This window comes from Stenotrophomonas sp. CFBP8980 (assembly GCF_034046095.1).
In the GTDB taxonomy this organism is placed as follows: domain Bacteria; phylum Pseudomonadota; class Gammaproteobacteria; order Xanthomonadales; family Xanthomonadaceae; genus Stenotrophomonas; species Stenotrophomonas lacuserhaii.
Window position 1 is genome coordinate 746,726 of record NZ_JAXCXF010000001.1, and the last position, 115,343, is coordinate 862,068.

Below are 115,343 nucleotides of genomic sequence, written 5' to 3' on the forward strand. Positions count from 1 at the left end.
ATCGGGCATACCCGCTGGGCAACCCATGGCGGCGTCACCGAAGCAAACGCCCACCCGCACATCAGCGACGGGGTGGCGCTGGTGCACAACGGCATCATCGAAAACCACGAAGCGCAGCGCGAGAAGCTGCGTGCGCTCGGCTACGTATTCGAATCGCAGACCGATACCGAAGTCATCGCCCACCTGATGCACCATCACCTCAAGGATGGCGGCACCCTGCTTTCCGCGCTGCAGCGCACGGTCAAGGAGCTGACCGGCGCCTATGCGCTGGCGGTGATGAGCCGGGCCGAGCCGGAGCACTTCGTCTGCGCCCGCATGGGCTGCCCGCTGCTGGTCGGCCTGGGCGAGGGCGAGAATTTCGTCGCCTCCGATGTGTCGGCGATCATTTCGTCCACGCGCCGGGTGATCTTCCTGGAAGAGGGCGACACCGCCGACGTGCGCCGCGATGGCGTGCAGGTGTATGACGCGCATGACCAGCCCATTGATCGTGGCGAGCACCTGTCCGATGTCTCGCTGGCTTCGCTGGAACTCGGTCCGTATCGCCATTTCATGCAGAAGGAAGTGCATGAGCAGCCGCGCGCGCTGGGCGACACCATCGAAGCGGCGATCGACGCCGGTGGTTTCCCGGCCGAACTGTTCGGCAGGAATGCCGAGGCGGTGCTCTCGGGCGTCACCGGGGTGCAGATCCTGGCCTGTGGCACCAGCTACTACGCCGGCATGACCGCGCGTTACTGGATCGAATCGATCGCCGGCCTGCCGTGCAACGTGGAGATCGCCAGCGAATACCGCTACCGCGCTGCGTACGCGGATCCGAAGCACCTGGTGGTGACCCTTTCCCAGTCCGGCGAAACGCTGGATACGATGGAAGCGCTCAAGTACGCCAAGTCGCTGGGACACCTGCACACGCTGTCCATCTGCAACGTGCCGGAAAGTGCGATTCCGCGTGCCAGCGAACTGGTCTGCTACACCCGCGCCGGTGCCGAAATCGGCGTGGCCTCGACCAAGGCGTTCACCACCCAGCTGGCGGCGCTGTTCCAGCTGACCGTGGTGCTGGGCAAGCTGCATGGCCGTGTCGATGCCGCCCAGGAAGCGGACTACCTGGAGCAGCTGCGTTTCCTGCCGGGCAGCGTGCAGCACGCGCTGAACATGGAGCCGCAGATCGCCGCGTGGGCCGAGCGCTTCGCACGCAAGAGCAGCGCGCTGTTCCTGGGCCGCGGCCTGCATTATCCGATCGCGCTGGAAGGCGCGCTCAAGCTGAAGGAAATCACCTATATCCACGCCGAGGCGTACCCGGCCGGCGAACTCAAGCACGGCCCGCTGGCGCTGGTGGACGAGGAGATGCCGGTGGTGGTGATCGCGCCCAACGACAGTCTGCTGGAAAAGGTGAAATCCAACATGCAGGAAGTGCGCGCGCGTGGTGGCGAGCTGTTCGTGTTCGCCGACCAGGACAGCCACTTCGTCGAATCCGAAGGCGTGCACGTGATCCGCACCCCGCGCCATGCCGGTGTGCTGAGCCCGATCGTGCACACCATCCCGGTGCAGCTGCTGGCCTACCACACCGCTCTGGCGCGCGGCACCGACGTCGACAAACCGCGCAACCTGGCCAAGAGCGTAACGGTCGAGTAGATCCCCCAGGAAAGGGAACGGGGGCAGTCCCTCGCGGGCGGCTTTGAAGCTGCAGCTGGGGCGGGGCCGGGCGGGGAGGCTGGTCGGGGGACGGCAAAAACTGCCCCTCCGGGGTCCGGCCCAGCCGCTGGGCGGCTGTGCGTTCGGGCGCTTGCGAAGCGGTGCTTCGCAAGCAAAGCGCCCTCACCCATGCGGGCCTCGTTTCGCGCCATCCATGGCGCTCTACGCCCCCGCCCAGCCTCCCCGCCCGACCCCCTGACAGGTTCCGGTGGCCGCCACCCGCGCAAGAAAAAGAATAAAGGCAGGGGTCAGAGTCCTTTCGCGTAGCGAAAGGACTCTGACCCCATTTTTCTCCCACCCGTCCAATCCCTGCCTTGTCCATGGCCCCCATGGACCTGTCGAAGGTGGGGCGGGGTGGCTGTGCAGGACCGTCTTTTCGCATGGATGCGAAAAGCGAGCCTACATGGATGTACTTGCGGCGTGTCCTGCACAGCCACCCCGCCCCGCCAACAAGCGGCGTGCAGCTTTTGACGTTGACGTTGACGTCAAACCTCCTGCTTACTGCGCCGAAGCGCGGCCCGGCCCGCGGTAGCGCGCCAGCCAGTGCGCGTACGGCGCGGGCAGGGTGGTCCAGGCCGGGTTTTCGACCCCAAGTTCCTGTGCCAGCTGGTACGGGTAATGCGGGTTGGCCAGGTGCGCGCGGCCGATCATCACCAGGTCGCTCTGCTGCTGCTGCACGATGGATTCGGCTGCTTCAGCGCCATCCACGCACCAGCCCACCGCCACGGGAATGCTGGCTTCATCGCGCACGCGCTGGGCAATCGGCGCCAGGAACGACGGAGTACCCCACGGCACCACGCCGGTCGGGATGACGAAGTTGATGCTGACGTTGAGCAGGTCCAGCCCACGTTCGCGCATCTGGCGGACCAGTTCGATGGATTCAGCCAGGGTTTCTTCATCGCGCCCGTCGTATTCAATGACGCCCATGCGCGCGGTCAACGGCAGCTCGGCCGGCCATACCGCGCGTACCGCGGCAACCGTCTCCAGCAGGAAACGCGCGCGGTTGTCGAAACTCCCGCCATAGGTGTCATCGCGCTGGTTGCTATGGGTAGAGAAGAAACTCTGCGCCAGGTAACCGTGTGCGAAATGCAGTTCCAGCCATTTGAAGCCGGCATCGCGCGCGCGTTCGGCGGCAGCGACGAAGTCAGCCTGCACGCGCTTGATGTCGGCAATCGTCATTTCCTGCGGCAGCTTGGACAGACCGCCGCCGAAGGCGATTGCCGACGGTGCCAGGGTCGGCCAGCCGCGCGCGTCATCTTCGGCGATATGGTCGTCGCCTTCCCACGGCAGGTTGGCGCTGGCCTTGCGTCCGGCATGCCCGATCTGGATGCCCGGTACGGCACCGGTCTCGGCAATGGCGGCGGCAATAGGGGCAAGGGCGTCAGCCTGCGCTTGGTTCCACAGGCCCAGGCAGCCGGGGGTGATGCGGCCTTCCGGCGATACGCCGGTGGCTTCCACGATCACCAGGCCGGCACCGCCGCGGGCCAGTCCGGTGTAGTGCGCCAGGTGCCACGCGTTGGGCACGCCATCGGTGGCGCTGTACTGGCACATCGGCGGTACCGCGATGCGGTTGCGCAGGGTCACGCCTTTCAGCTGGAACGGGGAGAACAGGTGGGACATGGGGACATCCGTGGAGGAGGGGGAGCGCGGCGCGGGGCGCCGTGGACTGCCCTAACCATGGGGGGCGGCGCAGGCTGAATCCACCACGCTGCGACAGGACGCTGCATGCCATGAGTGCAGAGACAGAACAGGGTGCGCGGCATGCGTCATGCACAGCACAGGCGCCGGATTGCAACTGGGACACAACCCCGGTGTTCTGTCCGCATCTCGGCAGTGGGCGACGCATCTTGAGCGCGCTGCGTGGTCTGCGTTCAGCAGCGGTTTCTACGGCAGTGCCATTCTCTGGACGGTTGGTTGGTTCCACGATGCACTGTGCCATCGATGCCGGTAGTGACCGATGGTCGCAGTCGTAGAATCGAACCCGCCGGGGTGGGATTGAGCGATTGAACCCGCCCCGTTCGCGCTGCACCAGACGTGCGCTGGAAGGTCGGTCCCCGGGGAGGGGGCGCATCGGCAGAGCACATTTTTCGAATCAGTGACCTGCAACAGGAAACAAGAATGAACGTCCGCGAGCTGCTGCAATCCAAGAAAGAAGCTGTCATCACCATCGATTCCGAAGATACGATCGGTGCTGCCGCGCACAAGATGAGCGCGAACAAGATCGCTGCCCTGGTGGTGACCAAAAACGGTGCCCCGGTCGGCATCATTTCCGAGAAGGACATCGTGCGCAGCCTGGCCGATGACGGTCCGCAGGCCGGCCGTCGGGTGATTTCCAGCGTGCCGTCGACCGGCCTGGAAGGCATCGCGCCGGAGGCCACGCTGAAGCAGGCGATGTCCCTGATGACGTATTCGCGACGCCGCCACCTGATGGTGACCGAAGGCGCGACGCTGGTCGGCATCCTCAGCCTCGGCGATATCGTCAAGAACCTGCTGGGCGAGCTGGAACTGGAAAAGGCCGTGCTGCAGGACATCTACCTGGCCGCGCACTGACCCTTCGGCACATCGCGACATGGGAAGCCGGGCAGTGCCCGGCTTCTTCGTTTCAGGCCATGGAGACCGTCAGAAGGTGACCCTCACCGAATCGGCGCTGTACCGCGCTTCACCGTGATGGACCACTTCAATATTGTTGCCATCCGGGTCCAACACGAACGCGGCGTAATAGCCGGGATGATAGGGCCGTTCGCCCGGCGCGCCATTGTCCTTGCCGCCGGCCGCAAGCGCTGCCTTGTGGAACGCCTCGACGGTGGCACGGTCGCGTGACTGGAACGCCAGGTGGTGGCGGCCGGTCAGCTCGCCGGCGGCGGCGTCACTGTCGGCGCTGGAAATGAACAGCTCATCGGCCCAGAAGTAATCCTCGCCTTCGCCGGCGATGGGAATGCCGATGGTGTCGAACACCGCTTGGTAGAAGCGCCGGCTGGCGGCAAGATCGCGCACGATCAGCTGGATGTGGTCGATCAATCGCCCGCGATGCAGCTCGTTGGTTTCCATGCTCACGCTCCAAGAAAAGGGGACGGAGGGGATTAAGTCGCTTGTGGCCCGATTGTGCCAGAAACGACTTAATCCCCTCCGTCCCCTTTTTCACGTCAGGCGTTGGAGATGATCTCGACCCAGTAGCCGTCCGGGTCCTTGATGAAGGCCAGGTGCTTCATGCGGCCGTCTTCCAGGCGCTTCTGGTAGGGCACCTGCAGGTCGTCGAAGCGCTTGCAGGCGGACTGGATGTCCGGCACCGAAACGCAGATGTGGCCGAAGCCGCGCGGATCGCTGTTGCCATCGTGGTACACCGGGCCGTCCTGCGCTTCGGTGCCATGGTTGTGGGTCAGTTCCAGCACGCCGGAAAGGCCAGCCATCCACAGGCGGCGCTCGGCGTCCGACTCAGGCACCGGTATGCCAGCCGGCAGCAGGGCCAGGAAGTACAGGCTGAATTGGGCCTCGGCAAAGTCGCGCTTGTCGATCAGCTGGTAGCCCAGCACGCGGGTGTAGAAGTCCAACGAAGCGGTCGCATCCTTCACCCGCAGCATGGTGTGGTTGAAGACGAAGCCGGCGGTCTCGGCCGGCGGCTGGGCGGCAACGCCGGGAACGGTCTGCAGGTCGGCAAGGGTCATGGGGGATCCTTCAGTGGCGGCGCCCGGAATGGCGCGATGCCCCATTCTACCGACCGGCGGATGACGACAGTCCGGCGTAGAATGCGTGCACCGCACCGTTCCACCACGGACAACGATTCCGCCATGTCGCAGCGTGAATGGGTGGCTGCCGCCATCCGCAAGATCGAGGCCGATTTCAACCGTTCGGCTGATACCCACCTGATTCCGATGGACCTGCCCGGGTTCGACGGCATCGAGGTGTACTTCAAGGACGAGTCCAGCCACCCCACCGGCAGCCTCAAGCACCGCCTCGCGCGTTCGCTGTTCCTGTACGCGCTGGCCAATGGCTGGCTGCGCGCGGGACGGCCGGTGATCGAAGCCTCCAGTGGTTCGACAGCGGTATCCGAAGCGTATTTCGCGCGTCTGCTCGGCCTGCCCTTCATCGCGGTGATGCCGGCCAGCACCTCCCCGGAGAAAATCGCCGCGATCGAGTTCCACGGCGGCCGCTGCCATCTGGTGCAGAGCGCGTGCGGCCTGAATGCCGCCTCCGAGCAGCTGGCGCGCGAGACCGGCGGCCACTTCATGGACCAGTTCACCTTCGCCGAGCGGGCCACTGACTGGCGCGCCAACAACAACATTGCCGAATCCATCTTCAAACAGATGGCCGAAGAGCCGCATCCCATACCGGAATGGATCGTCTGCAGCCCGGGCACCGGCGGTACCGCAGCCACGCTGGGGCGCTACGTCAGCTACCGTCGGCACGACACCCGCATCCTCTGCGCGGATCCTGAAGTGTCGGTGTTCTATGACGGCTACCGCGCCGCGCTGGCCGGTGAGCCGTGGCGGCAGCTGACCTGCGAAGGCGGTTCACGGGTGGAAGGCATCGGCCGTCCGCGGGTGGAGCCCAGCTTCATCCCGACCAGCGTGGACGCTATGGTGAAGGTGCCCGATGCACTGGCGCTGGCGGCCATGCGCCAGGTCAGCCGCCGCCTGGGGCGCCGTGTCGGCGGCTCCACCGGCACCAATTTCATCGGCGTACTGCAGGCCGCGCAGTGGATGCGTGAGGCAGGTCGCGGTGGCAGCATCGTCACCATCCTGTGTGACAGCGGCGAGCGCTACGCGCACAGCTATTACGATCCTTCCTGGTATGAACGGATGGGGATCGACGTGGTGGGCGCCGATGAGGTGCTTGCAGCGGTACTGGCAGGGGGCACCTTGCCGGCGCTGCCGATGAGCAGCCTGGAAACGCTCTGACCCCCTTGCCATCGCGGCGGCGCGGCGCCATATCCAGCAGCATGCCACCGCGCGTGGCGCCCGCTACTGGAGCCCCTATGACCGCCACCAACCCGTTGCTTGATTTCTCCGGCCTGCCGCGTTTCTCCGAGATCCGGCCTGAGCACATTGGACCGGCGCTGGACGTGTTGCTGGCCGACGCGGAAGCCGCCGTCGCCGCCGCCGAGCGGGTGCAGCCCGTGTCATGGGAATCCTTCGTGGTCCCGCTCGACGATGCCACCGAGCGACTCTGGCGGGCCTGGGGCCAGGTCGGTCAACTGCAGGCAGTAATGAACACGCCGGCGCTGCGTGAGGCCTACAACCAGAACCTGCCGCGGATAACCAACTTCGGCACCGCGCTGGGCCAGAACGTGGCACTGTTCCAGCAGTACCAAGCATTGGCATCCGCGGCCGAGGCAGCCGGCTTCGATGCGCCAAGACAAAAAGTGCTGGACAACACCCTGAGGGATTTCCGCCTGGGTGGCGCGGAACTCGATGGCGCCGACAAAGCGCGCTTCACCGCCATCAAGGAAGAACTGTCCGCGCTGGCGGCCAGGTTCTCGCAGAATGTGCTCGACGCGACCGACGCCTGGTCGTTGCTCGTCAAGGACGAAGCGCGCCTGGCGGGCCTGCCGCAGGATGTCCGGGCCGCTGCGCGCGCCGCCGGCGAAAAGGATGGCAAGGACGGTTGGAAACTGACCCTGCAGATGCCGTGCTACCTGCCAGTGCAGACCTATGCCGAAGACCGCGACCTGCGCGAGGCCCTGTATCGCGCCAGTGCGCAGCGCGCTTCGGAATTCGGTGATGGGTCGCTGGACAACAGTGGCAACATCGACCGCATCCTTGCCTTGCGTGCAGAGCTGGCGGGGCTGCTTGGCTTCGCCTCTTATGCAGACTATTCCGTCGCCACCAAGATGGCGCAGGACCCGGCCGAGGTGCTGGCGTTCCTGCGCGATCTGGCGGCGCGTGCCAAGCCCTTCGCCGCCAAGGATCGCGCGGAACTGGAGCAGTTCGCGCGTGACACGCTGCGGCTGGACGACCTGCAGGCCTGGGACCTGGCATTCGCTGCGGACCGCTTGAAACAGGCGCGCTACAGCTACTCCGAGCAGGATGTAAAACAGTACTTCACCGAACCCAAGGTGCTGGGCGGATTGTTCGCCGTGATCGAGCAGTTGTACGGGCTGCGGGTGCAGCCGGACAGCGCGCCGGTGTGGCACGACGACGTCCGCTTCTTCCGCCTGGTGGATGCGCAGGGAAGCATGGTAGGCCAGTTCTACCTTGACCTGTATGCACGCGAAGGCAAGCGCGGCGGCGCGTGGATGGACGACTGCCGCAACCGTCGCGTGCGCGCCGATGGCAGCGTGCAGACGCCGCTGGTCTACCTGGTCTGCAACTTCGGCCGCGGTGCGCAGGGTGCGCCGGCGACCTTCAGCCACAACGAGGTCACCACGCTGTTCCACGAAATGGGCCACGGCCTGCACCAGCTGTTGACGCGTATCGGCGAACTGGGCGTGGCAGGCATCAACGGCGTGGAGTGGGACGCGGTGGAGCTGCCCAGTCAGTTCATGGAAAACTTCTGCTGGGAGTGGAGCCACCTGCAGGGCATGACCGCGCACGTCGAAACCGGCGAACCGTTGCCGCGCGCGCTGTACGAAAAAATGCTGGCGGCGCGCAATTTCCACAGCGGCATGGCGACCGTGCGCCAGCTGGAATTCGGCTTGTTCGACATGCTGCTGCACAGCCAGTTCGAGCCGCAGCAGGACAGCGTGCTGGCCTTGCTGGAACGTGTGCGCGACGAGGTCGCGGTGAACCATCCGCCGGAGTGGAACCGCTTCCCGCATCAGTTCAGCCATATCTTCGCCGGTGGTTATGCGGCGGGGTACTACAGCTACAAGTGGGCCGAAGTCCTCAGTGCGGACGCCTATGCGGCGTTCGAAGAGGCGCCGGATGCCATGGCGGCGACTGGCGCGCGGTTCCGCGATGAGATCATCGGACGCGGTGGCAGCCGCAGTGCGGCAGACAACTTCAAGGCCTTCCGCGGCCGCGCGCCGAACATCGACGCGCTGCTGCGGCATTCAGGGATGGCTGCCCAGGACGAGCGTGGGTGAATTCAACTCCGGTGCGTCGTCGGTAACCAGGCCGGGCGATATCGTGGAAAGCGTTTCCGCGTCCACGATCATGCCTCCAAATCCGGTATTCAGTAAATACAGGGAAATATCCCGCCCATGGGCGGGGTCCACGAAGTAGCGCGCGTCCCCGAGGTAAGCGTGGCTTAATTCGATCGGATATTGGTACTGGGCCAGTTGCTGGATGATGTAGCCGGCGAGGGTGTTGGCCGCGTAGCGTGTCATCAGCATCGCCTGCTTTTCACCTCTAGGAAGCTCGGCCAGCACGCGCTGTGCTCCTTCCGGTTCGCCGGCGGAGATGTGGGCCAAGGCAACCCTTTTCGTCAGTACGTCCTTCAGTACCAACGCGACGCAATCCTGGACATCATCGACGCAGAGCTGTCCTTCCTCGGAGAACCCGACGCAACCTTGGCCAACCTTCGTGAAGGGGCGGTCGCGGGATGGCGTACAGCTTGAATCGACCTTGAAAAGATCGCCGTTGGCTGCGTAGACCCGTTTGTTTGCAAATGCGTCCGCCGCGCCGGGGCCGGTCAACTCGTAGTTGAGCATGCAGTGCTTGTCCTGCGTGACGGTGTAACGGGAGGAGTCAAACTCGGAAAGAACATCTCTCATCGGTGAGGGTAGCTTCCTCAGTTGGTCGGCAATCAACGCCAGGTCGCCTTGGAACGGCACTGAGCCAATGCGTAGTGATGACCCGTCGTCCTCGCGGCGCGGCATCTGCTCAGCCGGAGGCAAGTAGCTGAACTGAATGTTCCGGTCCAGTGGAGTTGATGGTGCTCTCATTGGTTGCTGCTGAGTGGACGGCAGAGCGCCATTTACGATATGAATCAGCGGAAGCGAGGGGATGAGCGTAGGCGCTGCCGTGGACGGGGCCACGCATGGGAATTGGGCCGACGCGCGGGTAGCGCTGGCTTGAGCGGTGACGTTGTGCATGGGCATGGTCATGTTCGCGCGCATCCCGACGCAATACGCGCTGGCGGGGAGTCGGTCGCGCGGCGGTCTTCGCCCAAGCAATGATGCCGTCTTGCCCGCGAGGTTGCTTTCATTAAAGCAACCTCCAAAAGCGCGTGGCGGGGTGTTCGTGAAAGTGGCGTAGCAGCAGCGGCACGCCGTCCGTCTTTCAATCCACGTAGATCATCTTGCGGGTCATGCCGCCGTCGACGATGTGGTCCTGACCGGTGATGAAACCCGCCATGTCCGACAGCAGGAACACCGCCAGCGCGCCGATGTCGCCGGGCTGGCCGACCCGGCCCACCGGGTGCTGGGCGTGATCGGCCTTTGACAGCGAAGGTGTACGCCGCCGCGCGGGCGCCTGCCAGGCACCGGTGGCGATCCAGCCGGGGCTGATGCTGTTCACCCGCACCGCGGGCCCGGCGCTGAGTGCCAACGCGTGGGTGAAGGCGACCAGTCCGCCCTTCGCGGCGGCATACGCTTCACTGTCAGGTTCGGACATCTGCGCCCGCGTGGAGGCGATGTTGAGGATCGCGCCGCCTCCGTCCGCACCCAATGCAGGCAGTGCGTGCTTGCTGCACAGGAAAGCACCGTGCAGTGATGACAGCCGCCGCTGCCACTCGCTCCATTCCATGTCGGCCAGCGCGGTGCCATGTGCACCGGCGATTCCGGCGTTGTTGACCAGTCCGTCGATGCGACCGAAGCGCTTCAGGGCCGCGGCGATGAAGCCGCGCACGCTGGATTCGCTGGTGATATCCAGCTTGCGGAACGCGGTGTCGGCAGGACGATCCCATTCGACCAGGCAGGCCTTGCCCGCGTCCACGTCCAGGTCACCGATCATCACCTGGCCGCCCGCACCCAGCACCGCCTGCGCGATGCCGCGGCCGATGCCGTTGGCACCGCCGGTGACCAGCACCACCTTGCCCGCCAACGGCGCATTGGGCCAGGCGGATACGGCCGGTACGATGCTCATGACAGGTCCTGCCCGCGCAGGCGCCGCCACCAGCCCTCCACGCCAATGCGGTCCAGGGTCTGGATGTTGCGCTCCACGATCACATCCGGGTCCGGGAAGGCATCCACCGCACGTGCCACGCTGTCTTCGCGCAGCAGGTGGAGGATCGGGTAGGGCGCGCGGTTGGTGTAGTTGCTGGCATCGTCCGGCGCAACACCGTCGAACTGGTACTGCGGATGGAAGCTGGCCACCTGCAGGATGCCCTGCAGATCCAGTGCTTCGACGGCCGCGTCGGCGTTGTCGAGGAAATCGTTGTAGTCCAGGAAGTCGGTCAGCACGTTCGGATGGATGATCAGGGTCGTGTCGGTCTGCTCGGGCGACGCATCGCGCAGCAGCACCAGTTCTTCCGCCAACTGCTCAACCAGCGCTTCGGGCGTGGTGGCGTCGCTGAGCACGTACCGCACCTGCTCCTTTACGTACACCGCCTTGGCGAAGGGGCACAGGTTCAAGCCGATGACGATGCGCTCCAGCCACAGGCGGGTAGCGGCAACGGGGTCTTCGGCGGGCGGCCCTTCGGACGAAACAACGGAGTCGGTCATGGCGGGCTCGGCAGGCGGGCGGGGAGGTGGGTGATCAGTCGCGGAAGTTGTCGAACTGCAGCGGCAGTTCGAAGTCGTTCTTGCGCAACAGGGCCATCGCGTCCTGCAGGTCATCGCGCTTCTTGCCGGTCACCCGCAGCTTGTCGCCGTTGATCTGGCTTTCCACCTTCAGCTTGGCTTCCTTCAGCGTGGCGGCGATCTTCTTGGCGATCTTCTGCTCGATCCCCTGCTTGACGGTGATCTTCTGCCGGGCGCCGGCGACGTTGGTTTCCACCTCGCCGAATTCCAGGCTCTTGGTGTCGATCTGGCGGGCGGCCATGCGGGCGCGCAGGATATCGGTCATCTGCTGCAGCTGGAATTCGCTGGGAGCGCTCTGCGAGATCACGCTGTCTTCCAGCTCGAACTTCGCGGCCACGCCCTTGAAATCAAAGCGCGTGGTCAGTTCACGGTTGGCCTGGTCGACCGCATTGACCAACTCGTGCTTGTCCACTTCGGAGACGACGTCGAAAGAGGGCATGGGGAAACTCCTGGATTCAGTGCCCCCATTCTACCCAACCCGCCTTGGAAGGTCGGCGTGGCAGGGCGATAATGGGCCATGAACGCCCCTGCCTCTCCCTCGCGCGCCGTCATCTGGATGGTTGCCGCCGTCGCCTGTTTCTCGCTGATGGACGCGGGCATGAAGCAGCTGGCGGCCGGATATCCTTCGCTGCAGGTGACCTTCCTGCGCGGCGCCGCCTCGCTGCCGTTCGTGCTGGTCTGGGTGCTGGCCAGTGCCGGACCGCGTTCCTTGATTCCCAAGCGCTGGGGCCTGCACCTACTGCGCGGCGTGCTGGGCATGGTGATGATCGGCTGCTTCGTCTTCGCCCTGCGCGACCTGCCGCTTTCAACCGCCTACAGCATCTATTTCGTCGCCCCGCTGATCATCGCAGCGCTGTCGGTGCCGCTGCTGGGCGAGCGTGTGGGACCGCGGCGCTGGGTGGCCATCGGCATTGGCCTGCTCGGGGTCATCGTGGTTCTGCGGCCGGGGGTGGACGGGTTCATTTCCGTTCCCGGACTGATGGTGCTGGTCGCGGCCACGGCCTATGCGGTGGCCGCCATCACGGTCAGCCTGTTGACCCGCACCGACACCTCGCAATCGATGGTGGTGTGGTTCCTGGTGATCATGGGGATCGGGGCCGGTGTACTGGCCTGGCCGGAGTGGGTGCCGATGCAGCTGGCCGATGCGCCGCTGGTGGCGGGCATGGGACTGGCCGGTGCGCTGGGACAGATCGCGCTGACCCGGGCCTTCCAGCTGGGCGAAGCGTCGATGATCGCGCCACTGGAGTACACCGGGCTGGTCTGGGTGATCGGCTGGGATCTGTTGTTCTGGCAGCAGTTGCCTGATGCGTGGACCTGGAGTGGCGCGGCCATCATCGTGGCATCAGGCCTGTACCTGCTGCACCGCGAGCGGGTGAACCGCCGGCAGCCACCCAAGCCGCTGGACCACCCGTGAACCCGGTGGGCGTTGAGCCCACCGGTTCCTCATGGCGGCGCCACCGGCACCCCGTCAGCCGATGCGGTCGATGATGCGCTGGTTGGCCCGCACCAGCGCGTCTGTTAGCTGGGCAGACAGCGCTCGCGTCCGGGCCAGCAGACGATCGATCGACAGGATCTGCAACCGGTTTATTTCAGAGGCGAGGCTGCCGGTGCTCTGCAGCGCCTGCCTGTTGTCGCCCAACACGGTTTCGATCGCCATGACGCCAGCGCGGATGCGCTGCACGCAGCTGGCGTAGGCACTTATTTGGGTATCGGCCAGCGCGGCAACGCGGTCGGCCCGTGTCACCGCGGCACAGGCCGATTCCAGTGTCGCCAGCGGCTGCTGTGCGGGGGTTATCTGCTGGCAGTGCTGCAGCAGCGCGCTTCCGGCTCCGGTCGCGGGCGTGCTGACGTGGCTTGCCTGGCGCACCAGGCGCAGCCGGGCGGCGGGCCCTGCCGACGGGCTTGCGCTGCAGCCAGGGTCCAGTTCGAGCAGGGCGCCCAGCCATGCGCCCACGGCGTCGCCGTCGCCGATCATGTCGGCCAGCTGGGCCAGCTTGCGCGGTTCCAGCACGTCGCCCGGGATGCGGTCGGGGTGGCCGGCCGCGCTGCACCAGACCAGGCTGTCCAGCAGCCGCTCCTTGTCGCCGCCCGTGCGCTGGTCCAGGTAGTGGACGGCCCGCAGCGCGGCGGCCATGTTTTCCACCTGCACCGCATCGCGGTCCTGTGCCTGACCGGCATGGATACGCCACAAGGTCACCCCTGCCAGCGCCGTGGTGGCCAGGCCAGCACTGCCCAGCACCAGCATGGCGCGGGGCGCGGGCGCAGCGCCGGAGCCGGTCGGCACGGCGGCATAGGCGGTTGCCGAGCACGCATCGGGCTGGGCATCGCCGGGACGGCCCTGGGCTGCCAGCAGCAGGCCGCCGGTCAACCAGTGCAGAGGCGAGCCAAGCCGCATCCGGGTCAGCGTGGCGCGTTCGGCGCCATTGCCGCTGCGGCCAGCGCTCGCTGCAACCGGTCCTGCCTGCGTGGCCGCAGCCCGCGCATCGGCGCGGCAGGTGCTGCGATCCAGATCGCGCCGGGTGCGGTGGCTCATGAACTGCTCGAATACCTGCGCCACGGACCGGCCCGGCGCGCGCCCATGCACCAGGCGCTGCAGTGCGCGCAGTCCGGGCTCACCCTGCAGGGTGAGCCGTTCATCGACCTGGGCGATCAACCTGGCGTGTGCTGCGGTCTGCTGTAGCAGGGCTTCACTGGCATGCGGAGTGCCCGTTTCTCTCGCCAGGCCGGCCAGGAACAGCGCGCTGGCCACCGGGCGTTGTTCCATCAGCCTGTGCACGATGGTGCTGTCAGGTGTGTGAGCAGATCGATGGGGGCGCGTGGCGGATTCGCGCAGGCCCGCGTTGCCCCACTGGCGCGGATGCCTCGGCGCCACGTCGGGCCGAGGGGGCAGGATCGGGGTGGACGGCTCGCGAAGGACGGTCGCAGTGATCGCACTCTGGCTCAACATCGGAATCCTCTTTGCGGTGATAACGTTGAGCACGAAGTCTTGTTCGCGACCCGCGCCAATAGCCAGCGTCTTGCCCGGATTCAGACGTGTCCTATTGCGCGACCCGCGTCACCAGTGGGTCTGGGTGGTCCGGCCGCCCAGGGCGGGCTTGGGACGGGCCACGGCGAAGGCGACAGTTCGCCGCGCGGGAGGCCTGTCACGTGGCTTAGAACCATCCGGAATATCATTCGTCTCACCGGCATAGGCGGAAGACCGTCCGCGCTGGTAGGCTGCACGCCCCCCTCCAACGCCCATCCGGTGAGCTGCTGCCGTGATCGAGTTCCAGCGCCTGCACAAATCCTATGCCGTGGCCGGCCGCGCCGTCAGTGCGCTGCAGCCCCTGGACCTGACCGTCGAGTCCGGCGAAGTGTTCGGCATCATCGGCCACTCCGGCGCGGGCAAATCGACCCTGATCCGCATGATCAACCGGCTGGAGGAGCCCAGCGGCGGCCGCCTGCTCATAGAAGGAGAAGACGTTACCGCCCTGGATGCAGCCGGCCTGCGTGCGCTGCGTCGGCGCATCGGGATGATCTTCCAGCACTTCAACCTGCTGTCCTCGCGCACGGTAGCGTCCAACGTCGGCTTCCCGCTGGAGCTGGCCGGCACGCCACGGGCGCAGATCGACGCCCGGGTGGCCGAACTGCTGCAGACCGTCGGCCTGCAGGCGCATGCGGACAAGTACCCGGCACAGCTGTCCGGCGGGCAGAAGCAGCGGGTCGGCATCGCGCGCGCGCTGGCCACCGGCCCACGGATCCTGCTGTGCGATGAGGCCACCAGTGCACTGGATCCGCAGACTACCGCCTCGGTGCTTGGGCTGCTGTCGAAGATCAACCGGGAACTGGGCCTGACCATCGTGCTGATCACCCACGAAATGGATGTGATCCGTCGGGTCTGCGACCGCGTGGCAGTGCTTGATGCCGGTGAACTGGTGGAGATGGGGCCGGTCACCGATGTGTTCCTGCATCCGCAGCATCCGACCACGCGCCGTTTCGTCAGCGAATCCGAGCACATCGACGAGGGCACGCTGCACGGTGATTTCGATACCGTTGGCGGCACCATCGTGCGGCTGACCTTCCTTGGCTCTGACACCTACCAGCCGCTGCTGGGCAGCGTCGCCCGCCAGACCGGCGTGGATTACAACATCCTGTCAGGCCGCATCGACCGCATCAAGGACACCCCGTACGGACAGCTGATCGTGTCGCTGGTCGGCGGCGACCAGGCTGCCGCGCAACAGGCATTTGCCGCTGCGGGCGTGCACGTAGAGGAATTGCGCCGATGATCTTCGCAAGCAACGGCGGCTTCTTCCGCCACCTGGACGCCGGCAAATGGGCCGATATCGGCCAGGCCACCGTCGACACGCTGTTGATGCTGGCCGGGTCGCTGCCGCTGACCCTGGCCATCGGCCTGCCGCTCGGCGTGCTGTTGTACCTGTTCGGCTCACCGCAACTGCGGCGCAGGCCGGTTGCCTACGGCGCGCTGGCGCTGGTGGTGAACCTGCTGCGTTCGGTGCCTTTCATCATCCTGATGATCGTGCTGATTCCGGTCACGTTGGGGCTCATGGGCACCTCGCTGGGCGTGCGCGGTGCCATCGTGCCGCTGGTGATCGGGGCAGCGCCGTTCTACGCGCGGCTGGTGGAGACGGCGCTGCGCGAAGTGGACCGCGGGGTGATCGAGGCCACCCAGGCGATGGGCGCCACCACCTGGCAGCTGGTGACCCGCGTGTTGTTGCCCGAAGCCCGCCCCGGCCTGATCGCCGGCGCGACGGTGACCACCGTGGCACTGATCGGTTTCACTGCGATGGGCGGTGCGATCGGGTCCGGTGGACTGGGTGATCTCGCATTCCGCGATGGTTACCAGCGCTCGCATACCGACGTGGCGCTGGTCACCGTGGTGCTGCTGCTGGTGCTGGTGCAGCTGCTGCAGATGATCGGTGACCGCTTGGTGGCCCATTACAGCCGGAGATGACCGCCAGCGCCGGGTCGTGCCCGGCGCGGTGGCCGCAGCTCAGCGCTGGTTGGGCACTTCGTAGCCGAGTTTGTCGACCTGGCTGCGCTGCTGCGGCACCCGCTTGAGCTTGTCGGTGTTCACCCCGTACTCGTCACGCAGGCGTTCGGCCAGCTTCTTGTACAGACCGTTTTCCATTTCCGGCTTGCGCGCGAAGATCCACGCCATCTCACGGCCGGGATAGCCGACCAGCGCCCACGAATAATCCGGCGCCACTTCCAGCACGCGCGAATGGGTGGGTACCACGCGGTAGAACCAGGTGCGCCAATCGTGATTGCCGCTGTCTTCGTCGACCGAGGCGCGCGCCTGGATTTCCTGCATCGGTTCACTGAAGCCATCGCGATAGCGATACGTGATTCCGATCTTCTGCGGCTCGCGCAGGGTGTATTCATTGACGCTGGCCACGTGGCCGCGTTCGATGAAATTGGGCACGCGGCCGATCACATACCAAGTGCCCATGAAGCGCTGCAGGTTGATCGGCGCCCCCCGTTCGTCCTGATCGGCAACGGCCACCGGCTCCGGCGCGCTGGACGCGCTGGAACGGAACATCGCACAACCCGGCCCGACGATCAGGGTGGTCAGCAGGACAGCACACAACGGGCGGATCGACGGCATGGGAAAGCGGGCTCCAGGAGGGCTTGCGCAAGCATGGTCGAATGCGCGCGAGGGATTCGTCAATGGTGTCTGACGGTGGGATGTCGCAGCTGGTGAGAAACGACAGGGGCAAGGTGGCGACTCGGAACCCTTTTTCGCCTTCGGAGACCTCCATGCGCCCACATCATCCTGCTCGCTCTCCTTCCCCGGACACCGGTCCAGACCCGCGCCTGCTGCGTTGTGTCAGGCACGTAGCGCTGGCGGGATTGGCGATGGTGCTGGTCTGGCCGGCCGCACGTGGCAATGCGGCGTGGATCGGCTGGATGCCGCTGTGGCTGCTGGGCATGCCGCTGGCGGCGTGGTGGTCGCTGCTGCGCTTCCCCCTGCCGCGTTGGCAACGGCGCCGCGTGCAGGCGCGCCGGCGGGCCACGCGCACGGTCCATACGGCCTGACCTTCGACATGGGGGCAGGGCGCAGGCCCTGTGATAGCGTTCTGCAGCTTATGACTGTCTGGAACCACAATGTCACGACTCGCTTCCGCCTGCCTGCTGGCCGGCATGATGACCGCTGCCTCGCTGGGGACCGCCGTGGCCGCTGAAACTGAACAGAACGATCAGTACGCTTGGCTGGAAGAGGTTGGCGGTGACAAGCCGCTGGCCTGGGTGAAAGAGCAGAATGCCAAGGCAGAAGGGCGCCTTGCGCAGACGCCGGCGTTCAGCCGGATGGAAGCCAGCATCCGTGAAGTGCTCGATTCGGATGCCAAGATTCCCGGCGTGGAGAAGATCGGCGAGTACTACTACAACTTCTGGAAAGACAAGCAGCACGAACGCGGGCTGTGGCGCCGCACCACCCTGGCCGAGTACCGCAAGGCGTCGCCGCAGTGGGAAACGGTGATCGACCTGGATGCGCTGAACAAGGCCGAAGGCGAGAACTGGGTGTGGCACGGCGTGGAATGCCTGCGGCCGGAGTACGACCGCTGCCTGATCGCGCTGTCGCGCGGCGGCGCTGATGCCGATGTCACCCGTGAGTTCGACCTGGCCAGCCGCAGCTGGGTTACCGGCGGCTTCTTCCGGCCCGAATCCAAGGGCGGGCTGGGCTGGGTCGACCGTGACAGCGTGTTCGTCTATACCGATTTCGGCGATGGCTCGATGACCACCTCCGGTTATCCGCGCGTTGCCAAGCTGTGGAAGCGCGGCACGCCGCTGGCGTCGGCGCAGGTGGTGTATGAAGGCAAGCCGGACGACATGTACATCGCGGCCGTGCACGATGACACCCCGGGCTTCGAACGCAACCTGGTCAGCCGTACGCTGGCCTTCTACAACAACGAGCTGTACCTGCGCGCCGACGATGGCAAGCTGACCAAGATCGACGCGCCGAACTCGGCTGAAAAGGGCCTGCACAAGCAGTGGCTCAGCCTGGAGCTGCGCGAACCGTGGACGGTGGGCGGCAGGACCTACGCGGCCGGTTCGCTGCTGGCGGCCAGGCTGGACGACTTCCTCGCCGGCGAGCGCGATTTCGACGTGCTGTTCGCCCCGACCGATACCACCTCGCTGGCCGGTGCGGTGTGGACGAAGGACCACGTGGTGCTGAACGTGCTGGACGACGTCAAGAACCGGCTCAGCGTGCTGACCCCCGGCAGCAACGGCTGGACCCGCAGTGGGTTCGTCGGTGCGCCGGCATTCGGCACGCTGGGTGTCGGCGCGGTGGACAGCAACGACAGCAACGCCGTGTGGGTGACCGCCACCGATTACCTGACCCCGACCACCTTGGCGCTGGCCGAGATCGGCAGCGCGCCGGAAGTGCTGAAGACCATGCCGGCGTTCTTCGATGCCGAAGGCAAGGTCATCGAGCAGCACTTCGCCACCAGCAAGGACGGCACCCGCGTGCCGTACTTCGTGGTGCACGCCAAGGACATGCCGCGCGATGGTTCGAACCCGACCCTGTTGTACGGCTATGGTGGTTTCGAGATCTCGCTGACCCCGAATTATTCCGGCGGCATGGGCCGTGCGTGGCTGGAAAAGGGGGGGGTGTACGTGGTCGCCAACATCCGTGGCGGCGGTGAGTATGGGCCGCGTTGGCACCAGGCCGCGCTGAAGCAGAACCGCCACAAGGCGTATGAGGACATGGCCGCGGTCGCGCGCGATCTCGTCACGCGGAAGATCACCTCGGCCAAGCACCTGGGCGTGCAGGGCGGCAGCAATGGCGGCCTGTTGACTGGCAACATGCTGACCCAGTACCCGGAGCTGTTCGGTGCGGTGGTGGTGCAGGTGCCGCTGCTGGACATGAAGCGCTACAGCCACCTGCTGGCCGGTGCCTCGTGGATGGCCGAGTACGGCAATCCGGATACGGCCGACTGGGAGTACATCAAGACCTTCTCGCCGTATCACCTGTTCGATGCGAAGAAGGCGTACCCGCCGGTGCTGTTCACCACTTCCACCCGCGATGACCGCGTGCATCCGGGACACGCCCGCAAGATGGCGGCGAAGATGATCGACGCCGGCAAGGACGTGACCTACTACGAGAACATCGAAGGCGGTCACGGCGGTGCGGCCAACAATGCGCAGGCCGCGCACATGTCCGCACTGGCCTACAGCTTCCTGTGGGAGCGCCTGGGCGGTAACTGATTCGGTAGTGACGGCCGCTGGCCGTCATGGTTTTCGGGGTGACGGCCAGCGGCCGTCACTACCGTGTCAGCGTGCGCAGCCCGCGCGCGATCCGTTCCACCGCTTCCTGCAGGCGCGGGATTTCCTGCGTATAGGCCAGCCGCACATGCTGGTTTGACCGGTGGAAGCCGAAATCCAGGCCGGGGGTGAAGGCCACGTGCTCGGTTTCCAGGAAGTGGGCGCAGAACGCCTGCGCGTCGTCAGTGAACGCACTGACATCCGCGTACAGGTAGAACGCACCCTGCGGTTCCACGGCGATGCGGAAACCGAGTCCGCGCAGCGCGGGCAGCAGGAAATCACGGCGCTGGCGGAATGCCTCGCGGCGCTGTTCGAAGATCGCCATCGCTTCGTCTTCGAAGCACGCCAACGCGGCGTGCTGGGCGATGCTGGACGCGCTGATGTAGAGGTTCTGTGCCAGCTTCTCCAGTTCCGGCACTGCGGCCGGCGGTGCCACCAGCCAGCCCAGTCGCCAGCCGGTCATGCCGAAGTATTTGGAGAAGCTGTTCAGCACGAAGGCCGAGTCGTCGACCTGCAGCACGCTGGCCGCGTCCGTGCCGTAGCTCAGGCCGTGGTAGATCTCATCGACCACCATGTGCCCACCCCGCGCGCGCAGCGCCTGCGACAGCGCCGCCAGCTCCGATGCCGACAGCACCGTGCCGGTGGGATTGGCGGGCGAGGCCAGCAGCGCCCCGACACTGTGTTCGTTCCAGTGCGTGGCCACCAGGTCCGGGGTGAGCTGGTAGGCCGTACCGGCGTCGACCGGCACCAGCTGCGCGCCGCCTTCCACCAAGCGCAGGAAATGCCGGTTGCACGGATAACCCGGGTCCGCCAGCAGCCAGTGCTTGCCCGGGTCCACCAGCAGGCTGCTGGCCAGCAGCAGCGCGCCGGAACCGCCCGGGGTGACCAGGATCCGCTGCGGGTCGATATCCAGCTGGTACCGGCTGCGGTAGAAACCGGCGATTGCTTCGCGCAGCGCAGGCAGGCCGCGTGCGGCGGTATAGCGGGTGTGGCCGGCGGCCAGGGCGGCCTGGCCGGCACGCACCACCGGTGCGGCGGTGGTGAAGTCCGGCTCGCCGATTTCCAGATGGATCACATCGTGGCCGGCCTGTTCCAGCGCCTGCGCACGCGCCAGCAGGGACATCACGTGGAAGGGGGCGATATCGTGGCTGCGCCGGCTGTAGGCCGGTCGCTTGTCGTCATGCAGAAGGCTCATGCCGCCCATGGTACGCCGGTGACCAACGGCAGGCTTGTCCACTGCCACGCGTACGCCCAGACTGGCGGTTCAAGGAAGCCGTTGCAATCCCGTCCCAGGAGCCTTACTTCGTGAAGTCCACCCTCTGCCTGTTGCTTGCGAGCCTGATGACCACCACCACCCACGCCGCCCCCCCGCCCGTCGCGCCGGACGCCGAAAAGCGCCCGCACGTGGTCAAGGCCCCGTTCGGTGCCAGCCGCAACGACGACTATTACTGGATGCGCGACGACAAGCGCGAAGACAAGGCGATGCTGGCCTACCTGCAGGCCGAGAACGCCTACACCGACCAGGTGGTGGCGCCGCTGAAACCGCTGCAGGAAACGCTGTACAAGGAGATCGTCGCGCGTATCAAGCAGGACGATTCCAGCGTGCCGGCGCGTGAGCGCGGCTACTGGTACTACAGCCGCTTTGAAACCGGCCAGGACTATCCCATCCATGCGCGCCGCAAGGGCGACATGCAGGCGGCCGAAGAGATTTTGCTGGACGTCAACCAGATGGCGGCCGGCAAGGGCTACTTCAGCGTCGGCACGATGGAGGTCAGCCAGGACAACCAGCTGCTGGCCTGGGCCGATGATGATGTCGGCCGTCGCCAGTACGTCATCCGTTTCAAGGACCTGCGCACCGGTGACGTCCTGCCCGACACCATCACCGGTTCGTCCGGCAACCTGGTGTGGGCCGATGACAACCGCACCGTGCTGTACGTGGAAAACGATCCGGAAACCCTGCTGACCGTGCGGGTGAAGAAGCACGTGCTGGGCACCCCGGCGAGCAGCGATGTGGTGGTGTACGAAGAAGAAGACGACAGCTTCTACATGGGCATCGGCCGCACCCGCGACGACCGCTTCATCACCATCGGCCTGCACAGCACGGTGACCTCCGAAGAGCGCTATGCGCCGGCCAGCGATCCGACCGCCTTCACCGTGCTGGCCCCGCGCCACCGCGAGGTGGAATACGATGCCGACCACTTCGATGGTCGCTGGGTGATCCGCACCAACGACGGGGCCAAGAACTTCAAGCTGGTCACCGCGCCCACCGACGCGACCTCGCGCGCGCAGTGGAAGGACTGGATCGCGCATGATCCGGCGGTGTACATCGAAGGCTTCGAACTGTTCGATGGTTTCACCGCCATTGCCGAACGTTCCGAAGGCCTGGAGCGCATCCGCCTGCTGTTCAAGGACGGTCGCACCGACTACGTGAAGGCCGATGAGCCGGCCTACTCGATGGGCCTGGATGACAACACCGAAGCCGATACGCCGTGGCTGCGCTACGCGTACACCTCGATGACCACCCCGACCACGGTGTTGGAGATCAACACGCAGAGCGGCGAGCGTCGCCAACTGAAGCAGCAGCCGGTGATCGGCTATGACGCGTCGAAGTATGAAACCGACCGTGTGTGGATCACCGCGCGCGACGGCGTGAAAGTGCCGGTCTCCCTGGTGTACCGCAAGGGCTTCAAGAAGGACGGGACCGGCGCGCTGTTCCAGTACGCCTACGGCAGCTACGGCATGTCGATGGACCCCTACTTCAACCAGACCGCGGTGAGCCTGCTCGACCGTGGCGTGGTGTATGCCATCGCGCACATCCGTGGGGGCCAGGAGATGGGGCGCGACTGGTATGAAGACGGCAAGCTGCTGAACAAACAGAACACCTTCAACGACTTCATCGACGTCACCCGTGGGCTGGTGCAGCAGGGCTGGGCGGCGAAGGACCGCGTGGCCGCCTCCGGTGGCAGCGCCGGTGGCCTGCTGATGGGCGCGGTGGCCAACCAGGCGCCACAGGACTACCGGGTGATGGTCGCCCAGGTGCCGTTCGTCGATGTGGTGACCACCATGCTCGACCCGACCATCCCCTTGACCACCAATGAGTACGACGAGTGGGGCAACCCGGAGCAGAAGCCGTTCTACGACTACATGCTGAAGTACTCCCCGTATGACAACGTGGCCAGGCAGGCCTACCCGGCGCTGTTCGTGGGCACCGGCCTGTGGGATTCGCAGGTGCAGTACTGGGAGCCCGCCAAGTGGGTGGCCAAGCTGCGCGATGACAATACCGGTACCCATCCGATCGTGTTCCGCACCAACATGGAAGCGGGCCACGGTGGCAAGTCCGGGCGCTTCCAGCGTTACCAGGAGCTGGCCGAATCGTATGCGTTCGTGCTGGACCAGCTGGGCGTGTCGGGCCCCTGATCGATCGGTAGTGACGGCCGCTGGTGGGTGACGACGGTTGGTGGGTGACGACCGTTGGTCGTCACTGTGCCGGGCCGAAGAGCGTGACGACCAACGGTCGTCACCCACCCAGCGGCCCAACTGGTTTGACGGCCAGCGGCCGTCACTACCGTATCCTTGGTGGCATGAACACGCCTGTCCGTCCTGCTGATCCTGACGCCCCGGCGCCTGCGCGCCGGGCGCGCTTCAAGTGGGCGTGGTGGTTGCTGGCGTATGCCAGCCTGGGCACCGGCATCGTCGGTATCTTCGTGCCCGGCCTGCCTACCACCGTGTTCATCCTGATTTCGGCCTGGGCGGCGTCGCGCGGTTCCGAACGGCTGCACGGCTGGCTGCTCGGCCACCCGCGGTTCGGCCCGGCGATCCGCAACTGGCAGGCGCACGGGGCGGTCAGCCGCCGTGGCAAATGGATGGCCACGCTGACCATGGCGGTCTGTGCCGGCATCATGCTCTGGTGCGTGCCGGTGGCCTGGGTCAAGGGGTTCTCCATCGGCAGCATGATGGTGGTGTGCGGGTGGTTGTGGATGCGTCCGCTACCCCCTGCTGGAGCGTGAATCCATCCGCTGCAGGCGGGGCGCGGTGGGCGACGAAGGGCAGGGCTCGGCGCTACACTCGGGGCATGAACAATCCCCGCCGAAGCCTCATCCTGATTCCGCTGGCAGCGTCCGCGCTGCTGTTCCTCAGCGCCTGTGGCAACAAGGGTCCGCTGGTACTGCCGCAGAAGCCGGTGCCGGTGGAAGAAGTCGCCGAGCCGGTCGACGTGCCCGCCGCCGACGATGCCACGCAGGAGCAAGCCACCCCGCCTGCCACCCAGGACACCGAGGCGGGCAATCCCAGCACCGTTCCGGACCCGGTGACACCGCAGATCGACGATGGCGCCGGCGACAACAATGAGTGAGGCAGCACAGGATGCGGTAGCGGCGGCCGCTGGCCGTCAACATCCGCGCGGCACCCCACTGCGTTTCAGCAAGATGCACGGCGCAGGCAATGATTTCGTCATGATCGACCTGCGCGATGGCACCGCGCCGCCTTCGCCACAGCTGGCGGCGCGGCTGGCCGACCGGCACACCGGCGTAGGCTGCGACCAGATCATCACCATCGAACCACCGCGGGCACCCACGTCGGTGGCGTCCTACCGGATATGGAATTCGGACGGCAGCAGCTCCCAACAGTGCGGCAACGGCGCACGCTGCGTGGCCGCCTGGCTGGTCCGCAACGGCGATACCGTGGACAGTGAATTCGCCATCGACAGCCCGCTGGCCACGCATTCGGTGCGTACGCTCGGCGAAGATCGTTTTTCGGTCGAAATGGGCGTGCCGGTGTTTGAACCGGCGCAGATTCCGTTGATCGGCTTCGCCCGCCCGCGCGATGAATACCTGCTGCCCCTCCAGGGCGAGACCGTGCGCTTCGGCGCGGTGTCGATGGGCAATCCGCATGCAGTGATCGAAGTCGGCCTGGTCGATGCCGCACCGGTGGAGCGCCTGGGCGCCTCGCTGCAGCAGCATGCCTCGTTCCCCGAATCGGTTAACGTGGGCTTTGCCCAGGTGCTGGAGCCGGACCATGTGCGCCTGCGCGTCTACGAACGTGGTGTCGGCGAGACGCTGGCCTGCGGCAGTGGCGCGTGTGCGGCGGCGGTTTCGCTGATGCAGCGTGGTCGCCTGGGCCCTGATGCACGGATCAGCCTGCCCGGTGGCGAACTGCGCATCCAGTGGGCCGGTGAAGGCCAGCCGGTGGTGATGTCCGGACCCAGCGCATTCGTGTTCGAAGGGGAGTGGAACGCATGAGTGACAGTACGGAAAAACTCGCCGGCCACGAGGTTGCCGCCTGGTTGCGGCGGCATCCGGGCTTCCTGAAACAGTTCCCGGACCTGGCGCTGACGCTTGTGGTGCCGCGCGATGATGGCCCCACCGCGTCGCTGGCCAGCTACCAGCTGGACGTGCTGCGTGACAAGAACCGCGAGCTGTCGCGTCGGCTGGCGGACCTGGGCCATACCGCCCAGGTAAACGAGCGCCTCGCCGTGCGTACCCATCAGCTGACCCTGGCGTTGATGAAGCAGGACAGCGCAGCCGATACGCTGCGCGCGATGGCCGCGACGCTGGAAGAGGATTTCGATGGCGACCTGGTGCGGCTGGTGGTGCACGTGCCGGTGGCGGGGTTGGAACAGGCGCCGTGGCTGCAGGTGTTGGCCGCCGACAGTCCGCTGCTGGGGCCGTTCCGCGATTGCCTGAAGGACGGCGAGCCGATCTGCGGCCGCCTGCAGCCGGAGAAGAATGCGGTGCTGTATGGCGGACGTGCCGAGGAGATCCAGACCACGGCGCTGTTGCCGCTTCCCGGCGTCGGCCTGATCGCCGTGGGCAGCCACGACCCCAACCGGTTCTACCCGGGCATGGGCACGTTGTTCCTGCGCATGATGGGCGAATCGCTGGTCGTGGCCTTGAAGCGATTCGGCTGATCGCGGCCATGAACGATGCGGTGCCGGCATTCCTGCAGTACATGATGGTCGAGCGCCGCATGTCGGCGCACACGCTGGATGCCTACCGGCGTGATCTGGACGCGCTGCAGCGCTGGGCCGAAGCACGCGACTGCAGCGTGGATGCGCTGGACGGCGAGCAGTTGCGCGGCTTCGTCGCCGATGAGCATCGTCGGGGGTTGTCGGCCAAGAGCCTGCAGCGGCGCCTGTCCGCCTGCCGGGGGTATTACGCGTGGCAGCTCAAGCATGGGCGGCTGCAGGTCGATCCGACGCTTGGACTGAAAGCCCCACGTGCACCGCGCCGCCTGCCGCAGGTGCTCGACGCCGACGAGGCCGTGCGGCTGGTCGAACTGCCTGCTGATGGTGAACTGGGAAGGCGCGACCGCGCGCTGCTGGAACTGTTCTATTCCTCCGGCCTGCGCCTGAGCGAACTGTGCGCGCTGACCTGGCGTGACCTGGACTTCGCCAGCGGCCTGGTCAACGTGCTCGGCAAGGGCAACCGGCAGCGCCGGGTGCCGTTCGGGCGCCCCGCACGCCAAGCGCTGGAAGCGTGGCGTGCAGAAACCAACGCTGCCCCCGCAGCGCCTGTTTTCCCCGGGCGCAATGGTGCCATCAGCCAGCGTGCCGTGCAGGTACGCATCAAGCAGCTGGCGCAGCGCCAGGGACTGTTCAAGCACGTGCACCCGCACATGCTGCGGCACAGTTTCGCCAGCCACATCCTGGAATCTTCCGGCGACCTGCGCGGTGTGCAGGAACTGCTGGGGCATGCCGACATCGCGACCACGCAGATCTACACCCACCTGGACTTCCAGCACCTGGCCAAGGTGTACGACGCGGCCCATCCGCGTGCAAAGCGGCAGAGTGGCAGCACACCTGTCGCCGGACCGTCCGAGGACGACGCGGCGGGCTGACCCGACGCGTCCAGCCGGGTGCCGCCTGCCGGGCCACGCTTCCCCGCGGCAGCAAGGACGCAGCATCGTGGCAGACACGTCCATTGATGGCCGGATGAGGTGCATCTGTCTGGACATCGCGTTGCCTCAGTCGCGTCTTATGCACCCTGCGCCTGGAAAACCAGACGCTTGCCGGCCATCACTCGTCCGGTCGGGCAAAGCACCTGGGCGACGTGCAACAGGCATCGGGAGGCAGATTCGTGCGGATGATCAAGGTGGCGTTGGGATTGGCGATGAGCGCCCTGGCAACGGGAGCCGCAGGGCAGGACGGGGCCGTTTCGTTTACCGGCCGGGTGGTTGCCGCGACCTGCATTGTCGAAGGGATCAGCGATGTCCCCGGCACCGGCCCGGATATGGTGGTCCGCCTGCCTGCCACACGCCAGGCAGTGTTGAACCGGGCCGGGCGACGCGGGACGATGATTCCCTTCCACCTGGTCATCGGCAGCGGCGAGCACCCGTGCCAGCAGGCCAACGTGCGTGCGATGTTCCGCAGCGTAGGGCACAGCAACGAGGCGGGCCGGTTGAACAACCAGGGCACCGCACGCAACGTGGACGTGGTGGTGCTCAATGCCGCGTTCCAGGACGTGCAGTTGATCACCAACGAGAACTCGCTGCCGATACCCATCGACGAAAACGGAATGGGCGTGCTCAGCTGGTGGGCGACCTATCACGCCACGGCGGCGGCGCAGCCGGGCACGGTAACGGCACAGGTGGAGTACGTCCTGGTGTATGACTGAGCGTCGGGCGGGACCGCGGGCGGTCGGATGAACGGCTTCCTACCGTAGCCGCTTGATGGCGGCCGGCGCTGGCCCCATGTCCTTCGCACAGCTTACCGGAGGCCACATGGACCCCAGCCAGAATCCCACAGTTTTCCACGCCACCACCATCGTCTGCGTCCGCCGCGGCGAGCATGTGGCCATCGCCGGCGACGGCCAGGTCACCCTCGGCCACACGGTGATGAAGGGCAATGCACGCAAGGTCCGCCGGCTGGGCCGGGACAGCCAGGTGCTGGCTGGCTTCGCCGGTGCAGCGGCCGATGCCTTCACCCTGTTCGAACTGTTCGAGGCCAAGCTTGAAAAGCATGGCCAGCTGCAGCGGGCCGCCGTCGAGCTGGCCAAGGACTGGCGCACCGAGCGGCGCCTTGGCAAGCTTGAAGCGCTGCTGGCCGTGGCAGACAAGGAAACCTCGCTGATCATCAGCGGCACCGGCGATGTGATCGAACCGGAAGACGGCATCATCGCCATCGGCTCCGGTGGCTCGTACGCCCTGTCGGCCGCACGTGCACTGATGGCGCACACCGAACTGGATGCGCGCACCATCGCCAGCGAAGCCATCGGCATCGCCGGGGACATCTGCATCTACACCAACCGCAACGTGGTGGTCGAAGAGCTCTGACCGCACGGGTAGTGCCGACCTTGGTCGGCCATCGTTCTGCTAGTGCCGACTCAAGTCGGCAATCCTCATTCGTGAGCACCCCATGTCCAAGAAATTCGAGAACACCTCCGCTTCCATGACCCCGCGCGAGATCGTGCAGGAACTGGACCGCCATATCGTCGGCCAGCACGATGCCAAGCGCGCGGTGGCCATCGCGCTGCGCAACCGCTGGCGCCGCATGCAGTTGCCGGCCGAGTTGCGCGATGAAGTAATGCCGAAGAACATCCTGATGATCGGTCCAACCGGCGTGGGCAAGACCGAGATCGCGCGCCGCCTGGCGACGTTGGCCAATGCGCCATTCGTCAAGGTGGAAGCCACGCGCTTCACCGAGGTGGGCTACGTGGGCAAGGACGTGGAGCAGATCATCCGCGACCTGGCAGACACCGCGGTCAAGCTGTACCGCGAACAGGCCAAAGTGCGCGTGCGCACGCAGGCCGAAGAGCGCGCCGAAGACCGTATCCTGGATGCGCTGCTGCCACGTCGCAGCGGTGGCATCGGCTTTGATCCGGAAGCGGCGCGCAACGAGCCGTCTTCGCAGGACAACGAAACCCGCATCAAGTTCCGCCGCATGCTACGCAACGGGGAGCTGGACGACCGCGAGATCGAACTGGAGATCGCGGCCAACGTCAGCATGGATATCATGACCCCGCCGGGCATGGAGGAGATGGGTCAGCAGCTGAAGTCGATGTTCGCCAACCTGGGCGGTTCGAAATCAAACAAGCGCACGCTCACCATCAAGGCAGCGCGCCCGCTGCTGCAGGAAGAAGAAGCCGCAAAGCTGGTCAACGAAGATGATGTGCGCAGCGCAGCCATCGAGGCCTGCGAACAGCATGGCATCGTGTTCATCGACGAGATCGACAAGGTTGCCAAGCGCGGTGACAACGTGGGCGGTGGCGATGTCTCGCGTGAGGGCGTGCAGCGCGATCTGCTGCCGCTGGTGGAAGGATCCAACGTGTCCACCAAGTACGGGACGGTCAAGACCGACCACATCCTGTTCATCGCCTCCGGTGCCTTCCATCTTGCCAAGCCCAGTGACCTGATCCCGGAGCTGCAGGGCCGCTTCCCGATCCGCGTCGAACTGGGGGCCCTGACAAAGGCCGATTTCGTACGCATCCTGACTGAACCGAAGGCAGCGTTGACCAAGCAGTACGAAGCACTGCTGCTGACGGAGGGTGTCAAGATCAGCTTCAACGAAGATGCCATCGACCGGCTCGCGGAAATCGCGTTCCTGGTGAACGAACGGCAGGAGAACATCGGCGCCCGTCGACTGCATACCGTGTTGGAACGCCTGCTTGATTCATTGAGCTATGAAGCGCCGGATCGTGATGGTGAGACAATGGCCATCGACACCGCGTACGTGGACAAACACTTGGGTGAGCTGGTCAAGGATCCCGACCTGAGCCGCTACATTCTCTGATACCGCAAGGCCGCCGAAAGGCGGCCTTCTGCGTTTGCGGGGCCTGCCGGCCATGCGGCGCCGCCCGCTGCGCTCGCAGACCACGGGTCGGCGCTACCGCCGACTGCCGTGACGTGGCCGGGACCCTTTCTGGCCGACCTTGCGCCGAACTCGCGCAGACACGTGCGCCTAATCACACTGTTGCTGTGACCGCGGCCAGAACATCCGCCGCAGACGCTGCGCCTTCCGTCGCGTCCTAGTCTGTTTGCGGCCGCGCTCCTCGACGATGGCCTTCCCGGCGACAGTCCGTTCCCGGGTACGAATGGTCATTGGACGAAACAAGGAGCACCTTCCATGCAAACTGCATCAATGCGCTTGCCCGCCACGCTTGCGCTCATCCTGCTCGGCGCAACAGGCGCCGCGCAGGCCCAGAGTGGCGACATCACCTTCAACGGCGCCGTCTCGACCGTCACCTGCGAAGTCTCCTTTGACGGTGTGGTCGGCAATGACGCGACCGTTTCCCTGCCCACTATCGCGACAAACTCGCTGCGCTCGGGACAGAGCGGAGGCCGCACTCCGGTGGTGGTACGGATCAGCGGTAGTGACCCGGTCTGTTCGAGTGATCGCTTGGCCATCGCGTTGAACACCGACCGTTCGGCGAACCTGCTCAATGGCCGCCTGCGCAATGGGGTGCTGGGCCTCGGTGGCGGCACCAACGCGGTGGTGGGGCTGCGCGACGCGCAGGACGCGCCGATCAACCTGGCTGGTGGGGCGGTCCTGCGTCCGGCAGCTTCAGTGGGCGACGTGGCTGAGTTCACCTTCTTCGCCGAGTACTACGCCGACGGCCAGGATGCCATTCCGGGCGCCTTCCAGGCCCCGTTGGGTTACACCCTCAACTATCCCTGAGCCGCTGACGCATGCGGTGCGCAGTGCGTCCGTCCAAGCGCGATGCGGTTCAGTCGCGTCCGATGGCGGGGCCCTGCGGTATGGGATGTCATCGGCCACATTCGTCTGTCGCCATGAACCGGCTTTCATCCCCGTCCTATTAAATCCCGGCGGCCCGGTTACTAGATTAGATGTCAAGGACGAGCCAGTCCTTGCGGCTGACATCCAACCCACGCCGGATTCCGCCGAGCAGATGTTCCCACCCGATCAACCAAGGATTCCATTCCATGAACAAGCTTGCAATCGCGCTGTCGGCCGCCCTGGCCATTGGTGCCTCGTTCTCTGCTTCGGCGCAGAGCGGCACGATCACCTTCAACGGCCAGATCACGGCCACCACGTGCGACATCACCTGGCCGGGCAGCGGCGGCACCGCCCAAGATCCGATCGTGACCCTGCCGACCGTGCCGACCACCGCGCTGGCGAACGCCGGTGACACGGCCGGCAAGCGGACCGTTTCGCTGGTGATCGGCGGTTCCGACGCCCAGTGCACCAGCGGCACTGCAGCCATTGAACTGAACCCGAACCGCGACGCCAACCAGAGCAACGGTTTCCTGAACAACAGCGCTGCTACCGATCCTGCAGCGAACGTGCAGATCGCCCTGCGCGATGCCACCGACGCGCCGATCAACATCGCCACGCCGTGGCGTTCGGCTGAAATCGACCTGGCGTCCACCCAGCAGATCGACTTCGCCGCCGAATACCGCGCCACTGGCGCAGCCACCGCCGGCGAGGTCAACGCGAGCGTCGGCTACACCATCGATTACAAGTAATCGAACGGCCGTTGTAGTACCGGTCGGGGCCTTGGGGCCCCGGCCATCCCGGGCCACGCCCGCAACGAGTGACCTGTCATGAACCTGATCCGTACCGGACTCCTCTGCTGTGTAGCTGTTGCCTCGCTGCTGGCCAGTGTTTCGGCCGACGCGGGCGTCATCGTGCACGGCACCCGTCAGATATTCCCCGGCAACCAGCGCGAGATCACCGTGCGCATTGAAAACGTCGGACAGAAGGCATCGCTGGTGCAGGCGTGGACCGACGCCGGTGACAAGCTGGCCGCGCCGGAAGAGAGCGTCACCCCGTTCGTGCTGCGTCCGCCGGTGTTCCGCCTGGACGGCGGCAAATCGCAGTCGCTGCGCATCCTGTTTACCGGCGGTGACCTGCCGCAGGACCGCGAGAGCATCTATTACCTCAATGTACTGGACATCCCGCCGGTACCACAGGACGGCGAGATTGCCACGGGCAACTACCTGCAGTTCAGCCTGCGCACGCGCATCAAGCTGATCTATCGCCCCAACGGACTGGACGACGCCGGCACCGCGCCTCAGAAGCTGCAGTGGAGCTTGGTGCAGGATGGCAAGGGATGGGCCCTGCAGGCCACCAATCCGACGCCGTATTACGTGCATGTCGGCACCCTGGGCCTGCGCGTGCAGGGTGTCGACCACCCTGCGGTCGACCCGCCGATGATCGCGCCGCAGTCCACCGAACGCTATGCGCTGGACAGCCTGCGGGCACGTCCCAGTGGCGGCAACGTGCAGTTCCAGTACATCAACGACTTCGGCGCCAGCATCGGCCAGTCCGTGCCGCTGTCCGGCAACTGATCCGTAGCGCGGCCGCCGTCCCGCCTTCCGATCGACGTCACACCGCCGATGCCTGCCCCTGGCAGGTGTCGCCGCCGCATGCCTTCCTGGAGATCCGCCATGCTGTTCCGCAGCCCGACATCGTCAGCGCCGAAGCCGTGCCGCCTGGCCTTGGCCGTGGTAGGTGCCTTGTTTCCAGCCATCGCGTGGGCGGCGCCAAACGTGGAGTTCAACGCGCAGTTCCTGCAGGGTTCGCAGGCCGGCGCGCTGGACCTGAGCCGGTTCGAGAGCGGCGAGGATGTGCCGGGTATCTACAGTGCCGACATCAAGGTCAATGGCAATGTTGTCGCGCGGCGTGATGTGGAACTGCGCGCGTTGGACAACGGCTCCACCGCCGTATGTCTTTCACCGGAACTGATAGCGGTGCTGGGCGTGGATCCCGCGCGCCTGCCGCAACCGGGCAGCGCCACCGAGGGCGACGGCCCGTCGATCCCCCTGCAGGCGTTGCCCGACACGGTCAGCTGTGAGCCCCTGTCCACGTTCATCCCGCAGGCCAGCGTGCGCTTCGACGCCGGCGAACTGGCGCTGGAAGTGAGCATCCCGCAGGCCTACCTGTCACGCGATCCGCGTGGCTGGGTCAGTCCGGAATTGTGGGATGACGGTGTCAGTGCGGCGATGCTGGGCTATTCCATCAGCCACCAGCGCATCCAGAGCCGCAGCTACCAGGGGCAGTCGACCAGCGCGATGCTCAACGCCGGGGTCAACCTGGGCGCCTGGCGCGTGCGCCACGACGGCTATCTTTCGCAGGCCAGTGGGCGCGGCACGTCGTATCGCGCTGGGCGCAGCTACGCCCAGCGTTCCATTGCCTCATGGGGCACCGAGCTGACCGTGGGCGAGGCCAGCACCAACGGTGACCTGTTCGACGGGGTCAGCTTCCGTGGCGTCAGTGTGGCGACCGATCCGCGCATGCTGCCGCAGTCGCAGCGTGACTATGCACCCACGGTGCGCGGTGTGGCACAGACCAACGCCCGGGTGGTGATCCGCCAGCGCGATGCGGTGCTGTACCAGGCCAACGTCGCCGCCGGTCCGTTCGAGATCAATGACCTGTACGGAACCGCCTATGCCGGCGACCTGGACGTGGAAGTCATCGAAAACGATGGCCGCGTGCAGCATTTCGTGGTGCCTTTCGCTTCCGTGCCGCAGCTGCTGCGCGCTGGCCAGCACCGCTTCAACGTCACCGTGGGCACGCTGGACGACGCGTGGCTGCGCGATACCCCGGCGTTGCTGGAGGCAACCCTGCGCAAGGGGATGAGCAACCGGTTCACCGGCTTCGGGGGGGTCACCGCCAGCGATGGTTATGCGGCCGGCCTGCTCGGCGGCGCGCTGAACACCCGCCTCGGTGCGTTCTCCGGTGATGTCACGGTGGCACGTACGCAGTTGCGCGGCGCGCTGCCGGCGTCGGGTTCGCGCATGCAGGGCCAGTCCTACCGGCTGGCTTTCAGCAAGGACATTCCGGCGACCGGCACCAATCTGTCGATGGCCGCGTATCGCTTTTCGACCCAGGGCTATCTGTCGTTGGGCGATGCGGCACGCCTGCGCCAGCTGATGGCCGAGGGTGAAGGCGGGCGGCTGTTCGCACGCCAGCGCTCGCGCCTGGACATCAACCTCAACCAGCGTCTGGGCGCAGGTGCGGCGTCGCTGTATGCCAGCGCCAGCAGCGTGGACTACTGGAACCAGGACCAGCGGCGCACCAATTTTTCGGTGGGTTACGCCGACCGGCTCGGCCCTGCCAGCTACAGCCTGTCGGCGCAGCGCAGCCTGGAACGCAGCTTGGGCGGCGGGGCGGGCCGGGAGGGCAACAGTTTCCATCTGAACGTGACCGTGCCGCTGGGCTCGCGCAGCAGCGCGCCGCGCCTGACTACGGCGGTGAACCGCAGCAGCGATGGTCGTGACGATGAGCGTGCCGGCGTCACCGGCACCTTCGGTGAGCGTCGCCAGGGCGGCTACAACGCATCGATCAGCCGCTACAGCGGTACAGGCGCGAACTACGACGCGGGCGTCAGTTACCAGGCATCGGTGGCCACGCTCAACGCAGGCTACAACCAGGCCTCCGGCAGCCGTGGGCTGAGCCTGGGCGCGACCGGTGGCATCGTGCTGCATGGCGATGGCGTGGTGTTCGCCCAGCAACTCGGTGACACCATCGCGCTGGTGCAGGTGCCCGATGCAGCAGGCGCGGCGCTGGACAGCACCGTGGGCGTCAAGACCAATGCGAAGGGATACGCTGTCGTCCCCTACATGACCCCGTTCCGCCGCAACGAAGTGACGGTGGATCCGAAGGGGTTGCCGTTGGATGTGGAGCTGAAGACCACGTCCGTCATCGGCGTACCGACGGCCGGCGCGGTGGTCAAGCTGGTGGTCCCGACCAGCAACGGGCGCAGCGCGTTGATTGAAGCCTTCCAGGCCGATGGACGGGCGCTGCCGTTCGGGTTTGATGTCTACAACGAGGCAGGCGCGGTGGTGGGCGTGGTCGGCCAGGCCAGCCGCCTGTGGGTGCGCGGCATCGAAGAAGCGGGCCGCTTGACGGTGCGCCTGGGAACCGATGAAAGCCAGCAGTGCGTGATCGACTACGCACTGCCTGCGGGCAACAGCGGCGAGCTGATCACCGGCAACTGTGCGGTGCCCTCACGGTAACGGGGAGGGGGAGCGCGCTGCCGCAGTCCGCGCTACAGCGGCGTCGGCGCGCTGCCGGGCTCGAATACACCGTCTTTGACATACGCCGCCAGCGTCATGTCCAGCGCCAGCATCCCATCGCGGCGGATGTCCATCAGCTCCGGTTCCACCATCGCCCCGTGCAGCACGCCCAGTACCGTGGCGTGCAGCATCCGCGCGGCCACTTCGGGGTCCGCCCCTGGCTTGAGCTGGCCCAGTTGTGCGGCCCGGCGCAGGGCGCGCGCCATGCGCTCCAGCCCATCGCGGAACCCTTCCTGCTGCAGGTCGGCCAACACTTTGCTGTCGGCCGATGAATCACTGCGCAGCATGATCTCCATGGTGTTGCGCAGCCGCTCGTCCTGCGCCAGGTCGATCAGCGAACCCAGGATCACCGAGCGCAGGTCCAGCACCGGGGTATCGCGCGACTCGGTGGCGGCGCGGTCGAGTTCCTGCATGAAGGGCAGGCGCACGCGCTCGATCACCGCAGCCAGCACGTCGATCTTGTTCTTGAAGTGCCAGTACACCGCGCCGCGCGTGTAGCCGGCGCGCGCACCGATCATCTCCAGCGTGGTGCGGGCTACCCCATGATCGTGGAAACAGGATTCGGCGGCGTCGAGGATCCCTTCGCGGGTCGCCTGGGTTTCCTCTTTGGTCTTTCGGGCCATTGCTCAGAAGTTGCGCGAAACATCAACGAATCATACCGCTTTACAAACAAACAGTCATGTATGTATATTTCCTGCCCATGATTGCCGAGGGTCCCGGATGCGTCTGAAAGCGCAGCGGATCCACGGCCGCCGAGCATGGCTCGGCGCTACCGAATTCCTGCCATCGAGACCCTCCCCCATGCTTCTGTCCCGTATTCGTCCCCTTGCCTTGTCGTTGGCCATCGCCGCGACCGTGGCCGCCTGTGGCGGTGGCGATGACCAGCCGCACCAGCAGGGTCCCGGCCAGGTCACCGTGGTCACCCTGAAGGCCGAATCGGTGTCGCTGACCCGCGAGCTGCCCGGCCGCACCACCGCCTTCCTGGTCGCCGAAGTGCGGCCGCAGGTCAACGGCATCGTCGGCAAGCGGCTGTTCACCGAAGGCAGCCTGGTGACCGAAGGGCAGCCGCTGTACCAGATCGACGATGCCAGTTACCGCGCGCAATCCAACAATGCGCGTGCCCAGCTGGCCCGTGCCGAAGCCACCGCCAACGCCTCCAAGCTGAGCGCGGCGCGGATCACCGAACTGGCCAAGGTGGATGCGGTAAGCAAGCAGGACCTGGAAAACGCGATCGCCGCGCAGAAGCAGGCTGAAGCGGATGTGGGGGCTGCAAAGGCCTCGCTTGATGCCGCCAACGTGACGCTGGGTTACGCGCGCATCACCGCGCCGATCAGCGGCCGCATCGGCAAGTCCTCGGTCACCCAGGGCGCGCTGGTCAGTGCCGCCCAGGCCGAAGCGCTGGCCACCGTGCAGCAGCTGGACCCGATCTACGTCGACCTGACCCAGTCCGCTGCCGAGCTGCTGCAGCTGCGCCGCGAACTGGCTGCCGGCCGCCTGCAGGACAACCAGACTCTGCCGGTCAGCATCCTGCTGGATGACGGCAGCACCTTCGACCAGCAGGGCACGCTGGAGTTTTCCGAAGTGAGCGTGGATCCGACCACCGGCAGCTACGGCCTGCGGGTCAAGGTATCCAACCCGGAAGGCGTGCTGATGCCGGGCATGTACGTGCGCGCGGTGATCGGCGGCGGCGTGCGCAATGGCGCGGTGCTGGTGCCGATGCAGGGCATCGCCCGCGATGCCAAGGGCGATACCAGCGCGATGGTGGTAAACAAGGACGGCAAGGTAGAAGTGCGCCCGGTCAAAGTGAGCCGGGCACTGGGTGACAAGTGGCTGGTGGAAGAGGGCCTGCAGGCCGGTGACAAGGTGATTGTCGAAGGGCTGCAGAAGATCGCGCCGGACATGCCGGTGCAGGCTACCGAGAAGGGCAGTGAACCGGCCAAGCCGGCCGCCCCGCAGGCCGCCGCCCCGGCCGCCGGGTCCCCCGACGCCGCCGCACCCGCCCAGGCTCCGGCCGGCACCGACGCGCAGTAAGCGGAGAATCAAATGGCACGTTTCTTCATTGATCGACCCATCTTCGCGTGGGTGATCGCGATCATCATCATGCTCGCCGGCGCACTGGCGGTGATCAACCTTCCGGTGTCGATGTACCCGGAAGTGGCACCGCCGGCGGTCGAGATCTCCGCGACCTATCCGGGTGCTTCGGCCAAGGTGGTCGAAGACTCGGTGACCCAGATCATCGAGCAGAACATGAAAGGCCTGGACGGGCTGATCTATTTCTCCTCCAACAGCTCGGCCAACGGGCAGGCCACCATCACCCTGACCTTCGAATCGGGTACCAACCCGGACATCGCCCAGGTGCAGGTGCAGAACAAGCTGCAGCTGGCCATGCCACTGCTGCCGCAGGAAGTACAGCGGCAAGGCATCAACGTGGCCAAGTCCAGCAGCGGCTTCCTGCAGGTGATCGGCTTTGTGTCCAACGATGGCAGCATGGATGCCAATGACATCTCCGACTTCGTCGGCTCCAATGTCGTCGATCCGCTCAGCCGCGTGCCGGGCGTGGGCAACATCCAGGTGTTCGGCGGCAAGTACGCCATGCGCATCTGGCTGGACCCGAACAAGCTGCACACCTACAAGCTGTCGGTGGATGAAGTCACCGCGGCGATTACCGCGCAGAACGCCCAGGTGGCGATCGGCCAGCTCGGCGGTGCGCCGTCGGTGAAGGGCCAGCAGCTCAATGCCACCATCAATGCGCAGGACCGCCTGCAGACCCCGGAGCAGTTCCGCAACATCCTGGTTCGCGGCGGCACCGATGGCAGCGAGCTGCGCCTGGGCGACGTCGCCCGCGTTGAACTGGGCGCGGAAAGCTACGACTTCGTCACCCGTTACAACGGCAAGCCGTCCACCGGCATCGCCATCACCCTGGCCACCGGCGCCAATGCGCTGGACACCGCCAATGGCGTGCGTACCGCGCTGGAAGACATGAAGGCGACCTTCCCGGCCGGGCTGGAATCGGTGGTGCCGTATGACACCACCCCGTTCGTGCAGGTGTCGATCAAGGGCGTGATCAAGACCCTGATCGAAGCGATCGTGCTGGTGTTCGTGGTGATGTACCTGTTCCTGCAGAACTTCCGCGCCACCCTGATCCCCACCATCGCGGTACCGGTGGTGCTGCTGGGTACGTTCGGCATCCTTGCCGCGCTGGGCTTCTCCATCAACATGCTGACCATGTTCGCGATGGTGCTGGCGATCGGCCTGCTGGTCGACGATGCCATCGTGGTGGTGGAGAACGTAGAACGCATCATGGCCGAAGAAGGGCTGTCGCCGCTGGAAGCCACGCGCAAGTCGATGGACCAGATCACCGGTGCGCTGGTGGGCATCGGCCTGGTGCTGTCGGCGGTGTTCGTGCCGATGGCGTTCATGAGCGGTGCCACCGGCGTGATCTACCGGCAGTTCTCGGCGACGATCGTCTCGGCGATGGGCCTGTCGGTGCTGGTGGCGATCGTGCTGACCCCGGCGCTGTGCGCCACCATGCTCAAGCCGCTGAAGAAGGGCGAACACCACGTCGCCCACAAGGGCTGGTCCGGTCGTTTCTTCGGTGGCTTCAACCGCGGCTTCGACAGGTCCAGCGAGAAGTACCAGCGCGGGGTGAAGGGCATCATTGCCCGGCCGTGGCGCTTCATGGGTATTTTTGCCGGGCTGGCGCTGGTGATGGGCATCCTGTTCGTGCGCCTGCCCAGCTCGTTCCTGCCCAATGAAGACCAGGGCATCCTGATGGCGCTGGTGCAGACGCCGGTCGGTGCCACCCAGGAACGCACGCTGGAGGCGATGGCCAAGCTGGAAAACCACTTCCTGGAAAACGAAAGCGAGGCCATCGAATCGATCTTCGCCGTGCAGGGCTTCAGCTTCGCCGGCATGGGCCAGAACGCCGGCATGGCCTTCGTCAAGCTGAAGGACTGGAAGGACCGCAACGACGAACAGAGCGTGGGTGCCATCACCGGCCGTGCGATGGGCGCACTGGGCCAGATCAAGGATGCCTTCATCTTCGCCTTCCCGCCGCCGGCGATGCCGGAACTGGGCATCGGCTCGGGTTACACCTTCTTCCTGAAGGACAACACCGGGCAGGGGCACGACGCGCTGCTCAATGCCCGCAACCAGCTGCTGGGTGCGGCCGGGCAGAGCAAGGTGCTGGCCAACGTCCGCCCCAACGGCCAGGAAGATACGCCGCAGCTGCGCATCGACGTGGACGTGGAAAAGGCCAATGCGCTGGGCCTGAACATGACCTCGATCAACAACACCCTGGCCACCGCGTGGGGCAGCAGCTACATCGATGACTTCATCGACCGTGGCCGGGTCAAGCGCGTGTACGTGCAGTCCGATGCGGACTTCCGCATGAATCCGGATGACTTCAACGTGTGGTCGGTGAAGAACAGCGACGGTGAGATGGTGCCGTTCAGTGCCTTCGCTTCCAAGCGCTGGGACTTTGGCTCGCCCCGCCTGGAACGCTACAACGGTGTCTCGGCGATGGAGATCCAGGGCGAGCCGGCGAGCGGCGTGGCATCGGGTGATGCCATGAACGAGATCGAACGCATCGCCCGCGACCTGCCGCCGGGCTATGAAATCGAGTGGACCGCGTTGTCCTACCAGGAGCGCCAGGCCGGCTCGCAGACGCCGCTGCTGTACTCGCTGTCGCTGCTGATCGTGTTCCTGTGCCTGGCCGCCCTGTATGAAAGCTGGAGCGTGCCGACTTCGGTGCTGCTGGTGGCCCCGCTGGGCATCCTCGGTGCGGTGCTGGCCAACACGCTGATGGGCCTGGAGCGCGACATCTACTTCCAGGTGGCGATGCTGACCACGGTGGGCCTGACATCGAAGAACGCGATCCTGATCGTGGAGTTCGCCAAGGAGAACCTGGAGAAGGGCGCCGGGCTGATCGAAGCGACCATGCATGCGGTGCGCGATCGTTTGCGTCCGATCATCATGACCTCGCTTGCCTTCGGCCTGGGCGTGCTGCCGCTGGCGATCGCCTCCGGCGCCGGCTCCGGTGCGCAGCGTGCCATCGGCACCGGCGTGCTGGGCGGCATGCTGGCCGGCACCCTGCTGGGCGTGTTCTTCATTCCGCTGTTCTTCGTGGTGGTGCAGAAGCTGTTCAACCGCACGCTGCGCAACGCAGCAAAGTCGAGTGATACCCCATGAACAAGACGCCGTTGCTGCTGGCGCTGATCGCCAGCCTGAGCCTGGGGGGCTGTGCCTCCCTGGTCCCGGACCGGACTGACGTCGCGCCGTCCATTCCCTCGCAGTGGCCGGCCACGGCGGGGCAGGGCCGGCCGACCGACGCCGCCGAACTGGGCTGGCGTGATTTCTTCACCGACCCGCGCCTGCAAGAGGTGATCGAACAGGCCCTGGCCAACAACCGCGACCTGCGCGTGGCCGTGCTCAGCGTCGAGCGCGCACGCGGCCAGTACCGAATCCAGCGCGCCGACCGCGTGCCTGCGCTGAGCGTACAGGGCCAGATGGAGCGCACCGGCGGCGACATGCCGGTGAACGAGCAGTTCACCGCGGGCCTGGGCGTGACCGAGTTCGAGTTGGATCTGTTCGGGCGCGTGCGCAACCTCAGCGAAGCAGCCCTGCAGCAGTACTTCGCGATCGCCGCCAATCGGCGCAATGCGCAGCTGAGCCTGGTCGCCGAGACCGCCACGGCGTGGCTCACCTTCGGTGCGGACAGTGAGCTGCTGCGGATTTCCGAGGCGACCCTGGCCAGCCACGAAGACTCGCTGCGGCTGGCGCAGGCGCGTTTCGAACGCGGTGGAAGTTCGGCGCTGGAACTGGCGCAGACGCGTACGCTGGTGGAAACCGCACGTACCGATGCTGCGCGCCTGCGGGGCCAGCTGCAGCAGGACCGCAATGCACTGGCGCTGCTGATCGGTGGCCCGGTGGACGAGGCGCTGTTGCCGGCTGGCGACAACGATCTGCAGTTGGTGGCACTGGCGCCCCCACCGGCCGACCTGCCCAGCGACGTGCTGCTGCGCCGCCCGGACATCATGGCCGCCGAGCATACCCTGCTGGCAGGCAATGCCAACATCGGCGCGGCACGCGCTGCGTTTTTCCCCAGCATACGGCTGACCGGCACGCTGGGCAGCAGTTCGGGCGAGTTGTCCGGCCTGTTCGACAGCGGCACACGGGTCTGGAGTTTCCTGCCGACGATCAGCCTGCCGATCTTTCAGGGCGGCAAGCTGCGGGCGGGACTGGCAGTGGCCAACACGGACCGTGACATCGCACTCGCCGAGTACGAAAAATCGATCCAGGTGGGCTTCCGCGAGACCGCTGATGCGCTGGCGTTGAGCACCAGCCTGGACGCACAGGCGGCTTCGCAGCAGGCGCTGCTGGCGGCCGCCACGCAGGCCGAGCAGTTGTCGCAGGCGCGCTATGACGCCGGGCTGGACAGCTTCGTCACCCTGCTGGATGCACGGCGCACCGCCTACAGCGCGCAGCAGAGTCAGCTGCAGACTGTGCTGGCACAGCAGGCCAACCGCATCACACTTTACAAGGTGCTGGGCGGCGGCTGGCGCGAGCGCAGCTGAGCTTCGAATAGTGACGGCCGCTGGCGGTCAGCTCCGCGCCGTGGTGGGTGACGACCGTTGGTCGTCACGCGGTTGCCGCTGCGCTCGCCGAGCATGGCTCGGCGCTACCCCGGATACTGGTAGTGACGACCGTTGGTCGTCACGCTCTAGACCTCGTCATCCCTACGGCCCGCGCGCGCGCGTTCCAGCGCATCGCCGGCCTCGCGTGCCATCCGCTCATACTCCTTGCGGATCTCTTCCAACCGCTCCTCGTCCAGCTCTTCCAGGTCAAGCAGCTGTTTGTTGGCGTGCGCGGTCACGCGGATGAGTTCGTCCAGCTTGATCTGCATCGCGGCCGTATCGGCGTTCTGCGTGTGCTGGATCAGGAACACCATCAGGAACGTGATGATGGTGGTGCCGGTATTGATCACCAGCTGCCAAGTGTCATTGAAATCGAACAAGGGCCCGGTCACCCCCCAGATCACCACGACCGACACAGCGGCGATGAACGTCCATGGCGTGCCCGTGGCGTAGGCGGTGCGCTTGGCAACGGTGTTGAAAACGGACTTGAGGCTCATGTCGGGATGAATACGCCGGCCAACGTCTACGTCGTGTCGATGCGCGCCTTGATCCGCGCTCGCCGAGCGTGGCTCGGCGCTACCTCGCTTTCGGTCAGGCGATCAGCCGCGGCCGGTCGGCGCTTTGGATCATGCTGGACACGTACACGTGGTCCCACACCTGCTCGATGAACGCGCGTGCCTGCGCTTCGGTCAGCCGCGGCATGATCTGGAGTGCGTATTGGGTCTGGAACGCTTCCTCGCGCTGTTCGTTGCTGGCGCGGGGATGGGTGATCAGTGAATCACAGGCGAACTTGATCCACGGCACGAAGTGACCGAAGGATCCCGGACCCATGGCGCCGTCGGCATGCCGTTGGCGCCAGTAATTCAGCTCTGCCTCCACGTCGATGACCGGAGGGACATTGGGTGCATCTGCGCGCATGGGCTCTGACTTCTTATAAATGATGGCGGGGGGAGCTCCGATCATCGCTATCAGTCAGTGCACGCAGCGTCATCGCTGCGTGCAATCAGCGTGGCGCAGTCGTTTTCCACGCCCCACACGCGCGTGTTCAGGCAGTTCTGCCTACCGCCGCGCTGAAGAATTCAGGAAAGCTCACTCGCCGATGTCTTCGTTCCAGATCTCCGGGTGACGCTCGATGAAGTTGCCGAGCAGGTCCACGCACTCCTGGTTGTCCAGGTCGATGACGTTCACCCCGCTCTCCCGCAGCCAGTCGATACCGCCCTGGAAGGTACGTGATTCCCCCACCACCACGGTGCCGATGTTGAACTGCCGTACCAGCCCGCTGCAGTACCAGCAGGGGGCCAGCGTGGTGACCATGATGGTGTTCCTGTAGCCGCGCTGGCGACCGGCCTTGCGGAACGCATCGGTCTCACCGTGCACGGACGGGTCGCCTTCCTGCACGCGGCGATTGTGGCCACAACCGAGCAAGCGCCCGTCGTTGTGGTAGAGCGCCGCGCCGATCGGCACGCCGCCCTCGGCCAGCCCTTGGCGGGCCTCGGCGATGGCGGTCTGCAGCAGGGCCTGGTAGTCGGGCGTGGTGATCATGTGGGTCTCCGTGAAGTCAGGTGGCCATGATACGGGCAGGGGGTGCCGGCGGCCCCGCGCGGTGCGATAATCAGCCCATGAGCGAATCCCCCTACAAGTCCGGAACTACCCATTTCGGCTTCCGCGATGTCGATGCAAAGGACAAGCAGAAGCTGGTCGGCCAGGTCTTCACCTCGGTCGCGCGCAACTACGACCTGATGAACGACCTGATGAGCCTGGGCGTGCACCGGGTGTGGAAGCGCTACTACGTGGCCACCGCGCAGGTGAAGCCGGGTGATCGCGTGCTCGATCTTGCCGGTGGTACCGGTGATATCGCCGCCCTGCTGAAAGAGCGGGTGGGTGCCGAGGGCGCCGTCGTGGTGGGCGACATCAACGCTGGCATGCTGTCGGTCGGCCGCGACCGCCTGACCAACCGCGGCCTGGTGGCCGGGTTGGATTACGTGCAGTGCAACGCCGAAGCGCTGCCGTTCCCGGATGCCAGCTTCGACCTGGTGACCATTGCCTTCGGTCTGCGCAACGTGACCGACAAGGACGCTGCGCTGCGCGAGATGCATCGCGTGCTGAAGGTGGGCGGTCAGGCGCGCGTGCTGGAGTTTTCCGAAGTCACGCTGGACTGGTTCAAGCCGATCTACGATTTCCATTCGTTCAAGGTGCTGCCGAAGCTGGGCCGCCTGTTCGCGCGCGATTCGGATAGTTACCAGTACCTGGCCGAGAGCATCCGCAAGCACCCGCCGCAGGAAGAACTGAAGGCGATGATGGGCGAGGCCGGCTTCGAGCGCTGCCACTACAAGAACCTGTCGGCTGGCATCGTCTCCATCCATTCAGGCTACAAGCTGTAAGCGGGTAGCGCCGAGCCATGCTCGGCGTCAGGGATCCGCCGAGCATGGCTATGCCGGTCATCCTGACCGGCACCCTCCGGGCCGTCGCGAGCGACGTTGGTAGCGGCTCCTGCCGCTGCCTTCGGCGCTACCAGGGGCGGTTCGGGGGTAAAATCCCGGTTTACCCCTGAAACGGTCTCGATTCATGCGTACCCCGTTCCTGCTCATTCCGCTGGCCGTGGCGCTTGCCGCCGGCTGCTCCCAGGAGCCTGCAGCCCCCGCTGCCACGGCCCCGACCGCCCAGAAGGCGCCCGCTGCTCCCGTGAAGGCCGAAAACCGCAGCCACGACGAAAGTTCCTATGCCGAGCCGGACAAGGTCGTCATCAAGGACATCGCGCTGGACCTGAAGCTGGACTTCGACGCCAAGCAGATCGGCGGCACCGCGACCTACACCCTGGAGTGGAAGAACAAGGACGCCAGGCAGCTGGTGCTGGACACCCGCGAGCTCGACGTGGCCAAGGTGGAAGCGATCGCCGCCGATGGTGCGCGCAGCGCGCTGCCCTTCGTGCTGGCGCCAGTGGACAAGGTATTCGGCAGCAAGCTGACCATTGAAGCGCCGGCCCAGCCGACCAAGGTCGAGATCAGCTACCACACGGCACCTACCGCCTCGGGCCTGCAGTGGCTGGAGCCGTCGATGACCGAAGGCAAGCAGCTCCCCTTCATGTTCAGCCAGTCGCAGGCGATCCACGCCCGTTCCTGGGTGCCGCTGCAGGACACGCCGAGCGTGCGTTTCACCTACAGCGCGCATGTCACCAGCCGCCCGGACGTGATGGTGCTGATGAGCGCCGACAACGATCCCAAGGCCGCGCGTGATGGCGACTATACCTTCAAGATGCCGCAGCCGATCCCGTCCTACCTGCTGGCCATCGCGGCGGGTGACCTGGTCTTCGAGCCGATCTCCGGCCGCTCCGGCGTGTGGGCCGAACCGACCATGGTCGGCAAGGCCGCCAAGGAATTCGAAGACACCGAGAAGATGATCGGTGCGGCCGAAAAGCTGTACGGCGAGTACCGGTGGGGCCGCTACGACATGCTGGTGCTGCCGCCGTCGTTCCCGTTCGGTGGCATGGAGAACCCGCGCCTGACCTTCGCCACGCCGACCGTGATCGTTGGTGACAAGTCGCTGGTCTCGCTGGTCGCCCACGAACTGGCGCACAGCTGGTCGGGCAACCTGGTGACCAATGCCAGCTGGAAAGACATCTGGCTCAACGAAGGCTTCACCACCTACGTGCAGGGTCGCATCACCGAAGCGCTGTACGGCAAGGAAATGGCCGAGATGGAGCGCCAGATCGACCAGACCGACCTGCTGGCCGAAGTGAAGGACATGAGCCCGGCCGACCAGGCGCTGGCGTTGCCGCCACTGAACGAACGTGACCCGGACGAAGCGCTGAGCCAGGTCGCCTACGTGAAGGGCTCCTGGTTCCTGGAGTTCCTGGAACAGCGCTTCGGCCGTGAAGTGTTCGATCCCTTCCTGCGCGGCTGGTTCAACGACCATGCCTTCCAGAGCGCGAACACCGATCAGTTCGTCGAGTACCTGAAGAAGAACCTGCTGCCGAAGAACCCGAGCGCGGTGACCGAGGCCGAGCTGACCGCATGGCTGGAGCAGCCGGGCATTCCGGCGTTCGCGGCCAAGGCGCAGTCACGCAACTTCAGTAACGTGGACACTGCGCGCATCGCCTGGGAAGGCACCGGCAAGCTGCCGACCAACCAGTTGACCGCCGAGTGGAGTACCCAGGAGTGGGTGCGCTTCATCGACGGCCTGGGCGCCACGCAGCCGCTGGACAAGCTGGCCGCGCTGGATCGGGTGTTCAAGTTCACCGGTACGCCGAATGGTGAAATCGCCATGCGCTGGTACCCGCTGGCCATCCGCAGTGGTTACGCGGAGGCCACGCCGGCGGCCGCCGAGTTCATCGAGCGGGTCGGCCGTCGCAAGCTGATCATGCCGATCTACGCTGAACTGGTGAAGACGCCGGAAGGCCTGGAAGTAGCCAAGGCGGCGTTCGAAAAGGCCAAGCCGGGCTACCACCCGATCACCACCGGTTCGGTGCAGGACATGCTGTCCAAGGCCGAAGCCAAGTAGGCCGGACGCGCGCTGCGGTAGTGACGGCCGCTGGCCGTCATGCCGTCGGCCCTGGTGGGTGACAACCGTTGGTCGTCACGCGGTGCAATTTGCCGCTGCGCTCGCCGAGCATGGCTCGGCGCTACCACCGTGCCCGCGTCGTCACGCCGTTGCGTGCAGCGCCAGGAACATGTCCACGCAGTCTTCCATCAACCGCTGCTGCGCTTCCGGCGCCAGCGGTGCCTGGCCCATCGTCACCTGTGGCCAGAACGCGAACGCCTTCAACATGCCCTGCAGTTGATGCGCCGCTTCGCCCGGCGTGACGTCCGCGCGCAGTCGGCCGTCGGCCTGCGCCGCGCGTATCCAGGTCGCCAGCCCTTCTTCCTTCTCCGCCAGCTTCTCCATCATCGCCCGTGCCCGTTCCGGCGCATGCACCAGCTCGGCAATCGCCACCCGCGACAGGTCGATGAAGCTCGCATCGGACATCAAACGCATCTTCTGCCGGGTGAACCGCAACAACTGCTCCCGCAGCGGCTGCGCCGCGGCGTAGGCCACCGCCTCCACCGCTTGGCTGGCTTCCCACAACTGCCACAGGATGGCGGTGAACAATTCGTCCTTGCTGGCGAAATGGTTGTACACCGTACGCTTTGACGCCCCCGCAACAGCGGCAATGCGGTCCATGCTGGTCGCCGCGAAACCAAAACTGCGGAACTCGGCAACGGCGGCGGACAGGATCGCGGCGCGCTTGCGGTCGGTGAGGCGGGCAGGGCGGATATCGGCACTCATCCGGGTATTTTACACCGTTCAGTTTACTTTTCATGAAATGGAAGTAGACTCGCCAGTGTACTTTTCAGGGCATGCCCGAATGATCCGCCGCCTGCCGCGCTTCCTCCTTTTATCTACGGTGTTGATCGCCATGACCCTTGGCCTGCTGACCTGCGGTGCACGTCCCGCCGCTTCCTACGAACAGTCGCCGCAGTTCCACGATGGCCGCTTCCACAATCCGGCCGGCAAGTCGTCCCTGGGCTTCATCGGCACGCTGGGCGTGCTGTGGCGCTTCATGGTGGACAAGCCGAAGGACGCCACCCCGCCTGCCCCGATTCCGGTGCAACCGCTGACCCGCCAGCAATTGCTGGACGCGCCCGACGACAGCCTGTGGCGGCTGGGCCATTCGACCCTGCTGATGAAGCTGGATGGCCACTTCTGGCTGACCGATCCGGTGTTCTCCGAGCGTGCCTCGCCGATGTCATTCATCGGTCCCAGACGCTTCCACGCCCCGCCGCTGGACATCGCCGCGCTGCCGCCGCTGACCGGCGTGATCATCTCTCACGATCATTACGACCACCTGGACCACGATGCGATCCGCGCGCTGGCGCCGAAGGTCGACCATTTCGTCACCGCGCTGGGCGTGGGCGATCGCCTGGTGGCCTGGGGCGTGCCAGCGGAAAAGATCCAGCAGCTGGACTGGTGGCAGGAAACCCGCGTGCAGGGCCTGAAGATCACTGCCACGCCGGCCCAGCATTTCTCGGGCCGCGGCCTGTCCGATGGCAACCGCACGCTGTGGGCATCATGGGTGATCGACAGCGGCAGCAGGCGCATCTTCTTCAGCGGCGACAGCGGTTACTTCGACGGCTTCGCGCGCATCGGCGAACGCTACGGGCCGTTCGACCTGACGTTGATCGAAACCGGTGCCTACGATGCCGACTGGGCCGATGTGCACATGCAGCCGGAGCAGAGCCTGCAGGCGCACCTGGACGTGCGCGGCGCGGTGATGATGCCCATCCATAACGGCACCTTCGACCTGGCCCTGCATCCATGGACCGAGCCCTTCGAGCGCATCACCGCGCTGGCGGCGGAACGCGGCGTCACCCTGACCGCCCCGCAGATGGGCGAACGGCTGGATATCGGCGCCCCCGCGCCCTCCATGCACTGGTGGCGCCAGGTGGGCGAAGGCGCGGCCCCTTCCCGGTAATGAGCGTGCGTGGTGGTGGGTGACCGTTGGTCGTCACGCTCTTGGCAGGTACTGTATAGCCACGCCAACACCCCGGAATCCGCGATGAAACACCTGATCCTCGCCGCTGCCTGCGCATTGTCCCTGGCTGCCTGCAGCGATCCCGAAGCCGAACGCCAGGCGCAGCAGGCGGCCGAAGCGGCCGCGCAGGCGCAGAAGGAAGCCAAGGCCGACGAGGTTGCCCGGCAGTACGACACCGCCGTCGCGGCCAAGGACTGGGAGCGTGCACGCATGCATGGCGGCTCGCTGCTGGACATCTACAAGGGGACCGCAGCGGCAGCGCGGATCGAACCGGGCTTCGCCGACGTCAAGGTCAAGTCGGACCAGGCGCGCAACCTGCGCCGCATGCAGGGCCTGTGGCAGTACAACCAGATCCCGGTCGGCACCAAGGGCACCCAGCGCTCTGCTTCGATATACGGCAAGGAGCGCGTGGACGTCGACGGCAGCGGTCCCAAGCCGGTGCAGCTGGTGTTCCGCGACCATCCGCAGTGGAAGCAGCACGCCTATCTGGTGCTGCAGGCAGGCGATTTCCGCTGCCCTGGCGGCTGCCGGGTGCAGGTGAGCGTGGACGGCGGCAAGCCGCGCGCGATGGCCGCATGGCGCCCGGACACGGACGAAGCAATCGCCATGTTCATCACCGACCACGCGGCGCTGTGGAAGCTGGCGCGGCAGGCACAGGCGATCAGCATCGAGTTTCCGGTCAAGGCTGGTGGCACGCGCACCGTGGTGTTCGAAACCGGCGGCGTGGATGCCAGCCAGATGCCATGGAAATGAGTGCGCGCGCGGTGCCGGCTGCACAGCCGGGGCTGGACGGACTGCGCCACTGGGTATTCGACATGGACGGCACGCTGACCGTCGCGGTGCACGATTTCCTGGCCATCAAGCGCGCGCTGGACATCGCCGTGGACGAGGACATCATCGCCCACCTGGTGGCGCTGCCGGCCGATGAAGCGCGTGCCAAACGCGCGTGGCTGTTCGAGCATGAGCGCTCGCTGGCCGAGGCCGCCGTAGCGGCGGAGGGCGCCGTGGATCTGCTGCGCGCGCTGGCCGGGCAGGGAAGCAGGCTGGGCATCCTGACGCGCAACGACCACGCGGTGGCCAGGCTGACCCTGGATGCGATCGGCCTGGGCGATCTTTTCCAGGATGCGGACATCATCGGCCGCGACGAGGTCGCCCCGAAGCCGGCACCGGATGGTCTGCATTATTTCCTGCAGCGGTGGGACATCGCCGCTGCGCAGGCGGTGATGGTGGGTGACCATCGGATGGACCTGGCCGCAGGGCGTGCCGCCGGCACGCATACCGTGCTGGTCAATACGCCGGGTGATCCGTGGCCCGGCATGGCCGACTGGCGCTTCGCCGATTGCCGCGCGCTGCACGCCTCGCTGGAGATGTGACCCGGTAGCGCCGAGCCATGCTCGGCGAGCGCAGCGGCGCTCCGGACATTCCGCCGAGCATGGCTCGGCGCCATCGCGTGCCGCAGATCAGACGTTCAGTGCGTAACCGAACTGCTGCTTGAACTGTTCGTTGAACTCATCGAAGGTGAAACGCTGGTTCTGGGTGCCTGGGTGCTCGACCTTCAGCGCGCCCATCAGGTTGCCCATGCGGCCGATGGTCAGCCAGTCGAAGCCTTTCTGGATGCCGTAGATCAGGCCAGCGCGGAACGCATCGCCACAGCCGGTCGGGTCGACCACGCGGCGCTCGTGCGCCGGCGGAATGTCGTAGCTCTTCTCCGGGGTGTGGATGACCGCACCCTTCGGACCGCGGGTGGTGATGTAGGCCTGCACCCGGCTGACGATTTCCTTCTCGTCCCACCCGGTGCGCTCCTGCAGCAGGTTGGACTCGTAGTCGTTGACCACCACGTAGTCGGCCTGTTCGATGAAGGTGCGCAGCTCCGGGCCGTTGAACAGCGGCATCGCCTGGCCGGGATCGAAGATGAAGGGCACGCCGTCTTCGTGGAATTCCAGTGCGTTCTGGATCATGCCTTCGCGGCCATCCGGACCGACCAGGCCAAGGGTCACGCCGGGTACGTCGCGCACATGGTTTTCATACGAACGCATCATCGCCCCGGGGTGGAAGGCGGTGATCTGGTTGTTGTCGTGGTCGGTGGTGATGAAGGCCTGCGGGGTGAACAGTTCTTCGATCACGCGCACGCGTGACAGGTCGATGCCCAGTGCATCGAAATGCTCGCGGTACGGGCCGAAATCGGTGCCCACCGTGCCCATCGGGATCGGGTGGCCGCCCAGCAGGTGCAGGTTGTAGGCGATGTTGCCGGCGCAGCCGCCGAACTCGCGACGCATGCGCGGCACCAGGAACGAGACGTTCAGGATGTGCACTTTGTCCGGCAGGATGTGGTTCTTGAACTGGTCCGGGAACACCATGATGGTGTCAAAGGCAAGAGAACCACAGATCAAAGCGGACATCGATGTAAGCCTATGCGGGAATGAGTGGAGTGCTGGCCGCGGCGGTGGGCAAGCAAACGGCGCCCATGGGGGCGCCCGACGGCGCAAAGGTTACCGGCTGGAGCCGCCGAAGGGTAGCGCCGGGCGGTCGGCGGCGGGCCTGCCGCCGCTTCGATGGCGTGCCGTGCGCTCGCCGGGCACGGCGTGGTGCCAACCGTGGGCGGGCGGGGTGCCCAACCTGTACCAATCGCGCCGAAAGCTAGTGAATACGCGGGTCCGGCTGGAAATATCCTTGCCCGCAGGGGGGCGGGTTGTTAGGCTTGTCTGTCTAAATTTTGCCCACGATTCCCCATTCCAGGCCGGAATTGCGCACCCCTCAGGATCACCACCTCGATGTTGAAGAAACTCCGCGGCATGTTCTCCAATGACCTGTCCATCGACCTGGGCACGGCCAACACCCTCATCTATGTGCGCGGACAGGGGATCGTGCTGAACGAGCCGTCCGTGGTTGCCGTGCGCCAGGACCGCGCCATCGGTGGCACCCGCTCGGTGGCTGCCGTCGGCGCCGAAGCCAAGCAGATGCTCGGCCGTACCCCCGGCCACATCACCACCATCCGCCCGATGAAGGACGGCGTCATCGCCGATTTCACCTACACCGAGGCGATGCTGAAGCACTTCATCAAGAAGGTGCACAAGTCGCGCTTCCTGCGCCCGAGCCCGCGCGTGCTGGTCTGCGTGCCGGCCGGCTCGACCCAGGTGGAGCGCCGCGCGATCAAGGAATCGGCCGAAGAGGCCGGTGCGCGCGATGTGTTCCTGATCGAAGAGCCGATGGCCGCGGCAATCGGTGCCGGCATGCCGGTGACCGAAGCGCGTGGCTCGATGGTCATCGATATCGGCGGCGGCACCACCGAAGTGGCGGTGATCTCGCTCAACGGCATCGTCTATTCGGCTTCGGTGCGCATCGGCGGTGACCGCTTCGACGAATCCATCACCAACTACGTGCGCCGCAACCACGGCATGCTGATCGGTGAAGCCACCGCCGAACGGATCAAGGTGGAGCTGGGCTGCGCCTACCCGCAGGCGCAGGTGATCGAGATGGAAATCTCCGGCCGCAACCTCGCCGAGGGCGTGCCGAAGATGATCAAGATCACCTCCAACGAGGTGCTCGAAGCCCTGCACGAGCCGCTGTCCGGCATCGTCAGCGCGGTCAAGCTGGCGCTGGAACAGACCCCGCCGGAACTGTGCGCCGACGTCGCCGAGCGCGGCATCGTGCTCACCGGTGGTGGCGCGCTGCTGCGTGACATGGATCGCCTGATCTCCGAAGAAACCGGCCTGCACGTGCAGGTGGCCGACGATCCGCTGACCTGCGTGGCCCGCGGTGGCGGTCGTGCGCTGGAGCTGGTGGACATGCACGGCAACGAGTTCTTTGCGCCGGAGTAAGTCTCCCCGGTATTACGTCAGCGCCGCGCCCTTCCGGGGTGCGGCCCGCCTTCGCGGCGGGCCGGCACCGGCAGGGCGCCGTCGTGTTTCCCATTTGATTCCTAGCTGAAGCTGCATCGTGCCGCCCTACGCCGGACCCCCCATTGCTTCCCGCTCCGGCGATGCCGCCAGCCCGCTGCGGCTGCTGGCTTACCTGGTGCTGGCGATCACCCTGATCGTGCTGGACGACCAGGCCGGCTGGCTTGCGCGCCTGCGTGACCAGGCCAGCGTGCTGGTGCAGCCGGCCTGGAATCTGGCCGGCCTGCCCGGGCGCCTGGGCAACCAGGTGCGTGACAACGCGGCCAGCCATGGCCAACTGGTGGCCGAGAACCGCCAGCTGCGCAACAACCTGCTGATCGCCAATGCGCGGCTGACCCGCCTGCAGACCGCAGCGCTGGACAACGCGCAGCTGCGCGAACTGTTGAACGTGGCCGAGCGCAGCGGGCTGGACGTGCAGTTGGCGCCGATCCTGGATATCGACCTGGACCCGGTGAAGCAGCGCCTGGTGCTGGCTGCCGGCAGCCGCGAAGGCGTGCACGTGGGCCAGGCGGTGATCGATGCCGGCGGGCTGATGGGGCAGGTGATCAGCGTGACCGCCAGTACCTCCACCGTGCTGCTGCTGACCGACCCGGACCATGCGGTGCCGGTGACGGTGGCGCGCAACGGCGTGCGCCTGATCGTCTACGGGCGTGGCGATACGCTTGAGCTGCGCGATATTCCGCTGAGTGCCGGCGTGGAAGTGGGCGATGAGATCGTCACCTCCGGGCTGGGCGGGCGCTTCCCGGTCGGTTTCCCGGTGGGCAGCATCGCCGCGCTGCGCCCCGATGACACCCATGCCTTCCTGGTGGGTGAGCTGAAGCCCGCCGCGGCGCTGGATCGCGGCCGTGACGTGCTGCTGCTGCGGCCGGGTTCGCCGATCCGGATCCCGCCGGTAGTGACGGCCGCTGGCCGTCAATCCGCCAATGCTGACGGCCAGCGGCCGTCACTACCCACCGAGGTGCGACCGTGAGCCGCCTGCGTGACAACCGCTGGGTGCTGCCGCTCAGCCTGGTGGTGGCGTTGCTGCTGGGGCTGCTGCCGCTGCCGGCGCTGCTGCAGCCGCTGCGCCCCTACTGGCTGGCGTTGGTGTTGGCGTACTGGGTGATCGAAGCCCCCGACCGGGTAGGCTTGGGCGTGGCGTTCGCCAGTGGGGTGATCGCCGATTTCCTGTACGGCGGCGTGCTCGGCGAACAGGCGCTGCGGCTGGTGATCATGGCCTTCATCCTGCAGCGCTTCCGCGCCCGCATCCGCTTCTTCCCGATGTCCCAGCAGATCCTCGCCATCGGCGGCCTGCTGTTCAACGACCGCATCGTCAGTGCCGTGGTGCACGTTGTGGTGGGCGAACCCACCCTGCCGTGGGCCTACTGGTGGGCACCGCTGCTGGGCATGGCGCTGTGGCCGCTGGTGTTCGTGCTGCTGGATGCAGTGCGCTTCGGACGGCGCGGACGCTGACATGAGCTCGCGCCGCGCGGTCAAGAATCCGCATGCCGAGGCCGAGCAGTTCCGCCGTCGCGCGGCACTGGGGTTCCTCGGCGTGCTGCTGTGCCTGGGCGGGCTGGGCGGCTGGTATTTCAAGCTGCAGGTGATGGACCACGAGATCTACGCCACGCGCTCGGAAGCCAACCGCATCAAGCCGCGTCCGGTGGTGCCCGGCCGCGGCATGATTTACGACCGCAACGGCCGCCTGCTGGCCGAGAACGTGCCCGCGTTCCGCCTGGACGTCACCCCGGACAAGGTCAAGGACATGGACGCCACCCTGGCCGGGCTGGCGAAGATCTTCCCGCTCAGCGAGGAAGAGATCGAGGCCTTCAACCGATCGCGCAAGGCGCGTCGCAGCTTCCTGCCGGTCACCTTGAAACTACGCGTCAGCGAAGAGGAGATGGCACGCTTCGCGGTGGATCGCTGGCGTTTCCCGGGCGTCGAGCTGGAGCCCTACCTGACCCGTCGCTATCCCTTCGGCGATCTGTTCGCGCATGTCATCGGCTATGTCGGCCGGGTGGATGACAAGGACCTGGAGATGCTGGGCGAGGGCAACGCGGCCCTGACCCACATCGGCAAATCCGGGCTGGAGCGCTACTACGAACAACAACTGCGCGGCCGGGTCGGCTACGAGCAGGTGGAAACCAACGTGCAGGGCCGCGCGATCCGCACCGTCGGCCGGGTGGCGGCGCAGTCCGGCACCGACCTGAAGCTGTCCATCGACGCCGACCTGCAGCGCGCGATGGTGGCTGCCTTCGGCGTGCAGGAAGGCGCGGCGGTGGCGATGGACCCGCGCACCGGTGAAGTGTTGGCCATGGTCAGCCTGCCTTCGTATGACGCCAATCTGTTCGTCAACGGCATCTCGCACGCGGATTTCCGCGCGCTCAACGACAACCCCTCGCGGCCGCAGTTCAACCGGCTGGTGCTCGGTGGCGTGGCGCCGGGTTCGACGCTGAAGCCGCTGATCGGCCTGGCCGGGCTGGATGCCGGGGTGCGCAAGCCCGAGGACAAGGTACTTTCCACCGGCATGTTCTACCTGCCCGGTACCAGCCGTGGGTGGGGCGATGCGCACCGTGGTGGCCATGGTTGGACCGACCTGCGCAAATCCATCGCCCAGTCGGTCAATACGTATTACTACCGGTTGGCGCTGGACCTGGGGATCGAGCGCTTCGACCACTACATGGAGTACTACGGCTTCGGCAAGCCGACCGGTATCGACCTGACCGGCGAGATCGGCGGCATCCTGCCTTCGCCGGCGTACAAGGCCAAGACCCGCAAGGAGCGCTGGTACCCCGGCGACACGGTGAACGTGAGCATCGGCCAGGGCGACTGGAAAGTGACGCCGCTGCAACTGGTGCGCGGCGTCAGTGGCATCGCCAGCGGACAGCTGCGCACGCCGCACCTGGTGATGCAGCAGCGCGCCGGCTTCGACAGCGACTGGGCCATGACGCCGGCAAGCGGAACCAAGCCACTCAGCCCCAACCCGAACAACGTGCAGGCGGTGCGCGAAGGCATGATGGCGACCATGCAGCCGGGCGGCAGCGGCGCGCGCATGGCCGCCGGGGCACCGTATGTGATGGCCGGCAAGACCGGCACCGCGCAGGTGATCAGCCGCAAGGGCACTGCAGCCGTCGATCCGCGCAGCCTGCCGCTGCACCTGCGCCATCGTTCGCTGTTCGTCGGTTTCGCGCCGGCCGACAACCCGGTCATCGCCATCGCGGTGGCGGTGGAGGGTGGCGGCTACGGCGGCTCGGCGGCCGCTCCGATCGCGCGCAAGGTTTTCGATGCGTGGCTGCTGGGCAAGATGCCCGAGGGCGTGCTGCCGCTGGACGTGGAGCGCGGCAGCGTGGCCTTCGGTCCTACCGCCTTCGACAACGAAGACAGCAGCGCCCGCGCCAATGGCGATGCCGCGGCGATGGAAGCCGGCGAGCTGCCGGTGCAGGTGGGGCCGCCGGTCGCCGAGCCCGCCACCCTGGCAGCGCCGATCCATGATCGGCGGATGCCCTCCCCGGAGCCCGCCCGATGAAGGACTTCCTGCGCTGGGCCGGCGACATGCTGGTGCGCTTCTTCAGCACCCTGGACTGGATGCTGTGCGCGGCGCTCGGCGCGTTGATGCTGATCGGCCTGGCCACGCTGAAGAGCGCCGGGGGCGATGGCCTGGTATACGCCCAGGGTGCGCGTTTCGCGGTCGGTCTGGCCGCGATGTGGGGCATTTCGCGGGTGCCGATCCTGCGCATCCGCTCGGCCACGCCGATGATCTACGCCATTTCGATGATCCCGCTGCTGGCGGTGTTCGCCATCGGTACCGGCAAGTACGGGCGGCAATGGCTGGACCTCAAGCTGTTCTACCTGCAGCCGGCCGAGTTGTTGAAGGTCAGCCTGCCGATGATGGTGGCCTGGTACCTGCATCGCATGCCGCTGCCGCCACGCTTCACCACCGTGCTGGTCAGCATGCTGATCATCGGCGCGCCCACCGCCGCGGTGATGCTGCAGCCGGACTTCGGTACCGGCGTGCTGATCGCCGCCAGCGGGGTGTTCGTGCTGCTGCTGGCCGGCCTGCCCTGGTGGTGGGTGGGGCTGGGCGTGGGCGGCGTGGCCGCAATCGCGCCAGTGGCCTGGTTCTGGTTGCTGATGCCGTACCAGAAGGATCGCATCATGATGTTCCTGGACCCGGAAATGGATGCGCTGGGGGCCGGCTGGAACATCATCCAGTCCAAGATCGCGATCGGATCCGGTGGGCTGGACGGCAAGGGCTGGGGGCAGGGCTCACAGTCGCACCTGAACTTCATCCCCGAGCAGACGACGGACTTCGCATTTTCGGTGCTGAGCGAAGAGTTCGGCTGGATCGGCGTGGCGCTGGTGCTGGCCCTCTACCTGGTGGTCATCGGCCGCTGCCTGTGGATCGCCAGTCAGTCGCGCGATTCCTATTCGCGCCTGCTCGCCGGCGCCACCGGCCTGGCGTTTTTCGTCTATGTGCTGGTCAACGGCGGCATGATCTCCGGCCTGCTGCCGGTGGTGGGCGTGCCGATGCCGCTGATCAGCTACGGCGGCACCTCGGCAGTGTCGCTGCTTGCCGGCTTCGGGTTGGTGATGGCCGTGCGCAGCCATAACCCCGTGCACGGTGGTTATCGGTAGCCGACAGGGGTCAGAGTCCTTTTCCTGCGGAAAAGGACTCTGACCCCGTGTTGGCCCCTCCGCGATTCGTTTCCCCGCGATGAAGATTTCACACTTCAAGTGCGCAGTGCGTCACATTTCCGAACACTGTTGATCCGGATCAATGGTTTTGACGCAAACGGCCTGCACAATGGCGCCCGTCAGGCAGGGCGCGTTCATCTTCTACGCCGACCACCTGGCGAACCGCAGCACGACCTCACGTTTTGCCGCCTGCTCTGGGGAGATGCAGGGGCAGTATTGGATGGTCCGTCAGGCCGGTTGCGCCCGTCGGGGGATGGGGGCGCAACCGGCTTGTTCGTTGCCGGCCTTCACGCTGGTTTTACAAAGCAGCAGCGGATTAACCAATCCTTTGCTATTCATGGTCTTAGGGGTTTTATTTCATCCATGACCTGCTAACCTGCGGCGATGATCCGACGTACTCTGGCCTGCATGCTCACCCTCGGCCTGGTCGCCTGCGCGACCCAGCCGTCGAGTCCTCCACCGCCTTCGCAGGCAACCGTGGCGCCGCACAAGCCGGCATCCGGACAGAACAAGGGACCGGCTGAAGCCGCGCCCGAATCGGCTGCGTCCAGCGCACCGCCGGTGGACCTCACTCCGGTCCCCTTTGAAACAGCGCGCGCCAACTTCATCCGCGACACCGCCGCCGCGCACGGACTCGATCCCGCCTATATCGCCAGCGTGCTCGACCAGGCGCAGGTACGCCAGCCGATCATTACCGCCATGTCGCGCCCAGCGGAGCGGGTAAAGCCGTGGAACGAGTACCGCCCGATTTTCATCAGCCAAGCGCGCATCGACGGCGGAAAGAAGTTCCTCGCCGAACACCGCGACGAGCTGATGCGTGTGCAGCAGCGCACCGGCGTGCCGGCCGAAGTCATCGTGGCCATCATCGGCGTGGAAACCAGCTACGGCGGGAACACCGGCAACCACCGCGTGCTGGATGCGCTGTATACCCTGGCCTTCTATTACCCGCGCAGCGGCGACCCGGCCAAGCTGGAACGCGAAGTCCGGCGCGAACTGTTCTTCCGCGACGAACTGGCCAAGGCCTTCGTGCTGGCGCGAGACGAAAAGCTGGACATCACCACGCTCAAGGGCAGCTATGCCGGTGCGATGGGCATGGGCCAGTTCATGCCGTCCAGCTATCTGGATTTCGCCGTGGACGGCAACGGTGACGGTCGCCGCGACCTCTTCAACAGCTACGACGACGTGTTCTCGTCCATCGCCAATTACTTCGTCAAGAAGGGCGGCTGGGTGCGCGGCGGACAGGTTGCCGTGCCGGCCACGCTGGCCGCCGGGCGCGAAGAATTCAATCCGACCGAATGGACCCCGAGCTGGTCGCTGCAGGACCTGGCTGCACGCGGCTACACGCCCAACGCGGCCGTGCAGCCCGGCGCCACCGCCACCCCGATCACCCTGGAAGGCAGCACCGGCAAGCAGTACTGGCTGGGCTTCCAGAACTATTACGCCATCACCCGCTACAACATCTCCAAAATGTACGCGATGGCCGTGTTCCAGCTGTCGCAGGCCATCGCTGGACAGGAGCTGCCACCGGCATGAACATCAGATGGTGGGTCCCCGGAGCGTTGATCCTTGCGCTGGCCGCATGCAGCAGCGCGCCCAAGAAACCCGGTGGAACCGCCAGCACGGGCGGCAAGCCGGCCACCACGGTGGTGCAGGGCAAGGGCGGCAGCCGTCCCGCGCACTGCCCGGATGGATCGCCCTATGCGGCTGCGGCCGAAGACCTGTCCACGCGTGGCAACTACACCGCTGGCGGCCTGTACAAGCCGGGGGTGAAGGACACCACGCCGAGCTACATTCCCAACGTGGCCTGCATCCCGGAGCCGGAAGTGCAGGAGCTGGCCCGCTCGTCCATCGGCAACCGGTCCCCCTATGAGGTGCTGGGCAAGAAGTACAAGGTGATGGACAGCACCCGGGGTTATGCCGAAAAGGGCACGGCCTCCTACTACGGTGCCAAGTTCCACGGGCGCCTGACCTCCAACCGCGAGGTCTATGACATGTACCAGTTCACCGCCGCGCACAAGACCCTGCCACTGCCGAGCTTCGCCCGGGTGACCAACCTGGACAACGGCGAATCGGTGATCGTGCGGGTCAACGACCGGGGCCCGTTCCACGACGGCCGCGTGATTGATCTCAGCTACGCGGCTGCGGTGCGCCTGGGCATCACCCAGCGCGGCACCGGCAACGTGGAAGTGCGCGCGCTGCAGCCGGGCGAGGGCAACCTGCTGGCCGACGCCAAACCGACCCGTGCCGAGCGCCGCGCCACTACCATGGTCGCCGCCACGGCGGCGGCGCCATCGGCCATCGATGCCCTGGTGAACCGCCTGCCGGCCGAAGCACCGGCTGTGGGCACCCGGGAACCGGCACCGCGAGCGGTGGCCGCCGCCGCAAAGCCCCCCACTGGCGCGGAGGCCTACCGCTACCGCGTTGCCGACAGCGCCAAGCCCGGTTCGGCCGACAACTTCGACCGCTGGATGCGCGACAACAACGTGCGCGTCGCCACCGGCAAACCCGCCGCCCCGGTAGTGACGGCCGCTGGCCGTCAATCCCTTGAAGCGGGCCGTCAAGCCGATAAACCCTCCGCAACCGCCCGCCCCGCCCCCACGGCAACCGCCGCCGCGCCTTCGCCGCCGCCCTCGCTGTCCGAAAAGGTCCTCGGCAACGTGCTCCTGCAGGTGGCCAGCTTCGCCAGCCGCGACAATGCCACCCGCGCGCAGGGCCAGTTGACCGCTGCCGGCATCGTCGGCGCGACCATCAGCGACATCGCCGCTGGCGGCCGCACGCTGTGGCGCCTGCGGGTGCCGGCCAACGACCACGCCAATGCGACGGAACTTGCTGGCCGCATTGCCGGTCTGGGTTTCGGCGCCCCGCAGATCGTCAAGGAATGACTCTCCCCGGCGTGGCCTGACGCCGCGCCGCGCCGCGCTTGCCGACCGCCTACAATGGCGGTCGTTTTCCCCTTCCGACCTTGGCCGCTCCAGGAGCCTGCCCGCCCATGAAATTCCGTTTTGCCGCCACTGCGCTGGCCGCCACCCTGCTGGTGGGCCTGGCCCATGCCCAGACCCCGCTGCCGACCCCGGCCGCTCCGGCTGCGACCACTGCACCGACCGCCGTGGCGACGCCGCCGGCCCCGGTCCCCAGCGTGTCCAAAGCCTGGATCCTGATGGACTACGCGTCCGGCCAGGTCCTCGCCGGTGAGAACGTCGACGCCCCGCTTGCCCCGGCCAGCATCACCAAGGTGATGACCAGCTACGTCGTTGCCGCCGAAGTGAAGAACGGCAAGGTCAAGCCGGACGACCAGGTGATGATGAGCGAACGCGCCTGGCGCGAAGGCGGCGCCGGTACCGACGGCAGCTACAGCGGCTTCCCGGTCAACCAGACCGCGCGTCTGGAAGACATGGAAAAGGGCATGGCGATCCAGTCCGGCAACGATGCTGCCATCGCGCTGGCCGAACACGTGGCCGGCAGCGAAGAAGCGTTTGCGTCGCTGATGAACAGCTACGCTGCCAAGATCGGCATGACCAACTCGCACTTCGTCAACGCCCACGGCCTGACCGCCGAAGGCCACCACAGCACCGCGCGCGACCTGGCACTGCTGGGCCGCGCGTTCGTGCGCGATTACCCGGAGACCTATGCCTACAACAAGGTGAAGGAATTCACCGTGGGCAACATCAAGCAGCCCAACCGCAACCTGTTGTTGTGGCGCGATGGCAGCGTGGACGGCATCAAGACCGGCCATACCTCGGCTGCAGGCTACTGCCTGATGAGCTCCGCGCAGCGCGGTGACCAGCGCCTGATCGCGGTGGTGCTGGGCGGCGCATCGGAGAAGCAGCGTGCCGACGACAGCCTGGCGCTGTTGAACTGGGGCTTCCGCTTCTTTGAAACCCATCGCCTGTACGAGCCCGGCAAGGTGGTCGCCGAGCACAAGGTGTGGAAGGGCACCGCCGACACCGTGCAGCTGGGCGTGGCGCAGCCGATGCTGGTCAGCCTGCCGCGTGGCCGTTACAACGACCTGAAACCGAGCATTGATGTGCCGAAATCACTGGTGGCGCCGTTCACCGCAGGCCAGCAGATCGGCACGCTGAAGGTGACGCTGGATGGCAAGGTGGTCGCACAGGCACCGCTGGTGGCGATCGCCGCGGTCGAAGAAGCCGGCTTCTTCAAGCGTCTGTGGCACAGCTTCTGGATGTGGTGGGAATCGGAATAACCGGCGGCGGTAGTGACGGCCGCTGGCCGTCATCCCCCTGTCTTCCCCAGAAAGCCCGCGATGCGAATCGCGGGCTTTTTATTGCGTCGTCGTGGTGCAGCGAGGACAGCGATGCTCCCTGATGGGCGACTGCAGCGGCACCGTGATTTTAGGACCTGACCGATGTCACCGGGGTCGATCGAAAACGATCATGGGTTCATTCCGACAACTGACGGAATCACCACACCTCTGGACTTGACCCGCGCGGCAGAATCGTCGCGCCCGCATCGGGAAGCTGACCAATGAACACTGTCTACACGTTGAGCCGGAACCTTTCAGCCGTCACGGGGCTGCGCGCCCCTGGAGTTGTCGCTGTGCACGGGAAGAAGCAGCGCAGGCGTCTGGCCACTGCCTTGGCAATGACCCTGGCTCTGCCGACAGGCGCGGTGATCGCCGCCGACCTGCCGGAAGCCGCGCGGTGTGCCGCGGGTGACCGGCTCACTGAGGGCGGACTCCGTTGCGAAGCCGCTCTGGAGCCGATGTCCAGCGGTGTCGGCATCATGGCCAGTGCGACGCAGCTCGCCAATCTGATCAAACTCGGCAACGACGGCGGCGTGGCTCGTGTCGGTACCGAAGGCGGCGACGTGGCTGTCGGCTCCGGTGCGGTCGGCACCGGTGGCAGGGCCATCGCCGTGGGCCAGAATGCACACGCGACAGGGGCCTGGTCCATCGCCCTTGGCGGCTCACAGAACGTCGCCGCCGCGGCAACTGCCATCGGCGAAGGAGCCGTTGCGATCGGCGTGCAGACCGACGCCGACGGCGAGCAGTCCGTTGCGCTTGGACGGCGTTCGAGCACGGCGTCGGGCGCGACCGGTTCGGTGGCGCTTGGCTATTTATCCACTGCCACCGAGGCCGATACCGTATCGATCGGCAATGCCGATCTGCAGCGCCGTATCGTCAACATGGCGGCAGGCACCGCGCGCACCGATGCGGCCAATTTCGGCCAGCTGACCGACACGGCGACCAGCGTCTCCAATGCGCTGGGCGGCGGTTCCATGGTGGATGCCAATGGTGCCGTCACCGCGCCCGGCTACGTGCTTGACGAGGGAAACGCAACGGCGACCAACGTAGGTGATGCCCTGGCCAACATCGATACCCGGACCAGCAGCAACTCCACCGCGATCGGCGTCCTCAGCGAGCAGCTCGCCAGCGGCGGCGTCGGCCTGCTGCAGCAGGCGGCTGCCGGCGCAGACTTGACCGTGGGCGCCGGCACCGATGGTGGCGCTGTCGATTTCCGCGGAAACGGCGCGGCACGCCGCCTCACCGGCGTGGAAAACGGTGTGGCTGACGACGACGCAGTGACCATCGCACAGCTCAAAGCCACGGGCCTTATCGACCCCAATGATGGCCGTGCCCTGGGCGCGTTGGTGTATGACGGCCTGGATCTGGGCCGCGCCACGCTGGGTGGCATCAACGGAACGGTGCTGGCCAACGTGGGCAACGGCATGATCGGCAAGGGCAGCATGGAGGCCATCAACGGCGGCCAGCTGCATGACATGAAGGCGCTCCTGGAGGGCCGGATCGAGGGCCTGGACGGCCGCGTGGGCCGGATCGAGGAGGGCATCGCCGACGGCTCCATCGGCGGCCCCGGCCCCGGCCCCGGCAACGGCAACGGCAACGGCAATGGCAACGCTGAGGGCCTGGTGGGTGCGGGCGAGGGTGCAGGCTCGATCGTGATCGGCGACGGTACCCCGCAAGGCGCCGGTGCTGCCAGCGGTGAGGGGGCGGTCGCTATTGGGGGCGGCGCCTCGGCCCGGGGCAACGATTCGGTGGCCATCGGCAGCGGTTCCATCGCCGACGGTGAGCGTGAGGTATCCGTTGGTGCGCCGGGGGCCGAACGTCGCATCACCAACGTAGGCGCTGGTACCGCGCCGACCGATGCGGTCAACGTGCAGCAGATGGACAAGCGCTTCGAAGCCGAGCGGGACTGGTCCAATGGCCGCTTCCGGGCCGTGGACAAGCGCATTGACCGCATGGGTGCTATCAGCGCCGCCTATGCCGGTATGGCGATCAATACCGCTGGCCTGAGCGGCGACAACCGCCTGGGCGCCGGCGTGGGCTCACAGAACGGGCGCAGCGCCTTGGCGGTGGGTTACCAGCGCATCCTGGGTGAGCGGAAGAACGTCTCCGTTTCGCTGGGAGGTGCCTTCAGCGGCAGCGATCAAAGCATGTCGGCGGGCGCGGGCGTGAGCTGGTAACGCCGGGCCAGGCAAGCGGCGGCGACGGCCTCCGCATAAGCAGGAAACCCGCGGCCCGAAGCCGCGGGTTTTTTTCGGCCTACAGCGAACGGCTGATGGTGAAGCTGCCGAAGATCGGCGATTGCCGCTGGCCGTCGAACTCCTTGGTGCTGTGATAGCGCGCCAGGGCGAACTTCCAGCGTCCGCGCATCACCGCCACACCGTAGCCGCCCTGTGCCACCACATGCTTCTTGTCCACGCTGTGGCTGTTGCGGAAGGTGTTGCCGTCCAGGGTGATATCGCGGATCACCCAGGCCGCATCGGTGGTGGCGAACAGGTGCCACGACCAGCCACTGGGCCGGCCACCACGCGACGGCGCGGTGTTCTCGCCGGCGGGCCGCAACGGTGTGCTGCCGAAATCGTCCGGCAGTTTCCAGCCAAAGCGCACTTCGCCACCGGCATTGAGGTGAGTGGCCAGGTTGCCGACCGCGCCGCCGTAGTGGCTGATCGCATCCCACCCCCAGCCGGTGGCGTTGTCGGTGGCATCGCGCGGCCAACGGTTCATCCGCTCGTGGGTCAGCATCACCACCGGCTCGTTGTGCAACTGGTTGTCCCAGCCCTGGAATTTGTCGTCGCCGAGCAGGTCATGCACACCGTCCTGGACTTCCTTGCCCAGTGCCCACGGACCGACCACGCCCAGCGTCAGCTGGGTGGTCTGCAGGTAATTGCCGCGCCGCGCGTTGTAGCCGAAGCTGCCGACCAGAACGCCGGCGTAGGGACGGTCATCTTCGATGACGTCCTTGCGGGTGAAATCGCTCGGCGTGAAGATGCCCTGGGCAACGCTGAAGATCATGTTCTGCTGCTCGAACTCGCCCGGGTGCAGCGCTTCCAGGTGGCTGTTGACCCAACGCGCCAGGCGCGGCAGGCAGGGGTCGTCGGTGAAGTCCACCAGGTTCGGGGACACGAAGGTGATCTGCGCGCCGTTGGTATAGCCCTGGTCCTGATCGGCACCACCGAACAGGTCGTTGTCCACGCGGAAATTGATCTGCGGGGGATGATCGGCCAGCGCACTCTGGCTGCATTGATCGGCGGCGTGGGCAGGGAGGGCGAGGGCCATCAGGCTGGTCAGCCCGAGGGCTGCCGCGATACGCGTGGAGTGCATGGAAGTCCAGAGGGCTGTTTTGACGTTTTTCTCCTAAATACGGTAGCGCCGATGTGAATTCGGATCGACCGCCGTGGCCGGTCTGGTCCGTTCCGCACGTGGACTTCTACGCCCCGCGTCCGTACCGTCCCGCTGGCGGGCTAGAAAAAGTGATAAACGTCACGTTAATTGGCCTCCCGCGCATCCATTTGTACCGTTGTTCAGCCGCGGTTGCCGTTGGCACAGCGGTGTTTTATCCTCTGCGCCGGCGCCAGAGGGCGCTGTTCAAGGATTCCGGCCTGCCACCACCGGCCTCTCTCAAACCAATGGATTGCGCGCTTCCTGCAACGGGCAAGCGCGCTGGACAACAGACATGACCCAACAGAATTCGTTCGCCACCCTCGTGGTCACCGCCGTGCTGGGCGTTGGCCTGATGGCCGTCAGTGCACCTGCCTCGGCCGGCCTGCGCGACAGCTTCAGCTCCAGCCGTACCTCCGCGCAGGAGCAGAGCAAGCAGGGCCAGGCGCAGATCCCGGTCTGCACCAAGCCGCTGGGCTCGATTTCGGTGATCGAACCGGAAGACGTGGTGAACTGGTGGACCGGGCAGCAGCTGCCGGCGCCTTCCAAGCTGATCAAGGTGTTCGTCAACAAGTCCAAGTGCTTCACCCTGGTCGACCGTGGCGTCGGCATGGCCGCCGCCCAAGCCGAGCGCGCGCTGGCTTCGGAAGGTGAGCTGCGTGGCCGTTCGAACATCGGCAAGGGCCAGATCCGCGCGGCCGATTACGTGCTGGTGCCCGACCTGATCTCGCAGAACAGCAATGCCAGCGGCAATGCGATCGGTGGCCTGCTGGGCGGGCTGATCGGTGGCAAGGCGGGTGCGGTGGTGGGTGGGCTGAACTTCCGCAGCAAGACCGCGGACGTCACCCTGACCCTGACCGACGTGCGTTCGTCCGAGCAGGTCGCGATCGTGGAAGGCAACTCGAAGAAGACCGACCTGGGCTGGGGCGCCGGCGGCGGCCTGTTCGGCGGTGGCGGCATCGGTGCGATGGGCGTGGGCGGCTATGCCAACACCGAACTGGGCCAGGTGATCACGCTGGCCTATCTGCAGGCCTACACCAACATGGTGAACGAGCTGGGCGGCCTGCCAGCCGATGCCTCCGCTGCCAACAGCAGCCAGGCCGTGACCATGCTGAAGGCCGGTCGCCTGCTGGCCAATTCCAAGGGCACCGGCGCGGCCGTGCGTGACCTGGAACCCGGCATGCTGCTGTACCCCACCGGCCAGAAGGACGGCACGATGTGGGAAGTGGAAGATGAGATGGGCAACAAGGGCTGGGTCAATTCCACGTCCATGCAGTTGGCCAAGTAAGGCGCACGGCGGCCGTTGGCCGCCGTCGGCTGGTAGCGCCGAGCCATGCTCGGCGAGCGCAGCGGCAAGGGCAAAGGCGTGACGACCAGCGGTCGTCACCCACCAGACGGCCAGCGGCCGTCACTACCGATCGGACCCCCTTGGGTTTGATCTGCGCCGGCCCGATAATGGGCGGATGGAAATCAAGTCCGACAATCCCGAACACGGCTTCCAGTTCCCCGGGCAGTTCGAGCTCAGCGCCATGGGCGCGGCCAACTCCGGGCTGGAAGTGGAACTCCCCAGGCTGCTGATGGCCGCTGGCATTGAGGTGCTCAACGAGCAGATCAGCTGGAAGCACTCCTCCAACGGCAAGTACGTCTCGGTGCGCATTGCATTCACCGCCCGCGATCGCGCCCAGTACGACCTCGCCCACGAGGTGCTGCGCGAGCATCCGGAAGTAAAGTGGACGCTGTAGCACCGATGGTAGTGACGGCCGCTGGCCGTCAATCGCCCCAGGGCCGTCAATCCCAGCCCGCCGTAGTCCGCGACCTCGGTCGCCAGCCCTACGAACCGGTCTGGCGCGCGATGCAGCGCTTCACCGACCAGCGCGACGACGACACCGCCGACGAACTGTGGGTGGTCGAGCACGATCCGGTGTTCACCCTGGGCCAGGCCGGCAAGCCCGAACACGTGCTCGCCCCCGGGGACATCCCGGTGGTGAAAGTGGACCGCGGCGGCCAGGTGACCTATCACGGCCCCGGTCAGATCGTGGTCTACCCCTTGCTGCGCCTGCCGCGGCTGGGCATCGGCGTGCGTGATTACGTATGCCGGATCGAACAGGCCATCATCGATACCCTTGCCGAGTGGAATATCGGCGCCGAACGCCAGGACGGCGCCCCGGGCGTGTACGTGGGTGGAGCCAAGGTGGCCGCGCTCGGCATCCGGGTCCGCCGCGGCTGCACGTTCCATGGCCTGGCGTTCAACGTCGCGATGGACCTGGAACCCTTCCGCCGCATCAACCCCTGCGGTTACCAGGGGCTGCAGGTGACCACGATGGTAGACTTGGGCGGGCCCTCCGGCATGGCAGCCGTCAAGCCCGTCCTGCTGGACCACCTGGCGCGCCAGTTCGGCCTGCACCTGCAGCCGTCCTCAACGCAGCCGGACCTGTCTGCCTGACCGAACCCATACCACGCGGCCCCGTTGCCGCCGGGAACACCATGACCGAACAGACTGCCCGCACCATTCCCCTGCAGATGCTGCAGGGCGATTCCGCTCCCGCCGCCGCGCCGTTGCAGGCCGGCGTCAAACAGCTGGGTGGCGACAAGATCAACCGCTCGCCGGTGCAGTTCGCCGACGCGCCGGTGCTGCGCAAGCCGTCCTGGATCCGCGTGCGCATTCCCTCCGGCAATGCGGTGCAGAACCTGAAGGCCAAGCTGCGCGAGAACCGTCTGGTGACGGTCTGCGAAGAGGCCAGCTGCCCCAACATCCATGAGTGCTTCAGCCACGGCACCGCCACCTTCATGATCCTCGGCGAGGTCTGCACCCGGCGCTGCTCGTTCTGCGACGTGGCCCACGGCCGTCCGAAGCCGCCGGATGCCAATGAGCCGGCCACCCTCGGCCAGACCGTGGCCGACATGGGCCTGAAGTATGTCGTGGTGACCAGTGTGGACCGCGATGACCTGCGCGACGGCGGTGCGCAGCACTTCGTCGACTGCATCACCGCCATCCGTGCGAAGTCGCCCGGCACCCGCATCGAAGTGCTGACCCCGGACTTCCGTGGCAAGGGCCGCATGGAACGCGCGCTGGAGATCCTGGCGCAGAACCCGCCGGATGTGTTCAACCACAACATCGAAACCGTGCCGGACCTGTACCGCAACGTGCGTCCGGGCGCGGATTACCAGTGGTCGCTGACCCTGCTGAAGAACTTCAAGGCGCAGCACCCCGGCGTGCCGACCAAGAGCGGCATCATGCTGGGGCTGGGCGAGGAGTTCGAGCAGATCAAGGCCACCATGCGCGACCTGCGCGCGCACGACGTGGACATGATCACCATCGGCCAGTACCTGCAGCCGACCGCGCACCACCACCCGGTGCTGAAGTACTGGACGCCGGAAGATTACAAGGCGCTGGAAGACTACGGCTACGCGCTGGGCTTCAGCCACGTGGCGTCCGGCCCGATGGTGCGCTCGTCGTACCACGCCGACGTGCAGGCCAAGGGCGCCGGCGTCGCCTGACCGGGTAGTGACGGCCGCTGGCCGTCCGCTCCCCGCAATGGTGGGTGACGACCGTTGGTCGTCACGCCGTTGCCGCTGCGCTCGCCGAGCATGGCGATGCCGGCCCTCCTGACCGGCACCCTCCGGGCCGTCGCAAGCGACGTTGGTAGCGGCTCCTGCCGCTGCCTTCGGCGCTACCGAGGTCCCGATCCTCGTTCACATGCTGCTACAGGACCCCGTCTAGGCTGGAAACACGCGTTCCATGAACGCGGGTGACAAAGCGCGCAACTTTCGGCACTGTCGTGGTGTCTGTAATGCACGCAGTCTTCCTTTCGGCAAGGTGCCCTGAGCAATTCCATGAAATTCAAAGCCCCCGCATTCCTGATTGCCCTGGCACTCACCGCACCGCTGGCGCTGTCGGCGCAGGCAGACGGACCGGCGCTGCCGGCCGCCGCCACCGCAGACCAGGCGACCACCTCCAAGCTGGTTTATGGGCTGCTGTCCGACAGCCGCTACGCCTACCGGCCGCGCGCGCTGGATGAAGCCACTTCCAAGGACGTCTTCAAGCGTTACCTGGAGACCCTCGATGGCGGCAAGCAGTTCTTCACCCAGGCCGACGTGGCGAAGTTCGCCCCGTTCGAGGCCGGCATCGCCACGGCCATCCGCGGCGGCGAACTGGAGCCGGCCTTCCAGGTGTTTTCGGTCTACAAGCAGCGCGTCGGCCAGCGGGTGGGCTATGCACGCAATCTGCTGAAGCGCGAGCCGGATTTCAGCACCGACGAGAAGTTCGAGTACGACCGCAAGGATGTGCCGTGGGCGGCCAGCGATGCCGAGCTGGATGAACTGTGGCGCAAGTCGGTGAAGAACGATTGGCTGCGCCTGAAGCTGGCCGGCAAGAAGCCGGACGAGATCCGCACCACGCTGGACAAGCGCTACGCCACGCTGGAAAAGTCGGTCAACGAGCTGAAGGGCGAGGACGTGTTCCAGTTCTTCCTCAACGCCTACACCAGTGCCGTTGACCCGCACACGGATTACTTCACCCCGCGCACCGCCGAAAACTTCAACCAGGCGATGTCGCTGTCGCTGGAAGGCATCGGCGCGCAGCTGCAGCGCCAGGACGACATGGTGGTGATCCGCGAGATCATCGCCGGTGGCCCGGCGGCGGTGAATGGCAAGCTCAAGCCCGGCGACCGCATCGTCGGCGTTGGCCAGGGCACCTCCGGTCCGATCGAAGATGTGATCGGCTGGCGCATCGATGACGTGGTCGCCAAGATCCGCGGCAGCAAGGACACCCAGGTGCGGCTGGAGTTCATCCCGGCCGAAGAGGGCGTGGACGGCAAGCACCATACGCTGGTGCTGACCCGCCAGAAAGTGCGCCTGGCCGAACAGGCGGCCAAGGGCGAGACCCTGACCATCCCGGGCAAGGACGGAGCGCCGGAGCGCAAGGTCGGGGTGATCAAGTTGCCGACGTTCTACCAGGATTTCGAAGGCCGTCGCCGCAACGCGACCGACTATGCGTCCGCTACCCGCGACGTGGCCAAGCTGCTGGCCGGTTTCAAGACCGACAAGCTGGACGGCGTGGTGTTGGACCTGCGCAACAACGGCGGCGGGTCGCTGGATGAAGCCATCGAGCTGACCGGTCTGTTCATTGAACAGGGGCCGGTGGTGCAGGTGCGCGAATCCGGTGGTCGCGTCACCGTCAACAGTGATCGCAGCGAAGCGGTGGCGTGGGACGGTCCGCTGGCGGTGCTGATCAACCGCGGTTCGGCTTCGGCCTCGGAGATCTTCGCCGGTGCCATCCAGGACTACGGTCGTGGCCTGGTGATCGGTGAGACCACCTTCGGCAAAGGCACCGTGCAGAACATCGTCGACCTGGACCGCTGGCCGAGCGGCGAAGCCCAGCGCTTCGGCCAGGTCAAGCTGACCATCGCGCAGTTCTTCCGCGTCAGCGGCAGCAGCACACAGCACAAGGGCGTGGTGCCCGACCTGGCCTTCCCGGCCAGCGTGGATGCCAGCGAGTTCGGCGAAAGTACCTACGACAACGCACTGCCGTGGACCCGCATCGCCGCCGTGCCGCATACCCAGTATGGTAACTTCGGCCCGTTGCTGCCCAAGCTGGAAAGCCGCCACGACACGCGAATTGCCGCTGACAAGGAGTTCCAGTGGTGGAACGAGGACGTGCAGCAGTTCCGCGAAGAGAAGGCCAAGAAGTACATCTCGCTCAACGAGGCCGAGCGCCGCACCGAACGTGAGCGCCAGGACAAGCAGCGCGCCGACCGCCAGGCCGTGCGCAAGGAGCTGGGCCTGGACCTGGATCCGCTCGCCGATGACAGCAACGACGATGGCCTGACCGGCAACGAGCGCGACATCGTCAAGGATGCCGCCCGCGAGAAGGCCGCCGAAAAGCGTCCGGACCCGCTGCTGCGCGAATCGGCGGCGATCCTGGCCGATGCGGTGAACCTGCTGGAAGAGGACCGCCCGCTGTCCGCCCAGGTGCTGCCGCAGTCCACCGGCGCAGGCCGCTGGGCGGACTGAGCACCCGCTGAACCATCGCCAACCCATGGCGCGCCGCCAGCCGGCGCGCCATGGGCGTAAACCTGCCGCTTACGCAGCGCACGCTATGCTGCAGCGAGTCAATCGTTGCAGGAACGTCCATGCGGACTGCCGTCTTTCTTACTCCCGTAGTGCTGATGGCCGGCCTGTCCGGTTGTGGTGGCCGTGCGGCCGACAGTACCTTGCTGCGGGAATCGTTTGATTCCGGCGACATGTACTCGCGCACCGTGGACGGTTCGCCGGCCGAGGCCTGCGAGGCCGCCCGGCGCACCCTGCTCAGCCAGGGCTATGCGATCGCTCGTGCCGACGGGACCGGCGTGGAAGGCAGCAAGAATTTCCAGCCGCGCGATGACGACCACGAACAGCTGGTGCTGCGTATTTCCTGTGCGCCCCGCGGCGAGCAGGCGCTGGTGTTCATCAGCGCGGTTCAGGACCGTTATGCGTTGAAGAAGAGTCCGACCTCGGCCAGCGTCGGCGTAGGCGCGCTGGGCTCGGTGTCGCTGCCGTTCGGCAGCAACGACGACTCGCTGGTGAAGGTGGCCAGCAGCACGGTGCAGGACGGCGAGTTCTATGGTCGGTTCTTCCAGCGGCTGCAGCAGTACCTGCCGGTGGTGGCGGCCCCGGCTTCAGCCCCGGCGCCCGCAGCGGATCCGCCGCCGACTGAGAGCACGGACGACGGACTGCGCTGAACATGCGCGCAGGCGCTGCGCTGCTGGGGGTGCTGCTGGTCGTTCCGGGGACGGCGCTGTCGGCCGCGCCGGAGTGCACGCAGGGGTTGCTGGAACGCCTGGGATGGCGATTCGAGTCGGCGGCGGTGACCACACCCGACGTGCACGGCGGCCCTGTCTGCACCCGCGAAGATCTACGCCATGCGCACGCGCAGGGCGATCTGCGCGCCACGCTTCCGCGCCAATGGCAGCCTGCCGAACGCGCGGAATTCATGCAGCAGCTGCTGGACGATCCGGCCAGTGTCTGCGCCTATGCAATGCGGGTGGGCGACGCAGCGCGGCGGGCGGCCCACGCGCTGGAAAACAATCCGGGCTATCGGTTTTCAGGCCTGCAGCTGGGATGGATTGGATTCGGCGCGCGCGGGGCGCAGGCACAGGGCTGGCAGCGTACGCGCAGCCTGGGGCGGGGTTTCCAGCCAGCGGCCAGCAACAGCCAGGCACTGGCGGCGTTCTACACCGGCAAGGTGCGCAGCGAATGCGGCGTCGGCCGCCAGGTCGCCCAACTGGCCACGCAGCGCGAGCTGCACGGGGATGCCTCCTTCGACACGGCGTTCGACAACGATGAGCTCGGCATCGGCACGTTCGTCGGCCTGCACGACACCAACAGCATCCTGCTCGGCGCGCACGCTGGCGACCTGTTCGCCGACGGCAAGGCGGTACGCACCTCGGCGATGGGCCGCCAGGCTTTCATGGGGGCGCCGGGTTACCTCACCCACGCGCTCGGCCGGGAAACGCTGGACGACCTGAACAACCAGGCCGAGAATTTCATCGTCGTGGACGTGGGCGCCGAGGCGGCCGAGGCGCTGCGGCGGCACGGTGGATTCGGCTGGTACGACCAGCGTAACCGGGAACTCTGGGAACTGTCCCGGCAGCTGCCACGGCGTGGCGTTCGCTTCTTCGAACGCCTGCTGGCCGAGCGCGATACTGCACTGCGCGCATCGCTCACCGAGGATGAAGCGGTGCTGGTGGAGCGCATGGACGCCGTGCTGGACGATCCGTTCTACCGGCAGTTCCTGATCTTCGTACACCCGCGCGGTATAAAGCCCATCGGCTTGCATGTCGCACGCCTGCTGGACCGCAACCCGCGCACGCCGTTTACGGTGGAGCTGACGGTGCACAATCTGCCTACCACGCTGTACCGGCGCTGGCAGCAGGCGCAGTTGCGCCACTGCGCGGCAACCGGACTGCCGGGCAGCCTGACTTCTGATTCCGGACCCGACGGCGATGCCGGTCGCCGTCCCTCAACGCAAAGGTGAAATAGATGGATATCGCAATGATCGGCCTCGGCCGGATGGGCGCCAACATGGCCCAGCGACTGCAGCGTGGCGGCCACCGCGTGGTGGGCCATGACCCGATGGAAGCGGCACGCGCGCGGGCGGCGGAATCGGGACTGGAGGTGTTCGCAACGCTGGCCGAGGCCGTCGCCGCGCTGCCGGTGCCGCGCGTGGTGTGGCTGATGGTGCCGGCCGGCGATACCGTCGACCAGACATTGGCGCAGCTGGTCCCGCATCTCGCTGAAGGCGACGTGGTGATCGATGGCGGCAACTCCAACTACCAGGATTCCATCCGCCGCGCGCGTTCGCTCGCCGACGATGACATTTTCTACCTGGACTGCGGGACCAGCGGCGGGGTGTGGGGACTGCAGGAAGGCTACAGCCTGATGATCGGGGGCGACGCCGCCACCGTCGAACAACTGGCACCGGTATTCCAGGCTCTGGCTCCCGCTGCCGATCGCGGTTGGGCACGGGTGGGGCCGAGCGGGGCAGGGCACTACACCAAGATGATCCACAACGGCATCGAGTACGGAATGATGCAGGCCTATGCCGAAGGCTTCGCGTTGATGGAGCGGAAAGAAGAAATGGAACTCGACCTGGGCCAGGTCGCCGAGGTTTGGCGCCACGGCAGCGTGGTGCGTTCGTGGCTGCTGGACCTGAGCGCGCAGGCGCTGCAGCGCAATCCGGCGCTGGACGGTATTGCGCCCTTCGTGGAGGATTCCGGCGAGGGCCGCTGGACCGTGGCCGAGGCCATCGCGCTGGACGTGCCTGCGCCGGTGATCACGCTGGCACTGCTGGAGCGGCTGCGTTCGCGCCAGTCGAACAGTTTCAGCGACCGCCTGCTGGCGGCGATGCGCAATGAATTCGGCGGGCACGCGATCAAGAAGTCCTGAGCGCTGTGGTAGCGCCGAGCCATGCTCGGCGGACGCGGGCCGAACCGCAAAAAGCCGCCGAGCATGGCTCGGCGCTACACCAGGCACGTCACAGCGCGACGGTGCGGCCTTCGCGCGCGCTGCGGCGGCCGGCATCCAGCAACTGCATCAGCTGCAGCGCCTGCTCCGGGGTGACCTCGGCCGGGCCTTCACCACGGATCGCCGCAGCGAAGGTGCTGTACAGCCGCCGATAGTCTCCCGGCACGTTGTCCACGGTGGTGTGCTGCAACGTGCCGGCCTCGTCGAAGGCCGAGTGGATGCCATGCAGCGGATCCAGCCCCCAGCCTGGCGCACCGGGTGCCTTGCCTGCGGCCAGCTGTGCCTCCTGCACATCCAGTCCCTGCTTGATCCAGCTGCCTTTGCTGCCGTGCACGCTGAAGCGCGGCGCTGCTGCGCTGACCAGCGAACCCGCATGCACGATGGCGCGCATGCGGGGGTAGTGCAGCACCGCATGCAGGTAATCGGTGCTGCCTTCGCCGCGTTGGCGATCCAGGTCTGCGGTGATCGCCTGCGGCCAACCGAACAGCTGCAGCATCTGGTCAAGCAGGTGCGGACCCAGGTCGTACCACAGGCCGCCACCGGGTTGCTCACGCTCGCGCCAGCGGTCGCGAACCTGCGGACGGAAACGGTCGAAGTGGGAATGGCATTCGGCAATATGACCCAGCACGTCGGTAGCCAGCAGGTGGCGCAGAGTGAGGAAGTCCGCATCGAAACGCCGGTTCTGGAAGACAGTGACCACCCGCGCGTTGTCTTCTGCGGCGCGCAGCACGGTTTCAGCCTGCGCGGTGTCCAGCGCGAAGGGCTTGTCCACCAGCACGTGCTTGCCTGCGCGCAGTGCGGCGATGGCCAATGGCGCGTGCTGTTCGTTGGGCGTTGCAACGATCACCGCATCCACCGCGGGGTCTTCGAGTACCTCAGCGGGTGCGGCGCGCACGTGCACGTCGGTGAAGTGGCGGCGCAGTTCATCACGACGCGAACTGACCACGCTGTGCAGGTAAAGCCCCGGCGTGTGCTGGATCAGCGGCGCATGGAAAACCCGCCCGGCGAGGCCGTAGCCGATCAGTGCAACCTGCAGGTCGACAGGCATGGCGCGCTCCGCGTTGGTGGGGGTGACCAGCCTAACGGCTCGTCCACGCGGTGCAAAACCTGAACGGATGTAGCACCTCGCGCTCTGGTTCACCCCGGCATGACAGTACCGGCACGCGGGCTGGACGCCCGTTACGGGACACTCCATCCACCAACGAGGAGGACCGTACGATGAAGACGAATTCCAAGCTGCTTACTGCGACCATTGGCCTGGGCATGCTGCTGGCTGCACCGCTGGCGATGGCCAACGATCCGGCGAAGAAGGGCGGCACGATGGCCCAGGATCGGACCCACGCGGCGAACCACGACTCCAACGAGCCGGTGACCGATACGTGGATCACCACCAAGGTCAAAGGTGACCTGGCCGTGAGCAGCAATGTGCCGGCAACCGACATCAGCGTGACCACGGTCAATGGTGTGGTGACCCTGCAGGGCAACGTGGCCAACAAGGCCGAGCATGACAAGGCGGTCAACACGGCGAAGGGGATCAAGGGCGTTACCCGCGTTGATTCCAGCCAGCTGAAGGTCGCTGGTACCGCGTCGACGAAGTAAGTCGGTAGTCCGGTAGAGGTAGTGGCGGAGGCGCTCCAGGTGGGCGCCTTTGCCGTATCTGGCTCTGGCCTGGGCGGCGTCGAGCTGGTGCAATCGTCGGCTGCTGACCTTCATGGACTGACGTGATGATCCACGCGATGGACGTGGCTGCGCTGCTGCCCTCCCAAGCCACCGTAACGGCAGTGCCGCGCCCAGCCGGACTGCCTGCGGCCTGGCCTGTCCAGGTCCGCAACGCGCCGCTTCCCGCCCGAATGCGCGAGGCTCCCGCGTCGGCCCCGGCGACGGCCAGCTGGCGCAGGCTGCTGCTGGCGGTCGCCACACTGGTCAGCGTGGGTACGGTGATGTACTGGACGTTCGGCAAGCCGGTGTTCCTGGCCCCGTCACCGTCGGTCGATCCGGATCCACAGGCGGCCGTGGCGGCGCGAGCGGTCGACTGGAAGGCCGTGGACAGGATCCTGCGCCGGGCATTGGGCTGACGCCGCTATCCCATGGCCGGAGGCGTCCCCGCTGGACTATAGTGGCTTCACGCGCCCTTCGCGGCCTGGGTGGTCGCGCGGCGCGGGGGGCGGCGTTCTGAAGTTTGCTGGGGGATCGGCGATATGGGCAGCCAGGGTGAGACCATGCCAGTGAAAACTGAGGTGGGCGATCTGCGTATCCTGTTGGTCGAGGACATGCCCGACGATGCCGAGCGCGTCATCGCGCAGATCCTTGCTGCGGGCATGCGCGCCACTTTCCAACGGGTGGACGAAGAAAGCCAGTTGCTGGCTGCGCTGCAGTCCTTCCAGCCGGACGTGGTGCTGGCCGAGTTGAACATGGCCGCTTTTTCGGGCTTCCAGGCCTTGGACATCGTGCGCCTGGCGCAACCGGAACTGCCGTTCCTGTTCCTGTCCAGCACGCTTGGCGAAGACGCGGCGGTGGCCGCGCTGCAACGCGGCGCAAGCGATTACATCCTCAAGCACCAGCCCGCGCGGCTGCCTTCGGCGGTCGCCCGCGCCGTGCGCGATGCGCGTGCGACGGGCGAACGGCAGCAGGTGGAAGGGGAGCTGATGCGCGCGCAGCGGCTGGAAAGCCTGTCGCTGCTCGCGGCCGGACTCAGCCACGACCTGCGCAATATCCTGCAGCCTCTGCTGATCGTGCCGGAGTTGCTGAAAGCCCGGACGCAGGATCCACAACTGCTGCACATGGCCGAGGTCATCGCCGAATGCGGCCGGCGCGGGCATGAGATGGCGGAGTCGATGCTGTCCTTCGTGCGCGGCTCGCGCAAGCCGAGCGAGCGGGTACCGGTACACCATCTGTTCGAGGCGGTGCAGTTGCTGTTGCGCGGCACCCTGCCCAGCGATGTCGAGCTGCAGGTGGAGGCGGCGGAGGGCGCGCCGGCAGTGGACGGAAATTACACCGAGCTGCAACAGGTGCTGCTCAATCTTGCACTCAATGCCCTCCAGGCGATGCCCGATGGCGGCAGGCTCACCCTGCGGGTGGGCCCGGACGGCACACGCGAGGGGCGGCAGTGGCTGGTCATTTCGGTGATCGACGAAGGCCTCGGCATGGATGCCGTTACGCTGGAACGGCTGTTCAGCCCCTTCTTCACCACCAAGCCGGACGGCACCGGCCTGGGGCTGGTGTCCTGCAAACGAATCGTGGAAAGCTGCGGCGGGCGCATCGTCGTGACCAGCGCCGTGGGCAAGGGGACGCGTTTCGATCTGCACCTGCCGGTCAGCGAGCAGGCCGAGCTGCCGGTGCCGCCCAGCGCACCAACGGCCGCAGGCACGGGGCAGTCCATCCTGGTCGTGGATGCCGAGGCAACCCGCCTGTCGCTGCTGGGCAACGCCTTGTCCAGCCAAGGGTATGTGCTGCAGCTGGCATCCGACGGCGCAGCGGCGCTGCGGGCGGTGGGGCCCGATGCCATGCCGGCGCTGGTCATCCTCGATGGCGGCGCCCAGTTGCTGACCGCCAGCGCGCTGTTGTCGGAGCTCTCGGCACGCGGGTACCGCGGCGCGGCACTGCTGCTGCGCGATGAGGCCTGCGTGTCGCCGGTTGTCGCGCCACCGGGGATTACGCTGCACGCGCTGCGCAAGCCGCTGGAAATGCAGCAGGTGTTCCGTTCGGTAGCCGAGGCGCTGCGCTCGCACCGGTGGTGACGGGCGCTGGCCGTCATGCCCAGCTGTAGGTGGATGACGACCGCTGGTCGTCACGGCTTCGCGCTCGCCGAGCAGGGCGCGGCGCTACCCAGGCATCACGCCTGCTGTTCCCACGGGAAGCGCGGCAGCGCCGCCACTGCCTGCTCCAGCCGGTGCGCCCAGTTGCGGTGGATATCGGCATACAGCGGCGAATCGCCGCTCAGGCGCAGCTGTCCGCCGATCCGCAGTTCGTCGCGGCGCACCAGCGCCAGGTCCAGCGGCAGGCCCACCGACAGGTTCGAACGGATGGTGGAATCCAGCGACACCACTGCGGTGCGGGCCGCATCGTCCAGTCGCGTGCGCGGCCGGATGATGCGGTCCAGGATCGGCTTGCCGTACTTGGATTCACCGATCTGCAGGTACGGCGTCTCGGGCGAGGCGGAGATGGCATTGCCAAGGGGATAGATCATGTACAGCCCGGGTCGTTCACCAGCGATCTGCCCCCCGAGGATCAAGGTCGCCTGGGTGTTCACCCCGTCGTGGCCGTGTTCCACGTCGCGGCATTTGACCTGGCTGTCGACCAGCAGCGCGCCGACATATTCGGCCACCTCGAACAGGTGGCGCAGGCTGCGCAGGTTCGGCGTGCGCTGCTCTTCCACGTCGCGCTGCAGGCGTGATACCAGCAGCTGGGTGGTGGCCAGGTTGCCGCTGGCCATCAGCACGAACACCGCCTCGCCGGGGTATTCGAAGACATGCAGCTTGCGATGGACGCGTACATCGTCCACCGACGCATTGGTGCGGGTGTCGGCCGCAAAGACCAGCCCCTCGTCCACGTCGATTCCGACGCAATAAGTCATTGGCATCGTCCCATCAAGTGCGGTCCAATGGTACGGGTGATGCCGTGATGAAGACATTACCTCCCCCCTGCCACCCGATGATCCGCATGACCACCGTGCTCCTCAGCCTGGGCAGCAATGTCCAGCCCCGCCGTCACCTGCATGCCGCCGTGGCCGCCCTGGCGGAACGTTTCGGCGCCATCACCGTGTCTCCGGCCTACCGCACCGCGGCGGTGGGCTTTGACGGCCCGGCGTTCCTCAACAATGCGGTGTCCATCGAAACCGATCTGGACCTGCACACGCTGGACGCGTGGGCGCATGCGCTGGAAGACCGGCACGGGCGTGATCGCAGCGGGCCGCGCTTTTCCGACCGGACGCTGGACATCGACGTGGTGTTCTACGGCGATCTGATCGTGGAAGGGCCCGGTCACCTGCGCATTCCCCGTCCGGAATTGAAGCATGCGTTCGTGATCAAGCCGCTGGCCGACATCGCACCGGACTTCGTCGATCCGGTCAGCGGGCTGACCCTGGAGGCGCTGTGGCGCGCCCATCGCCAGTTCGGCGACGCCTTCGAGGTGGTGGAACTGGGTCCCGACGAAGAGGGCTGATGCTGCGGCGTCCCCCCTCCCGGCAGCGCCGCGCCATGCCCGGCGAGCGCAGCAGACCAGGTAGCGCCGAGCCATGCTCGGCGAGCGCAGCGGCAAAGGCGGTGACGACCAACGGTCGTCACCCACCGCAGTCGCCAACCACTGCGGTCGTCACGACCGAAGCCGACGCCTCAGGACAGCGTGCGGCCGCCATCCAACCGCAGCGTATGGCCGGTGACGAAGCCGGCATCGGCGATCAGCCAGCGTACCGCCTCGGCGATCTCTTCCACCGTGCCGATGCGCGCCAGCGGGGTGCGCGCCAGCAACGCCTCGCGGGCGAAATCATCCTTGCCGCTTTCCGGCCACAGGATGGCGCCGGGCGCCACCGCGTTCACCCGGACCTTGGGCGCCAGCTCCAGCGCCAGTGAGCGGGTGACCATTTCCAGCGCTGCCTTGGCCATGCAGTAGGCGGGATGGTCGCGCATGGGCTGGCTGCCGTGCAGGTCGGTGAGGTTGACGATGCTGCCGTGGCTGCGCCGCAGGTGGGGCGCGGCGGCCTGCCCCAGCAGCAGCGGCGCGCGGGCGTTCACCGCGTACAGGTCATCGATGGCTTCGGCGGTGATCTGCCCAAGCGGTGTGGCGAAGAAGTTGGAGGCATTGTTGACCAGTGCATCCAGCCTGCCGAAATGGGCCGCTGCCTGTTCGATCAGGTCGGCCAAGGCATCAGCCTCGCGCAGGTCGGCCTGCAGTGCCAGCACGCTGCCCGGCCGCGCCAGCTCAAACGCGAAAGCGGCCTGCTGCAGCTCGTCGGTGGAGCGGTTGGCGTGCAGCACGATGTTGTAGCCGGCCTGGTGCAGATGACCGGCAATGGCCGCACCGATGCGGCGCGCGCTGCCGGTGATCAGGGCCACGGGGGCGGGAGGGGTCATCGGGTACTCCATGGCTCGGCTATCCTGTGCACCATTGTCACCGCATTTGAAGACGCCATGCAGTCCACCCTTCCGCTGCCCGATACCGATGCCCTGGCCCATAGCGAACAGCTGGCGGCCGCCCTGCGCGATGAAATCCGCGCGCAGGGCGGTGCGATCCCGTTCTCGCGCTTCATGGAGCTGTGCCTGTACACACCCGGTTGGGGGTATTACAGCGCCGGCGCCAGCAAGTTCGGCGCCAGCGGCGACTTCACCACTGCGCCTGAAATGGGCGGACTTTTCGCTGCCACGGTCGCCAATGCGTTGGCCCCGGTGTTCGGCCAGCTGGGACCGCAGGCCCGCCTGCTTGAACTCGGAGGGGGTACCGGTGCCTTCGCCGAAGCGCTGCTGCTGCGGCTGGCGGAACTGCAGGCGCTGCCCGCGCGCTATGCGATCCTCGAGCCCAGCGCGGACCTGCGCCAGCGCCAGCGCGAGCGGTTGCAGCAGAACCTGCCGGCGGAGATCGGCGGGCGCGTGGAATGGCTGGACCGGCCGTTCGACGACGACTGGGAAGGCGTGGTGTTCGCCAACGAGGTGATTGATGCACTGCCTACGCCGCGCTTCGTGATCAACGCCGGTGAGGTGTACGAGGAAACCGTGGCGCTGGACGCCAACGACCAGTTCGTGCGCGCCACGGCACCGGCGGACATGCTGCTCAACGGCGCGGTACGGCACCTGGAGCGTTACCTGGACAAGCCGTTCGCCGATGGCTACCGGTCCGAACTGCTGCCGCAGCTTCCCTATTGGTTGCAGGCGGTGGCCGGCGGACTGAAGCGCGGCGCGATGCTGTTCGTGGACTACGGTTACAGCCGCGGCGAGTACTACCTGCCGGAGCGCGATGACGGTACCGTGCGTGCGTTCTACCGCCACCACGTGCACAACGAGGTGTACCTGTGGCCGGGCCTGCAGGACATCACCGCCTCGGTGGATTTCACCGCCATGGCCGAAGCGGGCCTGCATGCCGGCTTCGACCTGGCCGGTTACTGCAGCCAGGCCAGTTTCCTGCTCGGTAACGGGCTGGACCAGGTGCTCGCACTGGCCGATGAGCGCACCGACGACGTGGGCCGTGTACAGCTGCGTGAGGAGGTGAAAAAGCTCACCCTGCCCAGCGGCATGGGCGAGCGCTTCCAGGTGATCGGCCTGCAGCGCGATGTGGATTTCGAACCGTCTTTCGAACTCGGTGACCTGAGCTGGCGGCTGTGAGCGGCATGTGGCTCAAGCCACTGCGCCATCGGCGGTTCTGGCTGTGCGTGTGGCTGGCTGCGGTGGCGACGGTGATCGTGGTCTGCCTGATCCCACCGCCGCCGCTGGCGCTGCCGCAGGGCAGTGACAAGGTAGAGCATTTCCTCGCGTACTTCCTGCTGGGGGGCAGTGCCGTGCAGGTGTTCCAGCGCGGGCGCGCGCTGCTGTGGGTGGCCGTGGGCCTGGTGCTGATGGGGGTCGGCATCGAGATCGCGCAGGGCGCGCTGACCGAAACCCGCATGGCCGACCCGGGCGATGCGCTGGCCAATACCGTCGGGGTAGTGGCTGGCCTCGCCACGGCGCTGACGCCGTGGCGCGACCTGTTGTTGCGCCTGCGCGGCTGATGCCGGACGGGTGGTAGCGCCGAGCCATGCTCGGCGGGCTGCCTGAAGCGCCGCTGCGCTCGCCGAGCATGGCTCGGCGCTACCGGGTCCGCGGCGCTACCGGGTCCGCTGCGCTATCGGGCCAGGGTCACTTCTTCCAGCACCCACATCGCCGGACGGGTGTCACCGGTGAAGCTGATGCACAGGTCGCCCTTGCCGGTCACCTGCTTGGGCAATGCCGCCTCCAGGGTGACGAATCCATCGGCACCGGTGCTGGCGGGCAACGGTACTTCGGCCAATGCCGGGCCGGTGCAGTCGCCACGGCGGACCTTCATTTCACCGTGTGGCCGCCTGGCCGCTTCGAACTTGCGCTGCGGTTCGTCGTGGGCCAGCTGGAAGTAGTAAGGAATGCGGCCAGCACGGACCTTCAGCGTGCGGATGCCGGTGAGACCGGCATCGGCCCAGCGCCAGCACGGATTGAAGATGTTGACGTTGAACACCGCGCGGGCACCGTCAGCCGGGCCGTCATCTTCCAGTCGCAGCAGCAGCTGCCCCGGGCCGGGGCAGGTCAGCAGTTCGTCGTCGCGGCGGGTCAGCAGCGACTGTGCGGTGAACGCGGCCACGCTGGGAGCGGCAGCCAGCGGCTGGCCGTTGAAGAACGCGGCAGCGTGCACGGTCACCGGCAGCTGGGCCTGCAGTGGCGCTTCGTACAACGGCGAAGCCGCGGTCACCGGCTGGCCATCGGTGCGATAGCGCACTTCGTAGCCCAGCGGGTTGGCCAGGCTGATCTGCACGTTGCCGGCGCGCCGGTCATCCTGATGCTCGACGGCCACCTCGAACGGCGTCTGTGCATAGGCCAGGCCCCACGCGCGGTAGCGCTGCAGCTGCGTCGGCAGGCGGGCCAGGAAGTCGCGGAAATCACGCTGCTGCACCGGACTCCAGCCGGTCTCGGCCACCGCGGCCAGGCGCGGGAACAGGTTGTGCTGCAGGCGCGCGTAGCTGCGCGTGTGTTCGGTGAACATGTTGGCCTGCAGGCCGAGGATGTGGTGCTGCTTGTCCGCTGCCAGCGTCGCCGGAACCGGTTCGAAGGCGTAGGTGCGGGCCAGTGTGGTGAGCAGCGGACGGCCCGGCGGCTCGTTCGGCGATGAGGTCTGCAGATAGTCCATGTACATGTCGGTGACCGGCGACATCACCACGTCGTGGCCTTCGCTGGCCGCCTTCAGGCCGCCCTCGGTACCGCGCCAGGACATCACCGTGGCCTGCGGCGGCAGGCCGCCTTCGAGGATTTCATCCCAGCCGATCAGGCGCCGGTCGTGCTGTTCCAGGAAGGTTTCCAGCCGCTTGATCAGGTGGCTCTGCATCTGCATTTCATCGCTGGCGCCCAGTTCGCGCATGCGCTGCTGCACACGCGCCGAGGCGATCCACTGGTCCTTTACCGCTTCATCGCCGCCCACGTGCACGTAAGTCGAAGGGAACAGCGCGATGACTTCCTCCAACACGTTTTCAAGGAAGGTGAACGTGCTTTCCTCGGTGTTGAACAGGTTGGGGAATACGCCCCATTCGCTCAGCGGTTGCAGCGGCGTATCCAGCACGCCCAGCTCCGGGTAGGCGGCAATGGCAGCGGTGGCGTGGCCCGGCACGTCGATCTCCGGGATCACCTGGATATGCAGGGCGGCGGCGTAGGCGATGACCTCGCGGATCTGTTGCTGGGTATAGAAGCCGCAGTAGGGACGCGGTGCACCGGTGGCCGGATCGCGGCCACCGTCACCGGCCGGGATGCGGCAGCTGCCGACCTCGGTCAGCTTCGGGTAGCGCTTGATTTCCATGCGCCAACCCTGGTCATCGGTGAGATGCCAGTGGAAGGTATTGAGCTTGTGCGCGGCCATCGCATCGAGCACCTGCTTGATCTCGTCCAGGCTCTGGAAGTGCCGGGCCGAGTCCAACATCAGGCCGCGCCAGCTGAAGCGCGGGGCATCGTCGATGCGCAGTGCCGGCAGGGCACCGTCGGTGTTGCTGGTGAACAGTTGCGACAACGTCGCCGCCCCGTAGAACAGGCCGGCTTCGGTAGCCGCGGCAACGGTCACGCCATCGCCGTTGGAGCGCAGCTGGTAGCCTTCGGCGCCGCTCTTCAGCGCGGTGTCGAGCACGAAGTTGACGCCGTTCTTGCCGTTCCCGTTCTTGACCGGCAGGGTGGGGCCGCCGCTGTCGCGCAACAGCGTGCTGAACTGGCGTGCCACGCGCGTGGCCGCGTCGCCGCGCGCCCACACCGGGGTGCTGGCTTCCACCTTGAAGGGCGCGCCATCGAGGCGTTCCAGGTGGGCCGGTGCGGGAATGAGCGGCAGGCTGCCGTCGCGCAGCAACGGGCCGGGGGCGTTGTCGATGGCCGGTGCATCGGCGGCGCGCGCCAGCGGCGCGATGGCCAGGCACAGCAGCAGCGGGGCCAGGGAGGTGAAGCGCATCAGGTGACTCCTGTGGTGGCGGGGCGCCGGCGTTTGGCCGGTGCCTCCCGTTTTACCGTCCCCATCATGCAACGGGCCCGGATGACCGGGCCCGTTGCGATGGGACATTGCCAGCTGCAGCTTAGAACTTGAAGTGCACCGTGGCCATGTAGCGGCGGCCACTCTTGTACTTGCCGGCCAGGTGCTCCTTGTCGCCCAGGTACTGGAAGTAGGTCTCGTCCAGCAGGTTCTGTGCGTCGATGTTGAGCGACCAGTTTTCGTTGAAGGTGTAGCCGATGCTGGCGCCCAGTTCGGCGTAGTCGTCCACGCTTGCCGGTGCCGCGCCGGCCACGTAACCGCCGGCCAGGTAGCTGTCACGCCAGTTGTAGGTCAGGCGGGCATTAAGCGGGCCCTTTTCGTAGTACGGGCTGAAGGCCACGGCATTGCGCGACTGGTAGGGCAGCGGATCACCGGTGTTGTTCTCGCCGTTGGCGTAGGTGTAGTTGCCGGTCAGGCCGAATCCGCTCTCGCCGAAGGGCTGCTGGAAGCTCAGGTTGAAGCCCTTGACATGGCCGCTGCCGGCATTGCGCGGACGCTGGATGCTGTAGTCGCAGTAACCATCGGCCGTGCAGCCGTTGGTGCCCACGACGCTGTCCCAGGTCAGCGGCGAGGTATCGCGGATGGAGTTGTACTGGCGCTCGATGGTGGCCGAGGTGTCGATGTAGTTCTCGATCTTCTTGTAGAAGATCGACCACGCCACGACCGCCTGCGGCGCGAAGTAATACTCGGCCGAAGCGTTGAAGTTCCACGACTCATACGGCGACAGGTTGGCGTTGCCGCCCGAACCGGTCAACTGGGTATCGTTGAGGAAGGTGTTGTTGACCATCTGGTTGTACGGCGCCCAGGCGATCACCTTCGCACCGGAGAAGCGGAACACCCAGTCGCTGTCTGTATCCCAGGCCAGGCTCACCGACGGCAGCACGAAGTCTTCCTTCTTGCTCCGGGTCTGCCACTTGCTGTCCAGGTCGGTCAGGGTCGGCGTGCCACCGTAGACGAAGCCGCTGCCGTCGGTCTTGGAATCCACGTAGCGCACGCCGACGTTGCCGCGCAGCGGGCCGTTGGAGAAGTTCAACTGCGCGTAGGCGGCGTTGTTGGTCTGCTCCAGTGCCCAGCTGTTGTTGAGGTAGCTGGACGGATCGGGGTTGGCGAAGTCCAGCGGGCTGCCCTTGACCCAGGCCAGCACGTTGTCCCGGCCCACCTGGATGTGGTGCGACTGGTCGTCACCGAAGCCCTGGATGCCGTCGGTCAGGCCGATGGTGCCCACGTCGGCCAGGGTGCCGGTGCGCACGCCGCCGTACACGTTGAGCTCGAAGTTTTCTTCGTGCTTGCCGTGGCGCACGCCGAACTGCAACTGGTTGAACACGCTGTCGAACTGCACGTTGAAGTCCAGCTGCGCGTAGGTGTCCTTGCTGTCGGTGGCGAAGATGCCGTTGTTGCCGAGCCAGCCGCCCGGAGCGCCCCAGTTGGCCGGGTCACGCGCGCCGGCCGGGTCGTCGAAGGTCAGGCCGTCGTCGACACTCCAGCTGTAGGCACCGTTGTAGACCGGTTCGATGAAGTACTGCGCAAGGTTCTTGTTTTCCGACTTGCTCTGGCCGACCTGGCCGTTGACGCCCCAGCCTTCGCCCTTCCAGGCGCCACGCAGGTCCAGGCCCTTGGTGGTGACTTCGGATTCGCGCACGTTGTTGTCATAGATGACGGTGCCACTGGTGGCATCGGCATTGGCATTGGAGTGGCCGCTGGTGGCCACGCCGTTGCGCACGCCGCCTAGCTGGTCGATGGCGTTGCGGGTGCCGTCGTTCCAGGTCAGGAAGGAGTACATCGACTGGTTGTAGTTGTCGAAGTTTTCCTTGATGTACAGGCCACTGAGGTTGAACTCGAGGTCTTCGTTCGGCTTGAACTGCAGGTTGACCACGGCGCTGTCGCGCTTGCGCTCCTGCTGGAACCAGGCCGCATTGATCGAGTTCGGCACGTCGACATCGCCGGCCACGCCCGTCGCGTTGGTGAAGCTGCTGGCCTTGGCGTAGCCGAACACTTCAATGCCCTGGCGGTCGATCGCCTCCTCGTAATGCTGCGCGGAAACGGCGATGCCGAACGTTTCGTCGTCGTTCTTCCAGCTGTACAGCGCCGAAGCGTTCGGCTTGCCTTCGCTGGCCTGCTGGCTGTAGCTGTAGCCTACAGAGGCGGCCACTTCGTTCTTCTTCAGGTCCAGCGGTTGGCGGGTGTGCATCAGCACGGTGCCGCCGAGGCTGCCTTCGGTCAGGCGTGCCTCGGAGGACTTGATGATCTCCGCACGGCCGAGAATCTGCGGCGACAGCAGGGTGTAGTCGAAGCCACGGTTGGGCTGTTCGCCATACAGCCAGATCGCCTGCGCGACCGGGTGGCCATCCAGGAAGGACAGGTTGAGGCTGGGATCGGTGCCGTCGATGCTGACCCGCTCGCCCTGGCCGAAGCGGCGGTCCAGGGTGACGCCGGGAATCTGCGACAGCGCTTCAGCGACGTTCGTGCTGGGGAACTTGCCGATGTCCTCGGCGGTGATCGCTTCGGACACACCGACGTTGTTGCGCTTGGTATCCAGCGATTTTTCCAGGCTGGCGCGGATGCCGACCACGGTGATCGTGTCCAGGTCCTGCGGGGTCTGGGTCTGCTGGGCGTGGGCACTGAAGGCCAGGCAGCCGACGATGGCGGCCGAAAGTACGGACTTGCGGGTGTTCATGATGTCTCTCCTCATCACACGAAGTTTCGCCGCGTCGGCGCGTGGTTGTTGCTGTCGTACGACCTCGCCGCGGCCGGCGGGTCGGGTGTTCCGGGTACAGCGTGCTGCGTGTTCCGGGTACCGCGTCGTTCGTTTCAGGCCACCGCGCGCTCCAGCGCGCCGCAGGCTCAGCGGGACTGCTGGCCGAGATACCAGCTGGCCGCGCCGATGACACCCAACTGGCCATGTTCGACCACCTTCACCGGGATCCGCTGCAGCGCTTCGCTCATCGGTCCCTTGTTGAGATAGCGCGCCACGAAGGTGCTGGCGCGCAGGTAATCGCGGATCTTCGGCAGGATGCCGCCGGCCAGGTAGACGCCACCATGGGCGCCATACAGCAGGGCCATGTCGCCGACGGTGCTGCCGAGCAGGCCGCAGAACACGTCCAGTGCCCTGCGTGCCACTGCGTCGGCGCCCGCGATGGCGGCAGCGGTCACTGCATCAGGGGTGCCCAGCACGGCGGGCTGGTCTTCCAGTGCGCACAGCGCGCTGTACAGGTTGATCAGGCCGGGGCCTGACAGCGCATGTTCCACCGACACGTGGGAGCGTGCGCGCAGCATGTGGCGCAGGATCGCCATTTCCAGTTCATCGCTGGCGGCAAGGCTTGCCTGGCCGGCCTCGGTCGCCAGCACCACCGGACCATGCGCGGTCGGAATCCAAAGTGCCGCACCCAGTCCGGTGCCCGGTCCCACCACCAGGGTGGGGCCGATCGGCGCGCTATCCGGCCCGCACAGCTGCAGCACGCCACTTGCATCGACCTGGGCCGCCGCATGGGCCACGGCTTCGAAATCGTTGACGATGTGCACGTGCTGCACGCCGACCTCGGTTTCCAGCTGGCGCGCCGACAGCGGCCAGGGCACGTTCGCGGTGATCACCGTGCCGTCTTCGCGGGCGTAGCCGGCCGTGGCCACCACGCAATGCGCCGGCCGCATGCCGTCGCCGAGGAAGTCGGAAAGAATCGCGCCCAGGCCGGGGTGGTCGGCATTGCGGTACTTGCGGTAGTCCAGCACGCGCACCGGATGGGCGGCGTCGCCGCTTGCCTCTACGCGGGCCACCCGGACATGGGTGCCACCGACGTCCGCGGCCAGGAAGCCCGGCGCAGCAGTGGAGAGGACACGGGTGGGTGCGGGATGGCTGGCAGCGGTCACGCGGGCTCCTGCGGAGTGCGGGCCATGATTGACCCGCCGTTGAGCGGAATATGAAGGTGTGTTGACAACGATGTCAACGGCTTCGTGAATTTTTCGTTGCTGCATTGCGGGGAATGATTTCAGGAGAAAACGATTACATGTCTCGTTGGATAGAGCAGGGGGAAAGCCCGCGACGCAGTCGCCCCAGGCATTGGACGTATTCAGCACACGACGCTGATGTCTATGTGGCGATGCAGCAAAAAAAGCGGATGATGATTTTGTGAGTTGACAAAGTCCCCATGCCCGTCGAAAGAATGTGACAACGTTGTTCCCAGCCATTCGTCGACGACGCCCCGCGCGGAGTCGCAGCAGGAGCCTTGCCGATGTCCGCCGTCCACGCTGCAGGTGCGCGTACCAGCGTCACCACGTCCATCGCCATCGTCGGCGTCTTGTTCTTCCTGATCGGCTTCTTCACCTGGCTCAACGGACCGCTGATCACGTTCGTAAAACTGGCCTTCGAGCTCGACGAGGTGGGTGCCTTCCTGGTCCTGATGGTGTTCTACCTGTCCTACTTTTTCCTCGCGCTGCCGTCCTCATGGATACTGCGCCGTACCGGCATGAAAAAGGGCCTGAGCCTGAGCCTGCTGGTGATGGCCGCCGGTGCAGCCACCTTCGGTGAGTTCGCCACCCAACGTTGGTATCCGGGCGCGCTGGGCGGTCTATTCATCATCGGCAGTGGCCTGGCACTGCTGCAGACCGCGATCAACCCGTACATCAGCATCCTGGGGCCGATTGAAACCGCAGCGCGGCGCATTGCGCTGATGGGCATCTGCAACAAGATCGCCGGCATGCTCGCACCGGTGCTGATCGGTACGCTGGTGCTGCATGGCGTGGGCGATCTCTCCACTGCGGTGGAGCAGGCCGACGTGGCAACCCGCGCGGCATTGCTCAACGACTTCGCCGCCAAGATCCATGCGCCTTATCTGGGCATGGCCGGGTTGCTGGTGGTGCTGTCGGTAGCGGTGCTGTTCTCGCCGCTGCCCGAACTGAAGTCTTCCGAGGCCAATGCCGCACCGGCCGGAAAGGGCGGGATCGAGCGCAGCAGCATTTTCCAGTTCCCGCACCTGTGGCTGGGCGTGCTGTGCCTGTTCGTCTATGTGGGCGTGGAAGTCATGGCCGGTGATGCCATCGGCACGTACGGCCATGGATTCGACCTGCCGCTGGACCAGACCAAGATGTTCACCTCGCTTACCTTGGGGGCGATGCTGGTGGGCTACGTGGTGGGCCTGCTGCTGATCCCCCGTTTTGTTTCCCAGTCGCGCTACCTGAGCCTTTCCGCCTCGCTTGGCGTGCTGTTCTGCCTGGGGGCCTACTTCACCCATGGTTATGTGTCGGTCGCCTTCGTGGCACTGCTCGGCTTCGCCAACGCAATGATGTGGCCGGCGATCTTCCCGCTCGCGATCCGCGGCCTGGGACGCTTCACCGAGACCGGCTCGGCGCTGCTGGTGATGGGCATCGCCGGCGGTGCGATCATTCCGCAGGCCTTTGCCGTGCTCAAGCAGCATGTCGACTTCCAGTTGGTGTTCCTGCTGCTGATGGTCCCGTGCTACCTGTACATCCTGTTCTATTCGACCATCGGGCACCGCGCGGGCCTGCCACGCGACGCCGCCTGATCGGCGATCATGGACGCCACGGATCAACCGCGGGGAACGGCAATGCGCAGAGCCACCATCAAGGACGTCGCCGAGAAGGCCAAGGTCTCGCTGAAGACCGTGTCGCGCGTCATCAACAACGAGCCATCGGTTATGCAGGCCACCCGTGCGCGGGTGCTGCGTGCGGTGGCCGAGCTGGATTACGAGCCGGATCCCTCGGCGCGCAACCTGCGCAGCGGTACCACCTTCGTGGTCGGGCTGGTGTATGACAATCCCAACCCGTACCACATCATCGGCGTGCAGAACGGCGTGCTGGCGGCCTGCCGCGAGACCGGCTTCGGGCTGCAGATCCACCCCTGCGATTCCAGTTCGCCACTGCTGGCCGAAGAACTGGCCGACTGGGTGCAGCGCTCGAGGTTGGCCGGGCTGGTGCTGACCGCACCGATGTCCGAGCGCCGCGACCTGGTGCAGGCATTGACCGCGCGCGGCATCAAGCTGGTGCGCATCATTGCCGCTACCGAAGATCCCGCCGACGGGGCCTGTGTGTTCGTCGACGACCGCGAGGCCGCCTACGAGGTCACCGAGCACCTGATCCAGCTTGGGCACCAGCGCATCGGCTTCCTGTGGGGCGGCAGTTCACACCGCTCATCGGTGGAGCGCCATGCCGGCTACGAAGCGGCGCTGAAGGACTACGGCATGACCGTGGACAAGCACCTGGTGGTGCAGGGCGATTACACCTTCGACGATGGTTTCCGCGGCGCACGGCGCCTGTTGGCGCTGCGCGAGCCGCCGACCGCCATCTTCGGTTCCAACGATGAAATCGCCGCCGGCGTGCTGGCCGCCGCCAAGTCGGCCGGCATGAACGTGCCCTACGACCTGTCCATCGCCGGCTTCGAGGACAGTCCGTTCTCACGCCAGTCCTGGCCGCCGTTGACCACCGCCAAGCAGGCTACCGAAGACATCGCCCGGCATGCCGCGCGCCTGCTCATCGCACAGCTGCGCAGCGATGCGTATGACGATGCGCCGTCGCCGCTGCACAACCAGGGCTTCGTGCCACAGCTGGTGGTGCGTGGTTCTACCGCACCGATGCGACCGGCCGCCGCGCGCGCCCTTCCTTCCGATCCTCCTTGAGTACCGCCATGCCCCTGCCAGCCCCTGCCGACACGTTGATGTTCCGCGAAGCCGCCGAGGCGGCCGATGTCATCGCGGCCCAGTTCGCGCGCAACCACGGCGTGATGGAAACCCTTGCCGCCAGCCTGCGCGCTTCGCCGCCGCCGTTCGTGGTGACCTGCGCGCGCGGCAGTTCGGACCATGCGGCGACCTACGCCAAGTACCTGCTGGAAACCCAGCTGGGGCTGGTGGTGGCGTCGGCCTCGCCATCGGTGGGATCGGTATACGCCGCGCCGCTGCAGCTGCGCGGAGCGTTGTTCGTCGTGATTTCCCAGTCCGGCAAGAGCCCGGACCTGCTGCGCAACGCCGAAGCGGCCAAAGCTGCCGGCGCACGCGTGGTGGCGCTGGTGAACGTGGAAGATTCGCCGTTGGCGCAGCTGGCCGATACGGTGATCCCGCTGCACGCCGGGGCCGAACGCAGCGTAGCGGCGACCAAGAGCTATCTCGCTTCGCTGGCCGCGTTGCTGCAACTGGCTGCTTACTGGAAGCAGGACAGCGCGCTGCGTGCGGCGCTGGACGCGCTGCCGGCGGCATTGCGCGAGGCCTGGCAGGCGGACTGGAGTACGGTGACCGAAGGCCTGGTGGAAGCCAGCAACCTGTTCGTGCTGGGTCGTGGCCTCGGCCTTGGCGCGGCCCAGGAAGCAGCGCTGAAGTTCAAGGAAACCTGCGGCCTGCACGCCGAGGCGTACAGCTCGGCCGAGGTCAAGCACGGACCGATGGCGCTGGTCGGACCGGGCTTCCCGGTGCTGGCCTTCGCCCAGCCCGACGAAACAGGCGCCGGCACGCGCGCGGTGGCCGATGAGTTCGCCGCGCGCGGTGCGCAGGTCTGGCTGGCGGGCGCCGGCGGTGACCTGCCGTTGGCCGCCGCGCCGCATCCCCTGTGCGCACCGCTGCTGACGGTGCAGAGCTTCTACCGCGCGATCAACGCGCTGGCGCTGCGTCGCGGGCACAACCCCGACCTGCCGCCGCACCTGAACAAGGTCACGGAGACCGTCTGATGAAGCAAGTGCTGCGCAATGCCCGGATGCTGGTGGGCGAGGACTTCCGCGATGACCTCGCGGTGGTGATCGAAGGTGGCCGCATCAGTGCGGTGCTGCCCGACGCGGCACCGCAACTGGGCCAAGCCGACGAACAGGTGGACCTGCGTGGCGGCTGGCTGCTGCCGGGCTTCATCGACGTGCAGGTCAACGGTGGCGGCGGCGCGCTGTTCAACAACACGCCGGACGTGGCGACCCTGCGCACCATCGCCGCGGCACATCGCCGCTTCGGTACCACCGCGCTGCTGCCGACGCTGATCAGCGATGACCTGCAGGTGATGCGCGCGGCGATCACCGCCACCCACGATGCCATCGCGCAATCGGTGCCCGGGGTGATCGGCATCCACCTGGAAGGCCCGTACATCGCGCCAGCGCGCAAAGGCACGCACGACGCCAGCAAGTTCCGCGTGCCGGATGCCGATGAAATCGCACTGGCGGCGTCACTGGACAATGGCGTGACCCTGCTGACGCTGGCGCCGGAACGGGTGCCGCTGGAGACCATCCGCGCGCTGGTGGAGCGTGGCGTCATCGTGGCGGCCGGGCATACCGCAGCGACCTATGAGGAAGTGCGTGCCGGGCTGGATGCCGGTATCCGCGGCTTCACCCACCTGTACAACGCGATGTCACCGCTGCAGGGCCGCGAACCGGGTGCGGTGGGCGCCGCGCTGGAAGACCGCGACAGCTGGGTCGGTATCATCGTCGATGGCGTGCACGTGCATCCGGGCAGCCTGCGCGTGGCGCTTGCCGCCAAGCCGCGCGGCCGCCTGTTGCTGGTGACCGATGCGATGCCGCCGGTCGGTGCGGATGACCCCAGCTACGAGCTGTACGGGGAGATCATCACCGCCGTCGACGGAGTGGTACGCAATGCCGCCGGTTCACTGGCCGGTTCCGCGCTGGACATGGCCACGGCGGTGCGCAACACCGTCCAGCTGCTCGGCCAACCACTGGCCGAAGCCGCACGCATGGCCTCGACGTACCCTGCGCGCTTCCTCAACGTGGATGACCGACTGGGTCATATCGCCGATGGCTTCCAGGCCGATCTGGTGCTGCTGGACGATGCCCTGCAGGTGCGTGGCACCTGGATTGCCGGACAGTACGAAGCGGCATGAGCACGACGGCCGGCGCACGCTTGGCATCCATCGATGCGCTGCGCGGGCTCACCGTGGCGGCGATGCTGCTGGTGAACAACCCGGGCGACTGGGGTCATGTGCATGCGCCGCTGCTGCATGCGGCATGGCATGGCTGCACGCCGACTGACCTGGTGTTCCCGTTCTTCCTGTTCCTGGTCGGTGTGTCGATGGCGTTCAGCGTGGTGCCGCGTGCAGCGGATGTGGCGGCACGGCCTGCGTTGGCGCGCGGCGTGCTGACCCGCGCGCTGCGGATCCTGCTGGCCGGCCTGCTGCTGCACGCGCTCGCGTGGTGGCTGCTGGAGCTGCCGCACTACCGCCTGTGGGGCGTTCTGCAGCGCATCGCGGTGTGCTCGGCGCTGGTGGGGCTGCTGGCGGTGTACATGCGCCAGCCGCTGCAGTGGGCGGCCCTGGTGCTGCTGCTTGCAGGCTATTCCGGTCTGCTGCTGGGCGCCGATACGCTGGCGCCACTGCTCAACCCGGTGAGCCGGCTGGACATCGCGCTGTTTGCCCCGTGGATCTACCAGTACGACGCGGCGACCGGACTGGGTCACGATCCGGAAGGACTGATGAGCACGCTGGGTGCGCTGGCGACCACGCTGCTGGGGCTGCTGACGGGGCAGCAGCTGCGTGCCGGCCGGGCGCTGCGGCTGGCCGCCAGCGGCGCGCTGCTGCTGGCGGTCGGCTTGGCAGCAGCGATGTGGCTGCCACTCAACAAGAATCTGTGGACGCCGCCCTATGTGCTCTGGACGGGGGGCCTGGCGATCATGGCCCTGCTTGCCGCGCATCGGCTGATCGACCAGCGCGGCTGGCCTGCGCTGGGGCGCCGCTTCGGCGTGAATGCCATCACCGTATACCTCGGTGCATCGGTGATGTCGGTGCTGCTGGGCGCCAGTGGGCTCTGGCAGGCGGCCTGGAACGTTGCCGCTGGGGTAATGCCGACGCAGCTGGCCACGGCCTCGCTGCTGATTGCAGTGTCCTTCGTCGCTGCATGGTGGGCGGTGGCATGGTGGCTGGACGCACGCCGCATTTACCTGAAGATCTGAACCAGTTAAGTCATGTTCGCAGTGCGTGAGCCCAAGACTTTTTCACATCCGTTGTGTGAATTGCATCACATTTAAAATGTGGAAAATACTTAGAACCTGATGTCAGACTGCAGCTGCAGGGCGCTTTGACGGCACCTGACGCAGGGGACATTCCGGGACAACCGCCGCATCCAGGCGGGCACGGGAAGGGCGTCGAGGCCGGCACGTTAAGTGGCATTTCGTTTCTTCCGATCATGATGATGGAGAACGTCCCATGCACCGTCCCGTACCTTCCCGGCTTGCATTCAGCATCTCAGATCTCCTCCACGCGCGTGCCATCGCAGGCACCGCGCTGCTGGTGGCCACCCTGAACGTCAGTGCCGACTGCATCACCACCGGCGCCAGCACGGTCTGCGACGCAACCCCGCCCACGCCGTGGACCAGCACGCTGGGCACCGGCAGCGCCGCCACCGCAAGCGGCTCGGTACGGCTGCTGACTGGTGCCGTGGTCGACGTGGGCAACGCCGATGCCGTGGTGATGGGCGACGGTGACGACCTGGTCGACCTCTCCGGGGCCATCATCGGCAACGTCGCGCAGGGCGGCGGCAATGACACCGCCCTCCTGCGTACCGGCGGCAGCATCGGCGGCACGCTGGCGCAGGGCGCCGGCAACGACCGGCTGGAGGTGCAGGGCGGCACCGTGACAGGCGCGGCCACGCAGGGCAGCGGTGACGATGTGGCGATGGTCAGTGCGGGCAGCCTCGCCTCGCTGGACCAGGGCGACGGTGCCGACAGCCTGCAGGTCAGCGGTGGCAGCATCACCGGCACCGTGCAGCAGGGCAACGGCATCGACAGCTTCCTGATGACCGATGGCAGTATCGGGGCGCTGCTGCAGGGGGACAATTTCGATTCCTTCCGCATGACCGGCGGCCGCATCGTCGGTGCGTTCGAAGATGGCGACTACGCGGAAATGACCGGCGGGCGCATCGGCCGGGTCAACATGAAGCTGGACAACAACGTGTTCGACATGTCCGGCGGCACCATCGATGGCAACCTGGTCACCGGCTTCGGCCGCGACACGATCATCCTGTCCGATGGCTACATCGGCGGCAACATCAGTGTCAGTGGCGGCGATGACAGCGTGACCCTTACCGGGGGCACGGTGCGCGGCGAAATCCGCATGAGCGTGGGCAACGACACCCTGGACTGGAGCGGCGGCGGGGTAGTGCACGATCTCATCGACATGGGCGAGGGCGATGACACCGCGCGGCTGTCCGACCTCAACGAAGCGCACCTGGGCGCGGTGCCGCGGCTGGATGGCGGCAGCGGCACCGACGCGCTGGCGATGGACAACGTCAAGACCACCGCGGTAGCGCGCTACACCGGCTGGGAACGCATCACGCTGGCCAACGACAGCCAGATGACCTTCGATGGCACGTTGGTGCTGGGCGATGCGGGTACCGCCACCGGGACGCTGGATATCGATGCCACCAGTGCCTTGTTTGCCAGCGGGGCGAACGGGGTGTCCGCCTTCACTGCCGGGTCGCTGGCCAGCGTGCTCAATGCCGGGCGGATCGACATGAGCAGCAATGATGCGGCCGGTGATGTGTTCACCATCAACGGCAACTACGCCGGCAACGGCGGTGGCCTGTACCTCAACACCGTGCTCGGCGATGACAGCTCGGCCAGTGACCGCCTGGTGATCTCCGGTGGCGCCGGTACCGGCACCACCGGCATCGGCGTGAGCAACGCCGGCGGCGGCGGCGGGGAGACGATCGCCGATGGCATCCTGCTGGTGCAGGCGGGCAACGGCGCCAGCACCAGTGCGGATGCGTTCGCGCTGTTCTCGCCGGTGGCTGCCGGTGCCTACGAGTACTTCCTGTTCAAGGGCGGGGTCAGCGGCGGCACCGCTGAAAACTGGTACCTGCGCTCGACCCTCGTGGCCAGCGCGGATCCTGCGCCGGCGCCTGCGCCGACCACGCCATCGTTGCCCGAGCCGGCCCCGCCGGAAGACCTTGGCACGCCGCCGCCGGTGTTGCCGCCGGCGCCGCCGCCGCCGCCGGATGTGCCGGTCGATCCGGGTGCGCCGGATCCGGACCCGGTGGCGCCCGAGCCGGCACCGCCGGCGCCACCAGCGGAGCCGGAACCGGCAGACCCGCCGATCATCACCCCGCCGCCGCCGGTACCCGATGAGGTCGCCGTGGTGCCCGGCCCGCTGGCCACCCCGCCCACGCCCGGCGCACGCCCGTCGCAGGCCGCAGTGACCCCGATCTACCGGCTGGAAACACCGGCGTATACGGTGGTTCCGTCGCTGCTGCGCACGGTGTCGCAGGCCTCGCTGGGTACCTTCCACGAGCGCCAGGGCGAACAGCGCCTGCTGGCGGGCGAGGGCGTGGCCCGCGCCGCCTGGGGCCGTCTGATCGGCAGCAGCGAGGAGCAGCACTGGAATGGCGATGCGCTGACCGGCTTCGACGGCGACCTGCAGGGACTGCAGGCCGGCCTCGACCTGCATGCCAGCGACGACGGCACCCTCCGCAGCCAGTGGGGCGTGTTCGTCGGCCGCACCCGCGCCACCGGACGCATCACCGGCCTGGCGCTGGGCTGGGAGAACGTGCACGTGGGCCAGACCCGGCTGGATGACAAGCACGTGGGCCTGAGCTGGACCGGCGTCGGCACCGCCGGCGGGTACCTGGATGCGGTGGTGATGCAGAGCCGTTACCGCGGACAGGCGTGGTCCACCCGTGGGCTGGGCATCGACGTCCGCGGCGATGGCACCAGTGCCTCGCTTGAGGCGGGCAAGCCGCTGCTGCGCCTCGGGCAGTCGTCGTGGTGGCTGGAACCGCAGCTTCAGGTCATCTGGCAGCGGCAGTCGCTGGACGATGCGGCCGATGCGGTGGCAGCAATCCGTTTCGACGCCGACAACGCCTGGACCGGCCGTATCGGCCTGCGCCTGGCCGGCGATTACGGCCTGGCGGACAACGGCTGGCAGCCGTATTTCAAGCTCGATTACTGGAAGACGCTGGACGGCGACAACCGCGTGGACTTCGGCAGCAACCGCATCGTGGCGGGGCAGGAGACCAGCGCATGGGAAGTCGGCGTGGGCGTGGTGGGGCGCTTCAACCGCAACGTGAGCGCGTACGCGGTGGCTGATTACACGCGTGACCTGGAGGACCGCAATCGCGAACGCAGAAGCGTGGAGGGGAACATCGGCCTGCGCTTGGATTGGTGAGGCTTTCCGCCGGGCCCGGCGCGGCGGGATCCCCCCGCCATCGCGGTCCCGCCCTGCGTTCACGTATCATCCGGCTTCCTCTACAGGGATGTAGCGCGATGGCCGGTAGGCGTGCGTGGGTGGTTGCGATGATGCTGGTGCCTGGCGCCGCGCAGGCGGTGGACCTGCCTTCCGCCGAATCACAGGCGAAGATGCTTGACCTGATGGAACAGCGGGCGCTGTACCGCCAAGCCGTGGACTGGAAGGCGGTGCGCGGCGATATCGCCCGCGCGCACGGCGATCCCGCACGGGTGCGCTCATTGCTGGATGCCGCCATCCACCGCAGCTCCAAGGGCCATGGACGCTGGGTATCCACCGACACCGTGCAGCCGCCCGCGCCGCTCGACGCGGTGCCTGGCGCGGGTACCGCAGCAGGGCGCGGCGGCCTGCCTGCCACGCTGGATCGCCGGCTTGGCTGGGTGGCGGTCGATCGTTTTTCCCCGGCCCTGGCCAGCTCCCCGGCCGAGCAGGCGCGGCAGTCGGTGCAGCGGGCGGTGGACCTGCAGCGGCGCGTGCGTGGTGCCGATTCCAGTCCGCGCTGTGGCTGGATCGTCGACCTGCGCAACAACAGCGGCGGCAACATGTGGCCGATGCTGCTGGGCGTGGAGCCACTGCTGCGGATCCCTGGCGATGGCATCCAGGTGCTCGGCATGCTGCGGGGCGCGGGACCGAATGTGCCGTGGGAATCACACGACGGCACGCTGACGGTGAAAGGCCGGCCGATGTTGGGATTCGGCCAGGCTGGATATCGCCTGCGTGAGCCGGGGGCGCCGGTGGCGGTGCTGCTGGGAGAACGTACGGCCAGTTCCGGCGAAGCCACGGCCTTGGCCTTCCGTGGGCGCCCGGATTCGCGCAGCTTCGGCGCGCCGACCGCCGGCTTTGCCACCTCCAATTCCTCCATTCGCCTGCCGGACGGCACCTTGTTCCTGCTGACCGACACGCTGATGGCCGACCGCAACGGCGTGGGCGATGGTGGACCGATCGTGCCCGACCAGATCACCGACGGCGATGCCGCGACGCTGGCCGCGGCCCAGCGTTGGCTGCTCTCGCAGCCGGGCTGCGTCGCACAGGCCAAGGCCGCCCCGCGTGCCGGATGAGGTCATTGGTGAAGGGCTGCGCCAGTCCACAGGATGACAACGTCACGGCCTGTTAAAGTCGCCGTATCGATCACGCGTGTCAGCACGCAACCAGGAGTAACCGTGGAAGCCGAAGCCCCCTTTGAACCGCTGAACGATCTGGAAGTGCGCCTGGTGCAGGCGCAGGACGGCACCCTGCAGGCGCCGGCCTTCCTGGACAGCCTGCTGGGCGACCAGGTGTTCGTGCTGCTGGACAAGCCGGTCGGCCCGGACGCGGACTGGGATGAATCGATCAATCCGCTGGTGCTGACCAGCGAAGCGGACGAGCCGATGTTCGCGATCTTCTCCGCCGTTGAACGTGCCAGCGCGTGGAGCGAGCAGTTGCCGCAGTTCGAGAACGCCCTGCAGGTGGAAGTGCGCTGGCTGCTGAGCGCGATTTCCGATGGCGTCGGCATCGTGCTCAATCCCGGGTTCGACCTGGGCATGGAGATGATCCCCGATGCAGTGGTGCAGCTGAAGCAGCGCGCCGACGCGTTCACCCGCGGCGAAGCTCGCTGAGGATCGCCGCTGGCCGATGCTGGCGGCTCAGCGCGCCGCGGCAATCGCTGCGATGCGTGCCTTGGCCAGCGCCTGGCCGATCGCGGGGCCCTGCAGGTGGGTGGTGTCCAGGTCACGGGCCTGCACGGACAACGCGGCCCGGTGCAGGCGCTTGAGGGTCTCACCCTGCGGGTAGTCGCCTTCTTCGAAGCCGAGCCGTCCGCGCTTGTCCGCTTCGCAGCACAGCGCGATGCGGGCAACGCGTTCCGGCCGCCGCAGCGCATCACAGCGGCCCAATAGTTCGAGCACGGTGGCATCGCGCAGCTCGTCGATGCGGTGCACGTTGAGGTGCTCGCGGCAAACGGCTTCGGCCAGCTGCTGGTGTTCGGCCGGCACCTTCAGGCGCGCGCACAGCGCCTTCAACGGCTTCAACCCGCGCTGCTCGTGCATGATGTGGCGCGGCCATTCTTCCTGGGGGGTGAGCGCCTTGCCCAGGTCATGGGTGAGCGCGGCGAAGCCGACCAGATCATCACCCGGTGCCAGTCGCGCAGCCATGTCACTGACCATTTCCTGGTGCACGCCGGTATCCACCTCCGGGTGGTACTCCGCACGCTGCGGCACGCCGTACACCGCGTCCAGCTCGGGCAGGATCGGCGCGAGCGCGTGCGCATCGTGCAGCGTGCGCAGGAAGGCCGACGGACGCTCCGATGCCAGCGCACGACGCAGTTCCTGCCATACGCGTTCGGGTACCAGCGCGTCGAGCTCACCACTGGCGGCGACATCGCGCATGAGTGCCATGGTTTCATCGGCGATGGTGAAGCCCAGCGGCGCGAAGCGCGCCATGAAACGCGCTGCACGCAGTACCCGCAGCGGATCTTCGACAAAGGCCGGACCGACGTGGCGCAGCACGCGGTTTTCGATATCGCGGACGCCACCATACGGATCGACCAGCGTACCGCTGTCTTCATCGCAGGCGATCGCGTTGATGGTGAAATCGCGGCGTTGCAGGTCTTCTTCCAGCGTGACCGACGGATCGGCATCGACCACGAAGCCGCGGTAGCCTCGGCCGGATTTGCGTTCGGTGCGGGCAAGGGCGTATTCCTCGCCGGTGTCCGGATGCAGGAACACGGGGAAGTCGCGGCCGACCGCCCGGAAGCCCTGGGCCTCCATCTGCGCGGGCGTGGCGCCCACCACCATCCAGTCGCGATCACCGGCGGGGCGCTGCAGCAGGCGGTCGCGCACCGCGCCGCCGACGAGATAGATCTTCATGCCGCCCATGATACGTCCCGCTGCGCCCGGTAGTGACGGCCGCTGGCCGTCACGCCTCTGCTGTGGGTGGGTGACGACCGTTGGTCGTCACGCTTCTACCGCCCGCTGTGCTCGCCGAGCATGGCTCGGCGCTACCCCGTCTTCGGTAGTGACGGCCGCTGGCCGTCATGCCTCTGCCGCCGCTCAATCCGCCTTGGCACCCGCTGCGGCGGTGCAGGTGAACTTCTTGCGGGTGTCCACCAGCTTGCCCATCAGGCGGTCGCTCAGCGGCAGCGCATCGCCGTTGAGGCGCCAGTCGTAGATCACGCTGAAGGCCAGCACGCGGGCCACGTACTCGCGGGTCTCCTTGTAGCTGATGGTCTCGATCCACAGGTCCGGATCAAAGCCCGGGCGCTGGGTCTGCCAGCGCGCCGTGGGCGTGGGACCGGCGTTGTACGCGGCGATGGTGACGTAGGGCAGGCCGTCGTACTTGTTCATCAGCTGGCGCAGGTAGGCGGTGCCGATGGCGATGTTGGTGTCCGGGTCGTACAGGCTCGCTGCACCACCGTAGGTGGTCAGCCCGATGTTCTTGGCCACTGCAGCGCCGGTGGCCGGCAGCACCTGCATCAGGCCCATGGCATTGGCGGGCGAGCGCGCATTGGGGCTGAAGATGCTCTCGGCACGGATTTCCGCGGCCACCCAGGCCGGATCGATCGCATTGCGTGCGGCCTCACGGCGGATGCTGCCGTCGTGGTGCAGCGGGAAGCGCAGGTGGTACAGCCGCTGTTCGTCCGGCTGCTTGCCGAGCGAGAACACCGCGCGATCGAACCAGCCGTTTTCCTGCGCCACTTCCACCGCCAGGCGGCGCTGGGTGTCGTCGAACTTGGCCAGGGCGCTGTTCCATTCGGCCGTTGCCCAGCTGGCGCGGTCGATGCGGTACAGCTCCATGGCACGCACGATGGCCGGGTCACGTGATACGGCGGCACGCGCCGATGCACTGTCGTTGGGCTTCCACGGGCACAGCATGTACGGCTGCTGCAGTTTGTCCGCGGCGAGGAAGCCATGGAAGGTCGGCGAGCTGGCCGCACGTGCGAACACCGGCTTGGCCTGCGCGGCTTGGCCGGTCTTTTCCAGCATGCGTGCTTCGAAGTAGGTCCAGCGCGAGTCTGCACGCTGGGTCGGGCCCATCTTGCGGATGGCGGCCAGCGTGGCCGGCCAGTCACCGCGCGACATCGCCTCGCGCACGCGCCATTCGTGCAGGCGCTCGTCATACGCCGAATCCGGCACGGCATTCAGGCGGCGCGCCGAATCGGGCAAGTAGGAAGCAACGGTCCACAGCGCGATCTGGTAGCGCACCTGGGCCTGCTGGTCCGCACTCAGTGCCAGCGCCTGCGCGTACTGCGGGAGCTGCTGTTCGGTGGCATCGGGATTGGCCTTGGCCAGCTTCTGCAGGCCATCGGTGGCGATGCGTCGGCTGCGCTCGTTGCGCGGCCAGTTCAAGGCCTTGGCACTGGGCGCATCGACAAAGGCGGCGTAATCGGTGGCCAGGGCGAGATCGGCCGCGGGCAGGCCGCGCGCGGCGCTGCGCATCACCGCCGGCTGTCCGGCATCGGCGGCGGCGTCCACGCGCTCCCAGCGCAATGCGTCGGTCATGCCGCTCTGCGCCTGCAGCACGGCGAACACCGCATCGCAGCCGTCCGGCAGCGACTTGCCGGCCTTGCGCCACAGGTCCTGCGCCTCGCTCGTCCATTGCGCATCGGCCTTGCCGGTGGCCTGGCGTGCGGTCAGCTGGGCACAGCGCAGGCCGACGTTTTCAGTCGGCGCCCAGTTGGCCAGCAGGGTCGACCAGTCTTGGCGACGTGCCACCGCGGGCAGCCACACGCTGCGGAACGTAGTGGCCACGGCCTGGCCGTCATAGCGCTTGAGGAAGGCCTGGGCCTGGTCATTGCTGACCGTCTCGATGTTGCGCCGCAGGTTGGCGTACTCCAGCCAGCCGTAGGCCGGGTTGCGGCTCAGCGTGCCGGCCTGTGCCGCATTGAACTGGCCACGTTCGGCATCGGCGATGGCGGCCTTCAGCTGCGCGCGCTGGGCATCGGAGGACTGGGCAGAAGCCGGGGATACGGCAGGCAGCAGGGCAGCCAGCGCGATCAAGGACAGGGCAGGGCGAGAGTGTCGAGTCATGCGGGGAGCATAGCCGCTGACGCCTGAATTCTGCTGTTCACGCGAGCGCGCCGGGGCTTTGCCAGCCATCGCGCACCCCAAGTTGGCTTTGTGCAGTGCGGGTGAAAGCGAGGAACGGGTCACGTCGTATCTTTTACAAGTTGTTTACAACTAGGACGCTGTGTGATTTCCGCAGTTGATTAGCACGCCCATCTGGAGAGAGAGAAGCGAATGAACAACCTGCATTACCGCCCCTTGGCGGTCGCTGTATCCCTGTGCGTCGGTCTGATGTCGTCTGTCACCGTCATGGCGCAGGAGACCCCTCGTGTCGCCACTGACCTGGATCGTGTTGAAGTGACCGGGTCGCGCATCAAGCGTGCCGAGGTCGAAGGCCACCTGCCGATCCAGACCCTCACCCGCACCGAAATCGAACGGACCGGCCTGACCTCCATCGGCGAAGTGCTGCAGCAGCTCACCGGTTCCGGCTCGGCGTTGAATGCCAAGTTCAACTCGTCCGGCAACTTCGGCTTCCCGCCCGATGGCAGCGGCGTGGGTGCCGGCTCGGCGCAGGTCGATCTGCGCCACCTCGGCGCCAAGCGCGTGCTGGTACTGGTCGATGGCATCCGCTGGGTCAACGAATCGTCCGCCTCCGGTGTCGGCTCGGCGACCGACCTCAACACCATTCCGCTGGCCATCGTCGAACGCATCGAAGTGCTGGAAGACGGCGCCTCGTCGCTGTACGGCTCCGATGCCATCGCCGGTGTGGTCAACATCATCACCCGCCGCAATTTCGATGGCGCCCAGGTGACGATGAACTACGGCGAGTACAGCAAGGGCGATGGCACGCAGAAGGGCATCGACCTGGCGTGGGGCACTCAGGGCGATCGCTACAGCCTGTTCCTGGGGGCCAGTTATACCAAGCAGGATCCGGTGTATGCGAATACGCGCGACCAGTCGCGCTTGCCGAAGCCGGGCACAGGGCTGTCGTTCGGCAGCGGCAGCATTCCGCAGGGACGGTTCCAGTTCGTTGATCCCAACACCGGGGCCGCGCAGGATTTGGTCCCGAACGTGGGCTCGGGCACGCCGACCTACGACGGCAGCGCTGGCTGCAGCCGCACGGATGACTACCACTGCTTCACCAGCGCCGATCGTTTCAACTACGCGCAGTACAACCTGCTGCTGACGCCGTCCGAGCGCAAGGGCATTTTTGGTCAGTTCCGCTTTGACATCACCGACAACATGCAGTGGTACGTAAAGGCACTGGGTAACCGACGTGAATCGACCAACCAGGCGGCGCCGGAGCCACTCGGGCTGGGTCCCAACGCGGGTACTGGCAACGCGCTGGCGGACAACATCACCGTCTCAGCATTGAATCCTTACAACCCGTTCGGCTTCGATCTTGTTTCCTCTGACAACCTGCAGTTCATTGGCCGTCGGCCGGTGGAGGGCGGTGCGCGCGTATTCGAGCAGGAGGTCACTACCAGCTACGTTGCAACGGGCCTGGTCGGGGACTTCGAAGCGGCTGACCGCAGCTGGTTCTGGGACGTCAACGGCATGTACAGCAAGAACAAGGCCGAGCAGACCAACTACGGCAGCTACAACATCTACAACGTAAATCTTGCGCTCGGCGATCCGGCGATCTGCGCGGCCACTCCCGGGTGCGTTCCGCTGGATATCTTCAGTGGTGAAGGCAGTATCACCCCCGCCATGCTGCAGTGGATCCAGCCGGTGGTACGCGACCGCAGCCAGAACGAGCTGAGCCTGTTCACCGCCAACCTGTCCAGTGAGCTGTTCACCCTGCCGGCCGGCCCGGTGGCCTTCGCCACCGGCTACGAGTACCGCAAGTACGAGGGCTCCTACCAGCCCGATCCGCTGACGGTGATCGGCCATTACAACGGCGTCCCGTCACTGCCGACGTCCGGTTCCTACGACGTCAACGAAGCCTACCTGGAGCTGAGCATCCCGATCTTCGCCAAGAGCGCGCTGGGCGAAAAACTCGACCTGAGCCTGGCCGGACGTTACTCGGACTACTCCACCTTCGGTGGTGAGTTCACGCCGAAGTACGGCCTGCGCTGGCAGGTGACCGATGACTTCGTGCTGCGCACCAGCTATGCCGAAGGCTTCCGTGCACCGTCGATCGGCGAGCTGTATGGCTCGGCCGCACGTGGCGATCTGGAGATCTTCGATCCGTGCTCGATCGGGCTGGGCGGCGATGCACCGCGCGGCAATGCAGCCAACTGCGCCGCGCTCGGCGTGCCGACCGGCTTCCAGTCGGCCAACTCGCAGATCTCGGTCACCACCGGCGGCAACATCGAGCTGGATCCGGAGCATTCGCGCAGCTTCAGTGCCGGCTTCGTGTGGAGCCCATGGTTCGCCAACAACACCGAATGGTCGGAGCGCTTCGACGTGGAGGTGACGTTCTACCGCCACACCATCGAGGGCGCCATCCAGGCCATCAACGCGCAGACCCAGCTGGACCTGTGCGTGGATTCACTGGACCCGCTGTACTGCAACGGCATCACCCGCGCCAACACCGGTGCGATCAGCGGCTTCAACAACCGCCTGACCAACCTGGGTTCGATCAAGACCGATGGCTGGGACGTGGACCTGTTCTACACCCTGCCGCAGACCGACATCGGGCAGTTCAAGCTGGGCTGGCAGAACACCTTCGTTGGCCGTTACGAGGCACTCGGCGCGGCCGGCCAGCGCCAGCCGCAGGAGCCGGGCTTGGAAGTGGCCGATAGTTCAATCCCGGAATGGACCAGCAATGCCAGCGTGTCGTGGGCGCTGGACAACTGGAATGCCTCGTGGACGGTGCGGCACATTTCCGAGCTTACTGAAGAGTGCGGCGATGCCTCCGCGTTCCCGATCTGCAGTGACCAGGTCGCTGGTACCAACAAGCTGGCCGCCACCACGTTCCATGACATGCAGGTCGGCTACAAGGTCGACTGGATGAAGGGCCTGCAGCTGAGCCTGGGCTTGAACAACGTGTTCGACAAGGATCCGCCGATCTGCCTGTCGTGCTCGTTGAACGGCTACGACGCTTCCACGTATGACATCCCGCGTGGACGTTACTGGTACGCACGGGCGGACCTGCGCTTCTGATGCAGGAAGGGGCGGATCTTTCGAGCCGCCCCGCTCTACATCGGTGGGTGACGACCGTTGGTCGTCACTTGCCAGACTCAGAAGTTGTAGGTAAACGTCAGCGAACCATTACGTCCGTCGCCATATGCGCCATACCCGTTGATCTGCGAGAAGTACTGCTTGTCCAGCAGGTTGTTGAGGTTGGCCTGCACGCTGAACTCCGGCGAGAGGCGGTAGCGCACGAAGGCACTGACCAGCGCGTAGCCGTCCTGCTCGATGCGGCCGTAAGCCGGCACCGGGTAGTAGATGCCGTTCTGCCAGTTGGCACCACCACCCACGGTCAGTGCGGTCAGCGACTGCGGGGTGTAGCTGGTGAACAGCTTGATCGTGGTCTGCGGCAGGTTGGTGTTGATGTTGGCGTCGTTGATGTCCTTGGCCACGTAACGCGACGCACCGAAGGTCGCGTTCCAGCCCGGGGCCAGCTCACCGTTGAGCTCGAACTCGAAACCACGGCTCACCGTGCCGCGCGCGGCGACGTAGGCAAACTCGCCCGGGCGGCTCGGGATCGGCTCGCTGGTGACCTGCGCCACGTTGTCCTGTTCGATGCGGAAGGCCGCGACCGAGGCGTTCAGGCGGTTGTCGAACCATGCGCCCTTGACGCCGATCTCGTAGCTCTTTCCGTCCACCGGATCCAGGTAGCTGCCGCTGCGATCGCGTGCGGTCTGCGGCTGGAAGATCTCGGTGTAGCTGGCATAGGTGGAGTAGGTGTCGTTGATGTCGAACACCAGGCCCGCGTACGGGGTGGTGACCTTGTGCGAGCGGTCGTCGCCCTCGCCTTCACTCTTCCAGTCGGTGTAACGCGCGCCGAGAATCAGCTTGAGCGGATCGGCCAGCGACAGGCGGGTGGCGGCATAGCCGGCCTTCTGGGTGATGGTGCCCTCGCTCTGCAACGGCAGGGTGGCCGCCCAGTTCGGCTCCGGGAAGCTGCCCACGCCGGCCAGGTAGTTGTCCAGCGGCGCCCAGCCGACCTGGTAGTCGCCGTAGTTGGCGAACTCGCGCTTGTTGTAGCTCAGGCCGGCCATGAACTGGTGCTCGCGGCCGAACAGCTGGAACGGACCTTCCACGAAGCCGTCCACCGCGTTGACCTTGCGCTCGGTGTTGTAGAAACCGGCCGAGGGCGAAACGCCGGCGCCGGTGTTCTTGTCCAGCAGCGAAGCGCCGGTGGTCCAGTCGTTGTAGGCCGGGTAGAACAGCTTGTCGTCGGCCTTGGTGGTGTCATGCGTCGCGCCGACTTTGACCTTCCAGTCGTTGGCGAAGGCATGTTCCAGCGTAGCGAACGCACGCTTGCTGGTGGTATCCCAGTAGGTCCAGCCAGGGTTGGCGCTGAACGACTCATCGAACGGGGTCGGGCTGCCATCGGAGAACAGCATCGGGAAGCCACCCCAGGTCGCGCCATTGGCACGCTTCTGCTGGTAGTCGTAGCCCACGCTCAGCTGGGTGTCCGGGGTCAGGTCGGCATCGATGACCGCATAGCCCAGCGTCTTGTGCTGGTTGTAGCGGTCCATCTGCGATTCGGTATCCAGGTAGCTGCCGATCACGCGCGCGCGCACCGAGCCACTGGCATTCAGCGGCGTGGTCACGTCCACGGTGCTGCGGGTTCGGCCCCAGCTACCGACGTTCACCGACACGTTGCCGGTCAGCTCGGCGCTGTCGGCGTGCTTGCGGATCAGGTTCACCGAAGCGGACGGATTGCCGGCGCCGCTCAGCAGGCCGGTCGCGCCGCGGACCACTTCCACGCGGTCATACAGGGCCAGGTCCAGGCCGGAATCGCCGTAGCTCCAGTTCTGCACCATCTGGGTGGGCAGGCCATCGAACTGGTAACTGTCGATGTAGAAGCCGCGCGCGTAGAACTCGGTGCGCTCGGTGTCGGACTGGGTGCTGCTGACGCCGGTGGTGTTGGCCAGCACGTCGATGATGTCGTCGAGGTTCTGGTCCTCGATGCGCTGGTGGCTGATGATGCTGACCGATTGCGGAATCTCGCGCGGGGCCAGGTCGAAGCGCGTGCCGGCCGAGGTGCGGCGGACCGAATACCCTTCGGCGCGCTCACCCTTCACCACGATGCCATCCAGCGTGGTGGCGGCGCTGCCATCGGGCGTGTCGGTGTTCTGCGCGAACGCAGGTGCGGCAGCCAGGCTGCACAGGGCAACCATCAGGGCCTGCGGCAAGCGGCGCAGGGCGAGAGGGGCGGGACGGGTCATCGGCATCAACCAGGCAGGTCGCTACAGGCGCCTGGCCGAGGATCCCTGGTGGCCAGACGGAGCGGGAAGTGGGGGGAGAGCTAAGGCGCGCCCGCACCATCCTGTGCGATCACGATCACAGTATGATAATGGGACTGATTCGCATCATCAATGGCAGAAAAAAGGGGACGGAGGGGATTAAGTCGTTTTCGGCCAAGCAAGCGAGCCGAAAACGACTTAATCCCCTCCGTCCCCTTTTTCAGCGCAGGGCGCTGGCCGGGACGTCGATCGACATGGCCAGGGCCAAGTGATCGGAGAACGCCGCCGGGACGGCTTCAATGCTCCGCTGCTGCAGGTTGCTGCTGACCAGGATGTGGTCGATGGCCCGGTCCGGGCGCCAGCTGGGGAAGGTGGGCACCACGCAACCCGGGGGCTGCAGGGTGGTCTTCTGGTACAGCACCTGCATTTCCGGGCGCTCGGCCAGGCAGTTGAAGTCGCCCATCAGCACCGCGTTGGGGTGGTCGGACAGCATCTCGGCGATGAACGACAGCTGCGACAGCCGCGAGCCGGCGCCCAGCGAAAGATGCGCCACGGCCACCGCCAGCCCGTCGGTTCCCTCGCCGAACTTGGCCAGCAGCACGCCGCGCCCGCCGATCCGGCCGGGCAGGGCGTGGTCCTGGACTTCCACCGGTTCCAGCCGGCTCAGCAGGCCGTTGGCCGAGGAGGCCACCCCGCCCATGCGCCGGTTCGGCTGGTGGCTCCAGTAATTGAAGCCGGCGCGTTCGGCCAGGTAATGGGTCTGGTTGGTGAAACCCGAGCGCAGGCTGCCCGGGTCGGCTTCCTGCAGGCCGACGATGTCGTGCCCGCGGGCCAGCGTGGCGATCGCATCCAGGCTGCTGCGCTTGCGACCCGCCGGCAGCGCATGTGACCAACTGCGGGTCACGTAGTCGCTGTAACGGCGGGTGCTCGAGCCGGCCTGGATATTGGCCGTCAGCAGGCGCAGGGTGCGTGATGTGGGGGAATTCACGACGGAATGCGCTTGTCCAGGATCAGTTGCCGGCCTTGGCCGCACGCTCACGCGCGATCAGGTGGTCAGCGATGCGCAGGTAGTCCGGGAAGGAGTTGCCCTTCACCAGGTACTTGCCGTTGATGATCAGCGACGGCGTGCCGGAGATCTTGCTGCGCTGGGCGAACTGCTTGGCGGCGTTGGTCTTGGCATTGACTGCGAAGCTGCTCATCGCGGCGCTGAACTGCTTGGCGTCCACGCCGTGCTTGGCGTAGAAGGCGGCGATGTCATCGACCGAATCACGGCCGCGCTCGCCCTTCAGGGTCTGCTCGGCGTGGATGGCGGCGTAGACGGCTTCGTGGGTCTTTTCCTGCACGCCCAGGGTCTGCGCGGCATAGAACGCACGCGCGTAGTCGTCCCAGGTGCCGCCGAACATGGCCGGCACGTAGATGAAGTTCACATCACCCGGCAAGCCGGCCTTCCACGGGCCCACCAGCGGCTGGAACGCCGCACAGGCCGGGCAGACGTAGCCGAAGATCTCGACCACTTCGACCTTGCCCGCCACCGGCTGGAACGGCTGGCCGTTCTCGATCACCACGTAATCGGTGCCGGCCACCGGTTCCGGACCGGTCAGGCGCATCGGCGCATCGTTGGCGGCTGCCGGTGCGGCTTCGCTGCCCGCCGCCTGCTCGGTGCCGGCAGCCTGTTCGCTGGTGGCCGGTGCGGCGGCATCCGCTGCCGGGGCGGTTTCGGCGGCCGGGGTGGCTTCGGTCGGCGCGGCGACATTGGCGGTGCCGTCGTCGGCCTTGCAGGCAGCGAGGATCGGCAGCAGGGCCAGCAGGGTCAGGGCGAAACGGGTCTTCATCAAAGCTTCTCCAGCAATGGTTGAAGCCGGCGTCGGGCGCCGGCCAGGAACGAATGATGACACGCAGGCGCATGGGCACCGCGTGTGGATGGCGTGTGGTTCAGCGGGCCTTGCCGGAGCGGGCCTGTGCGATCAGCGCCGAGGCAATGCGCAGCTGGTCTTCGGCACTGTTGCCCTTCACCAGGTACTGGCCGTTGATGACCAGGCTGGGGGTGCCCGGGATCCGGGTGCGGCGGGCGAACTCGCGCGCGGCGGTGACCTTGGCCTGTACCGCCTCGCTCTTCAGCGCGGCCACGTAGGCGGCCTCGGTCACGCCGTATTGCTTGTAGAAGGTCGCCAGTTCGTCGGCCGATACGTTCTGCATCGGCAGGCTGCGATCTTCGTGCAGGGCCTTGAACACCGCGCCGTGGCTGCGCTTGGCGACGCCCAGCTGGTCAGCGGCGTAGTAGGCGGTGGCCCAGGCATCCCACGGCCCACCGAAGGCGGCCGGAACGGGGGTGAAGCGCACGTCCTTGGGCAGCTTGGCGACCCAGGCGACCAGCTGCGGTTCGAAGTGCGCGCAGTGCGAACAGGTGTAGCCGAACACCTCGACGACTTCGATCTTGCCGGCCAGCGGCTGGAACGGGCCGGGCTGGGCGATGCGCTCGTAATCGCGACCTTCCTGCAGGTCGGTCGCGGCGGGCGCGGCGGACAGGGCCAGCGGCAGCAGCGCCAGCAGGGACAGCAACAGACGGGGAATCAACCTCATCGACACGCATCTCCATGAAAACAGTCGCCGGCGGGTGCCGGCGCGGAGATGAACATACCTCAGCCAGCGCCCGTGGGGGATACCGCAGGCGATGGGCGGTCGTCAGGGGGCGGCCGTCGGCGCCGCTGCGGTTGCCTGTGCGGCGACATCATCGGCGCGGTCGTGCAGGCCCTGCAGGTAACTGCCCAGCGCCTGGATTTCCTGTTCGGTGAGCTTGGCCGCCACGCTGGCCATGATCTGGAAGTGCGCTTTGTCGGTCTCCCCGGTGCGTCCGGCCTGGTACTCCTGCAGGCGACGGGACACATAACCGGCGTGCTGGCCGCTGATGTGCGGGTAGGCCGGGCCGGGATTGCCGGCACCGGTCGGGCCATGGCAGGCCATGCAGGCCGGCAGGCCGCGCGCCACGTCGCCGCCACGGTACAACTGCTGGCCGATCTCATAGAACTTCAGGCCCTTGTACGGGCCATCGGCGACGACGGTGTCATCAGCGATGCCAGAGCTGGCCTTCTGGGTGGCGAAGAACGCGCCGATGTCGCGCATATCCTGGGCGGTGAGGTCCTTGACGAAGGGCACCATGGCGACCGCCGCCCCCGAGGTGCGCTGCCCGGTGGCGATCAGCGCCATCTGCTGGGCGGAATAGCGCTCACTCTGGCCGGCGATGCGTGGGTACATCTCGATGGTCGCGTTGCCGTCCGCGCCATGGCAGGCCGCGCAGGCGGCGGCCTTGGTCTGGCCGGCCTTGGCATCGCCCCATTGGGTCTTGCTGAAGTCGATTTCCAGCGATGCGGTCTGGATCGGGCCGTTGTCCGGCAGCGGGGTGATGCTGGTCTGCGCCCAGGCGGCAGCGCCCAGGATGGATATGGCGACAGCGGAAACGGCAATAACGCGAGCGTGGCGCATGCTAAAGCTCCGTTCTGGTCCGGCCAGGCCCTCCGCCCGGATACCCCGGATTATCAACGCCGGTTCATGGCACGGTCAAACAATGGTCGGGCGCGCGGCAGCGCAACATGCGATCCTATGCGCCATGTCTCTTCTCATCGAACGCGCGCACTACTTCGTTTCGGCCCACAACATGCGGCAGCTGCCGCCTGATGAAGGTGCCGAAGTAGCCTTTGCCGGCCGCTCCAACGCCGGCAAGTCCAGTGCCTTGAACGCCCTGACCCGCCAGAACGCGCTGGCCCGTGTGTCCAAGACCCCCGGTCGTACCCAGCAGCTGGTGTTCTTCCGGGTCACCCCCGAGGCCCATCTGGTGGATCTGCCCGGTTACGGCTACGCCAAGGTGCCGCTGGACCTGCAGGCGCACTGGCAGGCCTTCATCGACCAGTACTTCCGCACCCGGCAGGCCCTGCGCGGCCTGGTGGTGGTGATGGACATCCGTCATCCGCTCAAGGAATACGACCGGCAGATGCTGTCCTATGCGGTGCAGCGCGGCCTGCCGGCGCATGCGTTGCTGACCAAGGCCGACAAGCTCAGCCGCAGCCAGCAGATGATCTCGTTGAACAAGGTCAAGAAAGAACTGCACGAAGCCTTCGGCGATACCGTTGGCGTGCAGGTGTTCTCCGGCGAAAGCCGGCTGGGCGTGGACGAAGCGCGCGGCATCATCGGCGGTTGGCTGGGTCTCTGACCCCGGCGCGGTAGTGACGGCCGCTGGCCGTCTGCTTCTGCTGTTGGTGGCGACGACCGTTGGTCTTGGTGGGTGACGACCGTTGGTCGTCACGCTTGTGCCTGCCGCTGCGCTCGCCGAGCATGGCTCGGCGCTACCGGTCCTCGACCCCGCCCGGGTCCGCTGGCCGTCTGCTTCGGCGGTTGGCAGGCAACGACCGTTGGTTGTGGTGGGTGACGACCGTTGGTCGTCACGCTTGTGCCTGCCGCTGCGCGCGTCGGCGCAACCCTCGACACGCGTGTCGGAATCGGCCATGGCGGTCGGGACGAACGTCATCCCTCCAGTGTACGGGGGTCAAGCCCCCGCAGGTGGGATGCTGAAGTCCGTCACGGAGGCGTGACGCGGGCAGGCCTCACGCTATAGTGCGCCCTTGTGATGACGGGGCCGCAGCCCCATTCCATCCGCCACCCCACCAGCGAGCCTGTCCCTTGTCGAGCCCCAGCCACGTCGCGCAGACGCCCATCACTGACCGTTCGCAGCTGGTGGAGGTGATCGCCTCGGGAGAGAAGCCGCGCGCCGCCTGGCGCATCGGTACCGAGCATGAAAAATTCGGCTTCCGGCTGGACGACCTGCGTGCGCCCACCTTCGACGGTGATCGCGGTATCGAAGCACTGCTGCAGGGCCTGCAGCGGTTCGGCTGGGAAGCGGTGCAGGAAAAGGGCCGCACCATCGCCCTGCTGCGCGACGGCGCTTCGGTGACCCTGGAGCCGGCCGGCCAGCTGGAACTGTCCGGCGCGGCGGTGGAGACCATCCACCACACCTGCGTGGAAACCGGCACCCATCTCAACGAAGTAGCGCAGGTGGCCGGTGAGCTGCAGCTGGGCTTCCTCGGCATGGGCTTCCAGCCCAAGTGGACGCGCGATGAGATGCCGTGGATGCCGAAGGGCCGCTACCAGATCATGAAGAACTACATGCCCAAGGTCGGCTCGCTCGGCCTGGACATGATGACCCGCACCTGCACGGTGCAGGTCAACCTGGATTACGCATCCGAAGCGGACATGGTGAAGAAGTTCCGCGTGTCGCTGGCACTGCAGCCGATCGCCACCGCGCTGTTCGCCGATTCGCCGTTCACCGAAGGCAAGCCGAATGGCTACCTCAGCTATCGCTCGCACATCTGGACCGATACCGATGGCGACCGCACCGGCATGCTGGACTTCGTGTTCGAGGACGGCTTCGGTTACGAGCGCTACGTGGATTACCTGCTCGATGTGCCGATGTATTTCTCTTACCGCGATGGCGTGTACCACGATGCCAGCGGTCAGAGCTTCCGCGATTTCATGGCCGGCAGGCTTCCGGTGCTGCCGGGCCAGCTGCCGACCCTGACCGATTGGGCCGACCACATGACCACCGCCTTCCCGGAAGTGCGGTTGAAGAAGTACCTGGAAATGCGCGGCGCCGACGGGGGCCCGTGGAGTCGCCTGTGCGCGCTGCCGGCCTTCTGGGTGGGCCTGCTGTATGACGATGAGGCCCTGGATGCAGCCTGGGACCTGGTGCGTGATTTCACCCTGGTCGAGCGCCACGCGCTGCGCGATGGCGTGCCCAAGCATGCGATGAACCTGCCGTTCCGCAACGGCACGGTGCGTGATCTTTCGCGCGAGGCGGTGAAGATCGCGGTGGGTGGCCTGAAGCGCCGCGCTGCGTTGAACGCCGACGGCATGGACGAAAGCCATTACCTGGACGTGCTGCAGGAAATCGTCGAGTCCGGCCTGACCCCGGCCGAGCGCAAGCTGGCGCTGTTCCATGGGCGCTGGAATGGCGACGTGGACCACGTGTTCCGCGAATTCGCATACTGATTGCTGCGGCGAACGGCGGAGCCCCTCGTGGTGGGTCGCTAAGTGCGGGTTCTTTGGTTTGGGCCGGGCGCGAGGGGTTGGTGGGGGACGGCAGAAACTGCGTCCATGCGGGCCTCGTTTCGCGCCATCCTTGGCGCGGGTCCACGCCATCGCATTCGCGCTGTCGCTCCCACGCCTTGCTGCGCAAACCCTGGGCCCCGTCTCACCAGCACCCACACCCCGCCGCTTCGCGGCCGCCCCTGACTCAGGGGCTCCCTCCACCCGACGGGCCACGGGGGCATCGGTAGCGCCGACCCATGGTCGGCGGCTTTTCATCTCGGTGCCGGACGGTTTCCGCCGACCATGGGTCGGCGCTACCGATGTGCTTTTCTTGTTTTTAGCCGTGGTGGGCCGCCGCAGAATTCCGGCAGGGCCGGGCGATGGGGTTGGGCGGGGGCGTTGAGCGCCAGGGATGGCGCGAAACGAGGCCCGCAGGATGCGGCTTTTGCCGTCCCCCGACCAAGCCCATCGCCCGGCCCCAACGCAGTGGAACGCTCCTCGCGAACCACCACGAGGGGCCGCGCCGTTGGCCTGCCTGATCAGCCCTTGATCGAGGCCATGTCGATCACGAAGCGGTAGCGCACGTCATTCTTCGCCATGCGCTCCCACGCTTCGTTGACGTCCTGGATGTTGATCACTTCCACGTCGCTGACGATGCCGTGCTCGGCGCAGAAGTCCATCATTTCCTGGGTTTCGGCCATGCCGCCGATGGCCGAGCCGGTCAGGTGCTTGCGGCCGAAGATCACGCTCACGCCGGTCAGCGGCGGGTCCAGTTCGGTCAGCACGCCCACCAGGCACATCGTGGCATCGCGCTTGAGCAGGCCCATGTACGGGTTGGTGTCATGCCCGACCGGGATGGTGTTGAGCAGGAAGTCGAAGCTGCCCGCATGGGCCTTCATCTGGTCCGGATCACGCGACACCAGCACTTCATCGGCGCCCAGGCGGGTGGCATCGGCGCCCTTTTCGGGGGTGGTGGTGATCATCACCACGTGCGCACCGAGCGCCTTGGCGAACTTCACACCCATGTGGCCCAGCCCGCCCAGCCCGATCACGCCGACCTTCTGGCCGGGGCCGACCTTGAAGTGCTTCAGCGGCGAATAGGTGGTGATGCCGGCGCACAACAGCGGCGCGGCGGCTTTCAGGTCCAGCGTCTCGGAGACCTTCACCACGAAGCGCTGCTCCACCACGATGTGGTCGGAGTAGCCGCCCTGCGTCGTTTCGCCGGTATGGCGGTCAGTGCCGTTGTAGGTGAACGTCGCGCCTTCGGCGCAGTACTGCTCGAGATCGTGGCTGCAGGCTTCGCAGTGGCGGCAGGAATCGACCATGCAGCCGACGCCGGCGAAGTCGCCGACCTTCAGCGTGGTGACCTCGGTGCCGACCTCGACCACCTTGCCGATGATCTCGTGGCCGGGAACCATCGGGTACTTGGCGCCGCCCCAGTCATCGCGGGCCTGGTGCAGGTCCGAATGGCAGATGCCGCTGTACAGGATCTCGATGCGGACATCGCCGGCGCCGACGGCGCGGCGCTCGAAGGTGAACGGAACCAGCGGCGCCGTGTTGGAGTGCGCGGCATAGGCTTTGGCGAGGGACATGGGGGAATCCTTGGCAGGGTTTATGGAAAGGCGCTTTACAATACGCCCGCGGCGGGGCGCTACATAGGCCGTTGATCGGGATGATTCATCAAGGCGGACAGGATAATGGCGACGGATAACCTCACCCATCTCGCGGCGTTTGCCGCCGTGGCGCGCCATCGCAGCTTCCGCCGCGCCGCGGCCGAACTGGCGCTGTCCACGTCGGCGGTCAGCTATGCCATCCGTGCGCTGGAAGAACGGCTGGGCGTAGGGTTGTTCCACCGCACCACGCGCAGCGTCTCGCTGACCGAGGCCGGGCAGCGGCTGATGGAGCGGCTGCAGCCGGCACTGGGGCAGGTGAGCGACGCACTGGAAGAAATGAACCAGTTTCGCGCCACGCCGGCAGGGTTGCTGCGCATCAACGCGGCCCGCGCCGCCGTGCCGACCCAGCTCAGTCCGCGGCTGGCCGATTTCCTGCGCGCGCACCCGGACGTGCGCATCGAGGTGACCGAAAACGACGGATTGGTGGACATCGTCGCCGAGGGTTTCGACGCGGGCGTGCGCCTGCACGAGTTCGTGCCCGAAGACATGGTGGCCGTGCCGCTGGGGCCGGCCCTGCGCGGCATGATCGTGGCCTCGCCCGCCTACCTGGCCCGCAACGAAACCCCGCAACACCCGCGCGACCTGCTGCGCCATCAGTGCATACGTTTCCGCTTCGCCAGTGGTCATCTGTACAAATGGCAGTTCGAACGTGGCGATGAAACGCTGGAGATCGACGTCCAGGGCCGGATCACCTTGAGCGAGCAGACCACCATCGTGCGCGCCGTGCTGGACGGGCTGGGCATTGCCTACGTGCTGGAAGACGCCGCGCGTCCGTGGCTGGCGTCCGGGCAGCTGGTGAGCATGCTGGAAGACTGGAGTCCGCCGTTCCCGGGGTTCGTGCTGTATTACCCGCGGCAGCGGCAGATGACCTCGGCGCTGCGTGCGTTCGTGGACCTGTTGCGCGTGGCGTGAATGGCGCCCGCGCGCCATCTGCATCCGGCCCCGGGCCTGCGCCGCTCATCTGCACGACGGGTACGCGCGGGGCACTGCC

The 115,343-nt window shown here is 66.5% G+C and carries 96 protein-coding genes (1 of these 96 cut by a window edge); 65 read left to right on the forward strand and 31 right to left on the reverse strand.

All coding sequences use genetic code 11. The features are described from left to right. Window positions 1–1,626 carry the 3' portion of a glutamine--fructose-6-phosphate transaminase (isomerizing) gene (gene glmS / locus SOM47_RS03325; protein WP_320504754.1) on the forward strand. 213 nt of this gene lie to the left of the window's left edge, so only the last 1,626 of its 1,839 coding nucleotides appear in the window; the start codon falls outside the window, past its left edge; its stop codon occupies window positions 1,624–1,626. A 558-nt stretch (window positions 1,627–2,184) separates the two neighbouring features. Here glmS and SOM47_RS03330 read toward each other — a convergent pair. Continuing rightward, complete coding sequence (locus SOM47_RS03330; RefSeq protein WP_320504755.1) at window positions 2,185–3,306, reverse strand: NADH:flavin oxidoreductase/NADH oxidase; 1,122 nt, start codon at window positions 3,304–3,306, stop codon at window positions 2,185–2,187. 498 nt (window positions 3,307–3,804) lie between these two features. Here SOM47_RS03330 and SOM47_RS03335 point away from each other — a divergent pair, with 498 nt between their 5' ends. Beyond that, a complete protein-coding gene (locus SOM47_RS03335; protein WP_042614307.1) occupies window positions 3,805–4,236 on the forward strand; it encodes a CBS domain-containing protein in 432 nt (143 codons plus the stop codon). Window positions 4,237–4,305: 69 nt separating this feature from the next. Here SOM47_RS03335 and SOM47_RS03340 read toward each other — a convergent pair whose 3' ends face one another. Next, on the reverse strand, window positions 4,306–4,734 hold the full coding sequence (locus tag SOM47_RS03340; RefSeq protein WP_042614308.1) for a VOC family protein: 429 nt from the start codon (window positions 4,732–4,734) through the stop codon (window positions 4,306–4,308). A 95-nt stretch (window positions 4,735–4,829) separates the two neighbouring features. Then, window positions 4,830–5,348 (reverse strand): lactoylglutathione lyase, encoded by a 519-nt coding sequence (gloA, locus tag SOM47_RS03345; protein WP_320504756.1) that lies wholly within the window; start codon window positions 5,346–5,348, stop codon window positions 4,830–4,832. Between the two features lie 123 nt (window positions 5,349–5,471). Between gloA and SOM47_RS03350 the strand changes: the two genes are divergently transcribed. Both SOM47_RS03350 and SOM47_RS03355 read left to right on the forward strand, forming a co-directional pair. After that, complete coding sequence (locus SOM47_RS03350) at window positions 5,472–6,581, forward strand: PLP-dependent cysteine synthase family protein (protein WP_042614332.1); 1,110 nt, start codon at window positions 5,472–5,474, stop codon at window positions 6,579–6,581. A gap of 77 nt (window positions 6,582–6,658) precedes the next feature. Then, a complete protein-coding gene (locus SOM47_RS03355; RefSeq protein ID WP_320504757.1) occupies window positions 6,659–8,707 on the forward strand; it encodes a M3 family metallopeptidase in 2,049 nt (682 codons plus the stop codon). On the opposite strand, the gene SOM47_RS03360 is transcribed toward SOM47_RS03355, so the two are convergent. The 4 genes from SOM47_RS03360 to SOM47_RS03375 form a co-directional block, all read right to left on the reverse strand. Beyond that, complete coding sequence (locus tag SOM47_RS03360; RefSeq protein ID WP_320504758.1) at window positions 8,675–9,658, reverse strand: hypothetical protein; 984 nt, start codon at window positions 9,656–9,658, stop codon at window positions 8,675–8,677. The genes SOM47_RS03355 and SOM47_RS03360 overlap by 33 nt on opposite strands. A gap of 187 nt (window positions 9,659–9,845) precedes the next feature. Further along, window positions 9,846–10,649 (reverse strand): SDR family oxidoreductase, encoded by an 804-nt coding sequence (locus SOM47_RS03365; protein WP_320504759.1) that lies wholly within the window; start codon window positions 10,647–10,649, stop codon window positions 9,846–9,848. Next, a complete protein-coding gene (locus SOM47_RS03370) occupies window positions 10,646–11,227 on the reverse strand; it encodes a DUF1415 domain-containing protein (RefSeq protein WP_320504760.1) in 582 nt (193 codons plus the stop codon). The genes SOM47_RS03365 and SOM47_RS03370 overlap by 4 nt, the downstream gene beginning before the upstream one ends. 34 nt (window positions 11,228–11,261) lie before the next feature. Next, window positions 11,262–11,744, reverse strand: a complete 483-nt coding sequence (locus tag SOM47_RS03375) for a YajQ family cyclic di-GMP-binding protein (protein ID WP_320504761.1) — start codon at window positions 11,742–11,744, stop codon at window positions 11,262–11,264. Between the two features lie 78 nt (window positions 11,745–11,822). Between SOM47_RS03375 and SOM47_RS03380 the strand changes: the two genes are divergently transcribed. Further along, complete coding sequence (locus SOM47_RS03380) at window positions 11,823–12,719, forward strand: DMT family transporter (RefSeq protein ID WP_320504762.1); 897 nt, start codon at window positions 11,823–11,825, stop codon at window positions 12,717–12,719. A 54-nt stretch (window positions 12,720–12,773) separates the two neighbouring features. Here SOM47_RS03380 and SOM47_RS03385 read toward each other — a convergent pair whose 3' ends face one another. Next, on the reverse strand, window positions 12,774–14,069 hold the full coding sequence (locus tag SOM47_RS03385) for a hypothetical protein (protein ID WP_320504763.1): 1,296 nt from the start codon (window positions 14,067–14,069) through the stop codon (window positions 12,774–12,776). Between the two features lie 493 nt (window positions 14,070–14,562). Here SOM47_RS03385 and SOM47_RS03390 point away from each other — a divergent pair, with 493 nt between their 5' ends. Together SOM47_RS03390 and SOM47_RS03395 are read left to right on the forward strand one after the other, a co-directional pair. Next, the gene (locus SOM47_RS03390) at window positions 14,563–15,570 is read left to right on the forward strand and encodes a methionine ABC transporter ATP-binding protein (RefSeq protein WP_320504764.1); all 1,008 of its coding nucleotides are present in this window, start codon (window positions 14,563–14,565) and stop codon (window positions 15,568–15,570) included. Next, entirely contained in the window at window positions 15,567–16,256 is a 690-nt protein-coding gene (locus SOM47_RS03395; RefSeq protein WP_042614317.1) for a methionine ABC transporter permease, read from the forward strand. Before SOM47_RS03390 ends, SOM47_RS03395 begins: the two co-directional genes overlap by 4 nt. Before the next feature lie 39 nt (window positions 16,257–16,295). Here SOM47_RS03395 and SOM47_RS03400 read toward each other — a convergent pair whose 3' ends face one another. After that, complete coding sequence (locus SOM47_RS03400) at window positions 16,296–16,844, reverse strand: lipocalin family protein (protein WP_414715768.1); 549 nt, start codon at window positions 16,842–16,844, stop codon at window positions 16,296–16,298. A gap of 218 nt (window positions 16,845–17,062) precedes the next feature. Between SOM47_RS03400 and SOM47_RS03405 the strand changes: the two genes are divergently transcribed. Both SOM47_RS03405 and SOM47_RS03410 read left to right on the forward strand, forming a co-directional pair. Continuing rightward, on the forward strand, window positions 17,063–17,341 hold the full coding sequence (locus SOM47_RS03405; protein WP_320504766.1) for a hypothetical protein: 279 nt from the start codon (window positions 17,063–17,065) through the stop codon (window positions 17,339–17,341). A gap of 69 nt (window positions 17,342–17,410) precedes the next feature. Beyond that, the gene (locus tag SOM47_RS03410) at window positions 17,411–19,513 is read left to right on the forward strand and encodes a prolyl oligopeptidase family serine peptidase (protein WP_320504767.1); all 2,103 of its coding nucleotides are present in this window, start codon (window positions 17,411–17,413) and stop codon (window positions 19,511–19,513) included. 58 nt (window positions 19,514–19,571) lie between these two features. Here SOM47_RS03410 and SOM47_RS03415 read toward each other — a convergent pair whose 3' ends face one another. Further along, a complete protein-coding gene (locus SOM47_RS03415) occupies window positions 19,572–20,774 on the reverse strand; it encodes a pyridoxal phosphate-dependent aminotransferase (RefSeq protein ID WP_414715769.1) in 1,203 nt (400 codons plus the stop codon). 101 nt (window positions 20,775–20,875) lie between these two features. Here SOM47_RS03415 and SOM47_RS03420 point away from each other — a divergent pair, with 101 nt between their 5' ends. The 13 genes from SOM47_RS03420 to SOM47_RS03480 all read left to right on the forward strand — a co-directional run bounded on the left by SOM47_RS03420 (window position 20,876) and on the right by SOM47_RS03480 (window position 34,483). Then, window positions 20,876–22,987 carry a S9 family peptidase gene (locus SOM47_RS03420; protein WP_320504769.1) on the forward strand — a complete coding sequence of 704 codons (2,112 nt, stop codon included), beginning with the start codon at window positions 20,876–20,878 and terminating at the stop codon, window positions 22,985–22,987. Window positions 22,988–23,151: 164 nt separating this feature from the next. Next, window positions 23,152–23,577 carry a YbaN family protein gene (locus tag SOM47_RS03425; RefSeq protein WP_042614322.1) on the forward strand — a complete coding sequence of 142 codons (426 nt, stop codon included), beginning with the start codon at window positions 23,152–23,154 and terminating at the stop codon, window positions 23,575–23,577. A 65-nt stretch (window positions 23,578–23,642) separates the two neighbouring features. Next, window positions 23,643–23,921 (forward strand): LPS translocon maturation chaperone LptM, encoded by a 279-nt coding sequence (gene lptM / locus SOM47_RS03430; RefSeq protein WP_042614323.1) that lies wholly within the window; start codon window positions 23,643–23,645, stop codon window positions 23,919–23,921. A 73-nt stretch (window positions 23,922–23,994) separates the two neighbouring features. Then, complete coding sequence (gene dapF / locus SOM47_RS03435; protein ID WP_042614335.1) at window positions 23,995–24,807, forward strand: diaminopimelate epimerase; 813 nt, start codon at window positions 23,995–23,997, stop codon at window positions 24,805–24,807. After that, entirely contained in the window at window positions 24,804–25,475 is a 672-nt protein-coding gene (locus SOM47_RS03440; RefSeq protein ID WP_042614324.1) for a DUF484 family protein, read from the forward strand. Before dapF ends, SOM47_RS03440 begins: the two co-directional genes overlap by 4 nt. 8 nt (window positions 25,476–25,483) lie before the next feature. Next, entirely contained in the window at window positions 25,484–26,404 is a 921-nt protein-coding gene (gene xerC / locus SOM47_RS03445) for a tyrosine recombinase XerC (protein WP_192082884.1), read from the forward strand. 239 nt (window positions 26,405–26,643) lie between these two features. Next, entirely contained in the window at window positions 26,644–27,180 is a 537-nt protein-coding gene (locus SOM47_RS03450) for a fimbrial protein (RefSeq protein WP_152620665.1), read from the forward strand. Window positions 27,181–27,286: 106 nt separating this feature from the next. Continuing rightward, entirely contained in the window at window positions 27,287–27,838 is a 552-nt protein-coding gene (hslV, locus tag SOM47_RS03455) for an ATP-dependent protease subunit HslV (protein ID WP_042614336.1), read from the forward strand. An 82-nt stretch (window positions 27,839–27,920) separates the two neighbouring features. Next, window positions 27,921–29,294, forward strand: coding sequence for an ATP-dependent protease ATPase subunit HslU (hslU, locus tag SOM47_RS03460; RefSeq protein ID WP_042614327.1), 1,374 nt, complete (start codon window positions 27,921–27,923; stop codon window positions 29,292–29,294). Between the two features lie 333 nt (window positions 29,295–29,627). Continuing rightward, a complete protein-coding gene (locus SOM47_RS03465; protein WP_320504770.1) occupies window positions 29,628–30,179 on the forward strand; it encodes a fimbrial protein in 552 nt (183 codons plus the stop codon). Window positions 30,180–30,445: 266 nt separating this feature from the next. Next, window positions 30,446–30,988: a fimbrial protein gene (locus tag SOM47_RS03470; RefSeq protein ID WP_320504771.1), complete on the forward strand. Its 543-nt coding sequence runs from the start codon at window positions 30,446–30,448 to the stop codon at window positions 30,986–30,988. Window positions 30,989–31,066: 78 nt separating this feature from the next. Continuing rightward, complete coding sequence (locus SOM47_RS03475) at window positions 31,067–31,813, forward strand: fimbrial biogenesis chaperone (protein ID WP_320504772.1); 747 nt, start codon at window positions 31,067–31,069, stop codon at window positions 31,811–31,813. Window positions 31,814–31,912: 99 nt separating this feature from the next. Continuing rightward, a complete protein-coding gene (locus SOM47_RS03480) occupies window positions 31,913–34,483 on the forward strand; it encodes a fimbria/pilus outer membrane usher protein (protein WP_320504773.1) in 2,571 nt (856 codons plus the stop codon). A gap of 32 nt (window positions 34,484–34,515) precedes the next feature. Here the strand turns inward: SOM47_RS03480 and SOM47_RS03485 are convergent, their stop codons facing one another. Further along, window positions 34,516–35,166, reverse strand: a complete 651-nt coding sequence (locus SOM47_RS03485; protein ID WP_320504774.1) for a TetR family transcriptional regulator — start codon at window positions 35,164–35,166, stop codon at window positions 34,516–34,518. A gap of 178 nt (window positions 35,167–35,344) precedes the next feature. On the opposite strand from SOM47_RS03485, the gene smeD reads away from it, so the two are divergent. Genes smeD through SOM47_RS03500 form a run of 3 tightly spaced genes read left to right on the forward strand, consistent with a single transcriptional unit; the run spans window position 35,345 to window position 41,118 of the window. Further along, window positions 35,345–36,574 (forward strand): multidrug efflux RND transporter periplasmic adaptor subunit SmeD, encoded by a 1,230-nt coding sequence (gene smeD, locus SOM47_RS03490; RefSeq protein ID WP_320504775.1) that lies wholly within the window; start codon window positions 35,345–35,347, stop codon window positions 36,572–36,574. Between the two features lie 12 nt (window positions 36,575–36,586). Further along, window positions 36,587–39,733 (forward strand): multidrug efflux RND transporter permease subunit SmeE, encoded by a 3,147-nt coding sequence (gene smeE, locus SOM47_RS03495; protein WP_320504776.1) that lies wholly within the window; start codon window positions 36,587–36,589, stop codon window positions 39,731–39,733. After that, the gene (locus SOM47_RS03500) at window positions 39,730–41,118 is read left to right on the forward strand and encodes an efflux transporter outer membrane subunit (protein WP_320504777.1); all 1,389 of its coding nucleotides are present in this window, start codon (window positions 39,730–39,732) and stop codon (window positions 41,116–41,118) included. Before smeE ends, SOM47_RS03500 begins: the two co-directional genes overlap by 4 nt. 146 nt (window positions 41,119–41,264) lie before the next feature. Here the strand turns inward: SOM47_RS03500 and SOM47_RS03505 are convergent, their stop codons facing one another. The 3 genes from SOM47_RS03505 to SOM47_RS03515 form a co-directional block, all read right to left on the reverse strand. After that, a complete protein-coding gene (locus tag SOM47_RS03505) occupies window positions 41,265–41,675 on the reverse strand; it encodes a low affinity iron permease family protein (RefSeq protein ID WP_320504778.1) in 411 nt (136 codons plus the stop codon). 94 nt (window positions 41,676–41,769) lie between these two features. Then, entirely contained in the window at window positions 41,770–42,096 is a 327-nt protein-coding gene (locus SOM47_RS03510) for a hypothetical protein (RefSeq protein ID WP_042615015.1), read from the reverse strand. 171 nt (window positions 42,097–42,267) lie between these two features. Continuing rightward, a complete protein-coding gene (locus SOM47_RS03515) occupies window positions 42,268–42,720 on the reverse strand; it encodes a nucleoside deaminase (protein ID WP_042615016.1) in 453 nt (150 codons plus the stop codon). A 77-nt stretch (window positions 42,721–42,797) separates the two neighbouring features. On the opposite strand from SOM47_RS03515, the gene ubiE reads away from it, so the two are divergent. Both ubiE and SOM47_RS03525 read left to right on the forward strand, forming a co-directional pair. After that, window positions 42,798–43,559 (forward strand): bifunctional demethylmenaquinone methyltransferase/2-methoxy-6-polyprenyl-1,4-benzoquinol methylase UbiE, encoded by a 762-nt coding sequence (gene ubiE, locus SOM47_RS03520; protein WP_042615017.1) that lies wholly within the window; start codon window positions 42,798–42,800, stop codon window positions 43,557–43,559. A gap of 184 nt (window positions 43,560–43,743) precedes the next feature. Beyond that, on the forward strand, window positions 43,744–45,675 hold the full coding sequence (locus tag SOM47_RS03525; RefSeq protein WP_320504779.1) for a M1 family metallopeptidase: 1,932 nt from the start codon (window positions 43,744–43,746) through the stop codon (window positions 45,673–45,675). A gap of 141 nt (window positions 45,676–45,816) precedes the next feature. On the opposite strand, the gene SOM47_RS03530 is transcribed toward SOM47_RS03525, so the two are convergent. Next, window positions 45,817–46,440: a TetR/AcrR family transcriptional regulator gene (locus SOM47_RS03530; protein ID WP_320504780.1), complete on the reverse strand. Its 624-nt coding sequence runs from the start codon at window positions 46,438–46,440 to the stop codon at window positions 45,817–45,819. Between the two features lie 79 nt (window positions 46,441–46,519). Between SOM47_RS03530 and SOM47_RS03535 the strand changes: the two genes are divergently transcribed. From SOM47_RS03535 to SOM47_RS03545, 3 genes are all read left to right on the forward strand, one after another. Beyond that, window positions 46,520–47,626, forward strand: a complete 1,107-nt coding sequence (locus SOM47_RS03535) for an MBL fold metallo-hydrolase (protein WP_414715748.1) — start codon at window positions 46,520–46,522, stop codon at window positions 47,624–47,626. An 84-nt stretch (window positions 47,627–47,710) separates the two neighbouring features. Continuing rightward, window positions 47,711–48,439: a hypothetical protein gene (locus tag SOM47_RS03540; protein ID WP_192082892.1), complete on the forward strand. Its 729-nt coding sequence runs from the start codon at window positions 47,711–47,713 to the stop codon at window positions 48,437–48,439. Further along, the gene (locus SOM47_RS03545) at window positions 48,436–49,059 is read left to right on the forward strand and encodes an HAD family hydrolase (RefSeq protein WP_042615021.1); all 624 of its coding nucleotides are present in this window, start codon (window positions 48,436–48,438) and stop codon (window positions 49,057–49,059) included. The genes SOM47_RS03540 and SOM47_RS03545 overlap by 4 nt, the downstream gene beginning before the upstream one ends. 87 nt (window positions 49,060–49,146) lie before the next feature. Here the strand turns inward: SOM47_RS03545 and SOM47_RS03550 are convergent, their stop codons facing one another. Beyond that, window positions 49,147–50,085, reverse strand: coding sequence for a carbohydrate kinase family protein (locus tag SOM47_RS03550; protein WP_042615022.1), 939 nt, complete (start codon window positions 50,083–50,085; stop codon window positions 49,147–49,149). 372 nt (window positions 50,086–50,457) lie between these two features. Here SOM47_RS03550 and SOM47_RS03555 point away from each other — a divergent pair, with 372 nt between their 5' ends. From SOM47_RS03555 to SOM47_RS03595, 9 genes are all read left to right on the forward strand, one after another. Further along, window positions 50,458–51,504, forward strand: a complete 1,047-nt coding sequence (locus SOM47_RS03555; RefSeq protein ID WP_057509333.1) for a rod shape-determining protein — start codon at window positions 50,458–50,460, stop codon at window positions 51,502–51,504. Between the two features lie 118 nt (window positions 51,505–51,622). Then, entirely contained in the window at window positions 51,623–52,552 is a 930-nt protein-coding gene (gene mreC / locus SOM47_RS03560) for a rod shape-determining protein MreC (protein ID WP_320504781.1), read from the forward strand. Continuing rightward, complete coding sequence (gene mreD, locus SOM47_RS03565) at window positions 52,549–53,034, forward strand: rod shape-determining protein MreD (RefSeq protein ID WP_042615453.1); 486 nt, start codon at window positions 52,549–52,551, stop codon at window positions 53,032–53,034. The genes mreC and mreD overlap by 4 nt, the downstream gene beginning before the upstream one ends. 1 nt (window position 53,035) lies before the next feature. Continuing rightward, window positions 53,036–55,087 (forward strand): penicillin-binding protein 2, encoded by a 2,052-nt coding sequence (gene mrdA / locus SOM47_RS03570; RefSeq protein WP_042615454.1) that lies wholly within the window; start codon window positions 53,036–53,038, stop codon window positions 55,085–55,087. Then, the gene (rodA, locus tag SOM47_RS03575) at window positions 55,084–56,196 is read left to right on the forward strand and encodes a rod shape-determining protein RodA (protein WP_192082893.1); all 1,113 of its coding nucleotides are present in this window, start codon (window positions 55,084–55,086) and stop codon (window positions 56,194–56,196) included. Before mrdA ends, rodA begins: the two co-directional genes overlap by 4 nt. Window positions 56,197–56,640: 444 nt before the next feature. After that, on the forward strand, window positions 56,641–57,789 hold the full coding sequence (gene mltB / locus SOM47_RS03580; protein WP_192082894.1) for a lytic murein transglycosylase B: 1,149 nt from the start codon (window positions 56,641–56,643) through the stop codon (window positions 57,787–57,789). Continuing rightward, window positions 57,786–59,138, forward strand: a complete 1,353-nt coding sequence (locus SOM47_RS03585; protein ID WP_320504782.1) for a septal ring lytic transglycosylase RlpA family protein — start codon at window positions 57,786–57,788, stop codon at window positions 59,136–59,138. The genes mltB and SOM47_RS03585 overlap by 4 nt, the downstream gene beginning before the upstream one ends. A 107-nt stretch (window positions 59,139–59,245) precedes the next feature. Then, on the forward strand, window positions 59,246–60,457 hold the full coding sequence (locus SOM47_RS03590; protein ID WP_042615458.1) for a D-alanyl-D-alanine carboxypeptidase family protein: 1,212 nt from the start codon (window positions 59,246–59,248) through the stop codon (window positions 60,455–60,457). 398 nt (window positions 60,458–60,855) lie between these two features. Continuing rightward, entirely contained in the window at window positions 60,856–62,694 is a 1,839-nt protein-coding gene (locus SOM47_RS03595; RefSeq protein ID WP_320504783.1) for a YadA family autotransporter adhesin, read from the forward strand. Window positions 62,695–62,773: 79 nt separating this feature from the next. On the opposite strand, the gene SOM47_RS03600 is transcribed toward SOM47_RS03595, so the two are convergent. Then, window positions 62,774–63,835: a lipid A deacylase LpxR family protein gene (locus SOM47_RS03600; RefSeq protein WP_320504784.1), complete on the reverse strand. Its 1,062-nt coding sequence runs from the start codon at window positions 63,833–63,835 to the stop codon at window positions 62,774–62,776. Window positions 63,836–64,187: 352 nt separating this feature from the next. Between SOM47_RS03600 and SOM47_RS03605 the strand changes: the two genes are divergently transcribed. From SOM47_RS03605 to gnd, 8 genes are all read left to right on the forward strand, one after another. After that, window positions 64,188–65,180 carry a CsgG/HfaB family protein gene (locus SOM47_RS03605; protein ID WP_042615460.1) on the forward strand — a complete coding sequence of 331 codons (993 nt, stop codon included), beginning with the start codon at window positions 64,188–64,190 and terminating at the stop codon, window positions 65,178–65,180. A 175-nt stretch (window positions 65,181–65,355) separates the two neighbouring features. Then, a complete protein-coding gene (locus SOM47_RS03610) occupies window positions 65,356–65,634 on the forward strand; it encodes a DUF493 family protein (protein WP_042615461.1) in 279 nt (92 codons plus the stop codon). Between the two features lie 5 nt (window positions 65,635–65,639). Then, window positions 65,640–66,335 carry a lipoyl(octanoyl) transferase LipB gene (gene lipB, locus SOM47_RS03615; RefSeq protein ID WP_414715770.1) on the forward strand — a complete coding sequence of 232 codons (696 nt, stop codon included), beginning with the start codon at window positions 65,640–65,642 and terminating at the stop codon, window positions 66,333–66,335. 41 nt (window positions 66,336–66,376) lie between these two features. Then, a complete protein-coding gene (gene lipA / locus SOM47_RS03620; RefSeq protein ID WP_042615463.1) occupies window positions 66,377–67,390 on the forward strand; it encodes a lipoyl synthase in 1,014 nt (337 codons plus the stop codon). Between the two features lie 336 nt (window positions 67,391–67,726). Next, window positions 67,727–69,904 carry a carboxy terminal-processing peptidase gene (locus tag SOM47_RS03625; protein ID WP_042614165.1) on the forward strand — a complete coding sequence of 726 codons (2,178 nt, stop codon included), beginning with the start codon at window positions 67,727–67,729 and terminating at the stop codon, window positions 69,902–69,904. Between the two features lie 119 nt (window positions 69,905–70,023). Then, window positions 70,024–70,611: a DUF2242 domain-containing protein gene (locus SOM47_RS03630; RefSeq protein ID WP_320504786.1), complete on the forward strand. Its 588-nt coding sequence runs from the start codon at window positions 70,024–70,026 to the stop codon at window positions 70,609–70,611. 2 nt (window positions 70,612–70,613) lie between these two features. Continuing rightward, window positions 70,614–71,906 (forward strand): hypothetical protein, encoded by a 1,293-nt coding sequence (locus tag SOM47_RS03635; RefSeq protein WP_320504787.1) that lies wholly within the window; start codon window positions 70,614–70,616, stop codon window positions 71,904–71,906. 5 nt (window positions 71,907–71,911) lie between these two features. Beyond that, window positions 71,912–72,817: a phosphogluconate dehydrogenase (NAD(+)-dependent, decarboxylating) gene (gene gnd / locus SOM47_RS03640; protein ID WP_320504788.1), complete on the forward strand. Its 906-nt coding sequence runs from the start codon at window positions 71,912–71,914 to the stop codon at window positions 72,815–72,817. An 88-nt stretch (window positions 72,818–72,905) separates the two neighbouring features. Here the strand turns inward: gnd and SOM47_RS03645 are convergent, their stop codons facing one another. Further along, window positions 72,906–73,943, reverse strand: a complete 1,038-nt coding sequence (locus SOM47_RS03645; protein WP_320504789.1) for an oxidoreductase — start codon at window positions 73,941–73,943, stop codon at window positions 72,906–72,908. Between the two features lie 170 nt (window positions 73,944–74,113). Here SOM47_RS03645 and SOM47_RS03650 point away from each other — a divergent pair, with 170 nt between their 5' ends. The 3 genes from SOM47_RS03650 (at window position 74,114) to SOM47_RS03660 (ending at window position 76,632) form a co-directional block, all read left to right on the forward strand. Beyond that, window positions 74,114–74,494, forward strand: a complete 381-nt coding sequence (locus tag SOM47_RS03650) for a BON domain-containing protein (RefSeq protein ID WP_042614161.1) — start codon at window positions 74,114–74,116, stop codon at window positions 74,492–74,494. A gap of 125 nt (window positions 74,495–74,619) precedes the next feature. Then, window positions 74,620–74,970, forward strand: a complete 351-nt coding sequence (locus SOM47_RS03655; RefSeq protein WP_320504790.1) for a hypothetical protein — start codon at window positions 74,620–74,622, stop codon at window positions 74,968–74,970. A 144-nt stretch (window positions 74,971–75,114) separates the two neighbouring features. Then, complete coding sequence (locus SOM47_RS03660) at window positions 75,115–76,632, forward strand: ATP-binding response regulator (RefSeq protein ID WP_320504791.1); 1,518 nt, start codon at window positions 75,115–75,117, stop codon at window positions 76,630–76,632. A 95-nt stretch (window positions 76,633–76,727) separates the two neighbouring features. On the opposite strand, the gene SOM47_RS03665 is transcribed toward SOM47_RS03660, so the two are convergent. Further along, window positions 76,728–77,468 carry a proteasome-type protease gene (locus SOM47_RS03665; RefSeq protein ID WP_042614159.1) on the reverse strand — a complete coding sequence of 247 codons (741 nt, stop codon included), beginning with the start codon at window positions 77,466–77,468 and terminating at the stop codon, window positions 76,728–76,730. An 86-nt stretch (window positions 77,469–77,554) separates the two neighbouring features. Between SOM47_RS03665 and folK the strand changes: the two genes are divergently transcribed. Continuing rightward, window positions 77,555–78,055 carry a 2-amino-4-hydroxy-6-hydroxymethyldihydropteridine diphosphokinase gene (gene folK / locus SOM47_RS03670; RefSeq protein WP_320504792.1) on the forward strand — a complete coding sequence of 167 codons (501 nt, stop codon included), beginning with the start codon at window positions 77,555–77,557 and terminating at the stop codon, window positions 78,053–78,055. 170 nt (window positions 78,056–78,225) lie between these two features. Here folK and SOM47_RS03675 read toward each other — a convergent pair whose 3' ends face one another. Beyond that, window positions 78,226–78,963 carry a pteridine reductase gene (locus tag SOM47_RS03675; protein ID WP_320504793.1) on the reverse strand — a complete coding sequence of 246 codons (738 nt, stop codon included), beginning with the start codon at window positions 78,961–78,963 and terminating at the stop codon, window positions 78,226–78,228. Between the two features lie 57 nt (window positions 78,964–79,020). Between SOM47_RS03675 and SOM47_RS03680 the strand changes: the two genes are divergently transcribed. Together SOM47_RS03680 and SOM47_RS03685 are read left to right on the forward strand one after the other, a co-directional pair. Beyond that, window positions 79,021–80,205, forward strand: a complete 1,185-nt coding sequence (locus SOM47_RS03680; RefSeq protein ID WP_042614158.1) for a class I SAM-dependent methyltransferase — start codon at window positions 79,021–79,023, stop codon at window positions 80,203–80,205. Between the two features lie 5 nt (window positions 80,206–80,210). Continuing rightward, window positions 80,211–80,588 carry a VanZ family protein gene (locus SOM47_RS03685; protein ID WP_042614166.1) on the forward strand — a complete coding sequence of 126 codons (378 nt, stop codon included), beginning with the start codon at window positions 80,211–80,213 and terminating at the stop codon, window positions 80,586–80,588. A 113-nt stretch (window positions 80,589–80,701) separates the two neighbouring features. Here SOM47_RS03685 and nagX read toward each other — a convergent pair whose 3' ends face one another. From nagX to SOM47_RS03700, 3 genes are all read right to left on the reverse strand, one after another. Next, window positions 80,702–83,026: a beta-N-acetylglucosaminidase NagX gene (gene nagX, locus SOM47_RS03690; RefSeq protein WP_320504794.1), complete on the reverse strand. Its 2,325-nt coding sequence runs from the start codon at window positions 83,024–83,026 to the stop codon at window positions 80,702–80,704. A gap of 121 nt (window positions 83,027–83,147) precedes the next feature. Further along, window positions 83,148–85,778, reverse strand: a complete 2,631-nt coding sequence (locus SOM47_RS03695) for a TonB-dependent receptor (RefSeq protein WP_320504795.1) — start codon at window positions 85,776–85,778, stop codon at window positions 83,148–83,150. A gap of 167 nt (window positions 85,779–85,945) precedes the next feature. Then, window positions 85,946–86,965 carry a glucokinase family protein gene (locus SOM47_RS03700; protein WP_320504796.1) on the reverse strand — a complete coding sequence of 340 codons (1,020 nt, stop codon included), beginning with the start codon at window positions 86,963–86,965 and terminating at the stop codon, window positions 85,946–85,948. Between the two features lie 362 nt (window positions 86,966–87,327). Between SOM47_RS03700 and SOM47_RS03705 the strand changes: the two genes are divergently transcribed. From SOM47_RS03705 to SOM47_RS03740, 8 genes are all read left to right on the forward strand, one after another. Then, the gene (locus SOM47_RS03705; protein ID WP_042614154.1) at window positions 87,328–88,617 is read left to right on the forward strand and encodes a sugar MFS transporter; all 1,290 of its coding nucleotides are present in this window, start codon (window positions 87,328–87,330) and stop codon (window positions 88,615–88,617) included. Window positions 88,618–88,659: 42 nt separating this feature from the next. After that, complete coding sequence (locus tag SOM47_RS03710; RefSeq protein WP_042614153.1) at window positions 88,660–89,727, forward strand: LacI family DNA-binding transcriptional regulator; 1,068 nt, start codon at window positions 88,660–88,662, stop codon at window positions 89,725–89,727. Between the two features lie 8 nt (window positions 89,728–89,735). Then, on the forward strand, window positions 89,736–90,764 hold the full coding sequence (locus tag SOM47_RS03715; RefSeq protein WP_320504797.1) for an SIS domain-containing protein: 1,029 nt from the start codon (window positions 89,736–89,738) through the stop codon (window positions 90,762–90,764). Beyond that, complete coding sequence (nagA, locus tag SOM47_RS03720) at window positions 90,764–91,912, forward strand: N-acetylglucosamine-6-phosphate deacetylase (protein ID WP_192082906.1); 1,149 nt, start codon at window positions 90,764–90,766, stop codon at window positions 91,910–91,912. The genes SOM47_RS03715 and nagA overlap by 1 nt, the downstream gene beginning before the upstream one ends. Then, complete coding sequence (locus SOM47_RS03725; RefSeq protein WP_320504798.1) at window positions 91,909–92,976, forward strand: acyltransferase family protein; 1,068 nt, start codon at window positions 91,909–91,911, stop codon at window positions 92,974–92,976. Before nagA ends, SOM47_RS03725 begins: the two co-directional genes overlap by 4 nt. Before the next feature lie 253 nt (window positions 92,977–93,229). Further along, window positions 93,230–96,184 (forward strand): autotransporter family protein, encoded by a 2,955-nt coding sequence (locus SOM47_RS03730; RefSeq protein ID WP_320504799.1) that lies wholly within the window; start codon window positions 93,230–93,232, stop codon window positions 96,182–96,184. 128 nt (window positions 96,185–96,312) lie between these two features. After that, window positions 96,313–97,320 carry a S41 family peptidase gene (locus tag SOM47_RS03735; RefSeq protein WP_320504800.1) on the forward strand — a complete coding sequence of 336 codons (1,008 nt, stop codon included), beginning with the start codon at window positions 96,313–96,315 and terminating at the stop codon, window positions 97,318–97,320. A gap of 102 nt (window positions 97,321–97,422) precedes the next feature. Then, on the forward strand, window positions 97,423–97,857 hold the full coding sequence (locus tag SOM47_RS03740; protein ID WP_042614147.1) for an SseB family protein: 435 nt from the start codon (window positions 97,423–97,425) through the stop codon (window positions 97,855–97,857). Window positions 97,858–97,884: 27 nt separating this feature from the next. Here SOM47_RS03740 and SOM47_RS03745 read toward each other — a convergent pair whose 3' ends face one another. Then, window positions 97,885–99,105, reverse strand: a complete 1,221-nt coding sequence (locus SOM47_RS03745; protein ID WP_320504801.1) for a multifunctional CCA addition/repair protein — start codon at window positions 99,103–99,105, stop codon at window positions 97,885–97,887. A gap of 183 nt (window positions 99,106–99,288) precedes the next feature. After that, window positions 99,289–101,265: a transglycosylase SLT domain-containing protein gene (locus SOM47_RS03750; protein ID WP_320504802.1), complete on the reverse strand. Its 1,977-nt coding sequence runs from the start codon at window positions 101,263–101,265 to the stop codon at window positions 99,289–99,291. Window positions 101,266–101,475: 210 nt separating this feature from the next. Here SOM47_RS03750 and SOM47_RS03755 point away from each other — a divergent pair, with 210 nt between their 5' ends. Then, window positions 101,476–104,349 (forward strand): TonB-dependent receptor, encoded by a 2,874-nt coding sequence (locus SOM47_RS03755; RefSeq protein WP_414715749.1) that lies wholly within the window; start codon window positions 101,476–101,478, stop codon window positions 104,347–104,349. 77 nt (window positions 104,350–104,426) lie between these two features. Here SOM47_RS03755 and fhuE read toward each other — a convergent pair whose 3' ends face one another. The 5 genes from fhuE to SOM47_RS03780 form a co-directional block, all read right to left on the reverse strand. Further along, a complete protein-coding gene (fhuE, locus tag SOM47_RS03760) occupies window positions 104,427–106,586 on the reverse strand; it encodes a ferric-rhodotorulic acid/ferric-coprogen receptor FhuE (protein ID WP_320504804.1) in 2,160 nt (719 codons plus the stop codon). Between the two features lie 238 nt (window positions 106,587–106,824). Continuing rightward, window positions 106,825–107,562 (reverse strand): endonuclease/exonuclease/phosphatase family protein, encoded by a 738-nt coding sequence (locus SOM47_RS03765; protein ID WP_192084102.1) that lies wholly within the window; start codon window positions 107,560–107,562, stop codon window positions 106,825–106,827. Between the two features lie 52 nt (window positions 107,563–107,614). Continuing rightward, window positions 107,615–108,436: a thiol:disulfide interchange protein DsbA/DsbL gene (locus SOM47_RS03770; protein ID WP_042614141.1), complete on the reverse strand. Its 822-nt coding sequence runs from the start codon at window positions 108,434–108,436 to the stop codon at window positions 107,615–107,617. 100 nt (window positions 108,437–108,536) lie between these two features. Next, window positions 108,537–109,184: a thiol:disulfide interchange protein DsbA/DsbL gene (locus tag SOM47_RS03775; protein WP_042614140.1), complete on the reverse strand. Its 648-nt coding sequence runs from the start codon at window positions 109,182–109,184 to the stop codon at window positions 108,537–108,539. A 102-nt stretch (window positions 109,185–109,286) separates the two neighbouring features. Next, window positions 109,287–110,084 carry a c-type cytochrome gene (locus tag SOM47_RS03780; RefSeq protein ID WP_320504805.1) on the reverse strand — a complete coding sequence of 266 codons (798 nt, stop codon included), beginning with the start codon at window positions 110,082–110,084 and terminating at the stop codon, window positions 109,287–109,289. 124 nt (window positions 110,085–110,208) lie between these two features. On the opposite strand from SOM47_RS03780, the gene yihA reads away from it, so the two are divergent. After that, a complete protein-coding gene (gene yihA, locus SOM47_RS03785; RefSeq protein ID WP_042614138.1) occupies window positions 110,209–110,808 on the forward strand; it encodes a ribosome biogenesis GTP-binding protein YihA/YsxC in 600 nt (199 codons plus the stop codon). A gap of 467 nt (window positions 110,809–111,275) precedes the next feature. Next, window positions 111,276–112,640 carry a glutamate--cysteine ligase gene (locus tag SOM47_RS03790; protein WP_320504806.1) on the forward strand — a complete coding sequence of 455 codons (1,365 nt, stop codon included), beginning with the start codon at window positions 111,276–111,278 and terminating at the stop codon, window positions 112,638–112,640. A 578-nt stretch (window positions 112,641–113,218) separates the two neighbouring features. On the opposite strand, the gene SOM47_RS03795 is transcribed toward SOM47_RS03790, so the two are convergent. Then, complete coding sequence (locus tag SOM47_RS03795) at window positions 113,219–114,271, reverse strand: NAD(P)-dependent alcohol dehydrogenase (protein WP_192082915.1); 1,053 nt, start codon at window positions 114,269–114,271, stop codon at window positions 113,219–113,221. 105 nt (window positions 114,272–114,376) lie between these two features. Here SOM47_RS03795 and SOM47_RS03800 point away from each other — a divergent pair, with 105 nt between their 5' ends. Next, entirely contained in the window at window positions 114,377–115,264 is an 888-nt protein-coding gene (locus SOM47_RS03800) for a LysR family transcriptional regulator (RefSeq protein WP_320504807.1), read from the forward strand. Window positions 115,265–115,343: the final 79 nt, after the last annotated feature.

Excerpts from the sequence above, each read along its gene's own strand:
- SOM47_RS03330 (WP_320504755.1), bottom strand. The coding sequence starts at position 3,306 with ATGTCCCACCTGTTCTCCCCGTTCCAGCTGAAAGGCGTGACCCTGCGC.
- SOM47_RS03335 (WP_042614307.1), top strand. The coding sequence starts at position 3,805 with ATGAACGTCCGCGAGCTGCTGCAATCCAAGAAAGAAGCTGTCATCACC.
- SOM47_RS03340 (WP_042614308.1), bottom strand. The coding sequence starts at position 4,734 with ATGGAAACCAACGAGCTGCATCGCGGGCGATTGATCGACCACATCCAG.
- gloA (WP_320504756.1), bottom strand. The coding sequence starts at position 5,348 with ATGACCCTTGCCGACCTGCAGACCGTTCCCGGCGTTGCCGCCCAGCCG.
- SOM47_RS03350 (WP_042614332.1), top strand. The coding sequence starts at position 5,472 with ATGTCGCAGCGTGAATGGGTGGCTGCCGCCATCCGCAAGATCGAGGCC.
- SOM47_RS03355 (WP_320504757.1), top strand. The coding sequence starts at position 6,659 with ATGACCGCCACCAACCCGTTGCTTGATTTCTCCGGCCTGCCGCGTTTC.
- SOM47_RS03360 (WP_320504758.1), bottom strand. The coding sequence starts at position 9,658 with ATGCACAACGTCACCGCTCAAGCCAGCGCTACCCGCGCGTCGGCCCAA.
- SOM47_RS03365 (WP_320504759.1), bottom strand. The coding sequence starts at position 10,649 with ATGAGCATCGTACCGGCCGTATCCGCCTGGCCCAATGCGCCGTTGGCG.
- SOM47_RS03370 (WP_320504760.1), bottom strand. The coding sequence starts at position 11,227 with ATGACCGACTCCGTTGTTTCGTCCGAAGGGCCGCCCGCCGAAGACCCC.
- SOM47_RS03375 (WP_320504761.1), bottom strand. The coding sequence starts at position 11,744 with ATGCCCTCTTTCGACGTCGTCTCCGAAGTGGACAAGCACGAGTTGGTC.
- SOM47_RS03380 (WP_320504762.1), top strand. The coding sequence starts at position 11,823 with ATGAACGCCCCTGCCTCTCCCTCGCGCGCCGTCATCTGGATGGTTGCC.
- SOM47_RS03385 (WP_320504763.1), bottom strand. The coding sequence starts at position 14,069 with ATGGAACAACGCCCGGTGGCCAGCGCGCTGTTCCTGGCCGGCCTGGCG.
- SOM47_RS03395 (WP_042614317.1), top strand. The coding sequence starts at position 15,567 with ATGATCTTCGCAAGCAACGGCGGCTTCTTCCGCCACCTGGACGCCGGC.
- SOM47_RS03400 (WP_414715768.1), bottom strand. The coding sequence starts at position 16,844 with ATGTTCCGTTCCAGCGCGTCCAGCGCGCCGGAGCCGGTGGCCGTTGCC.
- SOM47_RS03405 (WP_320504766.1), top strand. The coding sequence starts at position 17,063 with ATGCGCCCACATCATCCTGCTCGCTCTCCTTCCCCGGACACCGGTCCA.
- SOM47_RS03410 (WP_320504767.1), top strand. The coding sequence starts at position 17,411 with ATGTCACGACTCGCTTCCGCCTGCCTGCTGGCCGGCATGATGACCGCT.
- SOM47_RS03415 (WP_414715769.1), bottom strand. The coding sequence starts at position 20,774 with ATGGGCGGCATGAGCCTTCTGCATGACGACAAGCGACCGGCCTACAGC.
- SOM47_RS03425 (WP_042614322.1), top strand. The coding sequence starts at position 23,152 with ATGAACACGCCTGTCCGTCCTGCTGATCCTGACGCCCCGGCGCCTGCG.
- lptM (WP_042614323.1), top strand. The coding sequence starts at position 23,643 with ATGAACAATCCCCGCCGAAGCCTCATCCTGATTCCGCTGGCAGCGTCC.
- dapF (WP_042614335.1), top strand. The coding sequence starts at position 23,995 with ATGCACGGCGCAGGCAATGATTTCGTCATGATCGACCTGCGCGATGGC.
- SOM47_RS03440 (WP_042614324.1), top strand. The coding sequence starts at position 24,804 with ATGAGTGACAGTACGGAAAAACTCGCCGGCCACGAGGTTGCCGCCTGG.
- xerC (WP_192082884.1), top strand. The coding sequence starts at position 25,484 with ATGAACGATGCGGTGCCGGCATTCCTGCAGTACATGATGGTCGAGCGC.
- hslV (WP_042614336.1), top strand. The coding sequence starts at position 27,287 with ATGGACCCCAGCCAGAATCCCACAGTTTTCCACGCCACCACCATCGTC.
- hslU (WP_042614327.1), top strand. The coding sequence starts at position 27,921 with ATGTCCAAGAAATTCGAGAACACCTCCGCTTCCATGACCCCGCGCGAG.
- SOM47_RS03465 (WP_320504770.1), top strand. The coding sequence starts at position 29,628 with ATGCAAACTGCATCAATGCGCTTGCCCGCCACGCTTGCGCTCATCCTG.
- SOM47_RS03470 (WP_320504771.1), top strand. The coding sequence starts at position 30,446 with ATGAACAAGCTTGCAATCGCGCTGTCGGCCGCCCTGGCCATTGGTGCC.
- SOM47_RS03475 (WP_320504772.1), top strand. The coding sequence starts at position 31,067 with ATGAACCTGATCCGTACCGGACTCCTCTGCTGTGTAGCTGTTGCCTCG.
- SOM47_RS03480 (WP_320504773.1), top strand. The coding sequence starts at position 31,913 with ATGCTGTTCCGCAGCCCGACATCGTCAGCGCCGAAGCCGTGCCGCCTG.
- SOM47_RS03485 (WP_320504774.1), bottom strand. The coding sequence starts at position 35,166 with ATGGCCCGAAAGACCAAAGAGGAAACCCAGGCGACCCGCGAAGGGATC.
- smeD (WP_320504775.1), top strand. The coding sequence starts at position 35,345 with ATGCTTCTGTCCCGTATTCGTCCCCTTGCCTTGTCGTTGGCCATCGCC.
- smeE (WP_320504776.1), top strand. The coding sequence starts at position 36,587 with ATGGCACGTTTCTTCATTGATCGACCCATCTTCGCGTGGGTGATCGCG.
- SOM47_RS03500 (WP_320504777.1), top strand. The coding sequence starts at position 39,730 with ATGAACAAGACGCCGTTGCTGCTGGCGCTGATCGCCAGCCTGAGCCTG.
- SOM47_RS03505 (WP_320504778.1), bottom strand. The coding sequence starts at position 41,675 with ATGAGCCTCAAGTCCGTTTTCAACACCGTTGCCAAGCGCACCGCCTAC.
- SOM47_RS03510 (WP_042615015.1), bottom strand. The coding sequence starts at position 42,096 with ATGCGCGCAGATGCACCCAATGTCCCTCCGGTCATCGACGTGGAGGCA.
- SOM47_RS03515 (WP_042615016.1), bottom strand. The coding sequence starts at position 42,720 with ATGATCACCACGCCCGACTACCAGGCCCTGCTGCAGACCGCCATCGCC.
- ubiE (WP_042615017.1), top strand. The coding sequence starts at position 42,798 with ATGAGCGAATCCCCCTACAAGTCCGGAACTACCCATTTCGGCTTCCGC.
- SOM47_RS03525 (WP_320504779.1), top strand. The coding sequence starts at position 43,744 with ATGCGTACCCCGTTCCTGCTCATTCCGCTGGCCGTGGCGCTTGCCGCC.
- SOM47_RS03530 (WP_320504780.1), bottom strand. The coding sequence starts at position 46,440 with ATGAGTGCCGATATCCGCCCTGCCCGCCTCACCGACCGCAAGCGCGCC.
- SOM47_RS03535 (WP_414715748.1), top strand. The coding sequence starts at position 46,520 with ATGATCCGCCGCCTGCCGCGCTTCCTCCTTTTATCTACGGTGTTGATC.
- SOM47_RS03540 (WP_192082892.1), top strand. The coding sequence starts at position 47,711 with ATGAAACACCTGATCCTCGCCGCTGCCTGCGCATTGTCCCTGGCTGCC.
- SOM47_RS03545 (WP_042615021.1), top strand. The coding sequence starts at position 48,436 with ATGAGTGCGCGCGCGGTGCCGGCTGCACAGCCGGGGCTGGACGGACTG.
- SOM47_RS03550 (WP_042615022.1), bottom strand. The coding sequence starts at position 50,085 with ATGTCCGCTTTGATCTGTGGTTCTCTTGCCTTTGACACCATCATGGTG.
- SOM47_RS03555 (WP_057509333.1), top strand. The coding sequence starts at position 50,458 with ATGTTGAAGAAACTCCGCGGCATGTTCTCCAATGACCTGTCCATCGAC.
- mrdA (WP_042615454.1), top strand. The coding sequence starts at position 53,036 with ATGAGCTCGCGCCGCGCGGTCAAGAATCCGCATGCCGAGGCCGAGCAG.
- rodA (WP_192082893.1), top strand. The coding sequence starts at position 55,084 with ATGAAGGACTTCCTGCGCTGGGCCGGCGACATGCTGGTGCGCTTCTTC.
- mltB (WP_192082894.1), top strand. The coding sequence starts at position 56,641 with ATGATCCGACGTACTCTGGCCTGCATGCTCACCCTCGGCCTGGTCGCC.
- SOM47_RS03585 (WP_320504782.1), top strand. The coding sequence starts at position 57,786 with ATGAACATCAGATGGTGGGTCCCCGGAGCGTTGATCCTTGCGCTGGCC.
- SOM47_RS03590 (WP_042615458.1), top strand. The coding sequence starts at position 59,246 with ATGAAATTCCGTTTTGCCGCCACTGCGCTGGCCGCCACCCTGCTGGTG.
- SOM47_RS03595 (WP_320504783.1), top strand. The coding sequence starts at position 60,856 with ATGACCCTGGCTCTGCCGACAGGCGCGGTGATCGCCGCCGACCTGCCG.
- SOM47_RS03600 (WP_320504784.1), bottom strand. The coding sequence starts at position 63,835 with ATGCACTCCACGCGTATCGCGGCAGCCCTCGGGCTGACCAGCCTGATG.
- SOM47_RS03605 (WP_042615460.1), top strand. The coding sequence starts at position 64,188 with ATGACCCAACAGAATTCGTTCGCCACCCTCGTGGTCACCGCCGTGCTG.
- SOM47_RS03610 (WP_042615461.1), top strand. The coding sequence starts at position 65,356 with ATGGAAATCAAGTCCGACAATCCCGAACACGGCTTCCAGTTCCCCGGG.
- lipB (WP_414715770.1), top strand. The coding sequence starts at position 65,640 with ATGGTAGTGACGGCCGCTGGCCGTCAATCGCCCCAGGGCCGTCAATCC.
- lipA (WP_042615463.1), top strand. The coding sequence starts at position 66,377 with ATGACCGAACAGACTGCCCGCACCATTCCCCTGCAGATGCTGCAGGGC.
- SOM47_RS03625 (WP_042614165.1), top strand. The coding sequence starts at position 67,727 with ATGAAATTCAAAGCCCCCGCATTCCTGATTGCCCTGGCACTCACCGCA.
- SOM47_RS03630 (WP_320504786.1), top strand. The coding sequence starts at position 70,024 with ATGCGGACTGCCGTCTTTCTTACTCCCGTAGTGCTGATGGCCGGCCTG.
- SOM47_RS03635 (WP_320504787.1), top strand. The coding sequence starts at position 70,614 with ATGCGCGCAGGCGCTGCGCTGCTGGGGGTGCTGCTGGTCGTTCCGGGG.
- gnd (WP_320504788.1), top strand. The coding sequence starts at position 71,912 with ATGGATATCGCAATGATCGGCCTCGGCCGGATGGGCGCCAACATGGCC.
- SOM47_RS03645 (WP_320504789.1), bottom strand. The coding sequence starts at position 73,943 with ATGCCTGTCGACCTGCAGGTTGCACTGATCGGCTACGGCCTCGCCGGG.
- SOM47_RS03650 (WP_042614161.1), top strand. The coding sequence starts at position 74,114 with ATGAAGACGAATTCCAAGCTGCTTACTGCGACCATTGGCCTGGGCATG.
- SOM47_RS03655 (WP_320504790.1), top strand. The coding sequence starts at position 74,620 with ATGATCCACGCGATGGACGTGGCTGCGCTGCTGCCCTCCCAAGCCACC.
- SOM47_RS03660 (WP_320504791.1), top strand. The coding sequence starts at position 75,115 with ATGCCAGTGAAAACTGAGGTGGGCGATCTGCGTATCCTGTTGGTCGAG.
- SOM47_RS03665 (WP_042614159.1), bottom strand. The coding sequence starts at position 77,468 with ATGACTTATTGCGTCGGAATCGACGTGGACGAGGGGCTGGTCTTTGCG.
- folK (WP_320504792.1), top strand. The coding sequence starts at position 77,555 with ATGACCACCGTGCTCCTCAGCCTGGGCAGCAATGTCCAGCCCCGCCGT.
- SOM47_RS03675 (WP_320504793.1), bottom strand. The coding sequence starts at position 78,963 with ATGACCCCTCCCGCCCCCGTGGCCCTGATCACCGGCAGCGCGCGCCGC.
- SOM47_RS03680 (WP_042614158.1), top strand. The coding sequence starts at position 79,021 with ATGCAGTCCACCCTTCCGCTGCCCGATACCGATGCCCTGGCCCATAGC.
- SOM47_RS03685 (WP_042614166.1), top strand. The coding sequence starts at position 80,211 with ATGTGGCTCAAGCCACTGCGCCATCGGCGGTTCTGGCTGTGCGTGTGG.
- nagX (WP_320504794.1), bottom strand. The coding sequence starts at position 83,026 with ATGCGCTTCACCTCCCTGGCCCCGCTGCTGCTGTGCCTGGCCATCGCG.
- SOM47_RS03695 (WP_320504795.1), bottom strand. The coding sequence starts at position 85,778 with ATGAACACCCGCAAGTCCGTACTTTCGGCCGCCATCGTCGGCTGCCTG.
- SOM47_RS03705 (WP_042614154.1), top strand. The coding sequence starts at position 87,328 with ATGTCCGCCGTCCACGCTGCAGGTGCGCGTACCAGCGTCACCACGTCC.
- SOM47_RS03710 (WP_042614153.1), top strand. The coding sequence starts at position 88,660 with ATGCGCAGAGCCACCATCAAGGACGTCGCCGAGAAGGCCAAGGTCTCG.
- SOM47_RS03715 (WP_320504797.1), top strand. The coding sequence starts at position 89,736 with ATGCCCCTGCCAGCCCCTGCCGACACGTTGATGTTCCGCGAAGCCGCC.
- nagA (WP_192082906.1), top strand. The coding sequence starts at position 90,764 with ATGAAGCAAGTGCTGCGCAATGCCCGGATGCTGGTGGGCGAGGACTTC.
- SOM47_RS03725 (WP_320504798.1), top strand. The coding sequence starts at position 91,909 with ATGAGCACGACGGCCGGCGCACGCTTGGCATCCATCGATGCGCTGCGC.
- SOM47_RS03730 (WP_320504799.1), top strand. The coding sequence starts at position 93,230 with ATGCACCGTCCCGTACCTTCCCGGCTTGCATTCAGCATCTCAGATCTC.
- SOM47_RS03735 (WP_320504800.1), top strand. The coding sequence starts at position 96,313 with ATGATGCTGGTGCCTGGCGCCGCGCAGGCGGTGGACCTGCCTTCCGCC.
- SOM47_RS03745 (WP_320504801.1), bottom strand. The coding sequence starts at position 99,105 with ATGAAGATCTATCTCGTCGGCGGCGCGGTGCGCGACCGCCTGCTGCAG.
- SOM47_RS03750 (WP_320504802.1), bottom strand. The coding sequence starts at position 101,265 with ATGACTCGACACTCTCGCCCTGCCCTGTCCTTGATCGCGCTGGCTGCC.
- SOM47_RS03755 (WP_414715749.1), top strand. The coding sequence starts at position 101,476 with ATGAACAACCTGCATTACCGCCCCTTGGCGGTCGCTGTATCCCTGTGC.
- fhuE (WP_320504804.1), bottom strand. The coding sequence starts at position 106,586 with ATGACCCGTCCCGCCCCTCTCGCCCTGCGCCGCTTGCCGCAGGCCCTG.
- SOM47_RS03770 (WP_042614141.1), bottom strand. The coding sequence starts at position 108,436 with ATGAAGACCCGTTTCGCCCTGACCCTGCTGGCCCTGCTGCCGATCCTC.
- SOM47_RS03775 (WP_042614140.1), bottom strand. The coding sequence starts at position 109,184 with ATGAGGTTGATTCCCCGTCTGTTGCTGTCCCTGCTGGCGCTGCTGCCG.
- SOM47_RS03780 (WP_320504805.1), bottom strand. The coding sequence starts at position 110,084 with ATGCGCCACGCTCGCGTTATTGCCGTTTCCGCTGTCGCCATATCCATC.
- yihA (WP_042614138.1), top strand. The coding sequence starts at position 110,209 with ATGTCTCTTCTCATCGAACGCGCGCACTACTTCGTTTCGGCCCACAAC.
- SOM47_RS03795 (WP_192082915.1), bottom strand. The coding sequence starts at position 114,271 with ATGTCCCTCGCCAAAGCCTATGCCGCGCACTCCAACACGGCGCCGCTG.
- SOM47_RS03800 (WP_320504807.1), top strand. The coding sequence starts at position 114,377 with ATGGCGACGGATAACCTCACCCATCTCGCGGCGTTTGCCGCCGTGGCG.